General features: G+C 70.9%; 105 protein-coding genes, 1 other RNA gene and 1 pseudogene (1 of these 107 only partly in view). 56 read left to right on the forward strand and 51 right to left on the reverse strand.

Annotation, left to right across the window (positions count from 1 at the left end):
* Window positions 1-523: dihydrofolate reductase family protein (locus ACFXJ8_RS24475; RefSeq protein WP_379646263.1), on the forward strand; the 523-nt coding region annotated here is incomplete at its 5' end.
* 330 nt (window positions 524-853) lie between these two features.
* Here ACFXJ8_RS24475 and ACFXJ8_RS24480 read toward each other — a convergent pair.
* Window positions 854-1,486, reverse strand: a complete 633-nt coding sequence (locus tag ACFXJ8_RS24480; RefSeq protein ID WP_379646264.1) for a TetR/AcrR family transcriptional regulator — start codon at window positions 1,484-1,486, stop codon at window positions 854-856.
* Between the two features lie 89 nt (window positions 1,487-1,575).
* On the opposite strand from ACFXJ8_RS24480, the gene ACFXJ8_RS24485 reads away from it, so the two are divergent.
* Both ACFXJ8_RS24485 and ACFXJ8_RS24490 read left to right on the forward strand, forming a co-directional pair.
* Complete coding sequence (locus ACFXJ8_RS24485) at window positions 1,576-1,971, forward strand: DUF1761 domain-containing protein (protein WP_379646265.1); 396 nt, start codon at window positions 1,576-1,578, stop codon at window positions 1,969-1,971.
* Window positions 1,971-2,372, forward strand: a complete 402-nt coding sequence (locus ACFXJ8_RS24490; RefSeq protein WP_379646266.1) for a DUF1801 domain-containing protein — start codon at window positions 1,971-1,973, stop codon at window positions 2,370-2,372. The genes ACFXJ8_RS24485 and ACFXJ8_RS24490 overlap by 1 nt, the downstream gene beginning before the upstream one ends.
* A 188-nt stretch (window positions 2,373-2,560) precedes the next feature.
* Here the strand turns inward: ACFXJ8_RS24490 and ACFXJ8_RS24495 are convergent, their stop codons facing one another.
* Window positions 2,561-3,244: a sulfite exporter TauE/SafE family protein gene (locus ACFXJ8_RS24495; protein ID WP_379646267.1), complete on the reverse strand. Its 684-nt coding sequence runs from the start codon at window positions 3,242-3,244 to the stop codon at window positions 2,561-2,563.
* Window positions 3,245-3,522: 278 nt separating this feature from the next.
* On the opposite strand from ACFXJ8_RS24495, the gene ACFXJ8_RS24500 reads away from it, so the two are divergent.
* A complete protein-coding gene (locus ACFXJ8_RS24500) occupies window positions 3,523-4,203 on the forward strand; it encodes a neutral zinc metallopeptidase (protein ID WP_379646268.1) in 681 nt (226 codons plus the stop codon).
* A 42-nt stretch (window positions 4,204-4,245) separates the two neighbouring features.
* Here the strand turns inward: ACFXJ8_RS24500 and ACFXJ8_RS24505 are convergent, their stop codons facing one another.
* Both ACFXJ8_RS24505 and ACFXJ8_RS24510 read right to left on the reverse strand, forming a co-directional pair.
* Window positions 4,246-4,545 carry a helix-turn-helix domain-containing protein gene (locus tag ACFXJ8_RS24505; RefSeq protein ID WP_379646269.1) on the reverse strand — a complete coding sequence of 100 codons (300 nt, stop codon included), beginning with the start codon at window positions 4,543-4,545 and terminating at the stop codon, window positions 4,246-4,248.
* Window positions 4,546-4,591: 46 nt separating this feature from the next.
* Window positions 4,592-4,984: a type II toxin-antitoxin system RelE/ParE family toxin gene (locus ACFXJ8_RS24510; protein ID WP_379646270.1), complete on the reverse strand. Its 393-nt coding sequence runs from the start codon at window positions 4,982-4,984 to the stop codon at window positions 4,592-4,594.
* An 811-nt stretch (window positions 4,985-5,795) separates the two neighbouring features.
* On the opposite strand from ACFXJ8_RS24510, the gene ACFXJ8_RS24515 reads away from it, so the two are divergent.
* From ACFXJ8_RS24515 to ACFXJ8_RS24550, 8 genes are all read left to right on the forward strand, one after another.
* Window positions 5,796-6,554 (forward strand): hypothetical protein, encoded by a 759-nt coding sequence (locus ACFXJ8_RS24515; protein ID WP_379646271.1) that lies wholly within the window; start codon window positions 5,796-5,798, stop codon window positions 6,552-6,554.
* Window positions 6,555-6,557: 3 nt separating this feature from the next.
* Window positions 6,558-7,061 (forward strand): hypothetical protein, encoded by a 504-nt coding sequence (locus ACFXJ8_RS24520; protein ID WP_379646272.1) that lies wholly within the window; start codon window positions 6,558-6,560, stop codon window positions 7,059-7,061.
* Window positions 7,058-7,564, forward strand: a complete 507-nt coding sequence (locus ACFXJ8_RS24525) for a hypothetical protein (RefSeq protein WP_379646273.1) — start codon at window positions 7,058-7,060, stop codon at window positions 7,562-7,564. The genes ACFXJ8_RS24520 and ACFXJ8_RS24525 overlap by 4 nt, the downstream gene beginning before the upstream one ends.
* A 3-nt stretch (window positions 7,565-7,567) precedes the next feature.
* Window positions 7,568-7,729, forward strand: a complete 162-nt coding sequence (locus tag ACFXJ8_RS24530; protein WP_379646274.1) for a hypothetical protein — start codon at window positions 7,568-7,570, stop codon at window positions 7,727-7,729.
* Between the two features lie 18 nt (window positions 7,730-7,747).
* The gene (locus ACFXJ8_RS24535; protein ID WP_379646275.1) at window positions 7,748-8,290 is read left to right on the forward strand and encodes a hypothetical protein; all 543 of its coding nucleotides are present in this window, start codon (window positions 7,748-7,750) and stop codon (window positions 8,288-8,290) included.
* Window positions 8,287-8,670, forward strand: coding sequence for a MauE/DoxX family redox-associated membrane protein (locus tag ACFXJ8_RS24540; RefSeq protein WP_379646276.1), 384 nt, complete (start codon window positions 8,287-8,289; stop codon window positions 8,668-8,670). Before ACFXJ8_RS24535 ends, ACFXJ8_RS24540 begins: the two co-directional genes overlap by 4 nt.
* A gap of 66 nt (window positions 8,671-8,736) precedes the next feature.
* On the forward strand, window positions 8,737-9,246 hold the full coding sequence (locus ACFXJ8_RS24545; protein WP_379646277.1) for a SigE family RNA polymerase sigma factor: 510 nt from the start codon (window positions 8,737-8,739) through the stop codon (window positions 9,244-9,246).
* A complete protein-coding gene (locus ACFXJ8_RS24550) occupies window positions 9,243-10,322 on the forward strand; it encodes a hypothetical protein (RefSeq protein ID WP_379646278.1) in 1,080 nt (359 codons plus the stop codon). The genes ACFXJ8_RS24545 and ACFXJ8_RS24550 overlap by 4 nt, the downstream gene beginning before the upstream one ends.
* Before the next feature lie 72 nt (window positions 10,323-10,394).
* On the opposite strand, the gene acnA is transcribed toward ACFXJ8_RS24550, so the two are convergent.
* Both acnA and ACFXJ8_RS24560 read right to left on the reverse strand, forming a co-directional pair.
* Entirely contained in the window at window positions 10,395-13,127 is a 2,733-nt protein-coding gene (gene acnA / locus ACFXJ8_RS24555) for an aconitate hydratase AcnA (protein ID WP_379646396.1), read from the reverse strand.
* A gap of 146 nt (window positions 13,128-13,273) precedes the next feature.
* Complete coding sequence (locus ACFXJ8_RS24560; protein WP_379646279.1) at window positions 13,274-13,999, reverse strand: metal-dependent hydrolase; 726 nt, start codon at window positions 13,997-13,999, stop codon at window positions 13,274-13,276.
* Window positions 14,000-14,327: 328 nt separating this feature from the next.
* Here ACFXJ8_RS24560 and ACFXJ8_RS24565 point away from each other — a divergent pair, with 328 nt between their 5' ends.
* From ACFXJ8_RS24565 to ACFXJ8_RS24595, 7 genes are all read left to right on the forward strand, one after another.
* Window positions 14,328-15,095, forward strand: coding sequence for an ABC transporter ATP-binding protein (locus tag ACFXJ8_RS24565; RefSeq protein ID WP_379646280.1), 768 nt, complete (start codon window positions 14,328-14,330; stop codon window positions 15,093-15,095).
* The gene (locus ACFXJ8_RS24570; RefSeq protein ID WP_379646281.1) at window positions 15,080-16,900 is read left to right on the forward strand and encodes a hypothetical protein; all 1,821 of its coding nucleotides are present in this window, start codon (window positions 15,080-15,082) and stop codon (window positions 16,898-16,900) included. Before ACFXJ8_RS24565 ends, ACFXJ8_RS24570 begins: the two co-directional genes overlap by 16 nt.
* Window positions 16,901-16,936: 36 nt before the next feature.
* A complete protein-coding gene (locus tag ACFXJ8_RS24575; RefSeq protein WP_379646282.1) occupies window positions 16,937-18,145 on the forward strand; it encodes a sensor histidine kinase in 1,209 nt (402 codons plus the stop codon).
* Window positions 18,142-18,762, forward strand: coding sequence for a response regulator (locus tag ACFXJ8_RS24580; protein ID WP_379646283.1), 621 nt, complete (start codon window positions 18,142-18,144; stop codon window positions 18,760-18,762). The genes ACFXJ8_RS24575 and ACFXJ8_RS24580 overlap by 4 nt, the downstream gene beginning before the upstream one ends.
* Before the next feature lie 491 nt (window positions 18,763-19,253).
* A complete protein-coding gene (locus ACFXJ8_RS24585; protein ID WP_379646284.1) occupies window positions 19,254-19,991 on the forward strand; it encodes a PadR family transcriptional regulator in 738 nt (245 codons plus the stop codon).
* Window positions 19,992-20,134: 143 nt separating this feature from the next.
* On the forward strand, window positions 20,135-20,680 hold the full coding sequence (locus tag ACFXJ8_RS24590) for a DUF1707 domain-containing protein (protein WP_379646285.1): 546 nt from the start codon (window positions 20,135-20,137) through the stop codon (window positions 20,678-20,680).
* Window positions 20,681-20,764: 84 nt separating this feature from the next.
* Complete coding sequence (locus ACFXJ8_RS24595; protein WP_379646286.1) at window positions 20,765-21,949, forward strand: cytochrome P450; 1,185 nt, start codon at window positions 20,765-20,767, stop codon at window positions 21,947-21,949.
* A gap of 10 nt (window positions 21,950-21,959) precedes the next feature.
* On the opposite strand, the gene ACFXJ8_RS24600 is transcribed toward ACFXJ8_RS24595, so the two are convergent.
* The 3 genes from ACFXJ8_RS24600 to ACFXJ8_RS24610 all read right to left on the reverse strand — a co-directional run bounded on the left by ACFXJ8_RS24600 (window position 21,960) and on the right by ACFXJ8_RS24610 (window position 24,478).
* Window positions 21,960-22,757 carry a class I SAM-dependent methyltransferase gene (locus ACFXJ8_RS24600; RefSeq protein WP_379646287.1) on the reverse strand — a complete coding sequence of 266 codons (798 nt, stop codon included), beginning with the start codon at window positions 22,755-22,757 and terminating at the stop codon, window positions 21,960-21,962.
* 129 nt (window positions 22,758-22,886) lie between these two features.
* The gene (locus ACFXJ8_RS24605) at window positions 22,887-23,510 is read right to left on the reverse strand and encodes a DJ-1/PfpI family protein (protein WP_379646288.1); all 624 of its coding nucleotides are present in this window, start codon (window positions 23,508-23,510) and stop codon (window positions 22,887-22,889) included.
* 2 nt (window positions 23,511-23,512) lie between these two features.
* The gene (locus ACFXJ8_RS24610; protein ID WP_379646289.1) at window positions 23,513-24,478 is read right to left on the reverse strand and encodes a GlxA family transcriptional regulator; all 966 of its coding nucleotides are present in this window, start codon (window positions 24,476-24,478) and stop codon (window positions 23,513-23,515) included.
* A gap of 218 nt (window positions 24,479-24,696) precedes the next feature.
* Between ACFXJ8_RS24610 and ACFXJ8_RS24615 the strand changes: the two genes are divergently transcribed.
* From ACFXJ8_RS24615 to ACFXJ8_RS24625, 3 genes are all read left to right on the forward strand, one after another.
* The gene (locus ACFXJ8_RS24615) at window positions 24,697-25,215 is read left to right on the forward strand and encodes an RNA polymerase sigma factor (RefSeq protein WP_379646290.1); all 519 of its coding nucleotides are present in this window, start codon (window positions 24,697-24,699) and stop codon (window positions 25,213-25,215) included.
* Window positions 25,212-26,312, forward strand: coding sequence for a CU044_5270 family protein (locus ACFXJ8_RS24620; protein ID WP_379646291.1), 1,101 nt, complete (start codon window positions 25,212-25,214; stop codon window positions 26,310-26,312). Before ACFXJ8_RS24615 ends, ACFXJ8_RS24620 begins: the two co-directional genes overlap by 4 nt.
* Window positions 26,313-27,556: 1,244 nt before the next feature.
* Window positions 27,557-27,895 (forward strand): hypothetical protein, encoded by a 339-nt coding sequence (locus ACFXJ8_RS24625; RefSeq protein WP_379646292.1) that lies wholly within the window; start codon window positions 27,557-27,559, stop codon window positions 27,893-27,895.
* Window positions 27,896-29,099: 1,204 nt separating this feature from the next.
* Here ACFXJ8_RS24625 and ACFXJ8_RS24630 read toward each other — a convergent pair.
* From ACFXJ8_RS24630 to ACFXJ8_RS24645, 4 genes and pseudogenes are all read right to left on the reverse strand, one after another.
* Window positions 29,100-30,506 (reverse strand): annotated as a pseudogene (locus ACFXJ8_RS24630) (sugar porter family MFS transporter).
* A gap of 58 nt (window positions 30,507-30,564) precedes the next feature.
* Complete coding sequence (locus tag ACFXJ8_RS24635) at window positions 30,565-33,063, reverse strand: polynucleotide kinase-phosphatase (RefSeq protein ID WP_379646293.1); 2,499 nt, start codon at window positions 33,061-33,063, stop codon at window positions 30,565-30,567.
* A complete protein-coding gene (locus ACFXJ8_RS24640; protein WP_379646294.1) occupies window positions 33,053-34,528 on the reverse strand; it encodes a 3' terminal RNA ribose 2'-O-methyltransferase Hen1 in 1,476 nt (491 codons plus the stop codon). The genes ACFXJ8_RS24635 and ACFXJ8_RS24640 overlap by 11 nt, the downstream gene beginning before the upstream one ends.
* A 50-nt stretch (window positions 34,529-34,578) precedes the next feature.
* The gene (locus tag ACFXJ8_RS24645; RefSeq protein WP_379646295.1) at window positions 34,579-35,484 is read right to left on the reverse strand and encodes an LLM class F420-dependent oxidoreductase; all 906 of its coding nucleotides are present in this window, start codon (window positions 35,482-35,484) and stop codon (window positions 34,579-34,581) included.
* Window positions 35,485-35,562: 78 nt separating this feature from the next.
* Here ACFXJ8_RS24645 and ACFXJ8_RS24650 point away from each other — a divergent pair, with 78 nt between their 5' ends.
* The gene (locus ACFXJ8_RS24650) at window positions 35,563-36,573 is read left to right on the forward strand and encodes a hypothetical protein (RefSeq protein WP_379646296.1); all 1,011 of its coding nucleotides are present in this window, start codon (window positions 35,563-35,565) and stop codon (window positions 36,571-36,573) included.
* On the opposite strand, the gene ACFXJ8_RS24655 is transcribed toward ACFXJ8_RS24650, so the two are convergent.
* Together ACFXJ8_RS24655 and ACFXJ8_RS24660 are read right to left on the reverse strand one after the other, a co-directional pair.
* The gene (locus ACFXJ8_RS24655) at window positions 36,574-37,812 is read right to left on the reverse strand and encodes a class I SAM-dependent RNA methyltransferase (protein ID WP_379646297.1); all 1,239 of its coding nucleotides are present in this window, start codon (window positions 37,810-37,812) and stop codon (window positions 36,574-36,576) included. It lies immediately after the preceding gene.
* A gap of 12 nt (window positions 37,813-37,824) precedes the next feature.
* Complete coding sequence (locus ACFXJ8_RS24660; protein WP_379646298.1) at window positions 37,825-39,867, reverse strand: APC family permease; 2,043 nt, start codon at window positions 39,865-39,867, stop codon at window positions 37,825-37,827.
* A 91-nt stretch (window positions 39,868-39,958) separates the two neighbouring features.
* On the opposite strand from ACFXJ8_RS24660, the gene ACFXJ8_RS24665 reads away from it, so the two are divergent.
* Together ACFXJ8_RS24665 and ACFXJ8_RS24670 are read left to right on the forward strand one after the other, a co-directional pair.
* Window positions 39,959-40,624, forward strand: a complete 666-nt coding sequence (locus ACFXJ8_RS24665; protein ID WP_379646299.1) for a potassium channel family protein — start codon at window positions 39,959-39,961, stop codon at window positions 40,622-40,624.
* Window positions 40,624-41,283: a potassium channel family protein gene (locus tag ACFXJ8_RS24670; protein ID WP_379646300.1), complete on the forward strand. Its 660-nt coding sequence runs from the start codon at window positions 40,624-40,626 to the stop codon at window positions 41,281-41,283. Before ACFXJ8_RS24665 ends, ACFXJ8_RS24670 begins: the two co-directional genes overlap by 1 nt.
* Here ACFXJ8_RS24670 and ACFXJ8_RS24675 read toward each other — a convergent pair.
* The 7 genes from ACFXJ8_RS24675 to valS form a co-directional block, all read right to left on the reverse strand.
* On the reverse strand, window positions 41,280-43,148 hold the full coding sequence (locus ACFXJ8_RS24675) for a protein kinase (protein WP_379646301.1): 1,869 nt from the start codon (window positions 43,146-43,148) through the stop codon (window positions 41,280-41,282). The two genes, ACFXJ8_RS24670 and ACFXJ8_RS24675, sit on opposite strands and share 4 nt — an antisense overlap.
* Window positions 43,149-43,324: 176 nt before the next feature.
* The gene (locus ACFXJ8_RS24680; RefSeq protein ID WP_379646302.1) at window positions 43,325-43,987 is read right to left on the reverse strand and encodes a DUF3159 domain-containing protein; all 663 of its coding nucleotides are present in this window, start codon (window positions 43,985-43,987) and stop codon (window positions 43,325-43,327) included.
* An 18-nt stretch (window positions 43,988-44,005) separates the two neighbouring features.
* The gene (locus ACFXJ8_RS24685; RefSeq protein WP_379646303.1) at window positions 44,006-44,395 is read right to left on the reverse strand and encodes an OB-fold nucleic acid binding domain-containing protein; all 390 of its coding nucleotides are present in this window, start codon (window positions 44,393-44,395) and stop codon (window positions 44,006-44,008) included.
* Between the two features lie 27 nt (window positions 44,396-44,422).
* Window positions 44,423-45,076, reverse strand: a complete 654-nt coding sequence (locus ACFXJ8_RS24690; protein WP_379646304.1) for a DUF3710 domain-containing protein — start codon at window positions 45,074-45,076, stop codon at window positions 44,423-44,425.
* A gap of 14 nt (window positions 45,077-45,090) precedes the next feature.
* Window positions 45,091-45,528: a dUTP diphosphatase gene (gene dut / locus ACFXJ8_RS24695; RefSeq protein ID WP_379646305.1), complete on the reverse strand. Its 438-nt coding sequence runs from the start codon at window positions 45,526-45,528 to the stop codon at window positions 45,091-45,093.
* Between the two features lie 46 nt (window positions 45,529-45,574).
* Entirely contained in the window at window positions 45,575-46,663 is a 1,089-nt protein-coding gene (locus ACFXJ8_RS24700; RefSeq protein ID WP_379646306.1) for an AI-2E family transporter, read from the reverse strand.
* Window positions 46,664-46,797: 134 nt separating this feature from the next.
* Complete coding sequence (valS, locus tag ACFXJ8_RS24705; RefSeq protein WP_379646307.1) at window positions 46,798-49,281, reverse strand: valine--tRNA ligase; 2,484 nt, start codon at window positions 49,279-49,281, stop codon at window positions 46,798-46,800.
* Window positions 49,282-49,323: 42 nt separating this feature from the next.
* On the opposite strand from valS, the gene ACFXJ8_RS24710 reads away from it, so the two are divergent.
* Window positions 49,324-49,605 (forward strand): DUF4235 domain-containing protein, encoded by a 282-nt coding sequence (locus tag ACFXJ8_RS24710; protein WP_379646308.1) that lies wholly within the window; start codon window positions 49,324-49,326, stop codon window positions 49,603-49,605.
* Here ACFXJ8_RS24710 and ACFXJ8_RS24715 read toward each other — a convergent pair.
* From ACFXJ8_RS24715 to paaN, 3 genes are all read right to left on the reverse strand, one after another.
* Entirely contained in the window at window positions 49,586-50,971 is a 1,386-nt protein-coding gene (locus ACFXJ8_RS24715) for a trehalose-6-phosphate synthase (protein WP_379646309.1), read from the reverse strand. The two genes, ACFXJ8_RS24710 and ACFXJ8_RS24715, sit on opposite strands and share 20 nt — an antisense overlap.
* 79 nt (window positions 50,972-51,050) lie before the next feature.
* A complete protein-coding gene (locus ACFXJ8_RS24720; protein WP_379646310.1) occupies window positions 51,051-51,884 on the reverse strand; it encodes a 3-hydroxyacyl-CoA dehydrogenase family protein in 834 nt (277 codons plus the stop codon).
* Between the two features lies 1 nt (window position 51,885).
* Window positions 51,886-53,532 carry a phenylacetic acid degradation protein PaaN gene (gene paaN / locus ACFXJ8_RS24725; protein ID WP_379646311.1) on the reverse strand — a complete coding sequence of 549 codons (1,647 nt, stop codon included), beginning with the start codon at window positions 53,530-53,532 and terminating at the stop codon, window positions 51,886-51,888.
* Window positions 53,533-53,611: 79 nt separating this feature from the next.
* Between paaN and paaK the strand changes: the two genes are divergently transcribed.
* The gene (gene paaK / locus ACFXJ8_RS24730; RefSeq protein WP_379646312.1) at window positions 53,612-54,850 is read left to right on the forward strand and encodes a phenylacetate--CoA ligase PaaK; all 1,239 of its coding nucleotides are present in this window, start codon (window positions 53,612-53,614) and stop codon (window positions 54,848-54,850) included.
* Between the two features lie 4 nt (window positions 54,851-54,854).
* On the forward strand, window positions 54,855-55,451 hold the full coding sequence (locus tag ACFXJ8_RS24735) for a TetR/AcrR family transcriptional regulator (RefSeq protein WP_379646313.1): 597 nt from the start codon (window positions 54,855-54,857) through the stop codon (window positions 55,449-55,451).
* A 64-nt stretch (window positions 55,452-55,515) separates the two neighbouring features.
* Here the strand turns inward: ACFXJ8_RS24735 and ACFXJ8_RS24740 are convergent, their stop codons facing one another.
* The 4 genes from ACFXJ8_RS24740 to ACFXJ8_RS24755 all read right to left on the reverse strand — a co-directional run bounded on the left by ACFXJ8_RS24740 (window position 55,516) and on the right by ACFXJ8_RS24755 (window position 58,965).
* Entirely contained in the window at window positions 55,516-56,343 is an 828-nt protein-coding gene (locus ACFXJ8_RS24740) for a hypothetical protein (RefSeq protein WP_379646314.1), read from the reverse strand.
* Window positions 56,344-56,394: 51 nt separating this feature from the next.
* Window positions 56,395-56,694: a DUF4193 domain-containing protein gene (locus tag ACFXJ8_RS24745; protein WP_090929286.1), complete on the reverse strand. Its 300-nt coding sequence runs from the start codon at window positions 56,692-56,694 to the stop codon at window positions 56,395-56,397.
* A 283-nt stretch (window positions 56,695-56,977) separates the two neighbouring features.
* Window positions 56,978-58,315 (reverse strand): sensor histidine kinase, encoded by a 1,338-nt coding sequence (locus ACFXJ8_RS24750; RefSeq protein WP_379646315.1) that lies wholly within the window; start codon window positions 58,313-58,315, stop codon window positions 56,978-56,980.
* Complete coding sequence (locus ACFXJ8_RS24755) at window positions 58,312-58,965, reverse strand: response regulator transcription factor (protein ID WP_379646316.1); 654 nt, start codon at window positions 58,963-58,965, stop codon at window positions 58,312-58,314. Before ACFXJ8_RS24755 ends, ACFXJ8_RS24750 begins: the two co-directional genes overlap by 4 nt.
* A gap of 230 nt (window positions 58,966-59,195) precedes the next feature.
* Between ACFXJ8_RS24755 and ACFXJ8_RS24760 the strand changes: the two genes are divergently transcribed.
* Window positions 59,196-59,360, forward strand: a complete 165-nt coding sequence (locus ACFXJ8_RS24760; RefSeq protein ID WP_379646317.1) for a hypothetical protein — start codon at window positions 59,196-59,198, stop codon at window positions 59,358-59,360.
* A 93-nt stretch (window positions 59,361-59,453) separates the two neighbouring features.
* Here ACFXJ8_RS24760 and ACFXJ8_RS24765 read toward each other — a convergent pair whose 3' ends face one another.
* Together ACFXJ8_RS24765 and ACFXJ8_RS24770 are read right to left on the reverse strand one after the other, a co-directional pair.
* Window positions 59,454-60,257, reverse strand: a complete 804-nt coding sequence (locus ACFXJ8_RS24765; RefSeq protein ID WP_379646318.1) for an inositol monophosphatase family protein — start codon at window positions 60,255-60,257, stop codon at window positions 59,454-59,456.
* Complete coding sequence (locus ACFXJ8_RS24770) at window positions 60,258-62,237, reverse strand: prolyl oligopeptidase family serine peptidase (protein ID WP_379646319.1); 1,980 nt, start codon at window positions 62,235-62,237, stop codon at window positions 60,258-60,260.
* Between the two features lie 39 nt (window positions 62,238-62,276).
* Here ACFXJ8_RS24770 and ACFXJ8_RS24775 point away from each other — a divergent pair, with 39 nt between their 5' ends.
* Window positions 62,277-63,368: a ferrochelatase gene (locus tag ACFXJ8_RS24775; RefSeq protein ID WP_379646320.1), complete on the forward strand. Its 1,092-nt coding sequence runs from the start codon at window positions 62,277-62,279 to the stop codon at window positions 63,366-63,368.
* An 84-nt stretch (window positions 63,369-63,452) separates the two neighbouring features.
* On the opposite strand, the gene ACFXJ8_RS24780 is transcribed toward ACFXJ8_RS24775, so the two are convergent.
* Complete coding sequence (locus ACFXJ8_RS24780) at window positions 63,453-64,598, reverse strand: lytic transglycosylase domain-containing protein (protein ID WP_379646321.1); 1,146 nt, start codon at window positions 64,596-64,598, stop codon at window positions 63,453-63,455.
* A 91-nt stretch (window positions 64,599-64,689) separates the two neighbouring features.
* On the opposite strand from ACFXJ8_RS24780, the gene ACFXJ8_RS24785 reads away from it, so the two are divergent.
* From ACFXJ8_RS24785 to ACFXJ8_RS24795, 3 genes are all read left to right on the forward strand, one after another.
* On the forward strand, window positions 64,690-65,892 hold the full coding sequence (locus tag ACFXJ8_RS24785; protein WP_379646322.1) for an MFS transporter: 1,203 nt from the start codon (window positions 64,690-64,692) through the stop codon (window positions 65,890-65,892).
* A gap of 106 nt (window positions 65,893-65,998) precedes the next feature.
* Window positions 65,999-66,667, forward strand: coding sequence for a polysaccharide deacetylase family protein (locus tag ACFXJ8_RS24790; RefSeq protein ID WP_379646323.1), 669 nt, complete (start codon window positions 65,999-66,001; stop codon window positions 66,665-66,667).
* A gap of 46 nt (window positions 66,668-66,713) precedes the next feature.
* Window positions 66,714-68,006 carry a D-arabinono-1,4-lactone oxidase gene (locus ACFXJ8_RS24795; RefSeq protein ID WP_379646324.1) on the forward strand — a complete coding sequence of 431 codons (1,293 nt, stop codon included), beginning with the start codon at window positions 66,714-66,716 and terminating at the stop codon, window positions 68,004-68,006.
* Window positions 68,007-68,014: 8 nt separating this feature from the next.
* Here the strand turns inward: ACFXJ8_RS24795 and ACFXJ8_RS24800 are convergent, their stop codons facing one another.
* On the reverse strand, window positions 68,015-68,815 hold the full coding sequence (locus ACFXJ8_RS24800) for a hypothetical protein (protein WP_379646325.1): 801 nt from the start codon (window positions 68,813-68,815) through the stop codon (window positions 68,015-68,017).
* 139 nt (window positions 68,816-68,954) lie between these two features.
* On the opposite strand from ACFXJ8_RS24800, the gene ACFXJ8_RS24805 reads away from it, so the two are divergent.
* Together ACFXJ8_RS24805 and sepH are read left to right on the forward strand one after the other, a co-directional pair.
* A complete protein-coding gene (locus ACFXJ8_RS24805) occupies window positions 68,955-69,830 on the forward strand; it encodes a S8 family serine peptidase (protein ID WP_379646326.1) in 876 nt (291 codons plus the stop codon).
* 165 nt (window positions 69,831-69,995) lie between these two features.
* Window positions 69,996-72,560 carry a septation protein SepH gene (gene sepH, locus ACFXJ8_RS24810; protein WP_379646327.1) on the forward strand — a complete coding sequence of 855 codons (2,565 nt, stop codon included), beginning with the start codon at window positions 69,996-69,998 and terminating at the stop codon, window positions 72,558-72,560.
* A gap of 43 nt (window positions 72,561-72,603) precedes the next feature.
* Here the strand turns inward: sepH and ACFXJ8_RS24815 are convergent, their stop codons facing one another.
* The gene (locus ACFXJ8_RS24815) at window positions 72,604-74,103 is read right to left on the reverse strand and encodes a PH domain-containing protein (protein WP_379646328.1); all 1,500 of its coding nucleotides are present in this window, start codon (window positions 74,101-74,103) and stop codon (window positions 72,604-72,606) included.
* Window positions 74,100-74,630 (reverse strand): PH domain-containing protein, encoded by a 531-nt coding sequence (locus ACFXJ8_RS24820; RefSeq protein WP_379646329.1) that lies wholly within the window; start codon window positions 74,628-74,630, stop codon window positions 74,100-74,102. Before ACFXJ8_RS24820 ends, ACFXJ8_RS24815 begins: the two co-directional genes overlap by 4 nt.
* 182 nt (window positions 74,631-74,812) lie before the next feature.
* Here ACFXJ8_RS24820 and ACFXJ8_RS24825 point away from each other — a divergent pair, with 182 nt between their 5' ends.
* The 4 genes from ACFXJ8_RS24825 (at window position 74,813) to ACFXJ8_RS24840 (ending at window position 80,281) form a co-directional block, all read left to right on the forward strand.
* Window positions 74,813-75,376: a YbhB/YbcL family Raf kinase inhibitor-like protein gene (locus ACFXJ8_RS24825; RefSeq protein WP_379646330.1), complete on the forward strand. Its 564-nt coding sequence runs from the start codon at window positions 74,813-74,815 to the stop codon at window positions 75,374-75,376.
* A 183-nt stretch (window positions 75,377-75,559) separates the two neighbouring features.
* Window positions 75,560-76,975, forward strand: coding sequence for a hypothetical protein (locus ACFXJ8_RS24830; RefSeq protein ID WP_379646331.1), 1,416 nt, complete (start codon window positions 75,560-75,562; stop codon window positions 76,973-76,975).
* 58 nt (window positions 76,976-77,033) lie between these two features.
* Window positions 77,034-79,244, forward strand: a complete 2,211-nt coding sequence (locus tag ACFXJ8_RS24835) for a SulP family inorganic anion transporter (protein ID WP_379646332.1) — start codon at window positions 77,034-77,036, stop codon at window positions 79,242-79,244.
* Between the two features lie 29 nt (window positions 79,245-79,273).
* Entirely contained in the window at window positions 79,274-80,281 is a 1,008-nt protein-coding gene (locus tag ACFXJ8_RS24840; RefSeq protein WP_379646333.1) for an NAD-dependent epimerase/dehydratase family protein, read from the forward strand.
* 113 nt (window positions 80,282-80,394) lie between these two features.
* Here ACFXJ8_RS24840 and ACFXJ8_RS24845 read toward each other — a convergent pair whose 3' ends face one another.
* The 6 genes from ACFXJ8_RS24845 to ACFXJ8_RS24870 form a co-directional block, all read right to left on the reverse strand.
* Window positions 80,395-80,856, reverse strand: a complete 462-nt coding sequence (locus ACFXJ8_RS24845) for a GNAT family N-acetyltransferase (RefSeq protein ID WP_379646334.1) — start codon at window positions 80,854-80,856, stop codon at window positions 80,395-80,397.
* A complete protein-coding gene (locus ACFXJ8_RS24850) occupies window positions 80,853-81,596 on the reverse strand; it encodes a GNAT family N-acetyltransferase (protein WP_379646335.1) in 744 nt (247 codons plus the stop codon). The genes ACFXJ8_RS24845 and ACFXJ8_RS24850 overlap by 4 nt, the downstream gene beginning before the upstream one ends.
* 31 nt (window positions 81,597-81,627) lie before the next feature.
* An RNA gene (gene rnpB, locus ACFXJ8_RS24855) (RNase P RNA component class A) lies at window positions 81,628-82,027 on the reverse strand.
* A 185-nt stretch (window positions 82,028-82,212) separates the two neighbouring features.
* Entirely contained in the window at window positions 82,213-83,493 is a 1,281-nt protein-coding gene (locus tag ACFXJ8_RS24860; protein ID WP_379646336.1) for a bifunctional RNase H/acid phosphatase, read from the reverse strand.
* Between the two features lie 160 nt (window positions 83,494-83,653).
* A complete protein-coding gene (locus tag ACFXJ8_RS24865) occupies window positions 83,654-84,394 on the reverse strand; it encodes a zinc ribbon domain-containing protein (RefSeq protein WP_379646337.1) in 741 nt (246 codons plus the stop codon).
* Between the two features lie 2 nt (window positions 84,395-84,396).
* Entirely contained in the window at window positions 84,397-85,197 is an 801-nt protein-coding gene (locus ACFXJ8_RS24870) for a Nif3-like dinuclear metal center hexameric protein (protein ID WP_379646338.1), read from the reverse strand.
* 85 nt (window positions 85,198-85,282) lie between these two features.
* Between ACFXJ8_RS24870 and ACFXJ8_RS24875 the strand changes: the two genes are divergently transcribed.
* The 8 genes from ACFXJ8_RS24875 (at window position 85,283) to ACFXJ8_RS24910 (ending at window position 95,100) form a co-directional block, all read left to right on the forward strand.
* Window positions 85,283-86,716, forward strand: coding sequence for a flavin-containing monooxygenase (locus tag ACFXJ8_RS24875; protein ID WP_379646339.1), 1,434 nt, complete (start codon window positions 85,283-85,285; stop codon window positions 86,714-86,716).
* Complete coding sequence (locus ACFXJ8_RS24880) at window positions 86,713-87,726, forward strand: dipeptidase (RefSeq protein ID WP_379646340.1); 1,014 nt, start codon at window positions 86,713-86,715, stop codon at window positions 87,724-87,726. Before ACFXJ8_RS24875 ends, ACFXJ8_RS24880 begins: the two co-directional genes overlap by 4 nt.
* Complete coding sequence (locus ACFXJ8_RS24885; protein WP_379646341.1) at window positions 87,723-88,856, forward strand: M20/M25/M40 family metallo-hydrolase; 1,134 nt, start codon at window positions 87,723-87,725, stop codon at window positions 88,854-88,856. Before ACFXJ8_RS24880 ends, ACFXJ8_RS24885 begins: the two co-directional genes overlap by 4 nt.
* An 87-nt stretch (window positions 88,857-88,943) precedes the next feature.
* Window positions 88,944-89,690 (forward strand): GNAT family N-acetyltransferase, encoded by a 747-nt coding sequence (locus tag ACFXJ8_RS24890; protein WP_379646342.1) that lies wholly within the window; start codon window positions 88,944-88,946, stop codon window positions 89,688-89,690.
* A gap of 36 nt (window positions 89,691-89,726) precedes the next feature.
* Complete coding sequence (locus ACFXJ8_RS24895; protein WP_379646343.1) at window positions 89,727-91,115, forward strand: Nramp family divalent metal transporter; 1,389 nt, start codon at window positions 89,727-89,729, stop codon at window positions 91,113-91,115.
* 44 nt (window positions 91,116-91,159) lie between these two features.
* On the forward strand, window positions 91,160-92,980 hold the full coding sequence (locus ACFXJ8_RS24900; RefSeq protein WP_379646344.1) for a zinc-binding dehydrogenase: 1,821 nt from the start codon (window positions 91,160-91,162) through the stop codon (window positions 92,978-92,980).
* Between the two features lie 16 nt (window positions 92,981-92,996).
* Window positions 92,997-93,947, forward strand: a complete 951-nt coding sequence (locus ACFXJ8_RS24905; protein ID WP_379646345.1) for a helix-turn-helix transcriptional regulator — start codon at window positions 92,997-92,999, stop codon at window positions 93,945-93,947.
* 34 nt (window positions 93,948-93,981) lie between these two features.
* Window positions 93,982-95,100 (forward strand): C45 family autoproteolytic acyltransferase/hydolase, encoded by a 1,119-nt coding sequence (locus tag ACFXJ8_RS24910; RefSeq protein WP_379646346.1) that lies wholly within the window; start codon window positions 93,982-93,984, stop codon window positions 95,098-95,100.
* Here the strand turns inward: ACFXJ8_RS24910 and ACFXJ8_RS24915 are convergent.
* From ACFXJ8_RS24915 to ACFXJ8_RS24935, 5 genes are all read right to left on the reverse strand, one after another.
* The gene (locus tag ACFXJ8_RS24915; RefSeq protein ID WP_379646347.1) at window positions 95,025-95,723 is read right to left on the reverse strand and encodes a response regulator; all 699 of its coding nucleotides are present in this window, start codon (window positions 95,721-95,723) and stop codon (window positions 95,025-95,027) included. The genes ACFXJ8_RS24910 and ACFXJ8_RS24915 overlap by 76 nt on opposite strands.
* Complete coding sequence (locus ACFXJ8_RS24920) at window positions 95,720-96,826, reverse strand: sensor histidine kinase (protein WP_379646348.1); 1,107 nt, start codon at window positions 96,824-96,826, stop codon at window positions 95,720-95,722. The genes ACFXJ8_RS24915 and ACFXJ8_RS24920 overlap by 4 nt, the downstream gene beginning before the upstream one ends.
* 65 nt (window positions 96,827-96,891) lie before the next feature.
* Window positions 96,892-98,319, reverse strand: a complete 1,428-nt coding sequence (locus ACFXJ8_RS24925) for an AMP-binding protein (RefSeq protein WP_379646349.1) — start codon at window positions 98,317-98,319, stop codon at window positions 96,892-96,894.
* Window positions 98,319-99,365, reverse strand: coding sequence for an acyl-CoA dehydrogenase family protein (locus ACFXJ8_RS24930; RefSeq protein WP_379646350.1), 1,047 nt, complete (start codon window positions 99,363-99,365; stop codon window positions 98,319-98,321). The genes ACFXJ8_RS24925 and ACFXJ8_RS24930 overlap by 1 nt, the downstream gene beginning before the upstream one ends.
* Window positions 99,362-100,507, reverse strand: coding sequence for an acyl-CoA dehydrogenase family protein (locus tag ACFXJ8_RS24935; protein ID WP_379646351.1), 1,146 nt, complete (start codon window positions 100,505-100,507; stop codon window positions 99,362-99,364). The genes ACFXJ8_RS24930 and ACFXJ8_RS24935 overlap by 4 nt, the downstream gene beginning before the upstream one ends.
* A gap of 208 nt (window positions 100,508-100,715) precedes the next feature.
* Here ACFXJ8_RS24935 and ACFXJ8_RS24940 point away from each other — a divergent pair, with 208 nt between their 5' ends.
* From ACFXJ8_RS24940 to ACFXJ8_RS24965, 6 genes are read left to right on the forward strand one after another with little or no spacing between them, the layout of a single operon-like run.
* Window positions 100,716-101,999, forward strand: a complete 1,284-nt coding sequence (locus ACFXJ8_RS24940; protein WP_379646352.1) for a sensor histidine kinase — start codon at window positions 100,716-100,718, stop codon at window positions 101,997-101,999.
* A 1-nt stretch (window position 102,000) separates the two neighbouring features.
* Entirely contained in the window at window positions 102,001-103,359 is a 1,359-nt protein-coding gene (locus ACFXJ8_RS24945) for a sensor histidine kinase (protein ID WP_379646353.1), read from the forward strand.
* Window positions 103,360-103,373: 14 nt separating this feature from the next.
* Window positions 103,374-103,976, forward strand: a complete 603-nt coding sequence (locus ACFXJ8_RS24950) for a TetR/AcrR family transcriptional regulator (RefSeq protein ID WP_379646354.1) — start codon at window positions 103,374-103,376, stop codon at window positions 103,974-103,976.
* 28 nt (window positions 103,977-104,004) lie between these two features.
* Window positions 104,005-104,982 carry a diiron oxygenase gene (locus tag ACFXJ8_RS24955; protein WP_379646355.1) on the forward strand — a complete coding sequence of 326 codons (978 nt, stop codon included), beginning with the start codon at window positions 104,005-104,007 and terminating at the stop codon, window positions 104,980-104,982.
* Window positions 104,979-105,785 carry an SDR family NAD(P)-dependent oxidoreductase gene (locus ACFXJ8_RS24960; protein WP_379646356.1) on the forward strand — a complete coding sequence of 269 codons (807 nt, stop codon included), beginning with the start codon at window positions 104,979-104,981 and terminating at the stop codon, window positions 105,783-105,785. Before ACFXJ8_RS24955 ends, ACFXJ8_RS24960 begins: the two co-directional genes overlap by 4 nt.
* A gap of 23 nt (window positions 105,786-105,808) precedes the next feature.
* A complete protein-coding gene (locus ACFXJ8_RS24965; protein WP_379646357.1) occupies window positions 105,809-106,000 on the forward strand; it encodes a hypothetical protein in 192 nt (63 codons plus the stop codon).
* A gap of 183 nt (window positions 106,001-106,183) precedes the next feature.
* Here the strand turns inward: ACFXJ8_RS24965 and hisD are convergent, their stop codons facing one another.
* Window positions 106,184-107,479: a histidinol dehydrogenase gene (hisD, locus tag ACFXJ8_RS24970; RefSeq protein ID WP_379646358.1), complete on the reverse strand. Its 1,296-nt coding sequence runs from the start codon at window positions 107,477-107,479 to the stop codon at window positions 106,184-106,186.
* A gap of 107 nt (window positions 107,480-107,586) precedes the next feature.
* Complete coding sequence (locus ACFXJ8_RS24975; RefSeq protein ID WP_379646359.1) at window positions 107,587-108,831, reverse strand: MFS transporter; 1,245 nt, start codon at window positions 108,829-108,831, stop codon at window positions 107,587-107,589.
* A gap of 148 nt (window positions 108,832-108,979) precedes the next feature.
* Between ACFXJ8_RS24975 and ACFXJ8_RS24980 the strand changes: the two genes are divergently transcribed.
* Both ACFXJ8_RS24980 and ACFXJ8_RS24985 read left to right on the forward strand, forming a co-directional pair.
* Window positions 108,980-109,651: a copper resistance protein CopC gene (locus ACFXJ8_RS24980; protein WP_379646360.1), complete on the forward strand. Its 672-nt coding sequence runs from the start codon at window positions 108,980-108,982 to the stop codon at window positions 109,649-109,651.
* Window positions 109,648-110,679, forward strand: coding sequence for a copper resistance D family protein (locus ACFXJ8_RS24985; protein WP_379646361.1), 1,032 nt, complete (start codon window positions 109,648-109,650; stop codon window positions 110,677-110,679). The genes ACFXJ8_RS24980 and ACFXJ8_RS24985 overlap by 4 nt, the downstream gene beginning before the upstream one ends.
* Here the strand turns inward: ACFXJ8_RS24985 and ACFXJ8_RS24990 are convergent.
* On the reverse strand, window positions 110,637-111,761 hold the full coding sequence (locus ACFXJ8_RS24990; protein WP_379646362.1) for a hypothetical protein: 1,125 nt from the start codon (window positions 111,759-111,761) through the stop codon (window positions 110,637-110,639). The two genes, ACFXJ8_RS24985 and ACFXJ8_RS24990, sit on opposite strands and share 43 nt — an antisense overlap.
* 91 nt (window positions 111,762-111,852) lie before the next feature.
* Window positions 111,853-112,977 carry an esterase-like activity of phytase family protein gene (locus ACFXJ8_RS24995; RefSeq protein WP_379646363.1) on the reverse strand — a complete coding sequence of 375 codons (1,125 nt, stop codon included), beginning with the start codon at window positions 112,975-112,977 and terminating at the stop codon, window positions 111,853-111,855.
* A gap of 207 nt (window positions 112,978-113,184) precedes the next feature.
* Here ACFXJ8_RS24995 and ACFXJ8_RS25000 point away from each other — a divergent pair, with 207 nt between their 5' ends.
* On the forward strand, window positions 113,185-113,679 hold the full coding sequence (locus ACFXJ8_RS25000; protein ID WP_379646364.1) for a GNAT family N-acetyltransferase: 495 nt from the start codon (window positions 113,185-113,187) through the stop codon (window positions 113,677-113,679).
* Here ACFXJ8_RS25000 and ACFXJ8_RS25005 read toward each other — a convergent pair.
* Window positions 113,652-113,691: the final stretch of a class I SAM-dependent methyltransferase gene (locus ACFXJ8_RS25005; protein ID WP_379646365.1), read on the reverse strand. Its footprint extends 752 nt past the window's final position; the window shows 40 of its 792 coding nt (coding positions 753-792); the start codon falls outside the window, past its right edge — the gene reads right to left on this strand; it ends in the stop codon at window positions 113,652-113,654. The two genes, ACFXJ8_RS25000 and ACFXJ8_RS25005, sit on opposite strands and share 28 nt — an antisense overlap.

Genomic DNA, 113,691 nt, shown 5'->3' on the forward strand with positions numbered 1-113,691 from the left:
CGCCGGTCCGGACATCGGTGCGGAGCATCCCATGGGTAAGGGCGGCATGCGACTGCACGAGTGGATGTTCACCGACCAGCCCGACCCGCGAGACAAGGAGGTCCTCGCAACGATGTCCGCTTCGGTCGGCGCGGTCGTGGTCGGCAGGCGCACGTTCGACGTCGGCCTGCCGCACTGGCAGGACACCCCTTATCCGGCACCGACCGTCGTGCTCACCCACGAGATCCGCGACGAACTCGTCATGAAGAGCGCGACGTTCACCTTCATCGCCGACGGCATAGAGGCTGCCCTGAAGGCCGCGCAGGACGCGGCCGGCGACAGGGACGTGATAGTGATGGGTGCCCAGACAGGACGGCAGTTCCTGCGCGGCGGACTGCTGGATGAGTTGCTGATCAACCTGGTGCCGGTCGTGCTGGGCTCTGGAAGCCGGCTGCTGGAAGACATTGGCCACATCGAGTTGATGCGCACGCAGGTGGTCGCCTCGGACGCGGTCACGCACCTGCGGTTCCGGGTCGTGAAGTAACGGCCTACGGCACGGAGTGTGCGGGAGCGGACACTCGGCCGACGCCCCCCGAAAGTGCAAAGTAAGTCCGAACAAGATCGGCGGTCGCTGTTCGGGCCTACTTTGCAACCCGCAGGTCAGCACACTCAGCCCTGCAAGGTTCGGTCGGAACAGACAGGATGTCCTGTGGTTGGCGGTTCTCATCGCGCAGGACAGAGCCGGCCTGCGACGCAGGGTCGCTTTTCCGGACCTTTGATCAGGAGGGTTCCCGCGGCACGACGAGGCGGTCGATCGTGCACGAGTTGTTGGCAGCGAGGTCGCCCACGCCCGCGGTCTGATCGCGGGCCGGCTTCAGTGGGCGGCGAGGAAGACGCGCACCGCCTCGTCGGCGATGTCGTCCAGTTCGGCCTGTGTGTACATCGCGGCGTTACCCATGAACGCGGTGCGCTGCAGCGGCATCGACACCACGAGCCAGGTGAACATGTAGGCGGCGCGCTCGGGGTTGGGGATCTTCAGCAGCCCGCGCTCGTCGAGCCGCGCGAGCGTCCTGGCGAGCAGGTCAAGGGTGCGGACCCAGCTGCGCTCGTAGTACTCGCGGCCGATTTCCGGGAACCGGTCCGCCTCGGCCATCACGAGGCGGCGCATGCGCAGAACCTGCGGCGCCATGATTCCGCTGATCGTGAGGCGGGCGTGGCGGCGGAACGCCTCGATGAGGTCGTCCGCGTCGGCGTCGGCCAGCGCGAGAATGTGCGGGCGGAAGAACTCATACCCCCGGTCGACCGCGTCGAGGACCACGCTGGAGAACAGCTCCTCTTTGTCGGCGAAGTACTGGTAGACGGTCCGCTTGGACGCCCCCGCCGCCGTCGCGACGGCGTCCATACTGGCGCCAAGGTAGCCGTGTGTGGTGAACACGTCGCTGGCGGCGGCCAGGATCTCGGCACGCTTGCGGGCGTACCGCTGCTCGGCGAGGGACAGCTCGGCCATGAAACCTCCTTGACGCGAGAACACTACTCGGTTTAGTTTTCGTCCATGAACACTAACCAGTGTAGTTTCCTATCCTGTGGAGGTGTTTCATGACCGCCACTTTCATCGCGGTGCCTGTCGCGGCCGTCGTCGCGTTCGTGCTGAGCTCCACGTTCTACGCCGTCGCCACGCCGTTCGAGAGGCGGCTGCTCGGCGGGGCCGCGCCGGTGCGGGACGCGCGCCCGTCGCCGGTGATGATCCTGCTGGAACTGACCCGGAGCATGCTCACGGCCGGGGTCCTCGCCGGAGTGGCGCGGGCCATGGACCTCTCGGCAGTGGGACCCACGCTCCTGCTCGCCGGCGCGCTGTGGCTGGGGTTCCCCTTCGTCCTGCTCACCGGGTCGGTGCTGTGGGACAAGGCACCCAGGGTCACGGCGGTCATGCACGGCGGTGACTGGCTGGTCAAGCTCCTCGCGATGGCCGCGGTCGTCGGGCTGGTGGCGTGATGGCGTACGTAGCGGATCCTCGGGTGGACGCCTACATCGACGCGCTTCCCGAGTGGCAGCAGGACATCTGCCGGCAGGTGCGCGAGATCGTCCACGCCGCGGACCCCGAGGTCACCGAGACGATCAAGCGCACGGTCCAGCCCTACTTCGTCCTCAACGGCAACATCTGTGCACTGCTCGCCGCGAAGACTCATGTGAACGTGTTCCTCTACGACGGGGGCATCGTGCCCGACCCGGAAGGAATCATCACCGGCGGCCACGACAACAAGACGGCCCGCACGGTCGCCTTTCACCGAGGCGAGACGATCAACGTGCCCGCACTCTCCCAGATGTTCCGACACATCATCGCCAACAACCGCGCCGGCGGCTGGCGCAAGATCAAAGCCCAGCGCCGGAACTGATGGCCCCACTGCGTCGACAGGCCGTCCGATGGACGTTGGGCCACGGTACGGCCGAGGCCGTCATCGCTTCGGGTCGCGCTGCGACAGGCCGGCGACCGTGATCGCATGGCGAGCGCGGAAGGCACGGGATGAGGTCAGCCCACCAGCGTCTGCCGATCAACGCGAGCGTGGAAGACACGGCCGCCTGGTCAACCGACCAGCGTCTGCCCGATCAATGCGAGCGCGGAGAGCGTGGCCACCGCGAGAACGGCCCTCCTGATCCCGCTTCCGTCGAGGTAGCGGCGCAGCGGGCCAGACACGAGGAAGCCCGCGATCAGGAACGGGATCAGCGCCGCCCCCGACGCCAACGCCCTGACGGGCAGGTGGTCCACGAGCCAGAGAATGACCAGCGACTGGGCGGCGCTGAGGAAGAAGAAGGCGGCCAGCGTCGCGCGGATCTGCGGGCCCTTGGCGCTCTGGTAGACCAGCGCGACCGGCGGGCCGCCGATGCCGGTGGCGGTGCCGGTGATGCCGGAGGCGAAGCCCGCCGCCGTGATCGTCCAGCCGTTCCTCGACACGGCGACGGCTCGGGCGGTCAGCGCGACGGCGATCAGCACCATGACGCCGACGAACAGGCCGAGCGTTCGCGTCGAGACGTACACGACGATGAGCGCGCCGATCGCGCTGCCGGGCAACCGGCCGGCGACGGCGAACCCGAGACCGCGCCAGTCGATCCTGCGCCATTCGACGGCGAGGGTGAACAGCGGCAACGTGGCATTGACGACCTGGATCGAGCCTGGCATGAGGGTGGGGTCGAGCATCGTCATGACGGGCGCGGCGACCAGGCCCAGCCCGAAGCCGACGGCGCCCTGGACGATCGCACCCACGAACACCGACAATCCTGCCAATAGGATGATCAAACCCTCAGAAGTCATGCGCTCTATGCTGCAGGATCGTGCGATCTTCCCTTCTCTCGGCCACCGTGTGCGCCGCCGCCCTCCTGTCACCGGCGCCGCCGTCGGCCACAGCGCTCTCCGCTTCCCCGATCCTTCCCGAAACCACCTTCACTGCTCGTGGATTCGCTACCGCCATTCCCCGGCTCGCCCCTCCCCCCTCCGGCGCCTTCTCCGCTGGCGGGGCGTCTTCGGCGGCGGCCTCCCCCGGAGCGGCTGTGCCGGACAGGCTCTACAAGACCGGCAGGCTCCGCGTCGCGTCCTGCCCCGAACCGCCTCTCGTCTCCGGTGGGATCCCGCGGCCGAAGGAGTACCTGAACGCGATCACGAAATGTCTGGACGCGGGATGGTCGGCGCACTTCAAGAGGGCACAACTCGCCTATCGCAAGCCGAGGATCCTCTACGTCGAGGAGCCCATGGACCGGGTCTGCGGCGTGCGCTGGCCCGGCGGCGCGGCGGCGTTCTACTGCACCGACGCGGCGACCCTCGTCTTCCCCCTCCAAGGACAGTGGATCGACGGGCGCACCGACCTGTACCCGCTGAAGGTCGCCGCCCACGAGTACGGGCACCACGTGCAGCAGCAGGCGGGCATCAGACGCGCCTACGAGAAGCTCGTGCGCGCCCGCAGGAAGGACCAGGCCGAGCTGGGCCGCCGTTATGAACTCCAGGCCGACTGCCTGTCAGGGGTGTTCATCGGCAGCGTCCGGCGCTCCCTCGGCCGCTCGGCACAGGACTGGACGGCTCTGGTCGATGCCGTCAAGGCCAGCGGAGACGACCCTGAGGGCCCGCGCAGCCACGGCTCCGGAACCAGTCGCGCGTCCTGGCTCAAGCGAGGCTACGCGGCCGTGTCGCTTTCGGCGTGCGACACGTGGTCGGCACCGTCGGCCAAGGTCACCTGACACAGGCGATGTCAACCACGAAAGCCGTAACGATCAGTACGTTCAGCTCGCTTCGCGGAGGGGTGTCATCTGCACACTGAGCCGCATTTCCAGCGCCTCCGCAACGCGCTCCAGCATGGGGATGGTCGGCATCGTCCCGCCCGCTTCGAGGCGCGCCACCGCTGGCTGCTTGAGTCCCGCGCGCTCGGCCAACTCGGCCTGGGTCAGGCCCAGCTCCTCCCTGCGCCTGCGTACGGCCTCGCCGAGCTGGAAGCGGATCCGAGCGGCCTCGTAGGCGCTTCCTGCGCCGGGACGGCTCATGATCTCGGCGCGTTTGTCGGACCATGCCCTTCGCTCGGCCATGTCGCTCACTCCTCGTCTGCCGTGTGGGCCTCGGCGACGCATCGCTTCATGGCCCGCACCGCCCGTTCGATTTCGTTCTCGCATCCGCTGCTTGCGGAACACCGTCAGCAGGATGATGCGCCTGCTCGGCGCGATCCAGTAGCTGATGCGTACCGACCTCACCCGAGAGATGGAATCGGAGCTCCCGGAGTTTGCCGCGCAGTTGCCTGGTGTATGGCTCGTCGAGGAGTACTCCGCGCTCAGCCAGCAGATCGACATAAAAGACGGCTGTCTCCTGATCCTCCTGGTTGAGCGAATCGAACCACTCGTCAACCTCGGGTTCCAGTTCCACTTCTCCCCACTTCATAACATGAACGTTATAAGCCTGGCAAGCGAGGCGTCTCTTAAATGAGGAAAGAGCACGTGGGGCCGACCTGCCGACTCCGATCCCAAACGTCATCGATCTATCCGGGATCCCGGGGTGCGTGGTCAACGGGGGCGGGAGCCCCAGGGGGAAGGCCAGCCCCGAGCCGGAGGCGAGGGACCATGCTTTTGCGTGCCGTACCGGAGAAAATGCCGCCCCCCGCGCGGTGTGATGCGCGGGGCGGCGGCGTAGTCGGGTGGTTCCCCCGAGATGGGCGCGTCAAGGACGCGCCCGCCCGGCCGCGGGCCGGGCTCCCGCCGCCCGCGGCCCGGCGGATGACCGGGCGCGGCGACCAGGCCCATGCCGAAGCCGACGCCACCTTGGACGACCGCCCCCCCAAATACTGCCAAAGCAGCCAAAAGCGTGATCAAAACGTCAGGAGTCATGGGGTCCATGCTGCACGGCTGCTCCCTCCCGTCTCGGAACGACCCCAGCCCAGCGGCCTCCGGCGCGGTCGTGCGCGGGGGTGGGTGGCTGGGTCTCTGGGGCTGGGGAGGCTGCATCCGGATCCGGCGCCTCCCGCCACGGTGCAACCCCCGCCTTCCACCCCTGAGCCGGCCTGTGGCGTTGGGACGGCCACTGGAAGGGAGGGGTTACGGGCCACCCGGAATCCCGAAAAACCCCGGCGAAACGGGAAGCGGAGATTTCCTGATCTTGCTCTTGTCAACGGGTTGGCCGTTGATCAATCATTGGCCCCGTCAGCAGCGCGATCGCGAACCGCGCCTGTGCACCGCTCCGTTCCGCCGTCGACACACGCTGCTATTCCCCACTCTCCAGCGAGCCCGCCGAGCCTGACGTTCTCGCTGGTCGCAATGCCTTCACGGGCCCCAGGAAAGGTTTGCGGGAGATGGAACAGAATTCAACAGTCCGCACAATAGACAATCAACTCATCAACCTCGAAATCGACGGCGTGGAGCCCGACGAGCTCCACACCTGGACGGGGCATATCCGCTACACCCCCAGGTACGGCGGACGCGAGACCACCTCCGACGTCTGGGCGCTGGAGCTGGCCCCGAAGTCGGCGCTGGGCGTCGCCGTGTCCTCGGTGGGCGGCAAGGAGCGCGAGCGCTTCGCCCTCGCCGGCGGCGAACTGGTCATCTACGACTGCGAGAACCCGTCGGACGCGCGGTGGGCGGCCTGGCTCGGCCCATGGAACATGGCGCACGGCCTGTTCTACGCGCCGCAGTGGGAGTCCGGCGACATCGTGGCGACGTTCACCCGGCTGCAGTGGACCGACACCCCCGAAGGGCTGATCGCCACGCCTGGCCGGCGCTTCCACCTCCAGCAGGCGGTCTACCTCCAGACCGTGGCAGGCGTCGGCACCCTGCAGGTGGAGCCGAAGCGGCAGGCCGCCAGCCAGGTCCCCCACTTCAGGGGCTACTCCGCCCCTGCGGGCGAGGTGTGGCGGGTGCCCAGCGGGGAAGGGCCCGAGCACGAGACGCTGCTGATGGTCACCGACACCGCGGTGATCAGGGTGAGCCCGTGGGACGCCCCGCGCAAGGGCCTGCAGGCCGCCAACGGGGTGGCGACCAGGTCCGGCGGTGGCACGCCGGAGGCGGCCGCGGAGTTCCTCACGAAAGTCAAGCGCGCCTCGTACGGAGCGTGAGGGGTGGACCCGATCACGGCCGCGGTCCTGATCCTCTTCGTCCTGGTCGCGCTGGTGTTCGCGGCCGGCGCGGGCCTCTACCGCCGGGTGCGCGACCTTGAGCTCGCCACCTACAACGGCGTGGGCGTGCGCCTCGCCGCCGGCGGCGAGGAGAGCGCGGGGATCGGCCGTCCCGGCCAGACCACCATCGCCGTCAAGGTCAACCGGCAATGCCCGATCTGCGAGGACGTGCTGCTCGCCGTCGGGAAGCTGGCAGCCGACCTGCCCGAAGGCGTCGGCTTCACCGTGGTGTCCGACGACCCGGGTTTCGACAAGGAGCTGCCCGGATCGGTGCAGGTCATCAGGGATCCCAAGGTCTGGCGGTCGGTCACCGTACCCTACGTGCCCGCCCTGCTCGTCGTGGACGAGCAGGGGATCGTCGTGCACACGACGCCCGCGGGCTCAGGAGAGATCGTGTCGGAGACAGTCGACCGGGTGATCGCCCGGCGAAAGGAAGTGAAGCTGTGAAGAACCTCTCCCGTCCAGCCCTCCTCGACCAGATCCCGAGCGTCGCCGACGAGCCGGAGTCGCCGGAACCGTCCAGGTACGCGGTGACCGAGCGGCGGTGGAGCCGCCGCAGGCTCTTCGGCACGGTCGCGGGCGTCACGGTCGCCGCCGGGCTCGGCGCTCTCGACCTGCTGCCGTGGTCCAAGCCGAAGGCGGCGCACGCGCTGGACCAGTGGCCCATGGGCGACTGCCGCGGCTTCTTCCACTCCACCACCGTGTGCGTGCCCAACACTGCGTACTACGGCAGCGACAACTGCACGGGTAGCTGGCACAGGAACCAGGGCGGCTCCGGCACCTGCTACAACTACCGCTACACGCCGAACGCGACGTCCTGCAACACTAAGAACGCCTGGCGGTGGACCGGTCGCACCGCCCGCCGCAAGTGCTCCGACGGCTGGTACGAGTTCAACGACTGCGGCGGCGGCAGGGTCTCCCGCTTCTCCATCTGCCGGACCGCGATCTGACAGATGCGGACGCTTAATCCCGCCACCCGCCTCCTGCTGCCCGCCCTGGGCCTGATCGTCGCGGCGGAGGTGGCGACCGCGTTCGCCTCCGGCTTCGACCAGCGGGGCTTCACCTGGCTCGTGGCGGCACTGGTGGCGGGTTTCTCCCTGTCGGGCTCGGTTTGAAGCCTCAACAGCGCCTGGGTGCTGTCCTCGTCGGTCCGACGGGGTTCTGATGCGGCCGGCTTCATCGCCGGTCTGTTCGTCGGGGCATTCCCGACCGCGTTCGCCTTCATGGTCATCGGCTCGCTGGTTCGAGCGCCGCTGCCCCTGATCGCCTGCCAGGTGCTGGCAGGGCTGGCGGCGATCGTGTTCCTGCTGCGGGAGTTCCAGCTGGTCAGCTTCCCGCTGCCGCAGAACGCCCGGCTGGTGCCGCAGTTCGTCGCGCACACGCCGTTCTGGGGTTCGGTGCAGTTCGGCGCGGAGATGGGCACAGGAATGCGCACCTACTCCCCGACCGGGCTGCCGCATATCATGGCGATCTCGCTCTTCCTGCTGGGGTCGTGGTCCGACGCGCTCATGGCGGGGGCAGGGTTCGCTCTCGGCAGGGCGCTCATGCTGCTCACCTTCCTGCTCGCACGGGACAAGAAGAGAGCCGACACCGCGTTCGACTTCGCGCTGCCGAAGATGACGTGGCTGTTCGCGCTGTTGTTCCTCCCGCTGGCGGTCATCCTGGTGGCATCGTGACCCTGCTCGTCCTCCGGTACGGCCTGGCCGCCATCCTGGCCATGGCCGTCCTGGGCAAGGTTCGCCGCTTCGCCGCCTTCCGCGACAGCCTGGGTGCCTACGGGCTGCGCGGCGGGCTCGCCTCGGCGGGCGCCTTCACGGTCGTAGCCGTGGAGGCGCTCGCCGTGGCGCTGGCCGTGTCCGCCGCGGACGACGCGCTGGTCGGGATGGCGGGCGCCGTCCTCGGCACGATCTTCACGGGCCTGCAGGTCTATCTGCTGGCCGGCGGCAATCGGGCGCCGTGTCTGTGCTTCGGCACGGCTGCCCCTGTCTCGGCCGCCTCACTGGCGCGCGCGGCGGTCGTGCTGCTCGCCGGGCTGGTGCTGCTGTTCGCGGGATGAGCCTCAACCTTTCGCGGGCCCCGCTGGGTTATGGGGTAAGAGCATCCGTGACGCTGAGGGGCGCCTGTGACAGATCCTGAAGGGTTCCATGAGTTCGTGACGGCGCGGGGGGTCGCGCTGTCACGCACGGCGTTCCTGCTCACCGGGGACCATCACACGGCCGCTGATCTGGTGCAGGAGGCGCTGGCCAAGACGGCCGCGCGCTGGCGGCGGATAGCGGCCGGCGGCAACCCGGAAGCCTATGTCCGCACCGTCATGCTCAACCAGTTGCGGACCTGGCGCAGGCCGCGTCGTCTGGCGTTCTTCGCCGCGGCGGAGGTGCCGGAGACGGCGGGGCCCGACGAGTCGGGCGGGAGCGACAGGAAGATCATGCTGGCGCGTGCGCTGGCCGTACTGACGCCTCGGCAGCGGGCGGTGCTCTATCTGAGGTTCTACGAGGACCTGTCCGAGTCTCAGGTCGCCGCGCGGCTGAACTGCTCGGTCGGCACGGTGAAACGGCACACGCACGACGCGCTCGGCCGGCTGCGCGCGGTCGCGCCCCAGCTGCTCGGCGCGTCCGAGGAGGCGCGCTCATGAACGAGAAGGACGATTCCGTGCAGGCGCTTCGCGCCGCCTATCGCGCGATGGAAGCAGAAGCGCGCGACTACGCCGATCCAGGCCGGGCGGTGGCCGTCGCGCGCCGCCGCGGCAGGGCCAGGATCGCCGTGGCGGGGGTCTGTCTCGCCGTGGTCGCCATGCTGGCGGGCGCGGGACTGCGGCTGTGGCCTGGGGAGGCGCCCGCCGTGATCGCCGCCACCCCGTCGTCGCCGGTCGTGATCACCCCTCCGGCCACGGCCGCGCCGCTGCCCGAGGCCGGGACGGGGCAGCCGGGCCTGATGGTGTATACGCCGTGCATGCACGGCTGCCCGACGTACGTGGCGCTGGCCGACGGGCGGCAGCATCTGCTCGGCGAGAAGACGGCGCCGCCTCCCGGCAACCTCACCCTCTCGCCCGACGGCCGCTGGCTGGGCCTGCCTGTCGCGACCGGCTACGAACTGCGCGACCTGGTCAGCGGGACGGTCCACCAGATCGCCTTCCCAGGGCGGAGCGACCATGGGGCCGTGCTGAGCCCGTGGGCGTGGTCGGCCGACGGCCGGCGGCTGATCCTGGGCCATCACGCCAGCGGCGACGTGCTCGCCTATCTGGAGGTGGACGTGAACACCGGGCGGACCAGCGTGCCCGCCGTGCCCCGTGGCTTCGAGCCCCTCGGCCTGCTGGTGACGGGCGAGCTGCTGCTGTTCGAGGAGAGCCGGTACGGCAAGCAGGCCACCCGCGTCGAGCTGGCCGTCGGCGGGCCTGAGCGCACGATCACGCTGGACGGGGGCGCCACGCCGCTGGTCACCGCGGACGGGGGCCCGTCGATCCAGGTCCGTGGCGACCGCTTCTACGCGGTGGCGCCCGACCTCACGGCGGTCGTCGAGTTCGACGCGACGGGCAGGGAGGTGCGCCGCCTGCCGTTGCGCTCCGGTGAAGGGCCGCTGGGTCCTCTTCAGGACGGGTTCGCCGTCCAGTCGGGACCGGTTGTCGAGGTTCGGACGCCGTCGGGCGCCAGGAGGCTGGCCGATCTGCCCGAGACCGCGTTGGTCGTGTTGCCTGGCATGGCCAGGCACTGAGGCGCCCTTCGAGGGGTCTGCTCCCGAAGCCCGCCCCCGGCGTGATGGCCGGGGGCGGGCGCGGGGAGTCCCCTACTTGGCCAGCAGCGACCGCAGCACGTACTGCATGATGCCGCCGTGCCGGTAGTAGTCGGCCTCACCGGGCGTGTCGATGCGGACCACCGCGTCGAACTCGACGTCGCCGGCCTTCACGTGGACGGTGCCGGGGATCGAGCCCTGGTTGAGCTCCTCGACGCCGGTGATGTCGAAGCTCTCCTCACCGCTCAGCCCCAGCGAGGCGGCCGACTGGCCCTCGGGGAACTGCAGCGGCAGGACGCCCATGCCGATCAGGTTGGAGCGGTGGATGCGCTCGTAGGACTCGGCGATGACGGCCCTGACGCCCAGCAGCGCCGTGCCCTTGGCCGCCCAGTCGCGCGAGGAGCCGGAGCCGTACTCCTTGCCCGCCAGGACCACCAGCGGCGTGCCCGACTCGGCGTAGTTGACCGAGGCGTCGTAGATGAACGACACCGGGCCGTCGGCCTGGGTGAAGTCGCGGGTGTAGCCGCCCTCGGTGCCGGGCGCGATCTGGTTGCGCAGGCGGATGTTGGCGAACGTGCCGCGGATCATCACCTCGTGGTTGCCGCGCCGCGAGCCGTAGGAGTTGAAGTCCTTGACCTCGACGCCGTTGGCCTGCAGGTACTGCGCGGCGGGGGTGCCGACCTTGATCGAGCCCGCGGGCGAGATGTGGTCGGTGGTGACCGAGTCGCCGACCTTCACCAGGACCCGGGCGCCGGTGATGTCGCTGACGGGCACGGGCTTTTCGGGCATGCCGTCGAAGTAGGGGGCCTTGCGCACGTAGGTGGAGGCGGGGTCCCACTCGAAGGTGTTGCCGGTCGGGATCGGCAGCGACTGCCAGGTCTCGTCGCCCTTGAAGACGTCGGCGTAGTCACGCTCGAACATCTCGCGGCCGATGGAGGAGTTGACGACCTCGGCGACCTCTTCGGGCGAGGGCCAGATGTCCTTGAGGAAGACCGGCCGGCCGTCGGTGCCCACGCCGAGCGGCTCGGTGTCGAGGTCGATGTCCATCGTGCCCGCGAGCGCGTAGGCGACCACCAGCGGCGGCGAGGCCAGGTAGTTCATCTTCACGTCGGGGTTGATGCGGCCCTCGAAGTTGCGGTTGCCGGACAGGACCGCGGTGACGGCCAGGTCGTGCTCCTGGATGGCGGCGGAGATCTCCTCGGGCAGCGGGCCCGAGTTGCCGATGCAGGTGGTGCAGCCGTAGCCGACCAGGTTGAAACCGATCTTGTCGAGGTACGGCTGGAGCCCCGAACGCTCGAAGTAGCCGGTGACGACCTGCGAGCCGGGGGCCAGCGAGGTCTTGACCCACGGCTTGCGGGTCAGGCCCTTCTCCACCGCGTTGCGCGCCAGCAGGGCGGCGCCCAGCATGACGAACGGGTTGGAGGTGTTGGTGCAGCTGGTGATGGCGGCGATGGAGACGATGCCGTGGTCGATCTCGAAGCTGGTGCCGTCGGCGAGCGTGACGGGCACCGGCTTGTGCGGGCGGCCGTTGGCGCTGGCGTTGGAGGCGGGCGCGTCGGAGGCGGGGAAGGACTCCTCGCCTGCCTCGTCGAGGCCGTCGGAGACGTAGTTGAGCACGTCGTGACGCCAGGTGGACTTGGCCGACGACAGCGCGATGCGGTCCTGCGGGCGCTTCGGGCCGGCGATCGAGGGGACGACCGTGGCCAGGTCGAGCTCGATGTACTCGGAGAAGACCGGCTCCCCGGCCGAGGGGTCGAGCCACAGGCCCTGGGCCTTGGCGTACGCCTCGGTGAGGGCGATCTGCTCCTCGGAACGGCCGGTCAGGCGCAGGTAGTCGATGGTCTGACCGTCGATCGGGAAGATCGCGCAGGTGGAGCCGAACTCGGGGCTCATGTTGCCGATCGTGGCCCGGTTGGCCAGCGGCACCGAGGAGACGCCCTCGCCGTAGAACTCGACGAACTTGCCGACCACGCCGTGCTTGCGCAGCATCTCGGTGATGGTCAGCACCAGGTCGGTGGCGGTCGCGCCGGCGGGCAGCTTGCCCGTCAGCTTGAAGCCGACCACGCGCGGGATGAGCATCGAGATCGGCTGGCCGAGCATCGCGGCCTCGGCCTCGATGCCGCCGACGCCCCAGCCGAGCACGCCGATGCCGTTCTCCATCGTGGTGTGGGAGTCGGTGCCGACGCAGGTGTCGGGGTAGGCCTTGCCGTCGCGGGTCATGACGACGCGCGCCAGGTGCTCGATGTTGACCTGGTGGACGATGCCGGTGCCGGGCGGGACCACCTTGAACTCGTCGAAGGCGGTCTGGCCCCAGCGCAGGAACTGGTAGCGCTCGCGGTTGCGCTCGTACTCCCTCTCCACGTTGCGCTGGAAGGAGTCGGGGTGGCCGAAGTAGTCGACGATGACCGAGTGGTCGATGACCATCTCGGCGGGCGCCAGCGGGTTGATGCGGGCGGGGTCGCCGCCGAGGTCGCGCACGGCCTCGCGCATGGTGGCCAGGTCGACGACGCACGGCACGCCGGTGAAGTCCTGCATGATGACGCGGGCGGGCGTGAACTGGATCTCCACGCTCGGAGCGGCTGACGGGTCCCACTGGCCCAGCGCACGGATGTGGTCGGCGGTGATGTTGGCGCCGTCCTCGGTGCGAAGGAGGTTCTCCAGCAGGATCTTCAGGCTGTACGGGAGGCGGGCAGCGCCCTCGACGGCATCCAGCCGGAAGATCTCGTAAGCCGCGTCGCCGACGCGTAGCGTGTCACGGCTGCCGAAGCTGTTCGCGGACACGGTGATTCGCCTCCTCGTTAGACAAGTTCTCAGTCACAGATCCTCCCGCACTTGAGCACCTCTCACGACGTTAGGTCACCCTAACTCGCAGGTGGCGGTGGATCTCTCGACATCAAGATATCTCGGTAAGTATCTCGACATCAAGTTACCCGCTAGTAGGCCAGTCTCCAGTACAGGAGGCCGAGAATGGCGACGGAAAGTGCCGGCGCGAGAATCTTCTGCTCGAACTTCTTGCCGGTCTTGATGCCGATCTTCCACGGCAGCATGAACTTGTAGGCCATCGGCCACAGCACGGGGCAGCCGCGCTCGGTCATGCAGTCGCCGACCACGTGGATGAGGCAGCCGAGCGCCACCGCGACGCCCAGCCACGCGTAGCCGACTCCCAGCGACCTGAACACCACGAACAGTCCCGCGGTGAGGCCGACGTTGACCATCGCCGAGCCCAGTTTGTTGCCGGGGATGCCGATGCCTATCGCGCGCAGGGCCAGCCCGATGAGCAGGACGACCATGACATCTCTGCCGATCGGCTGGCTGCCGGCCAGCCAGTGCGCGCCGAACCCCATCGCGACCGCGAACACCAGGGAGTGCGTCGCCCCCCTGTGCCCGCCCGACAGCCAGGAGACCGCCTTGCTGAGCAGCCAGGTCATGGGGCCGAAGGTCTGCGCGATCGTCGCGCTCGGATGGTCGAGATCGGGCAGCATCGCGGCGCCCGCGCACACCAGCGCGCCCGCGAGGATCTCGGCGGGGGAGAGCGCGCCCGCCATGATGCCGGTTTCGATGAACCTGCTCGACTCGTTCAACAGGGGGAGCACGGCCAGCGCGGGCGCGAGGCCCAGCCAGGCGGCGGCTCCGGTCAGCGCGTGCGTGTGCCCCATCATGTCAAGATCACGCTACGTCATCGTACGGCAAAGCGCGCGCCACGCGTTCGCATAGTGGTTCGGCCACGCAGGGCGTCAACGCCAGAGGGCTCAAGGCGCGGCGACACTCGCGTCTCGGCCGGGTGAGCGCATCCCAGGAGGCGAAGGGCGGCGGCCTTCGGGGACGACGAGCCAGCCGAACATGTGCCGGTGGACAGTGACCCTGTGACCCGCAACACGTACCAGCCGCCCCCTCGGAGCATCAACCGATCGGTTGATGCCGGAATCCACCACCCCGCTCCCCGTCCGGACGATCCGCCACCCCCCGCCCCCGCGCGATTCTCAAGGCATGCCAACACACCGGGAGCCCGCCCTCCGCACCATCGGACTCCGCAAAGCCTTCGGCGACCACGTGGCCGTCGACGACATCCACCTCACCGTCCCCGCCGGATCCTTCTACGGCCTGGTCGGCCCCAACGGCGCCGGCAAGACCACCACCCTGGCCATGGCCGTCGGCCTGCTCCGCCCCGACGCCGGCAGCGCCGAGATCTTCGGCGTCGACGTCTGGCGTGACACCGTCCATGCCAAGGAACTGATCGGCGTGCTGCCCGACGGCAACGCCATGCCGGAACGGCTCACCGGCCGCGAGGTCCTCACCTACCTCGGCCTGTTGCGCGGCCTGCAGCCCGCCGTCGTCGCCGAGCGCACCGACGAACTCCTCCAGATCCTCGAACTCGACTCCGCAGAGCGGACCCTGGTCATCGAATACTCCACCGGCATGCGCAAGAAGATCGGTCTGGCCGTCGCCCTGCTGCACGCGCCCCGCCTGCTCGTCCTGGACGAGCCCTTCGAGGCCGTCGACCCCGTCTCCGCAGCCACGATCAGGACCATCCTGCGCAGGTTCGCAGGCAACGGCGGCTCCGTGATCATCTCCAGCCACGTCATGGCCCTCGTCGAGCAGCTCTGCGACCACGTGGGCGTCATCTCCGACGGCCGCGTCGTAGCCGCCGGGCCGCTGGCCGACGTACGCGGCGCCGGAACCCTGGAGGACGCCTTCGTCGACCTCGTCGGCGCCCGCCCCGGAGGAACGGAGGGGCTGGCATGGCTCACCTCCTGACCCCCGGCCCGGCCGCCTTGGCACAGCACATGATCCGCATGCGGCTGGCACTCATGCGCAACTCCCTGCGCGGCGACAACGCCTCCAACCTCTACACCGGCGTCTCGCTCGGGCTGATCCTGGCCTTCGCAACGATCGCCGTCGCCGTCCTGTGGCCCGCCTACCTGCCCCTCACCCTGGCCGTGTGGCTCTCCGGCTGGATCTTCGGCCCCATCTTCATCGGGGGCGGCAGCGAGGCCCTCCGCCCCGAATACTTCTCCATGCTCCCGGCCACGCCAGGCCGGATCGCGGCGGCACTGCTCGCCGGAGCTTTCGCGGGCCCCGCACCTGCGGTCAATCTCATCGCGCTGCTGTCCCTGCCCGTGTACGGCTGGCGCTTCGGCCCGGCCGGAGTGCTCATCGGCCTGGCAGCAGCCGTCACCACGCTCATCACCATGGTGATGATCTCCCGCGTCATCGTGGCGCTCATCGGGCTGTTCGTCAGATCCCGCGCCACCGCGGCCGCCGTCGGCATCGTGACCGGCACCGCCATCGCCCTGTGCAGCAACGGCTGGGCACCCGTCGCAGCTCTGGGCGGCACCGACACCGCCGCCTGGTCCCAGGTCCTCATCCGCGCCCTGCCCTCCGGATGGGGTGTGGCCGCCATCGAAGCCTCCTGGCCCCTCGCCCTCGCCATCCTCGTCGCCAACGCCGGCGTGATCGCCCTCCTCCTGGCCACCTGGGCCGGCCTGCTGTCGCGGCGCGTCGTCTCGGCCGCACGCGGCGGTGTGCCGCCCCGCCGCGGCACGCCCCGCCCCTTCCCCACCACCAGCGGCGCCCGCATCACCGCCGCCAAGGAACTACGCGCCTGGTGGCGCGACCTCGTCCGCATCCAGCTCCTCGCCACCGCCTTCTCCTACGCCACCGTCACCCCGCTCCTGCTCGTCACCCTCGACGCCTGGATCATGGTCCCCTTCACGGGACTCATCGCGATCGTGATGGCCGCCGCGTCCTCGGCCAACCTCTACGGCGCCGACGGGACCGCCCTCTGGCTCACCCTCATGACCCCCGGCGCGGAACGCGCCGACGTCCGCGGACGTCAACTGGCCTGGCTCCTCATCGTCGGCCCAGCCGCAGTGGTCCTCTCCCTGGCCGGCACCCTCGTCAGCGGCCAGACCTGGGCCTGGCCGTGGGTACTCGGCCTGCTCCCCGCCCTCCTCGGCGGCGGCGCCGGAGTCATCGTCCTGCTCGCCGTCACCTCGCTCGTCCCCGGCACCGACCCCCACAAGCGCGGCGGCAACCCGCTCAGCACCGGCGCCGACGAAACCGCCGAAACCAGCCTCGCCTGGCTCGTGCTCGTCGCGGTCCCCGCCACCGCCCTGCCCGCGGCCGGCGCCATCCTCCTGCACCCCTGGGCCGGCATCGCCACCGGTGTGCTGACCGGCGCCTTCAGCGCCTGGGGATTCGGCAAGATCGCCTACCGCAGACTCGAGAACCACGGGATCGATCTGCTCAACCTCATGAAGCACGGCCCGGCACCCCAGGCCGACAAACCCACCACCGCGGACCTCCCCATCCGGCACCGCATCGGCGTCACGATCAGCTACACCATCGCCTGGCTTCCCCTGTTCCCCCAGGGGCTCGTGCCCATGGTCATGAAGATCTTCGGCATCGAGGACCGCGTATGGTTCCTCGCCCTTCATCTCCCGCCGATCTGGCAATGGCCCACCATCATCTTCATGATCGCCCTAGGGCTGCTCATGTACGGCTACGCCATCCTGATCCCCATGCGCCTAAGCTCGTCCTCGTCGGCCGCCACCAGGTGAAACCCATCCGTACCCGAGAGGAGGGGCGCGCCCCGGATGAACGACCCCTTCCCGCTCTCCACCTGGGAACGACGCTTCGAGCGCGTCGTCGAGATCGTCCCCTACATCACCCTCGCCGCTTCCCTCGCCATCAGCCTGGCCTCATCCGACCGGCCCGAAGGCGGGATCCCCCGCACCCTCGCGCTCACCGCCCTGGCCCTCGCCTGGATTCTCGGCGCCCACACCCTCCTCCCCGCCGCCGTGCGCCGACGGAGGGTCGCCGTCACCGTTCACTTCGCCGGCGTCCTGGCCACCGCCGCGCTGCTGACCTTCCACGACCCCATCTTCATCATCTACTGCATCTCCGGCTTCTTCCTCGCCGCCAACTTCGCTCCCTCCAAGTGGACCTTCGCCGCCGTCGCCGCCACCTCCTTCGTCCTGTACGGATCGACGGTCGACTGGGCCCAGGCCACCATCCAGCTCATCGCCTTCCACCTGGCGATCGTCGCCGTGCAGACCGTCGCCATCGGCGGCGGCCACATCGCAGGCATCAGGATCGAGGACCGGCAGCGCAAATACCGGAAGGCAGTCAGCGACCTTCAGACCGCCCTGGAGGAGAACGCCGACCTCCACGCCCAGCTCCTCACCCAAGCCCACCAGGCCGGCATCCTCGACGAACGCCAGCGCATGGCACGCGAAATCCACGACACCCTCGCCCAAGGCCTCACCGGCATCATCACCCAGCTACGCGCCGCCCAACGCGTCGAGGACTCTGACACCCACCTCGAACTCGCGCTCAACCTCGCCCAGGACAGCCTCACCGAAGCCCGTCGCTCCGTCGCCGCTCTCCAGCCCCACCAGCTCGAGGACGCCCACCTCCCCGAAGCCATGACCACCCTGGCCCGCAACTGGACCCAGACCACCGGCGTCGACCTCCACGTCGAAGTGACCGGCGACCGCGTCCCCCTCAGCCCCGCCATCGAGGTCACCCTCTTCCGCGTCGCCCAGGAAGCCCTCGCCAACGTCGCCAAACACGCGGGCGCCACCCGCGCCGGCCTCACCCTCTCCTACACCGGCGCCGTCGTCCTCCTCGACATCCGCGATGACGGCACCGGCATTCACAACCCCAACGGCAAAGGATTCGGACTCAGCAGCATGAGACAACGCGTACGCGGCGTCGGCGGCTCCCTCGAAATCGAGAGCACGCCCGGCGAGGGCACCGCCGTCAGCGCCACCGTCCCCGCGCTCCAAGGAAACCCCCGGTGATCCGCCTCCTCATCGTGGACGACCACCCCATCGTCCGCGACGGCCTGCGCGCCGCCTTCGAAGCCGAACCCGACATCGATGTCGCCGGCGAAGCCGCCAACGGCCGCGAAGGCATCGAACGCGCCGCCGCACTCGAGGTCGACATCGTCCTCATGGACCTGCGCATGCCCGAAATGGACGGCGTCAGCGCCATCACCGCCCTGCGCCACTCCCACCCCCGCATCAAGACCCTCGTCCTGACCACCTTCGATGGCGACTCCGACGTCCTGCCCGCCATCGAAGCCGGCGCCACCGGCTACCTCCTCAAAGACGCCCCCACCGACGAACTCCTGCGTGCCGTCCGCGCCGCAGCCGCCGGCGAGCCGGTCCTGTCCCCCTCGGTCGCCGGCCGCCTGATGGGCCAGGTACGCCGACCGGTAAAGGCTGCCCTTACCGACCGCGAACTCCAGGTCCTCGCCCTCGTCGCCGACGGCGCCTCCAATCGCCAGGCGGCCGCCAAACTCTTCATCAGCGAGGCCAGCATCAAGACCCACCTGCTGCACATCTACGACAAACTCGGCGTCCGCGACCGCGCCGCCGCCGTCGGCGAGGGTTATCGACGAGGTTTGCTCAGTTAGTCGGCCAACAGCCCGCCTTTACCGAGACCCACCTCCGCCTACCTGCGGGAACGCCGCAGATGGCGGCTGGTGGGGCCGACCTTGCCAACAGGCCGATCCCGGAGAGCGGGAGCGGGAGGGCTCGGCCGGGAGGCGGGGCTGCGGGACCCGGGGCGCGAAGGCGGCGAGGCCGGGGAGCGAGGGTGAACGAGACCCGAGGAGGGTGGGCTCCGGAGCGGGGGCCTGGGGCGGGACACAACAAAGACGAGGTCGTTACCGTGGCGACAGCACCCCCCAGCCCTGCCGACGCGGAACGACCTCGTCTGCTCTAGTTAACGGCCTCCATCCCCCTGACTGTTCCCGATTTCCGCGACTTTTTCGTGATCTAGCTCACTCTGTTGGCCAGACCATGACCAAGCACGGAACAAAGGGTTGCTATCGACACATTACCGATATATCGTCGAAGCATCGAGAGCGGTCGATGGTCGATCGCGTACCCAATGGAGAGCACCATGACTTCCGCACAGGCAGACGGCGGCCAGTGGGTCGACCCCAGAGAGATGAAGCGCGCCGCCCGCGAGGCGTTCCGGATGATGTCCGAGGCGTGGCGGCAACACGGTGGGCATCACCACCACCCCCGGCGCGGACCCAACCCCGAGGGCGAGGGCGGCCCGCACGACCACCGGCAGCGCGGCAGGGGCAGACCGGGCCCCTTCCCGTTCGACTTCGGGCGAGGCCCGTGGGGCGGGCCGGGCGGCCCCTTCGGCCGCCACGGGTTCGGCGGCAGGCCGCGCAAGGCCAAGCGCGGTGACGTCCGCGCCGCCATCCTCGCCCTGCTCGCCGAGGCCCCGCGCAACGGCTACCAGATCATCCAGGAGATCGCCGAGCGCAGCGAGGGCGGCTGGAAGCCCAGCCCCGGCGCCGTCTACCCGGCGCTCCAGCAGCTCACCGACGAGGGGCTGGTCATCGCGGAGGAGAGCGAGGGCCGCAAGACCTTCCGCCTCACCGAGGCCGGCACGGCCTACATGGCCGAGCACCCCGACGAGGTGCGCGCGCCATGGGACGAGATGCGTCCCGACATCGACGACAACTCGGCCGAGCTGATGGACATCGCCAAGCAGTCGGCGTTCGCGATGATGCAGATCCTGCACAGCGGCAGCGAGGCGCAGGTCCGGGAGGCGCGCAAGGCGCTGATCGAGACGCGCCGCAAGCTGTACCAGATCCTGGCCGACGGCGACGACGACGAGTGACGCCCGGCCGTGATCTCCGGAACCGGGCCCTGTGCCAGGACAGGGCCCGATGAGACCCACCCCCGAGCCGCGGGTCCGGCCGGGAACCGCGGTCCGATGAGACCCGGGACCCGCGGTCCGGCTGGTCCTGAGAGGAGCCACGCATGAGCACCGATGACCGGCTGCGCATCGGCGACGCCGAGCGCGACGAGACGATGGAGGCGTTGCGCGAGCACTTCGCGCAGGGCCGGCTGACCCGCGAGGAGCTCGACGAGCGGCTCGACCTCGCGCTGTCGGCCAGGACCGTGGGCGAGCTGGCTGCCGTCAACGCCGACCTGCCGGGGCCCGGACGCCACGCCCTGGACGACTACGACCCGCACTGGGGCGGACCGCGCGGATGGCACCCGGGCCCTGCCGAGTACGGCCACGGTCTGCCCCTGGGACCCAAGGGTCATCACGGCCACTGGCCCATGGTCCATCCAAGCCATGCCCGGCACCTGCACCGCATGCACGCGCACCGGATGCGCCACGCCCACATGAGAGGCCACCGAGGCCCGGGACCGCTCGCCCCCGTCCTGCTCGTCGCCCTCGCGGTCGGGCTCGCGGTGGGCGGGTTCTCGGTGCTCAAGGTGCTGTTCTTCGTGTGGGTGGCGGCGATGGTGTTCGGGTTCGTGCACCGCCGTACCCACCTGCGCCGCCTCGGCCCCTGACCACCGGCCGGTCGCGGAAGGCCCGGGCACCGGACGAAAGCGAGGGGCTAGGCAGCCCGCGGATCACTGGGTAGCGTCCGAACCATGGCCGAACTCGAGAGTTTTCCCTTCCTGACCGGCCCTCGTGGATGTCCGCACGCGCGGTACGCGCAGCGGCGCGACAGCGATCCGCTCGGCAGGGTGCGCCTGCCGAGCGGTGACGTGGTGGCGCTGGCGACCAGATACGACGATGTCGTGGCGGTGCTGAGCGACCCCCGCTTCTCCCGCGACCTCGACTATCCGGGCGCGCCGAGGATGTTCGACGGCTACAACATCGCCGACTCGCCCGGCAGCCTGATCAACACCGACCCGCCCGAGCACACCAGGCTGCGCAGGCTGCTGTCGGGCACGTTCACGCCCCGGCAGGTCGCCGCCTGGCGACCGCGGCTGCGGGCGCTCACGCACGAACTGGTCGACGCCCTGCCCGCCGAGTTCGACTTCGTCGGCGCGGTGGCCTTCCCGCTGCCGGTGCAGATGATCTGCGACGTGATGGGCGTGGCGGGGATCGACACCGAGCGGGTGCGCGCCTGGTCGGACGCGATGCTGTCGACCTCGAGCCTGCCCTCTGAGCAGAAGTTCGCGGCGGCCATGGAGTTCTACACCTACGGCGCCGAGCTGATCGCCGCCCATCGCGACGATCCCGGTGACGGCCTGCTCTCCTCGATGATCGAGGCCACCGACGAGGGCGACCGGCTGACCGAGGACGAGCTCGTACGGATGACGGTCGGGCTCTTCCTCGCCGGGCACGAGACGACCGGCTCGGTGCTGGCCAGGTCGATGCTCAGGCTGCTCGACCCCCGCGACGGCTACGAGCGGCTCGCCGCCGATCCGGGGCTGATCCCGACCGCCGTCGAGGAGCTGCTGCGCCTGGAGACGCCGGGCGAGGGGGCGATGATCAGGGTCGCCACCGAGGAGGTCGAGCTTCCCTCAGGCACGATCGGCAAGGGTGAAGGGGTCATCGCCGCCTTCGTCGGCGCGAACAACGACCCGGCGGTCTTCCCCGACCCGCAGACCCTGGTCCTGGACAGGAAGGGGGCGCAGCACATCACGTTCGGCCGCGGCGCCCACTTCTGCCTGGGCGCGAACCTGGCCAGGATGGAGCTGCAGGAGATCCTGGGCGTCCTGGTGGAACGGCTGCCGGGGCTCACGCTGACCGAACCCGCCGACGATCTCCCGTGGACGGAGGGAAACCTGGTGCACCGGCCCGTGCGGCTGCCGGTGCGCAAGTGATCTTGGTGTCTCAGCCGCGCCGGGTGCCGATGGCGATGAGGTACGGCCTGGGCTGGTGCACGCCGCTGCCGGTGCGGTATCCCTCGTAGAAGTCGACGAACGCGCGGCGCAACTCCTCGCGCCGGTCGGGTTCGAGCGCCTCCGCGAGTGTCCTGGTCGGCCCGTAGACCGTGGAGAACAGCTCCCAGACCTCCTGGCCCGACTCGCCGGTCTGCGGCGCGTCGCCGTCCTCGAAACGAAGCTCGAAGTCTGCGCCCAGGCGCTGCTCGACATACTCGCGGCTGCCCCACTGGAACGGCGAGCCCGCCCCGGGCGGCGGGTCCGGCATGAAGGGCCGCATCACCTTGAACATGTCGACGACGCCCCGCTCGTCGCTCCACATGCCGAGCGCCAGCCGCCCGCCCGGCCTGCAGACGCGCGCCAGTTCCCTGGCGACCGCCTCGTGGTCGGGAGCGAAGATCGAGCCGACGCTGGAGGTGACGCCGTCGAAGCTCGCGCCCTCGTACGGCAGGCGTTCCGCGTCGCCGACGTCGTAGCGGATGTCGAGGCCCTCGTCGGCGGCCAGCCGCTTCGCCGTCTCGATCAGCGCGGGCGCGAGGTCGAGGCCGGTGACCTGCGCGCCGGTGCGCGCGAGCCGGGTCGCGAGGGCGCCGGTCCCGGTGCCGACGTCGAGCACCCGCTCGCCCGGACCCGCGTCGAGCGCCCGCGCCACGTGGTCGAGCAGCGGCTGATAGTGCTCGGGCAGTTTCTCGTAGGGCCCGGTGCCCCAGACGACGCTCTGCCGCTTCTTGAACTCCTCGAATCCCATGGCCCCGCTCCCGCCGCGCCTCGTGCGATGGCGGGCCGGCCCTCGGGTCTCGCCCGGTCCCGGCCCGTCATGGCGGCTCCCCCGGCCGCCGACGACAGTCCCCTCCCCTGCGCGCGGGGCGCGGAAACTCTAGGTGAGCAGGGCAAGCGCCCGCTCGGGCAGCCCCTCCGGCGCGGTCTTCGGCGAGCCGGCCGTGAACGGCGGCTGAGGGTCGTACTCGATGGCCAGCTGCACCGCCTGCGCGGTCTCCACGTCGCCGGCCTGGGCGAGCAGGGTGAGCGCCATGTCGATGCCGGCCGACACCCCTGCCGCCGTCACGATCTTGCCTTCGGTCACCACCCGCTCGCTCACCGGCTCGGCGCCGTACTGGGCGAGGAGGTCGAGGATGGCCCAGTGTGTGGTGGCCTTCCTTCCCTCCAGCAGTCCTGCCGCGCCCAGCAGGAGGGATCCGCTGCAGACCGAGGCCGTCCACCGGGTGTGCGCGTGCGCCTCGGCGATCCAGTCGACGAGGGCCCGGTCGCCGAGCGCGTCGAAGGTGCCGGCCCCGCCGGGCACGATGACCACGTCCGGGTGCGGCAGGTCGCCGTACGAGGCCGTGGCCTGCAGGGTGAGACTGCCGCGGTCGTCGGTGACCGGCCCCCGCGCGGCGGCCACGAACGTGACGGTGCAGCCGGGCGCGAAGGCCATGACGGTGTACGGCCCGACGGCGTCGAGCGCGGTGAACCGCGGGTAGAGCGGGATGGCGATGTGCATGGTCAGCTCTCCTTTGCCTGGAATCGGCGACGGTAGGCGCCGGGTGAGATCCGCCAGTGGCGGTGGAAGACGCGGTAGAGGGTTTCGGGCGTGCCGAGCCCCGTCTCCCTGGCCACGCGCTCGAGCGGGTGGTCGGTGATCTCCAGCAGCCGCCGGGCGGCGTCGGCCCTGCTGCGCTCGACGTACCGGCCGGGCGACAGGCCGGACTGCTGGGTGAAGACGCGGGAGAAGTGCCGCTCGCTCATCCCCGCGTGCCGGGCGAGAGCGGGCACGCTCAGGTCGTCGGCCGGGTTCGCGTCGATGAACGCCTGCAGCTCCCGCAACGGCTCGCTGCGCGGCTGCAGCGCGCTCATCGGCATGCTGAACTGGCTCTGGCCGCCCGGCCTGTGCAGGTAGACCACCAGCCCGCAGGCCACGTCCTTGGCCAGCCGGTGGCCGTGGTCCTCGGCGACGAGCGCGAGCGCCAGATCGATGCCCGCGGTGACGCCGGCCGAGGTCCACACGTCCCCGTCCTTGACGTAGATGGGGTCGGCGTCCACCTCCACCCTCGGATACCGGCGGCGCAGCGCGTCGGCCGCCAGCCAGTGGGTGGTGGCCCGCCTGCCGTCCAGCAGGCCCGCCTCGGCCAGGAACAGTGCGCCGCTGCACACGGACGTGACCCGCCGGGACCGGCCCGCCAGCCGCGCGATGCCGTCGACCAGTTCCCTGTCCGGCAGGAGCTCCATGGTGGTCAGGCCTCCGGCGACGACCAGGGTGTCGATCGGCCCCTCGATGTCTGCCAGCGGTGTGGCCACGGCGGTCGCGATCCCGTTGTGCGCCGGCACGTTTCCCGCCCGGACGGCGGTCACCTCGACCCGGTAGCCGTCCTCACCGGCCAGCAGGCCCGCCAGGGCGAACACGTCGGCGGGGCCGGCCAGGTCGAGCAGCTGAAATCCCTCGTAGACCACGATGACGACACGTCGCTGCATGCCTTTCATGCTGGTCATTCCGGGGTGATGGCGTCAATGACACGAACATTGCACATCACGCCAAGATCTTTTCTTTCGTCACCGTGAATACGAAGGGGCGCTGGGCCGTACCAATGGTGTCCGACCTACGTGATCGAAGGGCCACCATGCATGTCAGCTCCCCTCAGCAACCCCCGCCTGTCCTTCTGGATACCGACGCCGACCTGATCCGCGACTCCATGGAACGGCCGGAGCGCTTCGGCGGCCTGTTCGACCGCTACTTCGACGCCATCCACCGCTACGCCCACCTGCGCCTGGGCGAGGCGGTCGCCGACGACATCGCCGCCGAGACGTTCCTGCGCGCCTTCCGCGCCAGGAACCAGTTCGACACGACCAGGGCCAGCGCACGCGGCTGGCTCTACGGCATCGCCTCCAACCTCATCGCCGACCACGCCCGCGGCGAGGCCCGCAGGTACCGGGCGATGGCCAGGAGCGTCGAGCCCGCGGACCACGCGGGTCACGACGACCAGGTCGCGGGCCGCGTGTCCGCCGCGATCATGCAGCCGAAGCTGGCCGAGGGGCTGGCCAGGCTCCCGGCCGGAGACCGGGACGTCCTGTTACTGGTCGCCTGCGCCCAACTCAGCTACGAGGAGGTCGCCGACGCCCTGCGCATCCCCAGGGGAACGGTCGGCTCCCGGCTCAACCGCGCCCGCAAGAAGCTCCGCAAGATCATCGGACCCTACGAGGAGGAACTGTGAAGAACGAGCTCGACATGATCAAGGCCTGCCACGACGCCCTCCCCGGCCCCTCGGCGAAGGCGTCGGCCCGGGCGTGGAACCGGCTGGCGGCCGAGGCCGAGGCGGCACCGCCGCCCTTCGCCGGGCCGATCCGCCCGCCGGGTCGCGGCCTGCGCAGGCTGGCGTTCAGGGCGGGCGTCGTCGTGGCGCTCGTGTCGGCCGTGAGCGTGGGCATGGTCGTGGTGGGGGCGGACGACGGCTCCACCCCGCTCTCGATCCGCCCCGCCAACGCCGCCGAACTGCTTCAGTACGCCGCGGCCGCCTCGCTCAAGGAGCCGAGACCGCGTCCCGACCAGTTCATCTACCAGGACCGCAGGGCCGTCCAGTGGCACTTCGGCATGAGCGCGGGCGACGAGTTCGAGGCGACGCAGGAAATCCGCCGCGAGTACTGGGTTCCCGCCGAAGGGTCCGGTGAGTCGGTGACCCGCTCGACGTACGGGAAGGACGTCGCGACACGCGGCAAGCTGAGCAAGAACATGATGACCCCCGAGGGGACGGTGAAGTACTTCCGCGGCGACCAGTGCGGCTGGACGAGTTCGTCGTCGCTCCACCGGGACGCCGACGCGATTCCCACCGACCCCGCCGCGCTCGTGGCCCAGGTTCGCCAGGAAGCGGAGAAGGACGTCAGGGATCCGTCGGCCTACTCCGACACGCCGGCCGAGGAGGAGATCCCGCGCCTCGTCGACGGGCAGGTGATCTACCGCCTCATCGAACTGGCCCAGAGCCCCTTCGCCACGCCCGAGATCCGGGCCACGGTCTTCCGGGCGCTGTCGACGACGCAGTCCGCGACCGTCAAGCCCGACCTGACCGACCCCGCGGGACGTCGCGGGATCGGGACCGAGATCACCTGGGCGGGGGTGCCGGGCAGGCATCGGGCGGAGCTCGTGTTCGAGCCGGAGACCTTCAGGTTGCTCGGCTGGCGCTCGTTCGAGGACTTCAAGCGGTCCGACGGCAGCGTCGAGGAGATCATGGTGGTGAGCATGGCGCTGATGTCGACCACGATCGTCGACTCCACGCCGGAGGTCCCGGAGGGCGAGGACGGCACGTCTCCCTGCTGACGCAGCGCCTTCCGTCTCTCGCGAGTCTCCGGTATCCAGAATCCGGTATCCCGTTGTTCGGTATCCCGTGTTCGGTATCCGGTATCCCGCTCGCATCCGCATTCGCCGTCGGACGTCCGGCGTCCCCGTCAGCCATCGGCCGCCCGGCGCCCCCCATCCGCGTCCGCCGTCGGCCGTCTGGCGTCCCCCCGTCGACCGTTCGCCACCGGCCGTCTGTGGTTCCTTGTCCCCCTCCCCCGCCTGTCCCCCTCCCCCGTCCGCCACCCACCGTCGGCCCGTCTGGCGTCCCCGTCCCTGTCCTGTCCCCGCTGGCCGTCCAGCGTCCACCAGCGGCCGTTTCACCCGCCGTAGGCCCAACGCCGTAGGCCGAACGCCGTTCGCCGTCGGATGTCCGGCGTCCCCGTCAGCCATCAGCCGCCTGCTGCCCCCGTCCCCCGTCCGCCGTCTGTCCTCTGGCGTCCCCCACCCGCGGGCGGACATCTGCGCAAGGTGACGTATCCCTGCTGAGACACCTCCGCCTCCTCGGCCACGGGGCCGCCGAGGGGACGGAGGCGCATCACTCCACGACCACGGGACCGCTGATGGGGCCGAGGGACGGAGGGGCAGAACTCCCTGGCTACGGGACCACCTAGAGGGCCGAGACGCATCACCCCACGGCCACGAGACCACTGATCAGGCCGACGGGCGGAGGGGCAGGACTCCCCGGCTACGGAACCACCCAGAGGGCCGAGACGCATCACCTCACGACCACGGGACCGCTGATCGGGCCGAGGTACGGGGCCCCGCAGCCACAGGACCGTCGAAGGGATGCGGGTGTAGACGCCGCCGCCACGGGGTCCGCCGAAGGTGGAGGCGCAGGACTCCGCGGTAGCGCGGCCGTTTACCGCCGAGATCGTCTTGCCCCGTGACACGTCGTTCGCGATGAAGCTAGCGGCCCGCCGGACGCCATCCGGAATGAGATGTCCGGATATATACCCATATAGTCGTTATGACAGGAATGCCACTTTCGTCCATTCATCGGTCCCGTTATAACGGCGCAAATCGGGCTATATGGACTGATAGATGTGTAAGTAGAGCAATAGGCGTGTTAATGTAGAGCAAAATGGAGCGAGACCTCGTTTGTCAGGCATATGTCCCGGAAATCATGACAACGCAGGGGATGGTCGCTCGTGACCATTGAGAACATTTCAACCACCCTGAATTCGTCATTCACGGGCAGTCAGTCCTTTCAGGAGGAAAACCCAATGACTAGCTTCAAGCGCGTCATCGCAGGTCTCGCACTCACCACCGCCATGAGCGGCGGCCTCGTGGCCGTCGGCGCCGCGACCACCACCGCCACGGCCTCCGCCAGCACCACCACGGTCTCCGGCTTCGGCGGCGGCTGCGGCTTCGGCGGCTTCCGCCGCTGCGGCTGCAACCGCGGCGGCTGGGGCGGCTGGGGCCGTCGCTGCTGCCACCGTCACCACAGGGGTCAGGGCAAGGTCAAGGTCAACAACCACATCCACGTCAACAACACCAACGACAACGACAACGACAACCACCTCGACAACCGGAACAACGACCCCTGGGGCGCGAAGTCCTAATCACTAAAGCGAAATAGGCGCGGGCCGGCGCATATTACCGGCCCGCGCCCACCGCGATTCCGCGTCACAGTTTCACCCAGCCCGCGCGCCGCGGAAACCTGGGAGACTTCAACGCATCTCATGATTACGCCTCTGAGCTGATGAAGGATCGCGGGCGGAGCGCGGCAATTCGCCGAATATGGCGATGCGGCTGACGACTATATGCCGCAGTGCGCCGGTTTCGACCATGCGCGATATCGTGCCGGTGGTTTTCGGAGTTTGAGCTTCCCGCCGGAACCACCGGCACGAAAAACGCGTCACCGTGTCGGCCTGCCACGTGCCCCGCTCCCCCGCGATCCGGCCACCGCGCCACCGCCGCCATCCGCGCCATACGGGCCACCCGCGCCACTCAGCCACACCCGCCACCCCATCACCCCGCCACCCGCGCCACTCCGCCACCCCGCCACCCCACCACCCGTGCCACTCGCGCCACCCCCACCAGCCGCGCCACTCCGCCACTCGCGCCACTCCGCCACCCACGCCACGCCCGCTACCCACGCCACCGAGCGTCCGGGTGGCCGAGCGCCTCCCCGAAGCACGCCGCCCCAGGCTTTCCGGCCTCCCAGCCCCTCGCCACGCAGCCTTGAAGGCCCTCCCACATCGCCGCCCCCAAAACAGCCCGAGCGCAGGTCCGCCCCACTCGAAACAGTTCCGAGCGCCGCCACACCCGCGCCGCCGAAACCGCTCGGCCCTCGCATCCGTGCCCGCCGAGGCCCCGAACGCCCTCGCATCCGTGCCCGCCGAGGCCCAGAACGCATCCGCGCCCGCTGAAACAGCCTGAACGCCTTCGCACCAGCGCCGACAGGCAAACGTCGCTCGATTCCCCGGAGCCCATTCGAGACAGGGCCCGCGGGGCGGTCACCGCATACGCGCTGAAGCGGGCGCCCGAGACGCTCGGAACCGACGGGCTGGTCACGGGTGTCCCCGGGGGTGGCGCTGCCGGGCGAATTCGCGGTACGGCGCGCAGCCCGCCGTCAGAGGGACTGCTCGCCGGGAGGACTGCCCAGGGGTTGCCCATGGAGCGGGGGCTGAACGCAGCCGCCGCGGGCGCGTCCGGCAACGGGTTCGCGTGGGCACGGGAACCGGTCCACGTGGGAGGCGTTGGACGGCACGCGGAAGCGGCGATCCCGCGGACCCACCAGGACCCACAGGCCGCCCGCGTCAGTCAGCCCATCTCCTCCAGCCTGCGCCCCCGCGTCTCCTTGATCCATTTGACGACGAAGACGAACGACAGCGCCGCGAAGCACGTGTACATCACGTAGGTGAGCGGCAGGTTCCACTCCGACAGGGCCGGGAACGTCACGGTGATCGCCCAGTTGGCCAGCCACTGCGCGGAGGCGGCGACCGACAGGGCCAGGGCGCGGATGCGGTTGGGGAACATCTCACCCAGCAGCACCCACACCACCACACCCCATGACAGGGCGAAGAACAGCACGAACGTGTGGGCCGCGATCAGCGCGACGGCGCCCTGAGGGTCGGGCAGCGAGACCTCTCCGGCCACCGTCCTGGCCGCGCTGAAGGCCCACGCGGCCGTGGCCAGCGAGACCGTCATCCCGGCCGAGCCGATCAGCAGCAGCGGTCTGCGGCCGATCTTGTCGACGAGGGCGATGGCGATGAACGTGCCGACGATGTTGATCACCGAGGTGGAGAAGCTGAACAGCAGCGAGTCGCTCTGGGTGATGCCGACCGACTGCCACAGCGCGGAGGAGTAATAGAAGATCACGTTGATGCCGACGAACTGTTGGAACACCGACAGCACGATGCCGATCCACACGATCGGCAGCAGGCCCAGCGCCGGGCCGCGCAGGTCGCGCATCGTCGAGCGCTTCTCCGTCTTCAGCACGCTGTGGATCTCGTCGATCCTGGCGTCCAGGTCGACGTGCGTGCCCTCGCCCTCCGCCAGCACCTTTCTGGCCATCGCGGTCCTGCCGACCGCGACGAGGAAGCGCGGCGACTCGGGGATCACCGAGGCGAACAGCAGGTACAGCAGCGCCGGCACGACACACGCGCCGAGCATCCACTGCCAGGCCTGCAGCCCCCAGAGCACGTTGTTGACGTCTCCGCCCGCGATACCGGCGATGACGTAGTTGACCAGCTGCGACACGGCGATGCCGAGCACGATCGCCAACTGCTGGAAGGAGCCGAGCCTGCCGCGGTAGGCGGGCGGGGCGACCTCGGCGACGTAGGCGGGGCCGATGACGGAGGCCATGCCGATCGCCACGCCCGCCAGCACCCGCCAGAAGGCCAGGTCCCAGATCGCGAAGGGCAGCATCTGGCCGACCGAGCTGACCGCGAACAGCCCCGCGGCCAGCTGCACCGTCCTGATGCGCGTCCCCACCGGTCGGCCACGCCTCCGGCCAGCCACGCGCCCACGGCCGAGCCCAGCAGCGCGATCGCCACGACGAAGCCCGTCTCGACCGGCCCCCCACCTGGAAGTACTTCCGGATACCGGTCACCGCGCCGTTGATCACCGAACTGTCGTAGCCGAACAGGAAGCGCCGATGGCCGCAGCGGCCGTGATGAACACGACGTGACCGATGTTCTCCTGCCGCATTCCGTGTGGTCGCGCCATGTCCGGGCTCTACCCATTTGTCATCCCGGTACGGCGGGCATTGGCCAAACCTTGACGATCACAGCCGGGGGTCGACCGGCTCCGACTCCATGGCCAGCACCGCGAACACGGGCTCGTGCACGCGCCACAGCGGATCGCCGTCGGCCAGCCGGGCCAGCGCCTCCAGGCCGAGCGCGTGCTCGCGCAGCGCCATCGACCGCTTCTTGCCGAGGAAACGGCGGCGCAGCAGGTCGAGCGACTCGGTGTAGTCGGGCCCGTAGATGATGCGCAGGTACTCGCGTCCGCGCACCTTCACGCCGGGCTGCACGCGCCCCTCGGGGTGGACGGCGGGCTTGACGACCATGCCCTCGCCGCCCTCCGCGGTCAGCGCCTCCCACCACCGCACGGCATGCCGCCGCGACTCCTCCGAGGTCAGGTCGACGAACAGGTGCCTGGTCGGCGTGATGATCGGGTCGTCGAGCAGGGCGAGCCGCTCCAGGTGCCAGGCGTGCGGTTCGAGCGCGGTGTTGCGGCCCTCGACCGCCAGGATCTGGAACGGCGCGAGCCGTACCCCGTCGAGCCCGTCGACCGGCCAGCAGTAGCGCGCATAGGCGGCGCGAAAACGGGCAGCGTTGTCGTCGCGACGCCGGGTGCGGGACAGCAACTCGCCCACATCCAGCCCGCGCCCGGCTGCCGCTTCGAGCATCCCCACCGCCGCGGGCACGGCGGCGCCGGCGGCCGCGCCCACGGAGGCGTACTGCGCGCGGATCAGCTCGCCCGCCTTGGCCGACCACGGCAGCAGCTCGCAGTCGAGCGCCACCCAGTCGGAGCCGAGCGCCGCCCACAGCGGCTCGCACGCCTGCCGCAGCCGGTCGACCAGCGGCGCGAGGTCGTCGAAGAACGGCCTGCCGGTGCGGGTGAAGACGGCTCCGGCGGAGCCGTCGGTGACGCCGAACCGCTCGGCCGCGACCTCGGGGGTCCTGGCCAGTACGGCGACCGCCCGCGAGCCCATGTGCTTCTCCTCGCACACGACCTCGCGCACCCCGTGGGCGGCGAACTCCTCGAACGCCTCGTGCGGGTGCTCCAGGAACCCGTCGAGCCTGGAGGTCTCCGGCGGGGCCATGGTGGGCGGCAGGTAGACCAGCCAGCGCGGGTCGACCGCGAAGCGGCTCATCACCTCCAGGGCGGCGGCCGCGTTCTCCTCCATGACCTTGACCTTGGCGCCGAAGCGCGTCTCGACGTACCGGGTGCCCTGCACGTCGCCGATGTCGAGGGTGACGGGGTCGCGGTAGCCGGGGGCGGTGAGCGGCTTGACCGGCTCGTACCAGACCTTCTCTGCGGGCACCGAGACGATCTCGCGGCTCGGGTAGCGCAGCGCGGTCAGCCTGCCGCCGAAGACGCAGCCGGTGTCGAGGCAGATCGTGTTGTTGATCCACTCCGGTTTGGTCGTCGGGGTGTGGCCGTAGACGACCATGGCGCGGCCGCGGTACTCCTGCGCCCACGGGTAGCGGACGGGCAGGCCGTACTCGTCGGTCTCGCCGGTGGTGTCGCCGTACAGCGCGAAGGAGCGGACCCTGCCGGAGGCGCGGCCGTGGTAGGCCTCCTTCAGCCCGGCGTGCGCGACGACCAGGCGGCCCCCGTCGAGCTGGTAGTGGCTGATGAGCCCGTCGAGGAACGCGGCCGCCTCGCGGGTGAACTCCTCCGGCTCGGCGGCGAACTGCTCCAGCGACTGCTCCAGGCCGTGGGCGACCCGTACCTTGCGGCCCTTGAGCGCCTTGACCAGCTTCTCCTCGTGGTTGCCCCGCACGCAGACGGCGGTGCCCGCCGCGACCATGCCCATGACCAGGCGGACGACGCCGGGCGAGTCGGGGCCGCGGTCGACGAGGTCGCCGACGAACACGGCGGTGCGCCCCTCGGGGTGCGTGGCGGTGACGGCCTTGCCGTCGACGCGGGTCAGCTCCCAGCCCAGCTCGGTGAGCAGCGTCTCCAGCTCGGCGCGGCAGCCGTGGATGTCGCCGATGATGTCGAAGGGCCCGGTGAGGTCCTTCTTGTCGGTCCACGCCCTGTCGTAGGCGATGGTGGCGGTGTCGATCTCCTCCACGCCGCGCAGCACGTGGACCTTGCGGAAGCCGTCCCTGTTGATCTTGCCGAGGGAGCGGCGCAGGTCCTTGCGCTGCCTGATCACCACGCCCGCGCCGAAGTCGCGGTCGGGACGGCTGGCGTTGCGCTCGATCGCCACCTCCTCCGGTACGTCGAGGACGATCGCGTCGCACAGCACGTCGTGCTTCTTGGCCAGCGCGATGAGGGTCTGGCGCGGGCCGTACTGCACGCTGGTGGCGTCGACGACGGTCAGCAGGCCGCGCGAGAGCCTGGTGGCGACGATGTGGTCGAGCAGCTCGAAGGCGGCCTGGGTGGCCGACTGGTCGTTCTCGTCGTCGGAGACCAGGCCGCGGCAGAAGTCGGAGGAGATGACCTGGGTCGGCTTGAAGTGCCTGGCGGCGAACGTCGACTTCCCGCTGCCCGAGACGCCGACGAGCACCACGAGGGACAGCTCGGGGATGCGGATCTCAGTGCTCACGGGTGAAGACTCCCATCTGGGTCGGCGAGCCCTTGTCCGGGTCCTCGTCGCCGACCGGCTTGAAGGTGACGGTGTAGTGGTACTCCGCCGCGACGCGGGCAGCCCACGCGGCGAATTCGGCGCGGGTCCACTCGAAGCGGTGGTCGGGGTGGCGCATCCCGGTCAGGAACTCGTAGTTGACGTTGTACTCGGAGTTGGGGGTGGTCACGATCACGTGCTGCGGTGCCGCGTGGCCGAACACCACCCGCTCCAGCGCCGCCAGCCTGGGCGGGTCGACGTGCTCGATGACCTCCATGAGCACGGCGGCGTCGTATCCGGCGAAGCGCGGGTCGGTGTAGGTGAGCGCGCCCTGGAAGAGGGTGAGCCTGGCCCGCTTGGCGTCGGGCATCCGCTCCAGCCGCAGCTTGCGCGCGGCGATGGTGAGCGCGAGCGTTGAGACGTCCACGCCGGTGACCCTGGCGAACCTCGGCTCGGCCAGCAGCGCGCCGACCAGCTGGCCGGAACCGCAGCCCAGGTCGATGACGGAGGAGGTGCCCAGTTCCTGCAGCGTCCTGACGACCTCCTCGCGGCGGCGCGTGTTCAGCGGCACAGCCTTGTCCGCCGGCGGCCCGGCCTCGCCCTCCGCGGAAGGCCGCTCGGGCGTCTCCTCGACGGTCAGCTCGGGCGTCTCCTCGGCGGTCGGCTCGGGCGTCTCCTCGATGGGCGGCTCGAGCGCCTCCTCGGTCTCGTCGCCGAGCTCGGCGAGCCTGGCGAAGGCCGTACGCTCCAGGGCTCTGCGCCGCCCGAGGTAGCGGCGAGTGATCAGGGTCCGCTCAGGGTGCGGGGCCAGCCAGCCCTCGCCCGCGCGGATCAGCTTGTCGACCTCGTCGGGCGCGATCCAGTAGTGCTTGCCGTCGTCGAGCACCGGCAGCAGCACGTACAGGTGGTTGAGCGCGTCGGCCAGGCGCAGCCGTCCGCGCAGCCGCAGCCGCACGTACCGCGAGTCACCCCACTCGGGAAAAGCCTCGTCCAGGGGTACGGCCTGCGCCTCCGTCTCCCAGCCGAGCGGCTCGAACAGCCTGCGGGCCAGGTCGGGGCCGCCCCTGCAGGGCAGCGCCGGAATCGTGATCTCCAACGGCATCGCCTCGGCCGCCAGCTCGGGCCTGGCGGTGCAGCGCCCGGCGCGCGCGGTGCGGAAGACGTCGCCGATCGCCACCGCCAGCAGCGAGGAGGCGGCGTAGGGGCGGTCGTTGACGTACTGCGACAGGCTGAAGTCGGGCGACGTGCGGCCCCTGGTGCGGACCAGCTTGACGGGGTCGACGTCGAGCAGCAGCGCCGCGGTGCACCGGTCCTCGCCCGCCTCCGGGTAGAGCACCGTGGCCGTGCCGAAGGACTGGGCGAACTCCTGCACCCTGTCTGGATGTTTGTGCAGGAGGAAGCCCAGGTCGGTGGCCGGTGTGGCGGTGGTCGAGATCGTCAGTAGCACCCGTCAAGTGTGACGTAGCCGTCATTCGGCCGCCATCTGATAATTCGGCCTCAGGTATGCGGCAGAATCTCCGCGGCGATCAGTTCGAGGTGCTCCAGGTCGGACAGGTCCATGACCTGCAGGTAGACCCGCTCGGCGCCCAGCTCGGCGAAGCGGCCGAGCTTGTCGAGCACCTCGGAGGGCGTTCCGGCCATGCCGCCTTCGCGCAGCTGGGCAGAGGTATGGCCGATGGCGGCCGCCCGCCGTTCCACCTCGGCCTCGTCGGCGCCGACGCAGACGGTCTGCGCGACCGAGTAGATCATCGGGCGCTCGGCCAGGCGCCGTACCCTCTCGAACGCCGCGCCCGTCTCCTCGAGAGAGCGGAAGGGCACGTTGTACTCGTCGGCGAACCTCGCGGCCATGCGCGGGGTGCGTTCGGCGCCGACGCCGCCGATGATGATCGGCGGGCCAGGACGCTGGGCGGGCTTGGGCAGCGCGGGCGAGTCGGTCACCTGGTAGTAGGCGCCCTCGAAGGAGTAGTCCTTGTCGGCCGCCCACAGCCCCGTGATGATCTCCAACTGCTCCTCCCACCTGGAGAACCGCTCGCCGAGCGGCGGGAAGGGGATGCCGTAGGCGTGGTGCTCGCCGTCGAACCAGCCGGTGCCGAAGCCCAGTTCGACCCGGCCGCCGCTCATCTGGTCCACCTGGGCGACGGTGATGGCCAGCGGGCCCGGCAGGCGGAAGGTCGCAGGGGACACCAGGGTGCCCAGCCTGATCGTCGAGGTCTCCCTGGCCAGGCCCGCCAGGGTGATCCACGCGTCGGTCGAGCCGGGCCCCGGGTCGCCTGGGCCGATGCGCTGGTAGTGGTCGGAACGGAAGAACGCGTCGAACCCGAGCCGCTCGGTGGCCTTCGCCACCGCCAGCAGATCGTCGTAGGTGGCGCCCTGCTGCGGCTCGGTGAAGATCCTTAGCTTCATATCGCCATTATCGGGTCGCTTCGGCCGGACCCCTGCTAGCGTTCACCATCGGTCATCAGGCTGACACGGTAGGTGAGCATGGCGCGTCACAGAGAGCCTGGCACCCCGCCCCGCCCGGTCGTGGTGCTGGCAGGGCTCGGCCTCGCGGGGGTGACGGGCGTGGCGGTCTGGTTCCTGCCCGCCCAGGCCACGCCCGAATGGTCGGCTCCGCTGTCCGCCGCGGGCCCGGCCCTGTCCACGGCCTCCCCTTCCCCCACACCGGCGCCCTCGGCTCCCGGCCCTTCCGGCTATGTGGCCTTCGTCGACACCGTGCAGAACCCGGGGTTCGACCTGCCCGAGACGGCCCGCCGTACCGGTGTGCGGTGGTTCTCCCTCGGCCGGGTGATGGCGGGCCCGAGCGGCTGCGCGCCCAAGTGGGGTGGCACGCTCGACCCCGGCCGCAACGCCGTCGCCAACCGGATGTCGGGGTTGCGCGCCGCCGGTGGCGACGCGGGCCTGGCCTTCGGCGGGCCCGTCGGCCGTGACCTGGCCTCCGCCTGCGCCGACCAGCGCGCGCTCACCTCCGCCTACCGCAAGATGATCGGCGCGTTCGGCATCTCCTTCGCCGAGTTCGAGGTCCGCGACGGCGGGGATCTGCCCGCTGTACGGCGCCGGGCCCGCGCGCTGGCCGACCTGCAGCGCGACACCGAGCTCGCGGTCACCTTCAGCGTCCCGCTCGGTCCCGCGGGCCTGGCGCCGGCCGACGTGGAGATGCTCCGCCAGACCAGGGCCGCGGGCGCCAAGCTCCACACGATCAACCTGCTGGCCGCGATCGAGCCGCACACCGCGGGCGAGGGCCGCATGCGGCGGCTGGCCGCCGCCGTACGCGCCGCGCACGGCCAGCTCACCGAAGTCTTCGGGATCGACGCGGCCACGGCGTGGCGGCGGATCGCGCTCACCGCGGTGCTGGCGGGGCCGCAGGATCTCAGCCTGCTCGACGCGCGCAAGCTGTCGTGGTACGCCACGCGCAACGACCTGGCGTGGCTGTCGACGCGCGGGGCGACGCCGCCCGCCGAGGTGTCCAAGGCGCTACGGGGCGAGCGCGCCTGATCACGGGGCCAGCAGCGCCACGCACTCCACATGGTGGGTCATCGGGAAGGCGTCGAAGGCGCGCAGGTCGGCCAGGCTGTACCCCAGCTCCGCGAACCAGGCCAGGTCGCGCGCCAGCGTGGCGGGGTCGCACGAGACGTACACCACCCGCGCCGCCTCCAGCGCCGCGATGCGGGCCACCACGTCGCGGCCCAGCCCCGACCGGGGCGGGTCCACCACGACCAGGTCGGCGCGTTCGATCTCGAAGCGGTCGAGGGCGTCCTCCACCCGCCCGCGCTCCACCTGCGCCCACGGCAGGTCGCGCAGGTTGAGCCGGGCGTCACGGACGGCCGCCGCCTCGCTCTCCACACCGAACACCGCGCCCGAGGGCCCGACCGCCTCGGCCAGGCCCGCGGCGAACAGGCCGACACCGCAGTAGAGGTCGAGCGCCCATTCGCCGGGCTCGGGCGCGGCGTAGCTGAGGACGGCGTCGAGGAGGGTCTCGGCGGCGCCCGGGTGGACCTGCCAGAACCCGCTGCCGGTCACCTGGAACTCGCGGTCGCCGACCCGTTCGTGCAGCATGCCCGAGCCGTGCCGGGGCTCGGTACGGCCTTTGCCCTGGTTGACCAGGATGGAGGCGGGCGCGTCGAGCGACGGCACGGCGACCGAGCGGCGCGGCTTGGGGGCGATGACGACGGCGTGGTCTCCGGCGGAGGAGGCGATGACCTCGACGCCCGACGAGCCCTGCCAGGTGCGCGATTCGACGCCGACGGCCTCGACCTCGGGGTGGGCGATGAGGCAGGCGTCGACGGGCTGGATGTCGTGGGAGCGGTGCCTGCGGAAGCCGAGCGCGCCCTCACGGGTGGTGGCGAACTGGACGCGGGTGCGCCAGCCGAGGCCGTCCTTGGCGCCCGGCACCTCTTCGACGAGCACGTCTCTTTCGATGCCGGCCAGCCTGCGCAGTTGCTCGGCCACGACGTCGGCCTTGAGCGCGCGCTGCGCCTCCAGGGTGGCGTGCTGCCAGTCGCAGCCGCCGCACTTGCCGGGACCCGCGTAGGGGCAGGGCGGCTGCACCCTGTCGGGCGACGGCTCGAGGATCTGGACGGCATCGGCGCGCAGGAAGCGGGTCGTCTCCTCGGTGACCTCGGCGATCACGCGCTCGCCCGGCAGCGCGTGCCGTACGAAGACGACGCGCCCTTCGTGTCGCGCCACACACCAGCCACCGTGGGCCACCGGCCCTACTTCGAGTTCCACCTGCACAGACTACTCATGTCATGCCTTCGTTCGTTCGTCGTCGGCCTCGACCTCGTGCCACGGGCGGCGCACCGCGCCGGGCGCGAACGGCTCGCGGCGGGCCCTGAGCCGGTCGGAGGAGTGGAGCTGCCACGGCACGCTGGTCACCATCACGCCCGGCTTGAACAGCAGCCGCGCCTTGAGGCGCAGCGCGCTCTGGTTGTGCAGCAGGTGCTCCCACCAGTGGCCGACGACGTACTCGGGGATGAAGACGGTGACCACGTCGCGCGGTGAGCGGCGGCGCAGCGTCTTGACGTAGTCGAGGATGGGCTGGGTGATCTCCCTGTACGGCGAGTCCAGCATCTTGAGCGGCACCGGGATGCCCCTGCGCTCCCACTCCTCCTGAAGGGCGTGGGCCTCCTCGCCCTCGACGCCGACGGTGACCGCCTCGATGGTGGAGGGCCTGGTGGCGCGGGCGTAGGCCAGGGCCCGCAGCGTCGGCTTGTGGATCTTGGAGACGAGCACGATCGCGTGGTTGCGCGCCGGGAGCATGGTCTCGTCGAGGTCCTCGGTGACGGCCAGCTCGGCGGCGACGTTGTCGTAGTGGTGCCGGATGCCCTTCATCATCAGGAACAGGATGGGCATCGCGATGCAGACGATCCACGCGCCGACCAGGAACTTGGTCAGCAGCACGACCACCAGCACGAGCCCGGTCATGACGCCGCCGAAGAAGTTGATGACCCTGGAGCGCTGCATCTGGAAGCGGATGCGCTGGTCGGTCTCGGTCTTCAGGTGGCGGGTCCAGTGGATGACCATGCCGGTCTGGCTGAGGGTGAAGGAGACGAAGACGCCGACGATGTAGAGGTTCAGCAGGCGGCTGACGTCGGCCTGGAACCCCCACAGCAGCAGGCAGGCACCGAGCGCCAGGATGACGATGCCGTTGGAGAAGGCCAGGCGGTCGCCGCGGGTGTGGAGCTGGCGCGGCAGGTAGCGGTCCTGGGCGAGGATCGAGCCGAGCACGGGGAAGCCGTTGAAGGCGGTGTTGGCGGCCAGGAACAGGATGAGCGCGGTGACCGCCGAGATGACGATGAACATCAGCGAGCCGCCGCCGAAGACCGCGTCGGCCACCTGGGAGATGATCGGCTGCTGGTAGTAGTCGGGGCCCACGGGCGTGCCGTCGGGGCGCAGCAGGTCCACCGCGACGTGCTGGGGCTCGGCCACGGTGACGCCGGAGGCCAGGCCGATGGCGATGATGCCGGAGAACATCGCGACGGCGACCACGCCCATCATGAGCAGCGTGGTCGCGGCGTTCTTGCTCTTGGGTTTGCGGAAGGCCGGTACGCCGTTGCTGATGGCCTCGACACCGGTCAGCGCGGCGCAGCCGGAGGAGAAGGCGCGCAGGACGAGGAACGCGGCGGCGAAGGCGGTCAGGTTGGTCTGCTCGGCCACGACCTGGAAGCCCGCGGTGGGCGCGCGCAGCTCGTCGCCGAGGACCAGCAGCCGGAAGCCGCCCCAGGTGACCAGGCCGAGCACCGCGATCATGAAGGCGTAGGTGGGGACGGCGAAGGCGAATCCCGACTCGCGGATGCCGCGCAGGTTCACGATCGTGAGCAGCACGACGATGATGATGGCGACGGTCGGCTTGTGCTCGGCGACGAAGGGAACGGTGGCGCCCACGTAGTCGACGCCGTTGGCGACCGAGACGGCCACGGTGAGCACGTAGTCGACCATGAGGGCGCTGGCGACGGTCAGCCCCGCGTTCTTGCCGAGGTTGACGGTGGCGACCTCGTAGTCGCCGCCGCCGCTGGGGTAGGCGTGGACGTTCTGCCGGTAGGAGGCGACCACGGTCAGCATGACCACGACCACCGCCATGGCCACCCATGGGCTGTAACTGTAGAAGGACACGCCCGCGAGGGAGAGGATGACGAGGATCTCCTGCGGCGCGTACGCCACGGAGGAGAGCGCGTCGCTCGCGAACACCGGGAGCGCTACACGTTTGGGGAGCAATTGTTCGTGAAGCTGCCCACTACGGAGCGCGCGTCCCACCAGGAGACGCTTGACAAGATCTGTCACCTTCGCCACGTCTGAAGATGCTAGTCCTCCTTACCCTCCCCACCGACACGGCGCTCCCTGTGCGCGCCATACTGAGGGGAAGGCAACCCGTGGGGAGCACATGCATATCGTCATAATGGGATGCGGGCGCGTCGGCTCGACCATCGCCCACATCCTGGAGGGCAACGGGCATTCGGTCGCGATCATCGACCGCGATCCGCAGGCGTTCCGGCGGCTGAAGGCCGGGTTCAGGGGCCGCAGGGTCACCGGCATCGGCTTCGACCGCGACGTGCTGCAGGAGGCGGGCATCGAGTCCGCGGCCGCCTACGTGGCCGTCAGCAGCGGCGACAACTCCAACATCATCTCCGCGCGGGTGGCGCGTGAGACCTTCGGCGTCGACAACGTCGTGGCGCGCATCTACGACTCCCGCAGGGCCGAGGTCTACCAGCGGCTCGGCATCCCCACGGTGGCCACCGTACGGTGGACGGCCGACCAGATCCTGCGCCGCATCCTGCCCGAGGGCGCCGAGCCGCTGTGGCGCGACCCCACGGGCACGGTCGTGCTGGCCGAGGTGGCCACCAACCCGGCGTGGATCGGCACCAAGGTGACCACGCTGGAGGACGTCGTCGGCGCCCGGATCGCCTTCGTCAACCGCATGGGCGAGGCCCTGGTCACCAAGCCCGACACGGTGGTGCAGGAGGGCGACGTGCTCCACGTGATCGCCGCCGAGAACGACATGGACAGGATCAACAAGGTGCTGGCCGCCGCACCGGAGGAGGAGCACTGATGCGCATCGCGATCGCCGGCGCGGGCGCGGTCGGCCGCTCCATCGCCGCCGAGCTCCTGGAGAACGGCCACGAGGTCCTGCTGATCGACAGCGACCCCAAGGCCATCAAGATCGACGCGGTGCCGCGTGCCGAGTGGCTGCTCGCCGACGCCTGTGAGATCTCCTCCCTCGACGAGGCGGGGCTCAACAACTGCCACGTCGTGGTCGCCGCCACCGGCGACGACAAGGTCAACCTGGTGGTCTCCCTGCTGGCCAAGACCGAGTACGGCGTGCCGCGCGTGGTCGCCCGCATCAACCACCCCAACAACGAGTGGCTGTTCAACGAGTCGTGGGGCGTCGACGTCGCGGTCTCCACGCCTCGCCTGCTGTCGGCGCTGGTCGAGGAGGCGGTCAGCGTCGGTGACCTGGTCCGGCTGATGACCTTCCGCCAGGGCCAGGCCAACCTGGTCGAGCTCACCCTGCCGGAAGACGCGCCCGTCGTCGGCCAGCGCGCGGGCTCGGTGCCGTGGCCGGTCGACTCGGCGCTGGTGGCGATCCTGCGCGAGGGGCGGGTGCTGGTGCCCTCCGCCGACGACCCGCTGGAGGCGGGCGACGAGCTGATGTTCGTCGCCAGCCAGGAGGTGGAAGAGGAGCTGGCCCAGCTCCTGTCCCCCCACTAGCGGGTACGGCAGGCCGCCCACCACCCCCACATCGTCACTAGCGCCCAGGCGGCGGCCGTCGCCACGTTGGCCACCGCGACGACCGCTGACGCGAGGCCGTCGGGGCCTGCGACGTCGATCCAGAGGTGTGTCACCGCCAGCGCGGCGAAGCAGACGACCGCTGCCGCCGCGACGGCCGCCGCGGTTCTCGACCGCCGCCAGGTGCGCACCGCCGTCACCGCCGCCCACGCGCACAGCAGCCCGTAGGCCATGGCCGTCGTCATCTGGGATCCGGATCCTGCCTGGTAGCCGCCCAGATATCCGGCGAACGCGACGAACGGCAGCGCCCTGGTGACGGTCGCCGCCGCGCCACCCTGGGGCAGCAGGCCCCCTGGCAGGACGGCGGCCAGCACCGCGAACGCGCCGAACAGCACCAGCAGCGTGACCTCCGCCTCGATGGAGGGCAGCTCGATGCCCATCCGCATCACCGCCCTCGGCGCCGCGTAGGCGACCACTCCCGCGGTCGCCACCACGACGGCGGCCACCCTGAGCAGGTGGGCCATGCGCTTTGCGGCCTCGGTCCGAGCCGACCCGCCGCCCCTGGGAGGCAGCCCCGCCCGGAAAGAGCCAGAGGGAGCCCCAGCGCGCTCAGCCGGTGCGGCGGTGCCGGAGGGGTTGCGGGGCGTTGCGGGGCCCGAGACATCCGGGGACGAGCCGGGACCGGAGAGGTCATGGGGCGTAGCGGGACCCGAGAGGTCGTGGCCCGTGGCGGGATCGGAGACGTCGAGGGATGTGGCGGGGCGTGAGGGGCCGGGGTTGGTGGGAGCGTCAGCGTCAGGGTTCTCGCGGGCATCGGGTGCCGCGGGGGTGTCGGGTGCCGAGGGGGCGTGGGGCTCCAGGCGGACGTCGGGACCCGAAGGGACCGGTTCTGTGGGGGCGTCGGGATCCGAGCGGACGCCGGGATCCGAGCGGACCTCGGGATCCGAGGGCACGTCGGGCTGCTGGTCGCGTACCAGCGCCGCCAGCGCCCGCGACCCCGCTCGCCTGCGCGGCTCCTCACCAGAGCGGGCCGCCACCCGCCCCAGGACCGCCGCCGCCGACTCGTGCGACAGCCGTTCCCCCGGGTCCTTGCGCAGCAGCCCCAGCACGACCCCCTCCAGCCGTACGGCCAGCCGCATCGGCCGCGGCTCCCGCATGAGGATGGCCGCCAGGATCGCGACCGGGCTGTCCAGCGGGTACGGCGGCACGCCCTCCACCGCCGTGTACAGCGTCGCCCCGAGCGCCCACAGGTCGCTGGCCTCGCTCGCGGGCGCGCCTTCGAGCCGTTCGGGCGCCATGTACGCGGGCGAGCCCATCAGCTTGCCCGTCGCGGTCAGCGTCGGAGAGTCGGCGACGTGCGCGATGCCGAAGTCGGTCAGCACCACTCCCCCGTCGTCGAGCAGGAGCACGTTGGCGGGTTTCACGTCCCTGTGCGTGATCCCCGCGGCGTGGGCGGTCCTGAGCGCCTCCAGCACCTTGGCACCGATGTCGGCGGCGGCCTGTTCGGGCAGCGGTCCCGTGCGTTCCAGCACCTGCGCCAGGGAGGAGGCGCGCAGCAGCTCCATGACGATCCACGGGTGCCCGTCGTCCATGACGACGTCGTGAATGGTGATCACGTAGGGGTTGCGCAGCCGGGCCGCCGCCCTGGCCTCGCGCAGCACCCGCTGGAAGGCGCGCGCTCTGTCCTGCTCGCCCATCCAGCCGGGCACCAGCACCTGCTTGAGCGCCACGGGCCGGTCGAGCACCTGGTCGTGGGCCCGCCAGACGATGCCCATGCCGCCACGGCCCACCTCGTCCGCCAGCAGATACCTGCCGCCGACCAGTCGTTGTTCGGAGGGCTCACCCACGATTCGCCCCTACCCTCACGATTCACCCCGCATCCTCATGTCAACAATCACATGAGATGACCAGTTCCCGCATGCGACGTGACGGCGGGTCAGCGGCGGCGCTGGAGTGGCGTGAACGGCAGAAGGCCACCGGTGACCCCGGTGGCCTCAACCGTGCTTGCCGTACCGAAAAGAAATCAGGCGGTGGCGGCCTGGATCGGGGTGCGGCCGCGGCCCAGCAGCCAGGCCATCGCGCCCAGGCCCGCGACCTGCAGCGGCCAGCCCATCAGCACCTTCGCCAGGCCCAGCGCCGCGATCGCCTCGTCGCCGCCGCCGAACAGGTAGATCGGCAGCTGCACCGCCACCCGCACCACGCACGGCAGCATGAGCAGCCACGTCAGCCTGGTGCACAGCTTCACGATCCCCTGGTCCCTGTGCCAGGCGGTGGGATCGCCCGTGACCGAGCCGATGAGGAAGCCGACGACCGGCCACCTGGTCACGATGGACAGCAGCATGGCCGCGGCGTATCCGGCGTTGTAGAGGATGCCGGGCAGGTAGACATCGCGCGCGTCACCGGTGCGGGAGGCGAAGAACCAGCCGATGCCGATGCCGATCAGGCTGTTGATCACGAACTGCGGGGTGGAGCGCTGCGCGACGCGCACCACCAGCAGCACGGCCGCGAGGGAGGCGCTGATGATGAGCGACAGGTTGAGCTGCTCGGTCGACAGCCACGACACCGTGAAGGCGATGGTCGGCACCGCGGCCTCGACGATGCCGCGGATGCCGCCGAGCGCCTTGGCCAGCTGCGCCCTGATGGCGGACTCAACGGTCTCATGGGCCGTAGCCTGCTCTGCTGTCACGTGATCGATCGCTCCCTGTCAGGCGCCTGGGCGCAGTTCGTAGCGCGGGTTGAACATCACCTTGCGCCCGTCTTGCATGCTGACCAGGCCCTCGGCCTTGACGATGCGGCCCGGCTCGATGCCCACGATCTTGCGTCGGCCCAGCCACACCAGGTCGATCACGTCGGAGCCGTCGTAGAGCTCGGCTTCCAGCGCGGGGGCGCCGCCCCGCGGTCGCAGCGTCACCGTTCGTAGGGTACCCGCCACGCAGAAGCGGCGCCTGCCACCGCAGGAGACGATCGGCGTGGCGCCCGCCTGGTCGGCGTCCTCACGCAACTCCTCGGCCTCCAGCTCGGCCTGGGTGGAGGCCAGTCTGCTGAAGAACCCGCGCAATCCCCCGCGTTTGGGGGGCTCTGCCGTACTAGTCATGATGACCCAGCTTATGCGATGAGGCGGTCAGCGGGTTTCGGTGATTTCCGGCCCTCGCTCGAACGGGTCGAGCCCGGCCTCGGGCGCGCCGGGCGTGGCGTGCCGCTCACCGGGGATACGCAGCAGGATCGGCTCCTCGGGGGGCATCGGGTCCTCGCCGCGCACCACGACCACGTCGCGGATGACGGCCTCGAACGGCTCGGCCGCGGCGGCGTCGAGGGCGGCCTTGCCGCTGAGGACCGCGCGCAGGAACCAGCGCGGGCCGTCGATGCCGACGTAGCGGACCGACTGGGTGCCGGCCTCGCCGGGGATGCTGCCCACCAGTTCGGGGCCGAACGGGCCCTCGGTCACCTCGACCGAGCCGCCCGCCTCCTTGACGCTGGCGGCCAGCTTGGTCCTGACCTCGTCCCACAGGCCGCCGCGCTTGGGCGCGGCGAAGGCGTGCAGTTGCAGGACGCTGTCGTCGTGGAGGACGACCACGCCGATCGGCTGGTCGCCCGCGACGGCGATCTGCACGTCGAGGCCCTCGCCGACGCTGACGCGCATGCCGCCGAGGTCGACCCGGTCGGCCTCGGGGTGGGGCTCGTCGGCATCCCACGGGCCCGACTCGCGGGCCGGCCGCTGCTCGGCCACCTCCGCGGCAGCCTGCTCGGGCTGTTCACGCCTGCGACGTCGGAACACTGTCGATCACTCCCTCATCTGCCCGTGGAACCGAAGCCGTCGGCTCCGCGCACGGAGCCCGGCAGCCGGTCCACCTCGTAGAAGGTGGCCCGCTCGACCCGCTGGACGACCAGCTGGGCGATACGGTCGCCGCGGCGCAGCCGGACCGCTTCCTTGGTGTCGGTGTTGAGCAGCGTCACCTTGATCTCGCCCCGGTAGCCCGCATCGACGGTGCCGGGCGCGTTGACGAGCGTGACGCCGTGCTTGGCGGCCAGTCCGGACCGCGGGTGCACGAAGGCGGCGTAGCCGTCGGGCAGCGCGATCGCCACGCCGGTGCCGACCAGCGCGCGCTCGCCCGGCAGCAGCTCGACGTCGGCCGCGGCCACCAGATCGGCCCCCGCGTCGCCGGGATGCGCGTAGCTCGGCACCGGCAGGTCGGGGTCGAGGCGGTGGATGAGCACCTCTACGGTCATGCGGTCTCCTCGCTACACCCCAACGTACGCGTCATGAGGGATGAGACTACCCCTTGGGCTGCTTGGATTCGCTCTTCGCGGGAACCTGCGGCGGTGGTGGCGGCTCAGGCGGTGGCAAAGCCGCGCTTTCATGCCGAAGCTCCGGAAGCGCCCGGTAGATGACAGCCGCGACCGGTACGGCTACGGCCGCCCCCGCGATGCCGCCGAGGATGCCGCCCACGGCCAGCACGATGATGATCGCGAGCGGGTGGAAGTTGAGCGCCCTGCCCACGATGAGCGGCTGCAGCACGTGGTTTTCCAGCTGCTGTTCGACGATGAGCACGGCCAGGAAGATCAGCGCCTTGATCGGGCTGGTGGTGCCGAGGGTGACGAGCGTGGCGACGGTGCCGGCGATGAAGATGCCGACGATGGGGATGAAGCTGGCCAGGAAGATGAGGATGGCCAGCGGCGCCCACAGCGGCACGCCGAGCCCGGCCAGCACGATGCCCATGACCAGGCCGTGGACGGCGGCGACGGCCACGGTGCCCTGCACGTAGTGGGAGACGGTCGTCCAGGCCACCCGGCCGGCCCTGTCGACCCGCGCGGACATGCTGCCGAAGGCCTTGAGGAACCAGGACCAGATCCGGTCGCCGTCCTTGAGCAGGAAGAAGGTCACGAACAGCATGAGCACGAGCGAGGCGAGCACCTCGATGGCGACCTGCCCGGCCGTCAGCACGGTGTTGGTGATGGCGGTCTGCGAGGTCTGCAGCTGGCGGGTGATGGCCTGGACCCAGTCGTCGAGCTGCTTGGTGTCGAGATGGATGGGGCCGGTCACCAGCCAGTCGCGCAGCTCATTGATCGACTTCGAGACCTGGTCGACCACGGTGGGGAACTCGTCGCTCGCCCTGGCGCCGATGAGCCAGCCCGCTCCGACGAGGATGGCCAGCGCGACCAGCAGGGTGATCCAGGTGGCGTAGATGGGCCGCAGGCCCGCCCTGGTCAGCCTGCTGGTCAGCGGGTAGAGCAGGGCGGTCAGCAGCAGCGCGATCGCCACCGGCAGGGCCACGAAGCTGAGCCTGGCGACGATCGAGGCGAAGACGTAGACGACCACGCCGACGACGATCAGGCACACGCTCCAGGCGGCCAACTTGGCCACGACGGGAGGTACCAGCTGGGTTGGGCGGTCGGAGAACACGTGTTCAAGACTGTCACGCCGCCGACTCGAACGCGCGCGGTTATCGCCGTGGACGAACGATCAGGGGGCACGGCGACCCGCCGTACCCCCTGCAATCAGGCCAGATCGACCGCTACGGTCAGCTCCTCGCCGGGCTCCAGCACGAACTCCTCGACGTTGCCCGAGCCGCACAGATCGTCGGCGCCCTGGCGGATCAGGGCGGCCTGCGGGGCATGGACGGTGAGCCTGGCGATCTCGGCGCGCATCGACACCTTCGCCTCTGACTTGGCCTTGCGGACCTGCCGCAGCACCTCCGACACCAGCGCCAGCAGCGCGGGGTCGCCCTGGCCCGCCTCGGCCTGCGGCCAGGCCGCGCGGTGGACGGACCCCTCACGCCACCACGACCACACCTCTTCGGTGACGAACGGCAGGAACGGCGCGAACAGCCGTAGCTGCACGTCGAGCGCCTGCCTGAGCGCCGCGTGCGCGGAGGAGGCGGCGGCGTCGCCGTCGTAGGCGCGGGCCTTGACCAGCTCCAGGTAGTCGTCGCAGAAGGACCAGAAGAACCGCTCGGCCACCTCGAGCGCCCGCGCGTAGTCGTAGCCCTCGAAGGCGTCGGTCGCCTCCCGCACCGTCTGGGACAGGGCGGCGAGCATCGACAGGTCGAGCGGCTCGGTGACCCGCTCGCCCTCGGGGAAGCCGAGGACGAACTTCGACGCGTTGAGGATCTTGATGGCCAGGCGGCGGCCGATCTTCATCTGCCCCGTGTCAAAGGCGGTGTCGGTGCCGGGACGGCCGCCGGCCGCCCAGTAGCGCACGGCGTCGGAGCCGTACTCCTCCAGCATGGACATGGGCGTGGTGGCGTTGCCCTTGGACTTCGACATCTTCTTGCGGTCGGGGTCGAGGATCCAGCCGGAGATCGCCACGTTCGTGAACGGCAGCGAGTCGAACTCCTGGTGGGCCCGCACGACCGTGGAGAACAGCCAGGTGCGGATGATCTCGTGCGCCTGTGGCCGCAGGTCCATCGGGAACACCCGCGCGAACAGGTCGGGGTCGCGCTCCCAGCCGCCGACGATCTCGGGTGACAGCGAGGAGGTGGCCCAGGTGTCCATGACGTCGGTGTCGCCGGCGAATCCGCCCGCCACGCCGCGCTGCTGCTCGGTGTAGCCGGGCGGCACGTCGGAGGACGGGTCGACGGGCAGCATGTCGTCGGTGGGCAGGATCGGCTCACCGGTGTCGACGTCGTACCACACCGGCAGCGGCACGCCGAAGAAGCGCTGGCGGGAGATCAGCCAGTCGCCCGCCAGGCCCTTGACCCAGTTGTCGTAGCGCACCCGCATGTGCGGCGGGTGCCAGACCAGCTCGGCGCCCCTTTCCAGCAGGCGCTCGCGCAGCTCGGCGTCGCGCCCGCCGTTGCGGATGTACCACTGGCGGGTGGTGACGATCTCGAGGGGCTTGTCGCCCTTCTCGAAGAACTTCACCGCGCGCTTGACCGGGCGCGGCTCGCCGTCGAGGTCGCCCGACTCGCGCAGCATCTCCACGATCCGCTCGCGGGCGCTGTGGACGGTCTTGCCCGCCAGCTCCTTGTACGGCTCGGCCTCGACGCCCTCGGGCGGCTCGGGCAGCAGCCGGCCGTCCCATCCGATGACGGGCCTGGTCGGCAGGTTGAGCTCGCGCCACCAGGTGACGTCGGTGATGTCGCCGAACGTGCAGATCATCGCGATGCCCGAGCCCTTGTCCTGCTCGGCCAGGTGGTGGGCGAGGATCGGCACCTCGGCGCCGAACAGCGGCGACAGCACGCTGGTGCCGAACAGCGGCTTGTAGCGCTCGTCGTCGGGGTGGGCGACGAGCGCGACACAGGCCGGGATCAGCTCGGGCCTGGTCGTCTCGATCCAGACCGGGCCCTGGTCGCCGTAGAAGGAGATGCGGTGGAAGGCCCCCGGCCACTCCCTGTCCTCCAGCTCGGCCTGGGCGACGGCGGTGCGGAAAGTGACGTCCCACAGCGTCGGCGCCTCGGCCCGGTAGGCCTCGCCGCGGGCGAGGTTGCGCAGGAAGGCGCGCTGGGAGGCGGCGCGCGAGGCGCCGTCGATGGTGGCGTAGGTCAGGCTCCAGTCGACCGAGAGACCCAGCCGACGCCACAGCTGCTCGAAGGCCTTCTCGTCCTCGATCGTGAGCCGCTCGCACAGCTCGATGAAGTTGCGCCTGGAGACGCTGACCTGCTGCTTGCCGGGCTTGTCCGGCGGCTGGAAGGACGGGTCGTACGGCACGGCGGCGTCGCCGCGCACGCCGTAGTGGTTCTGCACCCTGCGCTCGGTCGGCAGGCCGTTATCGTCCCACCCCATCGGGTAGAAGACCTCGCGCCCGCGCATGCGCCGGTAGCGGGCGATGGTGTCGGTGTGGGTGTAGGAGAAGACGTGGCCGACGTGGAGCGAGCCCGAGACGGTCGGCGGAGGGGTGTCGATCGAGTAGATCTGCTCCCGCGTCTTCGACCTGTCGAAGCGGTAGATCCCCTCGGATTCCCAGCGCTCTACCCATACCTGCTCCAGGCCGTCGAGAGTGGGCTTCTCGGGCATGGGCGCATGGCGTGATCGCTGAGTCATGCCTCCAAATGGTACGCGGCGAAGACGAATAGGGTTGCACACATGAAGACAGAGGAGAAGCCTGACATCGCCTGGCGGGTGATCGGCGGTCTGGTGGGTCTGGCCACCGCCTGGGCGGCCAAGAAGCTGCTCGGCTACGCGTGGGTCAAGGCCACCGGCAAGCAGCCGCCGATCGACACCGAGTCCGACGAGGTCGGCATGGCCGAGGCGATCGGCTACGCGGTGGTGATGGGCGTGGGCATGCAGGTGGCCCAGATCGTGGTCAACAAGACCGCCAAGAAGCGCTACCTCGCCTGGAAGGCGCTCAAGACTCCAGCGCAGTGAGGAACTCGCTCGCCCAGCGGTCCACGTCGTAGGTCGAGACCCGGCGGCGCAGTGCGCGCATCCGCCGGGCCACCTCGTGCGGCGTGGCCCGCATGGCGGTCATCATCGTCCGCTTGAGCCCTTCGACGTCGTAGGGGTTGACCAGGTAGGCCTGCCGCAGCTCGTCGGCGGCCCCGGCGAACTCGCTCAGCACGAGCGCCCCTCGCAGGTCGTGGTGGCAGGAGACGTACTCCTTGGCGACCAGGTTCATCCCGTCGCGCAGCGGCGTCACGACCATCACGTCGGCCGCCAGGTAGAGGGCGGCCAGCTCCTCGCGGTCGTGCGACTGGTGGAAGTACTGGATCGGCTGGGCGCCGAGCGCGGAGTGCTCGCCGTTGATGCGGCCCACCTGCAGCTCGATGTCGTCTCTCAGCCTGCGGTACTCGTCGACCCGCTCCCTGCTCGGCGTGGCGATCTGCACGAAGACCGCCTCGCCCGGGCTCAGCCTGCCCTCCTCCAGCAGCTCGCCGAAGGCCTCCAGGCGCTGGCCGATGCCCTTGGTGTAGTCGAGCCTGTCGACGCCGAGCAGCACGTGCTCGGGATCGCCGAGTTCGGCGCGGATCTCCTTGGCCCGCTGCACGATGTGCGGCTCGCGCACCATGTCGTCGAGTTCGGAGAAGTCGACCGAGATGGGGAAGGCCTGCGCGGTGACGACGCGGTCGCCGGCGTAGACCTCGTTGCTCTTGTAGGACAGCCCGAGCAGGCGCCGGCAGAGCCTGATGAAGTTGGAGGCGCCGCCGGGCAGCTGGAAGCCGACCAGGTCGGCGCCGAGCAGGCCTTCGAGCAGCTCGGTACGCCACGGCAGCCGCCAGAACAGCTCGACGGGCGGGAAGGGGATGTGCAGGAAGAAGCCGATGCGCAGGTCGGGGCGGAGCTTGCGGAGCATGGCGGGCACGAGCTGCAGCTGGTAGTCCTGCACCCAGACGACGGCGCCCTCGGCGGCCGCCTCGGCGGCCGCCTCGGCGAAGCGCTCGTTGACCTTGCGGTAGGCGTCCCACATGCGGCGCTCGAAGACGGGCGTGGCGACCACGTCGTGGTAGAGGGGCCAGAGGGCGGCGTTGGAGAAGCCCTCGTAGTAGAGCTCGATCTCCTCGGCCGACAGCGGGACGGGGATGAGGTTCATGCCGTCGTGCTCGAACGGCTCCACCTCCTCACCGGGCGCGCCGTGCCAGCCGAGCCAGGCGCCCTGGCGGCGCTGCATGACGGGTGCGATCGCGGTGACGAGCCCGCCGGGGCTCCTCCGCCACGAGGCCGTGCCGTCGGGTTCGACCGTTCTGTCCACCGGCAACCGGTTGGCGACGATCAGGAACGAGCTACGGCCGGCCACGCATGTCCTCCTACGGAACGACGGAAGTCGAAAGTCCGTAGACATGTACCCCGGACATGTACAAAGAAACACAAACCGGTCAGTTGCCCCAGGTGTAGAACCCTTTCCCCGTCTTACGCCCCAGCTCGCCCCTGGCCACCATCTCGCGCAGCAGCGCGGGCGGCTCGAAGCGCGGCCCGAGCCTGGCGTGCAGGTATTCGGCGATGGCCAGCCGTACGTCGAGGCCGACCAGGTCGCCGAGCCTGAGCGGGCCCATGGGATGGCTGTAGCCGAGCGTCATGGCGGTGTCGATGTCGTCGGCGCTGGCCACGCCCTCCTCGACCATGCGGATGGCCTCCAGGCCGAGCAGCACGCCGAGGCGGCTGGTGGCGAAGCCCGGCGAGTCGTTGACCACCACGCCCGTCTTGCCCAGCGCCTCGACGTGCCGCCTGGCCGCGGCCAGCACGCCCGGCGGGGTGTGCTGGGTGACGACGATCTCGACGAGGCGCTGGACCGGGACGGGGTTGAAGAAGTGCAGGCCGACCAGCCGGTGCGGGTGCCGCAGCCCGGCCGACAGCTCGCTGATCGACAGCGAGCTGGTGTTGGTGGCCAGCAGCGCCCTGTGCCCGACCCGCGCCTCGGCCGCGGCCAGGACCTCGACCTTGAGCCTGGGGTCTTCGGGCACGGCCTCGATCACCAGGTCGGCCGCCTCCGGCACGGGCCCCACCGACAGCCGCCGCAGCGCCTCGTCGGCGCGCACGTCCTGCTGCCTGGACTCGGCCGTCCGCAGCCCCCTGGTGATCCGCTCGACGGCGGCCGCCGCCGCCTCCTCACCGGCCTCCTGTACGGTCACCCGCGCGCCCGTGGCGAGGAAGACCTGGGCGATGCCGGCGCCCATGCGCCCGCCGCCGATCACCGCGACCCGGACGGCCATGTCAGGCGGGGCGGCGCGACTGGACGACGAAGAACCGGCCCGCCACGTAGCCCGGATCGGTGAGCGAGGCGGTCGCGGCCGGGTTGGCGCCCGTGCCGTGGTAGTCGCTGAAGGCCGCCGACTGGTTGACGAACACGCCGCCCGTCAGGTTGCACGACAGGTTGACCCCCGCGTCGAGCGCCGCCCTCTCGGCCGCCTCCAGCACCTGCGGCGAGGTGGAGTAGACCGAGGCGGTCAGCGCGCCACGCGCCGAGATCGTGCGCCGCAGCACCGCCAGCGACTCCTGCGTGGAGTGCGTGGCGATGACGAAGGCGACGGGCCCGAAGTGCTCGCGGCCGTAGATCTCCTCCTCGGCCTGGGAGAGCTTGACGATCACCGGCGTGCGCACCGTCGCCCCTGGGAAGGACGGGTGGGTCACCGTACGGGACTCCAGCACGACCTCGCCCAGCGAGGGCGCGGCCGCCAGCCTGCCCAGCACGCCCGCGTTGACGATCGCCCCGGTCAGCTCGACCGCCCTGGCGTCGTCGCCGGGCAGGCGCGACACGGCGGCCCCGAGGTCGGCGGCGACCTCGGCGAAGCTCTTGGGCCCCGCGTCGGTCTGGATGCCGTCGGAGGGGATGAGGATGTTCTGCGGGGCCGTGCACATCTGGCCGCTGTAGAGCGACAGCGAGAAGGCGATGTTGCCGAGCATGCCCTTGTAGGAGTCGGTGGAGTCGACGACGATCGTGTTGACCCCGGCCTTCTCGGTGTGCACCAGCGCCTGGGTGGCGTTGCGCTCCAGCCAGTCGCCGTACTCGGTGGAGCCGGTGAAGTCGACGATCCGCACGTCGGGGTGGGTGGCGAGCTGGGTGGCCAGGCCCTGGCCCTCCTCGGCGGCGAGCGTGACCAGGTCGGGGTCGAAGCCCGCCTCCTCCAGCACCTCGCGGGCGATGGCCACGGTGATGGCCAGCGGCAGGATCGCGCCCGGGTGCGGCTTGACGATGACGGGGTTGCCGGTGACCAGCGAGGCGAACAGGCCCGGGTAGGCGTTCCAGGTGGGGAAGGTGTTGCAGCCGATGACCAGGGCGACGCCGCGCGGCACGACCGTGAACGTCTTCTCCATGACCAGCGGCTCGCCCTTGGCCGGCTTCTCCCACCGCGCCCGCGACCCTGCGGCTCTCATCGCGGCCAGGCCGTAGGCGACGGCCTCGAGCCCGCGGTCCTGCGCGTGCGGCCCGCCCGCCTGGAAGGCCATGACGAACGCCTGGCCCGTGGTGTGCTGGACGGCGTTGGCGATCTCGAAGCTGCGCTGGTTGATCCGGTGCAGGATCTCGGCGCAGACCTGCGCCCGCACCTGCGGGCCCGCGTCGCGCCATGCGGGCATCGCCGCCCCCGCCAGGTCGACGAGCTGCTCGGGCGACGGCTCGGGGTAGGTCACCCCCAGGTCCATCCCGTACGGCGAGCGCTCGGCGCCGATCCAGACGCCCGTGCCCTGCTGGTCGAGCGGGAACGGCTTGCCCAGATACGACTCGAAGGCCTCCTTGCCGCGCTCGGCCGCGCCCTCGCCGTACACCCTGGGGCTCGGCGACTCGGGGTAGGCGCTCCAGTAGCCCCGCTCGGCGATGGCCGTCATGGCCTTTGTCAGCGTCTCCCCGTGCTGGTCGAACATGGTCTGCGCCTCCCTTGACAGGACCTGCGGACGATGATGTGTTTACCGAACATTCGGTCAGCTGACAAGGGAGACATGGGTGGAGTCCGTACACCGCATCTCGCCGGACGAGCTGGCCGCGCTGCAGCTGGAGCGGCTGCGGTGGACCCTCGACCACGCCTACCGCAACGTCGCGCTCTACAGGGAGAAGTTCGACGCGGCGGGCGTGCGCCCCGACGACTGCAAGGAACTGGCCGACCTGGCGAAGTTCCCGTTCACCACCAAGGACGACCTGCGCTCGTGCTACCCGTTCGGCATGTTCGCGGTGCCGCGCGAGCAGGTGGTACGCGTCCACGCCTCCAGCGGCACGACCGGCAAGCCGACCGTGGTCGGCTACACCAGGCGCGACATCGACACCTGGGCCGACGTCATGGCCAGGTCGCTGCGGGCGGCGGGCGGCAGGCCCGGCGACATCGTCCACGTGGCCTACGGATACGGACTGTTCACCGGCGGGCTGGGCGCGCACTACGGGGCCGAGCGGCTCGGCTGCACGGTGGTGCCGGTTTCCGGCGGCATGACGCCCCGTCAGGTGCAGCTCATCACCGACTTCCGTCCCGACGTCATCATGGTGACGCCGTCGTACATGCTGGCGCTGCTGGAGGAGTTCGAGGCGCAGGGCCTCGACCCGCGCGCCACCTCGCTGCGGGTCGGCGTCTTCGGCGCCGAGCCGTGGACGGAGGAGATGCGCGCCGAGATCGAGGGCGCCTTCGGGCTCGACGCCGTCGACATCTACGGCCTGTCGGAGGTGATCGGGCCGGGCGTGGCGCAGGAGTGTGTGGAGACCAAGGACGGCCTGCACGTCTGGGAGGACCACTTCTATCCCGAGATCGTCGACACCGGCGCCGACGGCAGGGGCGAACTGGTCTTCACCTCCCTGACCAAGGAGGCCATGCCCGTCATCCGCTACCGCACCCACGACCTGACCCGCCTGCTGCCCGGTACGGCGATGCCCGCCTTCCGCCGGATGGAGAAGGTGAGGGGACGTACCGACGACATGATCATCCTGCGTGGCGTCAACGTCTTCCCCACGCAGATCGAGGAGATCGTGCTGCGCACGCCCGGCCTGTCGCCGCACTTCCTGATCGAGCTGAGCCGGCCCGGCCGCCTCGACGTGATGACGGTGCGCGTGGAGGCCGAGCCCGGCGCCTGCGCCGACGCCCTGGCCAGGACGGTCAAGGACACCGTCGGCGTCACGATCGCGGTCGAGCTCGTGCGGCGGGGGGCGCTGGCCAGGTCGGCCGGCAAGCTCCAACGGGTAGTGGACCTTCGGGATAATTAGCCACATGTCCACCACTTCGGCCCGTCAGCGCGGGCGCGGGCACGACCCCGAGTCCGTCCTGCACACGGCCGTGACGGTGTTCAACGAGCGCGGCTACGACGGCACCAGCATGGAGGACCTCGCCCGCGCGCTCGGGGTGACCAAGTCGGCGATCTACTACCACGTGCCGGGCAAGGAGCAGTTGCTCGCCCGGGCCCTCGACAGGGCGCTGGACGGCCTGTTCACGATGATCGCCGACCCGATGGCCACCTCGGGCCCGGCGATCGAGCGGCTGGAATGGGTGGTACGGCGCAGCGTGTCGATCCTCGTGGAGCGCCTGCCGTACGTCACACTATTGCTGAGGGTGCGCGGCAACAGCGTCACCGAGCAGCACGCGCTGGAGCGGCGGCGCGAGTTCGACAGGTTCGTCAGCCACCTGGTGAAGGAGGCGGCGGCGGAGGGGCACATCAGACCCGACGTGGATCCCGCGCTGGTGACGCGGCTGCTGTTCGGGACGGTCAACTCCATCACCGAGTGGTACCAGCCGTCACGCGGCGCCTCGGCCGACGAGCTCGCCGCGGCCATCCTCACGATCGCCTTCGACGGCCTGCGCACCCGCTGACCCGCCGGAGCCCAGGGGGCGAGGCGGGGGAAGGCCCGCCACCCCGGGCGCCGACGACGAGGGGTCAGCTTTCGAGTTGGGCCGCGCCGGGGCTCGGCGGGAGCGTCGGCCGCTTGATGCGCAGGTCGGCGCGGATGGCCTCGCCGAGCTTCTTGGTGGCCGCCCTGTTGAGCATGCCGCCCGCCACGGCCCCGGTCAGGAACGGCCCGAGGGTCGTCAGGTGCCGTCCGAGGGTCCGCATCAGCCTGTTGCGCAACGCGGTCTTCGTCGCCGCGCCCAGCGCGAGCGTGACGGAGGCGGGCGCGAGCGGGTCGATGCCCCGCTGCTTCGACCACGCCACGGTGTACGCGACGGCCCGTTGCGTGCCCGTGCCGGGCACGTCGACACCGTAGACCTGGTGGAGCTCGGCCAGCAGCTTCACCTCGATGGACGCCACCACGATGGTCTCGGCGACCAGTTGGGCGGGCGCCGACAGCAGCAGCGGCGGGGCGGCGAACTCGGCGGCGGCCAGTGCCCCGCCGATGGCGCCGACCGTCATCGTCGCCTTCTGCGCGGTGCGGACGAGATCGTCGGCGAGCTGCTCGCCGGTCAGGCCGTGGTGGTGCTCGGAAAGAGTGGCGAGGTCCCTGATGGGGATGCGGGGCGCGATGTTCAGGAAGACATCGGCCAGCCACCTGCCCCTGCCGACGCCGGAGGCGTTCGCCTTCCTGGCTCCCTCGGCGAGGGCGCCGGTGAGGCGGCCGAGCAGCCTGCGCCGCTCGGCGCCCTCAAGCTCCCCCGGCTGCACCAGGCGGCCGACGAGCTCGCCCACCTCGTTATCGACGGCCTCGACCTGGTGTTCGCGTTGGTCGGCCGAGGCAGCGGACGACTCTGCGACCCCTGGCTCGTTCACAGGGTCGTCCCGCTCCTCTTTCTTGGATGACACGATGCGGTGCCCTCTCCGTCAGGCGGCGCACTCCCTGCAGACCTGCTGGCCGTTCCTCTCGGAGGCAAGCTGGCTGCGGTGGTGCACGAGGAAGCACCGCGAGCAGGTGAACTCGTCGGCCTGACGCGGTATCACCCTCAGGGACAGCTCCTCATTCGACAGGTCCGCGCCGGGCAGCTCGAGCGACTCGGCGAGGTCGGTCTCGTCGATGTCGATGCTGCCGGAAGACTTGTCTGTGCGCCGCGCCTGGAGTTCCTGGAGGCTGTCCTCCCCCAGGTCGTCATCGGTCTTGCGCGGGCTGTCGTAGTCGGTAGCCATTGTGCTCGCTCCATCCCCCTCATCTATGGTGTCGCGCTCGTCGCGCGTATCTAACGTCCGAGAGGCCCATCTTGTGCCCGATTCCTCAGGGAGATTTGTCCATCGGTACCCCGCGGGAACGGCTGCTGAACCTCCCGACACGAAGGGCGTGCCGCCAACGGCTCGTGGTTAGCCAAATATGGCGAAACCCACAGCATTGGCGGCATGCACCACCGCGTTCGACGGCACATCCAACCACATGTACGGCGCGAACGAGACTCCCCCGTCAGATCAACACGCCGGACTAGCGTCCGGGAAGTCGAATGGTCACGACAAGTCCTCCGCCGTCGCGCGGCACCGCGGCCACGTTTCCGCCGTGCGCCTGCACGACCGCGCGGACGATGGACAGGCCGAGACCCGATCCCTTCGCCGAGTCCACGCGGTCGGCGTGGAGCCGTCTGAAGGGCTCGAACAGGCTGTTGACCTCGTACGCCGGGACATGCTGTCCCGTGTTGGCCACCTGAACAACCAGTGCCCCGTCCACCATTCCCGTACGGATCCAGACTTTTCCGTTTTCTTGAAGGTTGTATTTGACGGCGTTCTCCAGCAGATTGCTGATGGAGCGTTCTAGGAGCACGGGATCGCCCAGCGTCGGCGCCTCGGACAGCTCGGTGGTGACGGTGACGCCGTGCTCGGCCGCGAAGGGAGCCAGCTGCTCCACGGCCGTCGTGGCGACCTCCTTGACGTCCACCGGCTTGCGCACGCCCAGCTCGCGTTCGCTACGGGCGAGCAGAAGCAGACCCTCGATCAGCTTCTCGTTGCGGGCGTTGACCTCCAGGAGGGTACGGCCGAGCGCCTTCAGATCCTGCGACGCCTCGGGATCGGACAGCGCGATCTCCAGGACGGTCCTGTTGATGGTGAGGGGCGTGCGCAGCTCGTGCGAGGCGTTGGCGACGAACCTGCGCTGGGTGTCGAAGGCGACGTTGAGCCTGGTCAGCATCGCGTCGAAGGTGTCGGCGAGCTCCTTCAGCTCGTCAGGCGGGCCCTTGAGGTCGATGCGCTGGTGGGCCAGGTTGCTGTCGGACAGTTTCCGCGCGGTGGCGGTCATCTGCGCGACCGGCCGCAGCGCCCGGTCGGCCACGAAGTAGCCGAGGATCAGCGCCAGGATGCCGACCCCGACCAACACCATGATCGACTGTCTGATCAGGTTCTCGAGCACCAAGCTGATGTGGTCGTTGACCTTCACCTTGGCCTGGTTGTTCAGGTACTCCTCCAGCCAGGCAGGCACGTTGCTCGGCAGCTGGAGCTCGATGAAGAGGCCCGTCTGGAGCACGGACCGCACGATCAGGTACATCACCGCGAGCAAGAAGGCGCCCGCCACGAAGAACAGCGCGCTGTAGGTCAGGGTGAGCCGCCAGCGGATGCTCACCCTGTCGCGCATCACCCTGATGCGCTCGGCCATCGTTTCCTCGGCCGCGGGCTGGACGGGCGGCGGGCCGTCCCACGCTTCACCCGGCCGCGGCGGCCGCCCCTCCCCCGCGCCCGGCTGCTCCACCCGTGTCCGCGTCAGGCTGGCCCGCTCCGAGTGCGGGCTGATCATCGGATGGGTGGGGACCGCCGGACGGTCCTGCTCGTCGCTCACAACTTGTATCCCACTCCCGGGACGGTCTCGATCACCTGCGGCTCACCGAGCTTCTTGCGCAGCGTCATCATGGTGACGCGCACGACGTTGGTGAACGGGTCGATGTTCTCGTCCCACGCCTTGTCCAGCAGGTCCTCCTGGCTGACCACGGCGCCGTCGGCGCGCAGCAGCTCCTCCAGGACCGCGAACTCCTTCTTCGTCAGCTGGATCTCCTTGCCGTCGCGCTCCACGAGGCGCTTGCCAGGGTCCAGCCGTACCCCCGCCCGCTCCAGCACGGGCGGCAGGGCGGGCGCCGACCTGCGGCCGAGCGCGCGCACCCGGGCCACCAGCTCGATGAACACGAACGGCTTGGCCAGGTAGTCGTCGGCGCCGAGGCCGAGCCCCTCCACCTTGTCGTCGACGTCGCCCGCGGCGGTCAGCATCAGGATGCGGGAGGCGCTGCGGTCGGCGACCAGCCTGCGCGCCACCTCGTCGCCGTGGACCACGGGCAGGTCCCTGTCCAGCACGATCACGTCGTAGTCGATGTAGGCGGTCTTCTCCAGCGCCGTCCCGCCGTCGTAGGCCACATCCACGGCCATGGCCTCGCGACGCAGTCCCGTCGCGATCGCGTCGGCGAGCACCCGCTCGTCCTCAACCACAAGCACCCGCACGGCTGCCGGCACCTACTTCCTCGCTCCTGGATGTGGCCTTCATTTTCACCACATCCCCGATAAACGCACGGTAAGCCATGTGGAGGGTCACCGTGACGCACGGCACAGGCGATCGGAGGTTTCGGACCTGGCGGGGGGTGGGTAAACCAGCCGAACACCCATTGCCGCGTGCCCTGAACCCCCATGACCGCACGCGTGACCCCCGAGATGCATGTGAGAGAGAAGGTGAGATGGGCGAGTTCACGACCACGATCGAACGCCGCCTCTGCCAGGCCAAAAAGGGTCTCGACGAGGCGAGGTCCGTCGGCGACGACTACCTCGCCGACACGCTCACCGCGGAGATCGAGGATCTGCGACGCCTGGCCGACGACCACGGTGTCCCGCTGCCGCGCTGAACCGCACCGCACATGACGACGGCCGGAGCCTTCCTGGCTCCGGCCGTCGTCGCGTCCTGCTTCCCGGTCTTTCCCGCCCTGGTAAGAGCGGGGTCAGGCGTCGCGTTCGGGGTCGAGCGGCACCAGCAGGTCGTGCAGCTCCTCGAACAGCCCCGGCGCGGCGCACACCGTGAACTCGTTGCTCGTCGGCCTGCCGTTCAGCCCGCCGATCCTGGCGCCCGCCTCGGCGGCGATCAGCCCCGCCGCCGCGTAGTCCCAGTAGTTGATCCCTCGCTCGTAGTAGGCGTCCACCCGCCCGGCCGCCACCGAGCACAGGTCGATCGCGCACGAGCCGCCGCGCCTGATGTCCCGCACCGCCGGCAGCACGGCCGCCACGACCTGCCCCTGTACCCTGCGGCGCGCGGCGTCGTAGCCGAACCCCGTCGCCACCAGCGCCTGTGCCAGCGGCACCCCGCTGTTGCAGCGCAGCCGCGACATCGGGAGGCCGTCCTGGTGCAGGACGGCGCCGCCGCCCAGCGAGGCGCTGAACAGCTCGCCGCGCGGCACCACGTTGACGGCGCCCGCGACGATCCGGCCGTCGACCTCGACGGCGATGGAGACCGCCCATTCGGGCAGGCCGTACAGGAAGTTGACGGTGCCGTCGATGGGGTCGACGACCCACCTGACCCCGCTGGAGCCTGGCGTGTCGCCGCCCTCCTCCCCGAGGATCATGTCGTCGGGCCTGGCCTGCCTGATCCTGGCGCGGATGAGATCCTCGGAGGCGCGGTCGAGCGCGGTGACCACGTCGGTGGGGCTCGACTTGGTCTGCACGACCTCGGGATTGCTCGGCCGCTTGGCCAGCAGCATGTCGCCGGCCTCGCGGGCGATGTCCGTGGCCAGTGCCGCGAAGTCCGTCATCTAGGCCACCGAATCCGGGCGCTTCCACTCCTGGCCGAGCACGTGCTGGTCCAAGAAGGCGAGCACGGTCTCGTACCAGGCGACGGCGTTGCCCGGCTTGAGGATCCAGTGGTTCTCGTCGGGGAAGTAGAGGAACTTCGACTCGACGTCGCTGCGCTGCAGGTCCCACCACAGGCGCAGGGCCTCGCCGATCGGCACGCGGTAGTCCTTGTCGCCGTGGACGACCAGCATCGGCGTGCGGATCTGGTCGAGGGCGCCGTGCGGGGAGAGCTTGCCGTACCGCTCGGTGCCGGGCAGGCCGAACTCACGCTGCCAGTACATGGAGGCGTCGGTGGTGCCGGCGAACTGGTCGAGGTTCCACAGCGAGGCGTGGGTGACGATCGCCTTGTAGCGGTCGGAGTGCCCGGCGACCCAGTTGGCCATGTAGCCGCCGAACGAGCCGCCCATCGCGCCCAGGCGGGTGTCGTCGATCTCGGGCAGCTTGAGCGCCTCGTCGACGATGGAGTCGAGGTCGGCCAGCGTGCGCGGGCCCCACTCGCCCCAGCCGCGGTCGATCATGTGCTGGCCGTACCCGGTGGACAGGGCGGGGTCGGGCAGCAGGACGGCGTAGCCGTGATCGGCCATGATCCACGGGTTCCATCTCCAGGACCAGTCGTTCCACGAGGAGACGGGGCCGCCGTGGATCCACAGCAGGAACGGGGCGGGGTTCTCGGCCGAGGCGTCCTTGGGCAGCACCAGCCAGCCGCGGATCTCCTGCCCGTCGTCGGCCACGGCCGACAGCTCGGTGAGCGTGCCGGGCAGCTCAAGCGCGGGGGCAGGCGAGGGCAGCTCGACGACCTCGCCGGTGGCGGTGTCGATCCTGGCGGGGGTGGCGGGGGCGTGGTAGCCGCTGCGCAGCGCGTAGACGAAGCGGCCGTCGGGCGAGGCGCTGAGCGCGAGGTAGGCGGCGTCGTCGGCGGTGAGCCTGTCGACGGCGCCGTCGAGGGACACGCGGAAGACCGGGCGGCGGCCCTGGTGGTCGGCGGCCAGGTAGACGGCGCCGGAGTCGGGCGCCCACGCGACGTCCGTCGGGAACAGGTCGTCGGCGTAGGCCCTGCCCTCTCCGGTGGCCAGCTCGCCGATCCACAGCTCGGAGCGGGCCGAGACGTCGAGCGCGGTGTGGCGGCTGCGCGAGCACGCGACCCTGGCGCCGTCGGGCGAGATCCGCAGCGGACCCTCGAAGTCGTGGTCGTCGGCGGCGAACAGCGTGCGCCGCTCGCCGGTGGCCACGTCGACGGCGACGACCTCGGTGCGCTGCTGGCCCGCCGGCAGCGCCACCGACCACGTGGTGAGCACGGTGGCGCCGTCAGGGGTGAGCGCGAAGTCCAGGTGGTCGTCGAGCGCGCGGTCGGCGTCTGGGGTCAGGTCGCGGACGTCCTCCAGCCGGTCGGCGCCCAGCCTGGCCGCGAACAGGCGGGTACGGCCGGGCCCGAGGTCGTGGTCCCAGTAGCGGACCGGGTAGCCCTCGTGCAGGATCGCGCTGATCCCGGCGTCCTTGCGGGCCTTGCGCCGCTCCTCGTCGCTCGCCTCGTCGCCGGGCAGCACGTCGGAGGCGAACACGACGACGTCGCCCGCCGTCCTGGCCGCGCCGATCCCGCCGGGGCGGGTGGCGACCTGCCTGGCCTCGCCTCCGGTGCGGGGCAGCAGCCAGAGCGCGGGCACCTCCTCGTCGGAGTCCTTGACGGTCGGGTCGGGCCGGCGCGAGGTGAACAGCACGTCACCCGCGGAGGTGAACTCCGTGCCCGTCTCTCCCTTGGCGCTCCTGGTCAGTCGGTACGGCTCGCCGTCCATGGGGATCGCCCACAGCGCGGTGCCGAACGACTTGCCGTCGGGATTGAGCGACTGCACGGCGCTGACGAGCCGGGATCCGTCCGGCGAGAGCTTCAGCGAGAGGACTCGGGGGATGGCCACATAGTCACGAATATCCTTGAATGAGCTCACGGCACGAACCTACATCGTGGCCTCACTAGGCTTATCGGCGTGGGGAACTACGACGCGCTGCTGCTGCTGTCCTTCGGCGGTCCCGAGGGGCCCGACGACGTGATGCCGTTTCTCGAGAACGTCGTGCGGGGCAGAGGGGTGCCGCGCGAGCGGCTGCTCGAGGTGGCCGAGCACTACCAGTCCTTCGGCGGGGTCAGCCCGATCAACCAGCAGAACCGCGACCTGGTCGAGGCGCTGCGCGCGGAGCTGGACGTGCCGGTCTACTGGGGCAACCGCAACTGGCGGCCGTTCGGCGAGGACACGGTCCTGCAGATGAAGGCCGACGGCGTCGGCAGGGCGGCGGTCTTCGCCACCTCCGCGTTCGCCGGCTACTCCAGCTGCCGCCAGTACTACGAGGACATCGCCCGCATCTCCGTCGAGGGCGGGCCCGAGCTGGTCAAGATGCGGCACTTCGGCGACCATCCCGGGTTCGTCGCGGCGATGGCCGACCACACCCGGCAGGCGCTCGACCGGCTGGGCCGTGACGACGCCAGGCTGGTGTTCACCGCGCACAGCATCCCCGTCTCGATGGCGCGGACGGCGGGCCCTTCCGGCGGGCTCTACGAGGCGCAGCTGCGCAGGTCGGCCGAGCTGGTCAGCCAGGCGCTCGGCCGCAGCGAGCCGTGGGAGCTGGTGTGGCAGTCGCGCAGCGGCCCTCCGCAGGTGCCGTGGCTGGAGCCGGACGTGCTCGACCACCTCCGTAAGATCGCGCGGAGGAGCTCGGGGGGAGAGAGCGAGGAACGAGCCAACGAGCCCCGAAGCGGCCGCGCCCATGTCACAGTGCGGAGGAGCTCGGGGGGAGAGAGCGAGGAACGAGCCAACGAGCCCCGAAGCGGCCGCGCCCATGTCACTGCCGATCCCGCGGTGGTGCTGGTGCCGATCGGCTTCGTCTCCGATCACATGGAGGTCGTCTTCGACCTCGACGTGGAGGCCAGGCAGCTGGCCGCCGAGCTGGGGCTGCCGCTGGAGCGGGCGGCGACGGCGGGCACGCATCCGCGCTTCGTGCGGATGGTGCGCGAGCTGATGGAGGAGCCCGAGCCGGTGGCGTGCGCGCTGACCTGCTGCCCGCCGCCCGTGCGGCGCCCGGCGTAGCTTCAGGCGTAGGCGCGGTCGCTCGCCCGACGGCCAGGCGCCCACGGTACGGCCAGGCGCGGGAGCGGTCAGGCGCGGGCGCGGTCAGGCGTAGGCGCGGGCGTAGGCCTCCGACAGGCCGAGGACCTTGTTCACGTAGGCCCACGAGTGGTTGTAGAACCACACGGCCTTGCGCAGCTTCTGCCCGCCCTGGCCTGCGCCGTTGGCGCACAGGTAGTTGGCGGCGCCCGGCACCGCGTCGTAGGGGCTCCAGATGTCCTTGCGGCCGTCGCCGTCGCCGTCCACGCCGTAGGCCTTCCAGGTGGCGGGCATGAACTGCATCGGGCCGAGCGCGCCCGCGCTCGACGGGCCGTTGTTGCGCCCGTGCGAGCTCTCCACCTGGCCGATGGCCGCCAGCACGGTCCACGACAGGCCGGGGCAGCGGGTGGCGGCCGCCTTGTAGAGGTCGAGGTAGCTGCCCTGCCGTACCACCTGGTTTTCCGGCTGCTTGGCGGGCTGGGAGCGGGGCCGGGCGGGGGGACGGGCGCGGCCGACGGTGACCACCTGGGCGTCCTGGCCGAGCAGCTCGCGCACGCCCGCCTCGCTGATCTTGCCCGCCTTGCCGTGCAGGAGCACGGCGACGCCTTGCATGAGGCCGAGGCTACGGCCGACCTCGGTGCTGACGATGCCGTCCACGCCCGGCAGGCCGAGCGTGGCGGAGGCGGCCACGCGCAGCCTCGGGCCGCCGTCGATCTGGTACGACGCGCCGAGGACCAGGCCGAACCTGCGGGCGGCGGCGGTGTCGGCGACCAGTTCGCCCCTGGCCAGCGCGCTCCACACCTCCGGCTGGTCGGCGACGGCCTGCGGCGTCCACGAGCGGTAGTCGGCGGGATCGACGGCCAGCAGGTTGACGCCGGTGCCCGCCACCTTCACCGAGCCCGCGTCGACCACGATCACCTTCTGCACGTGCTTGAGCGCGCCGAGCGCCAGGCGGGTCTGCTTCGGGACCGTGGCGGCGGCGATGCCCAGCATCCGCGGCGGCGTGACCGTGACCCCGGGGCCGCCCCGGCCGAACTGCCTGACCGGCACCAGCGTCTCGAGCCGCGGGGTCTCGTCCCTGGCCACGACGGAGGGGGCCGGGTCCTTCTCCTTCTCCTCGCTCATCGCGAACGCGAACGCGCCGGCGGCGCCCACCGACACCACCACGGCGAGGACGATCATGAGCCCCCGGACGGAGGGAAGAGCAGACACCCAGGCCACGTTAGACGATCAGGCGAAAAATCACTTGCTGTCGGGACAGACGGTGCGCAAAGGTTGGGCGCTTGAAGAGTAGGGGGACGTAGTGGTCGGGCCGTACCGGGGGCTGTTCAAGACGCCCGGAGTCAAGGGTTTCGTCGTCGCGGGATTCATCGGCAGGATGCCGATGTCGATGCTGGGCATCGGCATCGTCCTGCTGATCTCAATGATCACCGGCTCGTACGCCACGGCGGGCGCCGTCGCCGCCGTCACCAGCATCTCCTACGCGATCGCCGCCCCGCTGTCGGGCCGCCTGGTCGACAGGTTCGGCCAGGCCCGGGTCATCACGCCGCTCGCCCTGCTCAACGGCCTGTCCATGGCCGCCCTCATGCTGTGCGCCGCATTCCGCCTGCCCGACTGGACGCTGTACCTGTCCGGATTCGTCGTCGGCGCCTCCTCGGTGTCACTCGGCTCGATGGTCCGCGCCCGCTGGTCGCACCAGCTCGGCGGCTCGGCGAAGCTGCACACCGCCTTCGCGTTCGAGTCGGTGGCCGACGAGGTGGTCTTCGTCACCGGGCCCGCGTTGGTGACGGTCCTGGCCACGGCGGTCAATCCGTTCGCGGGGCTGATCGTGGCGCTGGTGCTCATGCTGGTCGGCACTCTCGCCTTCGCGATGCAGCGCCGTACCGAACCTCCCGTGGCGCCCGTCAGGCACGTCGGCGGCAGCCCGATCACCATCCCCGGCATCGCCCTGCTGTCGTGCGTCTATCTCGCGCTCGGCGCGGTGTTCGGCTCGGTCGACCTGATCACCGTGGCCTTCGCCGAGGAGCAGGGCGTCAAGGGCGCGGCGGGCTTCCTGCTGGCGGCCTTCGCCGGCGGCTCGATGGTGTCGGGTCTGTGGTTCGGCTCGAAGGCGTGGAGGGTGTCGCTGCGGGCCAGGTTCGTGCGGGCGATCGTGGTCTTCGCGGTCGGCCTGCTGCCGATCGCGTTCGTCGGCAGCGCGCCGTTCATGGCGGTCGCGCTGTTCGTCGCGGGACTGGCGATCTCGCCCACGCTCATCACGGGCTTCTCGCTCACCGAACGGCTGGTGCCGCCGTCGCTGCTCACCGAGGGCATGGCGTGGATCTCCACCTCGATCGGGTTCGGCGTGGCGATCGGCGCGTGGGCGGGCGGCCGGCTCACCGAGGCGTTCGGCGCGTCCAATGCCTACGGCTTCTCGCTGGCGTGTGCGCTGCTCGCGGCCCTTGTGGGCATCGGAGGTTCGGGTTTGCTGAGACTTCCCGAGGCTCCTTCACCCGCCAAAGGTTGATCCGCTACGGTCGGGAGATCCCCTCAGACACCCCCTCAACATAGGAAAGTCTGCTATGTCCCGACATTTTGTTTCACTGCTGGCTATTGCGGCTGTTGCGGTCACATTGACCCCATCAGCCGCTTCGGCCGCTCCTGCCCCCAAGGAGGTCGACTGCACGCAGGTCAAGTGCCTCGCGCTGACCTTCGACGACGGTCCCGGCCAGTACGCCGACAAGCTGCTCGACACGTTGAAGAAGTACGACGCCAAGGCGACGTTCTTCCTCGAGGGCCAGTACGTGAAGAGCCGCCCCGCCTTCGCCAAGCGCATGGCCGTCGAGGGGCACGAGCTGGGCAACCACAGCTACAAGCACCTCAACTTCACCAAGCTCGAGCCGGGGGCCATCCGGAACGAGATCCAGAAGACGCAGGACATCATCAAGCAGGTCACGGGCGTGGAGCCCAAGCTGCTGCGCCCGCCGTACGGCATGGCGGACCTGCAGGTCTCCGACATCGCGGCGGAGTTCGGGATGCCGATGATCCTGTGGACCGGCGGTTCGCGCGACTGGGAGTCCAGGAACGAGGCGGCCATCAAGAAGCAGACGCTCGCGGTGGCCAAGCAGGACGGCATCATCCTCATGCACGACTGGGTGAAGCAGACCGTCGACTCGATGCCCGCGCTCCTCAAGACGCTGCAGGGCAAGGGGTACCACTTCGTGACGGTCTCCGAGGTCATCAAGAGCCAGAACCTGGAGCCCGGCGACATCTTCCCAGTTCCCGAAGGGTGGGAAAAGTGAGTAAGGTTCGCGTTTAACCGGAACTTTACTCCAGAGGGGTGTGCGCATGGTCTTCACGAACTGGGCTCGAAACCAGTCAGGCACCCCCACCGAGGTGCGCACCCCCTCCTCCGTGAAGGACGTGGCGCAGGCCGTACAGGACGCCGCCGACAGCGGCCGCCGTGTCCGCATGGTCGGCACCGGCCACTCCTTCACAGGCGTGGCCCTCACCGACGGCATCATGCTCAGGCCGCAGGGACTGACCGGCATCCGCTCCGTGACCAAGGACAACGGCACCACCTCGGTGTGCGTCCTGGCCGGAACACCGCTGAGCGCGCTCAACGAGGAGCTCGGCAGGCGCGGTCTCGCCCTGGCCAACATGGGCGACATCACCGCGCAGACGGTCGCCGGCGCCATCCAGACCGGTACCCACGGCACCGGACGCGACACCGGCGGCCTCGCCGACCAGGTGGTCAAGCTGGAGATGGTGCTCGCCGACGGCTCCGTCGTGACGGCCTCCCCCGGTGAGGACCTGTTCGACGCGGCCAGGGTCGGCCTCGGCGCGCTGGGCGTGCTGACGGCGGTCACCTTCCGCGTCGAGCCGTCCTTCCTGCTGCACAACGTCCGCAGGGTGATGCCGCTGAGCGACATCCTGGACCAGCTCGACTCGATGACCTCGGCCAACGAGCACCTCGACTTCTTCTGGCTGCCGCACACCGACTCTTGCCTGGTCAAGACCAACAACCGGCATCCGGGGCCGGCCCAGCCGCCGAGCGCCTTCAAGCACTGGATGGACAACGTCTTCCTGGAGAACACCCTCTTCGGGGCGCTGTGCGGGGTCGGCGGGCGTTTTCCCGCCTCGATCCCCCGGCTCAACGCGCTGTCGGCGGCCTTCCTCGGCGACTCCGAGTCGGTGGACACCAGTTACAAGATCTTCACTTCCGTCCGCGACGTGCGCTTCCTCGAGATGGAGTACGCCGTCCCCCGCGAACGGCTCGGCCAGGCGCTGCGCGAGACCAGGGACCTGATCGAGCGGACGGGCTGGAAGATCACCTTCCCGATCGAGGTGCGGGTCACGCCGCCGAGCGACGCGTGGCTGTCGACCGCGTACGGCAGGCCGTCGGCCTATATCGCCTGCCACATCTACCGGCCGACCCCGAACCCCGCCTACTTCGAGGGCGTCGAGGAGGTCATGACGCGTCTTGAGGGGCGCCCGCACTGGGGCAAGCTCCACACCCGCGACGCCGCCTACCTGGCGGGGGTCTATCCGCGGTTCGGCGACTTCGTGGCCCTGCGCGACGAACTCGACCCGGCCAGGGTGTTCGCCAACCCGTACCTGGACACCGTCCTGGGCGCATAACAAGGACGCTAGGGCTGTTCGGGGGCCTGCTCCAGCCGGTCTTCGGCGGGCGGGCTCTGGTCGGCGTCGGTGCCCCTGTCGCCCTCGGTCTGTGTGGGCTCGGGCTCCGTGGTGGCGGAGTCGGTGGGCGTCGGCGTCTCCGGCGCGGTCGTGGTCGTAGGGGTCGGGGTGGGCGTCGCGCTCGGCTCCGCGGTCGGCGTCGGGGTGGGGGTCGGCGTGGGCGTGGGCTCCCGCTTCTCCGGCGTGTGCGACACCGGCGGGGCGATCGGCGCGTCCTCCTCCGGCTCCTGTTGCGGCTCCCGCCTGTCCTGCTCGACCGCGCCGCTCTTGCCGGTGACCGTCTCGTGCACGGTCTCGTGGGCGAAGGCCTGGTAGGCGAGGATGACGCCGGTGCTGATCGCGAACACCAGCGCGGCGGCCGCCAGCAGCCGCGGCCACGGCATCCCGCGCCGCGGCGGCACCGGCGCCATCACCAGCGTGGGCGAGGAGTCCCCCTCCTCCCCGCCGGTGGCCCTGACCGTGGCCTGGACGGCCGTCGCCAGCTCGCCCTCCCCCTCGACGTGGACGGGCGGCTCGGGCCTGTCGCGCCACGCGACGACGGTGTGCTGCTTGATCTGGTCGTTGGCGCGCTTCAGGTAGTGCGTGTAGATGGCGCCGCCGATGGTGCTGGCGATACTCGCCACCGCCGCGCCCACAAAGGTCCCCGCCACTCCGAGGTACGACGCCGCCACGGCCGCCGTCACCGCGGCCAGCGCTCCTCCTGCGATCTGCGGCACGCTCAGCTCGAACTTCTGCTGCTCGCCGCTCATCCCCCGGATCAGTCCTCTCTTGTCACACGTTCGGTAAAGAGCTTCTTCGTAACTAGACGCGACCGCGTGTCCTGTTGTTCCTGTGACCTGCGTGACAGCAGATTGGACCCTCGTGCCCCGCCGATTCGGACTACCCTCCGTGTACGCCGCCGCGGCCCTGGCGACGGCCGTCACCACAGCGGCTCCCGTGGTGGCCTCTGTCGTGGCCCCCGCCGGAGCTCCGGCCGCCGCTCCCGACGAGCCGCCCCGCCCGTACATCGTCACCGCCGCGGGCCGGGCCGAGGCCCGTGCGCTGGTCGGCGACGCGCGATGGCGGGTGCGCCGCTACTACACCACCGCGCTGCCGGGCTTCGCGGCGCTGCTCACCTCGGCCGAGGCGGCCGAGCTGCGCGCCGACCCCAGGGTACGTGCGCTGGAGCCAGACAGCCGCGTCCGCGCCCTCGCGCTCGACCCTGCGAAGGGCTCCGGCTCCTCCACGGCGGGCAAGGGTGTCACCGTCTACGTGCTCGACACCGGCGTCGACGTCGCCCGCGACGAGTTCGGCGACCGGGCGTGGCACGCCTTCGACGCAACGGGCGTGCGCGGGCGCTTCTGCGGCACCCGCGGCACCCGCGCCGCGTCCCTGGCCGCCGGACGGGCGGACGGGGTGGCCCCGGGCGCACGCGTCGGCTCGGTCAAGGTGCTCGGCTGCGACGGCTCGGGCCAGATGTCCGACGTGATCGCGGGCCTCGACTGGGTACGCGGGCACGCGCGCCGCCCCGCCGTGGCGGCCCTGCCCGTCGCCTTCGGCGACTCACCCGCGCTGGCGACCGCCGTGCGCAGGCTCGGCAAGGCGGGGGTGGTCGTGACGACCTCCCCGCGTACGGCGGGCACGATGGCCCGCCACCTGGAGTCCCGGCCGTCCGCCAACACGCCGGATGACGCCACTTGGCCGAAGTCCACGGCGGCGCGGGACGTGATTCGCCAGAATCCGTCGAGGAGCTCTAACCTCCTGCTGCACGGTGGCGAGCTGTAGTTTCTGATGGAATCATCAAGTGTGACCGGCGTCACATCAGCCAGGGCCCGTCCCATGAAGGCGATGTTCGGACATGCCGGGTACGGTGCTGGAAGGCAACCGGCACACGCGAGAGACTCAAGGGTCCGGGGGAAGATTGAGCACGACGCTGACGAAGGGACTCGCATGCAGGAGCTCCGACTCGTCGCGGTGAGCGAGGACGGCACCTATCTCGTGCTGGCGACGGCCGGGAGAGGGACCCGTTTCACGCTTCCCGTGGACGACCGGCTCCGCGCTGCCGTCCGCGGAAACTTCTCCCGTCTCGGTCAGTACGAGATCGAAGTGGAGAGTCCGTTGCGCCCCAAGGAGATCCAGGCCCGCATACGTGCCGGGGAGACCGCGGAGGAGATCGCCGCGACCGCGGGAATCCCCGTCGAGCGGGTCCGCTGGTTCGAGGGCCCCGTGCTCCAGGAGAGGGAGTACGTCGCCCAGCAGGCGCAGCGCGCATCCGTGCGCATGCCGGGAGAGTCGGCCCCAGGCCCCACGCTCGGCGAGCTGGTCGCCGAGCGGCTCACCAGGCGCGGCGTGCCGTCCGACGAGATCGACTGGGACTCCGCCAAGCGCGACGACGGGCTGTGGCGGGTCAAGCTCGGCTACGTGTGGAACGGTCACACGCGCCACGCCGAGTGGCTGTTCGATCCGCGCCGCCGCCACGTGACGCCGCACGACGAGGAGTCGATGCGGCTGTCGTCGGCCGACTTCGACCCGAACCCGCCGGTCGAGGACACCACCGTCACGCCGTTCGCGCCGCGGGTGGCCAAGCTGCAGCCGGTGCCGCCGCTGGCCGCCGAGCCGCTGATGCAGCCGCCCGTGCCGTTCCCGTCGGTGACGCGCCAGGATGCGGCGACCTACAGCCCGCCGCCCGCGGCGCGCCCGGCCGTGCCCGAACCGCCGGCCGCGTGGGCGCCGAACTCACCGCGTACGGCCGAGCCGCGCGCCTCCCGTGAGCCCGAGTCGATCTACGCTCCCGCGGAGCGCCCCGCTGTTTCGGAGCGCCCGTCGGACCGCCCGTCGGCTCCGGAGCGCCCCCCGACGTTCAACCACACACCCGCGGCCGAGCGCCTGTCGGCCTTCGACCAGTCCGCACCGGCGGCGGTGAACCACCCGCCCGCGCCGGAGCGGCCGCCGATGGTAGACGCCAACCCCGCGCCCCAGTCGCAAGTGGTGGAGGCCGACCCCACGGTGCAGTCGCCGGTGGTGGCGGCCAACCCCACGGTGCAGTCGCCGGTGGCGGACGCCGACTCCACGCCCCAGCAGCCGGTAGCGGGCGCCTACCCCGCATCCCAGGTGGTGGTGGACGCCGAGCCCGCATCCCAGCGGCCGGTGGTGGACGCCGGGCCCGCGCCCGTCGCGCCTCGCCTGCCCGAGCCGCACGCGGAGCCCGCCACGCCGCGCCTCCAGGAACCGCCCGTGGTCAGGAACCCCGAGCCGGTGGTGCCCCATGTGCCCGCTGCCCCGGCCCCGGCCCCGGCCCCGGTCGAGCTGACCCCACCCGCCGTACCGGAACCAGCCGTCCCGACGCCCGACATGGCGACGTCCAACGCCGCGCCCGCTGTCCCGACTTCGGCCGCGACGCCCACAGTCGCCACGCCCCACGTCACCACGACCGACGTCACCACGACCGACGTTGAGGCGCCCGAGGGCCCGATGCCTACGGACACGACGCCTGCCGCCAGCATGCCCGTGGTCACCGAGCCAGCGAGCTCCGCTCCAGCCGTCTCCGAGCCGGCTGTCTCCGAGCCGGCTGTCTCCGAGCCGGCTGTCTCCGAGTCAGCCCTCTCCGAGCCAGCTGTCTCCGAGCCGGCGAGCTCGGCGGCCCCCATCGCCGAGGCCGCCGCGCCCGCCGAGACGCCGAAGGCCCCCGAGACGCCGAAGGCCCCTGAGACGGCCGAGGCACCGCGACAGGACCCTGCGCCCGCCATCGACGAGAGCGAACAAGCCTCCGTCGTGGAGGCGCCCGCTCCCGTCGAAGCTCCCGAGCCGGCCAGGGAGGCTTCATCCGTGGCACCCGTGACGGCCGAGCCCGCACAGGCCACCGCCGCCGAGCCCGCAGCCGGTGAGCCCAAGGCCGGTGACTCTGCGACCGGCGACCCGGGGGCGAAGGCATCGGAGGAGCCCGAGGTCGTCCAGGAGGTCGAAAGGGCCGCCGAGCCCGACCAGCCGAAGGCGGCCGAGGGGCCGGTGAAGCCGCAGGAGGCCGCCGCCGAGGCCACGAACGCCGCTGAGAACACGAAGGTCGCTGAGAACACGAAGGTCGCTGAGGACACAAAGGTCGCCGAGAGCGCGCAGGCAGCCGAGAGCTCGAAGGTCTCCGAGAGCCCGAAGGTCGCTGAGGCCGCGAACGCCGTATCCGAGAAGGAGGCGGCACAGGCCGTGCCACAGAAGACGGAGGAGGCGGCGCCAGCCGTACCCCAGGACAAGGCAGCGGTGCCCGCGGCCCGCCCGAGCGTCGACGCGGACGTGAGGGAGACCAAGGACGCCAGGGACGCGCAGGACAAGACGCCCGTGCAGGACAAGGCGCCCGTGCCCAAGCCGCCCGTCCCCAAGAAGCCGGGCGACGCGGCACCGGGCCCGGTGCCTTCGCCGCCGCCCGCGCCCGCCGCGCGGCAGCCCAAGAAGGGTGCCAGGGGCCGCAGGGCCTCGGTGCCCACGTGGGACGAGATCATGTTCGGCGCTCGCCGCCAGGACTGACAAACGAAGGGGGTGGCCCGCAAGGGCCACCCCCTTCGACGCGTCAGGAGCCGGGAGCGCGGAGGAACGGCGCCATCCACTCGGGGGTGACCTCGGCGGGGAAGCCGACCGCCTGCTGGGCGGAGACGTCCACCGCCTCGTAGCCGCCCTTGCCCGCGCCGACGCCCACGATGAGGGTGAGCACTCCGGCCCGGCGCTGGAACCAGGTCTGCCGCAGCCGCCATCCGACGACCGCCCGCCGTTCGACGACCGCCTGGGCGCGCCGCAGCGAGCCTGAGCGCACCGACAGCAGGACGCCGTCGTAGCCGTGCCCGAGCGAGCGGTAGCGGTCCTCGCCGAGCGGGATGCCGAGCGTCGCGAAGACGAGTGCGGCGACGGCCAGGCCCCACCACAGCCCCGTGGACGTCAGCACGGCCAGCAGGGCGGCGGCCGCCGCCACGGCGAGCCAGGGGACGATCGCCCTGAACAGGCGGCGCTCGCGCGCGACGGGCGGGTGCGGGCGCAGCGGCGCGGCGAACGTGCCCACGGCCTGCGCGGCGACGTCGAGCGCCACCCGGCGGGGAACGTCGGGCAGCAGTTGTCCCCTGGTCTCCGAGTCGCCGAGGCCGGTGACGATGGCCCACATCCTGACGACGCCGGCCTTCCGCTCGGCGAGCGCGTCGACGATCTCGTAGCCCCTGGTACGGCGGGCCTCGAGGGAGACGCTGCGCCTGGTGACCAGCCCGCGCTCGGCGACGAGGTAGCCCTCGCGCTCCTTCAGCGTGAAGTCCCAGTTGAAGACGGAGTACATGACCGCGGCGACGAACGGCATGGCCAGGATCAGCACCAGGACCGCGGCCGCGATGAGCAGGGGGTGCTGCCACAGCCACCGCCCCGCGACCCAGGCGAGGTCGCGGAAGCCCAGGTCGCCGCCCCACTGGAAGGCCAGTCCGATGGCACCGCCCGCGAGGGCGAACGGGGTCAGCAGGTAGGCGCCGGACAGCGGGCCGTACAGGAGCCACTTGCGCGGCACCTTGACGATCAGCCGCTCTTCGGGTGGGGCGGGCGGGGCGTCAGGCACCGCGTGAGGGGAGTCGGGATCCGCCTCCACCTTGGCGGCCCTGGCCCGGCGCAGCAGGACGCCCTTGAGCCTCTCGGCCTCATGGACGGTCACTCCGTCGAGCTCGCCCTCCTGCTCCCCTCCCCCGCTCGCACCAGTGTCGATCTTGAGTACGGCGAGCCCCAGCAGCCGGTGCATGGGCGGCGTGGTGACGTCCACGCCCCTGATGCGCTCCAGCGGGATGGTCCGCACCGACCTGCTGACGAGCGAGCGCCTGATCTCCAGCCGGTCGCCAGCGACGCGGTAGCTGAACGTCGCCCAGCGCACGACGGCGAAGACGACGGCGCCGACCAGGCCCGCGGCCGCCCAGCCGAACGAGCCCGGGGAGAAGCCGCCCACGAACAGCACGCCCGCCAGCGGCACCAGCAGCGACGGCAGCATGCGCACGGGGTCGATGAGCAGGACCTTGGGGCTGAGCTTCAGCCCTTGCGGCACCTCGCTCATGTGGCGTCGTCCCTGAGCTCCTCGGCCCTGCGCGCCAGCCGTTCGGCCAGACCGGCGGCGGTCACCTGGTCGAGGCCCTTGATGGTGGAGGAGCCCGCGTGGGAGGCGGTGCGGATCTCCAGCGTGGCCAGCCCGAGCATCCGCTCGAACCACCCCTGGGCCTTGTCGACGGTCTGGATGCGGCTGACGGGCACGAACACCCACTCCCTGGTCAGGAAGCCCGACCTGGCGTAGACGACGTCTCCTGAAAGCTCCCAGCGGTGTACGGCATAGCGCACGAAGGGCTCGATCAGCAGCAACGGGGTGGCGGGCACGAGCACCACCACGGGCAGCAGCCACGAGTTGCCCGACAGCCACTCGGGCAGCCATGACCAGCTCGGGATCCAGGCGGCGAGCCCGAACGAGCCCCCCGCGAAGATCACGAAGGCGACGAACGCCTCCAGCAGCCACAGGCGCACCGCCTTGGGCGAGACGCGATGTGCTGGGTCGCGCAGGGGACCCTGTGCCGGGTCGGGCGGATCACTCACACTGCCCAGCTTAGAAGGGCGCGGCCGGATCGCGGTCGGGCGGGAACGGCCGGCGAGACCTCTGACTGTGTCCAACGTCACTCTTTTATGTGCTGATTATTCCGGATTTCAACCGCTTTCCTCGCGACCGAACCTCCCGAACCGGTCGGCGCATCACCGACAGGCGCGTAGCATCTTCCGGCATGGGGCAGGCGAACACGTACACGCGCGTGCGGCGCGTCACCGTCATCGCGATGGTGGCCGCGCTCGGGCTCGGCGTGTCCGGCTGCGGCATCCTGAACGGCCCCGCCAGGGAGATCAGGGAGATCAACGTCAGCAGCTCGAGGCTGCGCGACAAGACTCCCCTGCCGTCGGAATATTCCTGTCACGGCACCAAGAAGAGCCCGCCGCTGCGCTGGTCGAGCGACGTGCTCTCGCGTGCCAAGTCGATCGCGCTCGTGGTCGACGACACCAGCTCCCCCAACCCGGCCGTGCACTGGGTGGTCTACAACATCGACCCGCGCACGACCGAGCTCGGCGAGGACGCCTCGTCCGACCTGCCGAAGGAGGCCGGTCAGGCGGCGGTGACCAGCACGAAGGTCGGCTACGAGCCGCCCTGCGACAGAGCCGGCAGCTACCGGTTCAGCGTCTACGCGTTGAGCGGGCGACTTGAGGACACGAGGAGCGCCTCCCTCCCCGACGTCCTGAAGATGATCGCCGAGCGGACGATCGCGCGCGGGCGTCTGACGGCGGTGCACATCGAGTGATGACCTGAACGCCGCCGGTAGTAGTGGTTACCAATTCTTCACTTTGAGTGTGACAACGCTCATAGTGGTCCGACACAATCAGATCCGTTCGCTGTGCGTTGGTGATCAAAGGGGGCAGATCGCGTCGATGGCCGCGCGATCTCACCGGCGCCGCTGGCAGGCCATGGCCTTGAGGGTGGTGCAATGACTGCGGTCGTATTGATTCTCGTCGCCGTCGTGCTCCTCGTGCTCGCAGTCGTGGCACTGGGCATGCGTTCGATGAACAAGCGCGAGAGCTCGCTCCCGCCGGAGCGGCTGAAAGCGATGGCGGAGAAGGAGGAGATGACCCAGATCCGTTCGACGGACGAGTTCGCCGCGCACGAACCCCGCATGGTCAACTTCAGCCCCGACTTCAGCCCCATCGACGAGCAGAAGCAGCCCAAGCCCGTCCGCACGGGGCAGCGCGGCAAGCGCGGCGTCGACGAGTGGGGCAACGGCGCGGCCGATGACGACGACGAGGAGTTCTGGGCCAACATCCGCAACGAGGCCACCGAGGGCGGCTTCGGCGCGGGCGGCACGGTCAAGGCGCGCATGGCGGCCAGCAGGCCCCTCGAGCCCGAGCGTCCCGTGGCCGACCCCTCGACCGAGCGCACGGTGCAGCTGCCGCTGCCGCAGCGGCCCGCCGCCGAGACGACGGCGCCCGCCGCCTCTGCCGCGCCCTCCCCAGCCCCGGTCCCCGCGCCCGCCGCGAGGTCTAGCCGCTCCAGCAGGTCGAGCAGGGCCGCCGCCCGCGCCGCCGCGGCTGCCGACAAGAGCCCGCTGGCCGACCTGGTCGAGCCCGCGCCGCGGCCCGAGCCCCGTCCCGCGCCCTCCGCCTCCGACCTGGCCGACCAGCGCACCGTGACCTTCGCCGCCCCGACGCCTGACGTGATGAGCATCCTGGGCGCGGGCGCCAGGCCGGTGCCGCCGCCGCAGCAGCCGCAGCCGCAGCACAACAGCGGGTCGTTCGCCGCCTTCGGCAGTGGGTCCTTCCCGGCGGTCACCAACCCGTCGGCCCCCATCCACGGCGCGCCGACCAGCGATCCGTTCCCCGCCTACGGCTCCGCCGACACCGAGACGACGTGGCAGTCCGCGCCGCCCGCCGCCGGGCCGAACTCCGGCTCGTGGTCGGCGGCCCCCGCCCACGACGTGCTCGACGGACCCGCCCCCGCCTCGTCGTGGCCCGCGTTCGAGACCTACACGCAGCCCGCCGCTCCCGCGGCCGCCTACCCGAACTCCTACGAGGTCCGCTCCGGCTGGGCCGCGCCCGACGACGACGCGCAGACGACGGGCCCGACGCCCGCGGCCACGACGCCGACCGCGCCGGGCAGGGCGGTCTCGCCGTACGACGACGTGCTGGGCGGTGGCGGCCAGGGTGGCGGACAGTACGCCTCGTCCTACGAGCCGCAGCCGCAGACGGCCCCCGCCGCCTGGCCCGAGACGCCGTCGCCCACCGCGAACGGCAGCTGGCCCTCCTACGGCGAGATGTACGGCCAGCCCGAGGCCGAGTCGGCCCAGCAGGGCCGCAGGGGCAACCACCACCGGGCCCCTGAGCAGGACTATCCCGACTATTACCGTTGATCGCAAAGACCGCACGTAACACCGCATTTATCGGGCTGTCAGCCGATACAGTCGAGCGGTGGACACTCAGAGTAACGGACTGACCACCCTTCGATATGACGTACCCGCGTCGCTGGTCGTCTTCCTCGTCGCGGTCCCTCTGTCACTCGGGATCGCCGTCGCCTCCGACGCGCCACTGGCCGCGGGGCTGATCGCCGCGGTCGTCGGCGGTGTGGTGGCGGGGCTGTTCGGCGGCTCGGCCGTACAGGTCAGCGGGCCGGCCGCGGGCCTGTCGCTGGTGGTGGCCGACCTCGTGCACACCTACGGCTGGCGGGCCACCTGCGTGATCACGTTGCTGGCCGGCGTGGTGCAGCTGGTGCTCGGGGCGTTCAAGGCGGCCCGCGCGGCGCTGGCCGTCTCCCCTGCCGTCATCCACGGCATGCTCGCCGGCGTCGGCGTCGTGATCGCGCTGTCGCAGCTGCACGTGGTGCTGGGCGGCAGCCCGCAGAGCTCGGCCGTCGACAACCTGCTCGAACTGCCCGCGCAGATCGCCGACCTGCGCAACCACGCGGCCGCCGTCGGGCTGATCACGATCGGCGTGCTGCTGGTGTGGAAGTGGCTGCCCCGCAGGGTCCGCGTGGTCCCCGGGCCGCTGGCCGCGCTGCTGCTGGCCTCGATCGCGGCCGCGGTGTTCGGCTGGGACGTCACCAGGGTGGACCTGCCCGGCGGCCTGCTGCAGTGGGCGCCGCCCGTGCTGCCCGCGGGCGACTGGCACGGCATCCTCGCCGCGGTGCTGCTGGTGGCGCTGCTGGCGGGCGTGGAGTCGCTGCTCTGCTCGGTGGCCGTCGACGGGCAGCACGACGGCCCGCGCACCGACCTGGACAAGGAGCTGCGCGGGCAGGGCCTGGCCAACATCGTGTCGGGCGCGCTCGGCGGGCTGCCCACGGCGGGCGTGATCGTGCGCAGCACCACGAACGTCCAGGCGGGCGCCCGCAGCCGCTGGTCGACCGTCCTGCACGGCGTGTGGGTGCTGGTGTTCGTCCTGTCCTTCGGCTGGGCGATCCGGCTGATTCCGCTGGAGGCGCTGGCGGCGCTGCTGGCGTTCATCGGCCTGCAGATGATCAACTTGGGGCACGTGCGGAAGGTCCACGGCCACGGCGAGGTGCCCGTGTACATGGTCACGCTGGCAGGCGTGGTCGTGCTCGGCCTGGCGGAGGGGGTGCTGTTCGGGCTGGCCCTCGCGGTCCTGCTGGCGTTGCGGCGGCTGACCCGGGTCTCGGTGCACGTACGGCAGGAGCCGGGCGGGCGGTGGCACGTGACGATCTCGGGGTCGCTCACCTTCCTCGGCGTGCCCAGGCTCACCGACGAGCTGCGCGCCATCCCGCCCGGCGTGCCGGTCGACCTCGACCTCAACATCGACTTCATGGACAACGCCGCGTTCGAGGCGCTGCACTCGTGGCGGCTCAAGCACGAGCGTTCGGGCGGCAGCGTCGACATCGACGAGCTGCACGACGAGTGGTACAGCCTGGCCGCCGCGGGCCACCGGATGTTCCCCGCCAAGACGCCGCCCAAGGCGCACGAGCGGTGGTGGCTGCCGTGGGCGCACCGCCGCCGCGGGCGTGGAAGCGCGGCCGTACCTGAGCAGAGCGGTCCGGTCGAGTGCGAGCTGACGGTGGGCGCACGCGAGTTCCACCGGCGCGCGGCGCCGCGGATGCGGCCCATCTTCACCGAGCTGGCCCGCCGGCAGCAGCCGACGCACCTGTTCATCACGTGCGCCGACTCCCGCATCGTGCCCACGCTCATCACCGCCAGCGGCCCCGGCGACCTGTTCGTGGTGCGCAACATCGGCAACCTCGTTCCCCGGTACGGCGCGCAGCCGCACGACGACTCAGTGTCGGCGGCGATCGAGTACGCGACGCAGGTGCTGGGGGTGCGCACGATCACGGTGTGCGGCCACTCGGGATGCGGGGCCATGGCCGGGCTGCTGTCGGGCGGGGTGAAGGCGGGCAGTCTGCCGGGGCTGCGGCGGTGGCTGCGGCACGGCAACCACAGCCTGGCCAGGTTCATCCTGTCCGAGAGCGACGGCAGCGACAGCGGGCCGCTCGACCGGCTGTGCAGGGTGAACGTGATGCAGCAGCTGGAGAACCTGCAAACGCACCAGAAGGTCGCCGAGCAGGTGGCGGCGGGATCGCTGGAGCTGGTGGGGCTCTACTTCGACATCGCCTCGGCCAGGGTGCACATCCTGCCGACGCCCTCGCCCGCCTACGCTCTTGGTGAAGAGGTGAAGTGAATCGCGTGCCGTACCCGAAGAATGCTCTTATGAGAATTCTGGTCATCGGAGGGTCAGCGTTCGTCGGCCGCGCGATCGTGTCGGAGGCGCTCGCGCGCGGGCACGAGGTCACGACGTTCAACAGGGGGCAGAGTTACCCCGACGTGCCGGGCGTGGAGGCCGTGCACGGCGACAGGGAGTCGAAGGCGGACCTGGAGCGCCTGGTGGACGGGCGGCGCTGGGAGATCGTCGTGGACACCGCGGCGTACGTGCCGCGCGTCGCGGGCCTGTCCGCCCGGCTGCTGTCGGGGCATGCCGACACCTACGCGTTCATCTCGACGGTCTCGGCGGTGCGCGGCTTCCCCGTCGAGCCCGCGACGGACGAGTCGGGTCTGTGGGACTGCGAGCCCGACGCCGGTCCCGAGGACGGCGACTACGGCGTGCTCAAGGCGGGCTGCGAGCGCGCGGTGGAGCAGGAGTTCGACGGCAACACGCTGATCATCCAGCCGGGGCTCATCCTCGGCCCCTACGAGAACGTCGCCAGGCTGCCGTGGTGGCTGACCAGGATCGAGCGCGGCGGCCAGGTCCTGGCTCCCGGCGACCCTTCTGCGGCCATGCAGCTGGTCGACACGCGCGACATCGCGATCTTCACCCTCGACCAGGCGGAGCAGGGCGTCAGCGACCGCTTCATGGTGACGGGGCCCGCGGGCAACACCACCTACGGTGAGTGGCTGGAGCTGTGCCGACAGGCCACCGGCTCGGACGCGGAGTTCGTGTGGGTGGACGACCAGTTCCTGCTCGACCACGAGGTGGGGGCCTTTGTGGAACTGCCGCTGTGGGCGCCGCCCAAGCCGGAGACGGCCAACTTCTGGACGATCTCCACGGCGAAGGCCGAGGCGGCGGGGCTGCGCTGCCGTACCGTGGCCGAGACGGTCAGGGACACCTGGGAGTGGCTGCGGGAGATCCCGGTCGGCGAGCGGGTGTTCGGCAGGAAGAACGTCCACGGCATCGCCCCCGAGAAGGAGGCGGCGATCCTCGCCGCCTGGGCCGCCCGCTAGGCGCGGGGGCGCCCCATGGCCGCCTGGGCTGCGCGCCAGGCCGAGGGGCGGAGCCGCTGCCGCCCTGGGCTGCTCGCCAGACCGGGCGGCGGGGCGTCCCGTGGCGGGCTCGCTCATCGGAGGTAGTGGTGGACCAGCGCGGGCCTGCCGTCGGCGTCGAGCCAGCCCGCGCGCCCGCTGGCGATCCTGCGCCAGCCCGCGCGCTCGTAGAAGGCGATGGCGCCGCGCCCGCTGTCGGCGACGTCGAGGCCCAGGCGCAGGCCGAGACCGTCCCCCTCCCGCTCCACGGCGGCCAGCAGCCTCGCCGCGTCGCCCCGCCCCCTGGCGTGCGGGGCGACGAACAGCCTGGCGAGGCAGGCGTCCGCCTCCGGCAGCTCGGGATCGGCCCCGCGCAGCGCGGCGTGTCCGATGATCACGCCGTCGTCTTCCGCGACCCACGCCCTGATCAGGCCATCGGGCGTGAGCCATTCCTCGGGGTCGGCCGGCCAGGCCAAGGGGTAGCCGTCCCGTTCGTGTACGGCACGCAGCGCGGCCACGCAACCGGCCAGGTCGCCGGGCCGCCTCGTCCGGATCACGGCGACGACCACCAGGTGGACTGCGTGATGGTGGTGAAGCCGAGCGAGTCGTAGAGCGGCTTGCCCGCCTTCGCCGACGTCAGGGTGACCGGCAGGTCCTTCAGCGGGCCGCCGAGCACCGCGTGCATGAGCGCCCGCCCGACGCCGAGCGAACGGAACTCGGGCAGCGTGGTCACCCAGTAGACCCCGCCCACCATACGGTCGGCAACCGTCAGGCACGCGCCGGCGGGCACGCCGTCCTTCTCCACGACGAACACCTCGACGCCGTCGTAGCCCAGCAGCGCCGCCGGGAACGCCTGCCGAGGGTGGTGCGGCTGGAAGCGAGCCAGCGGGAAGCCCTCGACCACGATCCGCTCGGCCGTCTCCAGCCGGTCTTCCCGCTCGACCCTCACGACGTCGAGCACTGGGGACGGCACCGCCTGCCCCGGCCTGCGGATCATGACAGGCAGCTGACGGGGCTCCAGCCCGATCGCGCTCATGTCGACGACGTCGTAGGAGTCCTCGACGAGCACCGGGCCGCGTGTCCAGCCCTTGGCCAGCTCGGTCAGTTCGGCCACGTCGTCGTCGCCGGGTGCGGGAGACTGCAGGACGATGCGCAACCCCGCCCGCTCGTCACCCCCGACGGCGACGAACCCGGGCCGCCGCACCACGTCGTGGCCGCGCACCTCGCCCAGCGCCGTCCACAGCGCCGCCGCGTTCGTGGTGGCCAGCCGAAGATCGGCCAGGTCGGTGATGGTCATGCGGAGGACCTTACAAGAGCGCGAAGGCGGAGAGACGAGCCGGCCTGTAGGCCGGGTTCTGTCCTTCGCGAACGAAGGGGCGACCATCCATCTAGGACCACCGTTGCCGGCGGCCTCAAGCGGTCTACCCGCGCGGCTCGGACGGGCAGTCCTCGAACGTCGCGCGCGGGACGCTCCTGCTGGAAACGTCCCTTCTTGACCTTGCTCCGGGTGGGGTTTACCTAGCCGCCCACGTCACCGTGGGCGCTGGTGGTCTCTTACACCACCCTTTCACCCTTACCTCCCGGTTGCCCGGAAGGCGGTCTGCTCTCTGTGGCACTGTCCCGCGGGTCACCCCGGGTCGGCGTTACCGACCACCCTGCCCTGTGGAGCCCGGACCTTCCTCGGCGAACCCCCGCCAGGAGGCTCGACGCGGCCGCCCGGCCGGCTCGTCTGCAGCGAGATTATCGCATCCCCAGCCACCTCCAACCCATCGGCAAGTGGGCCGGGATGTGCTGGAGCGGTCATCGTCTGAGGGGGACGGTGCCCACGGCCCGGTCGTGCCCGGTGAACCTCGCGGCATCGGGATCGGCCGGGCCGTGCCCGCCTCAGCGCGGGTGGGAGGTCGTCGAACGCCTCAGCGTAGGTGGGAGATGTCGTTGAACGCCTTCACCACGGCGGGGCCGTCGGCGTAGAAGTCGATCAGCGACAGGCACGCCAGGTCGAGGTGCATGCGGTAGAGGGCGTCGGGCGGCGCGAGCAGGGCGAGCCTGAGCAGCGTCTTGATCGGCGTGACGTGGGAGACGGCCAGCACGGTGCGGCCCTCGTAGCGCTCGACCAGCCGGTCTCTGGTCTGCTCGACCCGTCGCGCCACCTGCTCGAAGCTCTCGCCCCCTGGAGGGGCGACGGTGGGGTCGGCCAGCCAGGCGGCCAGTTCGTCCGGCCACTCGCGCTGGATCTCGGTGAACGTTCGGCCCTCCCACGCGCCGAAATCGGTCTCCCTGAGGCCTTCGTCCACCTCGACCTCGACGCCCACGAGCCGCGCCACCGCCTCGGCGGTCTGGCGGGCGCGCTTGAGCGGGGAGCTGACGATCACATCGATCCGGTACGGCGGCGCCGCCAGCCTGCGGGCCGCGGCCCCGGCCTGGGCCAGGCCGTTCGGGGTGAGTTCGGCGTCGCCGAGGCCGGAGAAACGGCGTTCGGCCGACAGCGGCGTCTCGCCGTGGCGCAGCAGGAGCAGCGAGGTGGCGACCCTGGTGGCGGGACCCCAGCCGGTGCCCTTGGCGGCCTGCCGGGTGACCAGCGAGGCGGTCGGCGCCGACAGGTCGAGCAGGTCGGTCTGCGCGCCCCCCTTCGGCGCGGGCGCCCCGCGCTCGCCCACCGAGGGCCCGGCTTCAGGTACGGCGCCGCGGCCGACCGATGGCCCCGCCTGCGGAGCGCTGCCGACCAACGGCCCTGCCGACGGTACGGCGCTGCCCCCCGCCTTCCAGACCAGCCCCTTGGCGGCGGCGTCCATCGCCTCGTTGGCCAAGCGGTCGGCGTGCTTGTTGCGCTCGCGGGGGATCCACGTCCACCCGGTGACCCGCAGCCGCCTGGCCAGGGCCTGCGCCTCGATCGCGAGCGGCCTGAGCCCCTCGTTCTTGACCTTCCAGCGGCCGGCCATCTGCTCGATGACGAGCTTGGAGTCCATGCGGACCTCGACCATGGCACCGTCGCCGCCGAGGTCGAGCACCGAGGTGAGCCCGGCGATCAGGCCGCGGTACTCGGCGACGTTGTTGGTGGCCACGCCGATCGCCTCAGCCGCCTCGGCGAGGACCTGGCGGTCGGCGGCGTCCATGACGACGGCCCCGTAACCGGCGGGGCCAGGGTTGCCTCTCGACCCGCCGTCGGCCTCGATGAGGTACGAGGTCGTGCTCATGACTGCTCCTTGATCTGCTGAAGGCCGGGGCGGGGGCGAAGGTCGGCCGTCTGACTCGGGAAGGCCCAAGCGGGGAGCCGGGCCTCAGCCGCCGGGCTCGGGAAGGCCGAGGCGGGGCCGAGGGCCGACCGCCGGGCTCACGAAGGCCGGTGGCCGAGGGTCAGATGCCGGACTCGGGGGTGCGTACGAGGATGCGGCGGCACTCCTCGCAGCGCAGCACCTCGTCGTGGGGCGCGGCCTTGATGCGGTTCATGTCGGCGATCGCGAGCGTCACCTTGCAGCCCATGCAGCGGCCGCCGTGGAGCATCGCGGCGCCCACGCCGTACTGGCCGCGCAGCTTCTCGTAGAGCGCGAGCAGGTCGGCGGGGATCTCGCCGGCCATGCCCGAGCGGCGGCCGTCGACGTCGGTGGCGTCCTTGTCGATCTCGGCGAGGGCGGTGTCGCGGCGGTCCTCGGCGGCGCCGCGGGTGGCGGCGATCTCGTCGCGCTTGGCGATCAGGTCGGCGGCCTTGGCGTCGGCGGCCTCACGCCGTTCCATGATCTCCAGCACGACCTCCTCCAGGTCGCCCTGGCGGCGGTGCAGCGAGGCGATCTCGGACTGCAGGCTGGACAGGTCCTTGGGCGAGGTGACCATGCCGGAGTCGAGGCGCTTCTGGTCGCGCTCGGCGCGGATGCGCACGGTGTCGACGTCGCTCTCCGCCTTGGTCTGCTCACGGGCCAGGTCGCTCGCCTCGGTCTCGGCGGCGATCACCTGGGTGGCCAGCTGGGCGTAGCGCTTCGACTGCTCGTCGATCTCGGCCAGCTCGGGCAGGGTGCGCCTGCGGTGCGCCAGGCGGTCGGCAGCGGAGTCGAGCTCGGCCAGGTCGAGCAGTCGCTTCTGGGCGGCAGGGGCTGCTTTCATGATCAATATCCTCTTGTCCAAGCATCGGTGACCGTGGCGGAGACGCGCGTCTCAACGTTAACGCCACTGGAGCTCAGGATGGACGCCGCGCTGTCGAGCCAGGGCCATTCGGTGGCCCAGTGGGCGGCGTCGACCAGGGCGGGGCCGCCGGTCTCGACGAACTCGCTGGCCGGGTGGTGGCGCAGGTCGGCGGTGAGGAAGACGTCGACGTCCGCGGCGCGTGCCGTACCGAGGAGGGAGTCTCCCGAGCCGCCGCTGACGGCCACCCGCCTGACGGGCCTGGACTGGTCGCCCGCGACGCGCAGGCCCCACGAGGTGGTGGGCAGCCCGGCGAGGGCCTGTTCGGCGAACTCGCCGAGCGTCATGGTGCGGGCCAGTTCGCCGATGCGGCCGAGCCCGCGCCAGGGGTCGTCGGGGAACGGCTGCAGCGACACCAGGTCGCCGACCAGGCCGACGGCGCGGGCCAGCGCGTCGGAGACGCCGGGGTTGGCGACGTCGGCGTTGGTGTGGGCGGTGTAGAGGGCGACGTCGTTGCGGATCAGGTCGTGGATCAGCCGCCCCTTGTAGGTGGTGGCGGCGACGCTGGTGGTGCCGCGCAGGTAGAGGGGGTGGTGCGTGACGATCAGGTCGGCGCCCCAGTCGAGCGCCTCCTCGGCGACGACGGGCACGGGGTCGACGGCGAACAGCACCCGCCGCACCGACTGGGCGGGGTCACCGCAGACCAGGCCGACGGCGTCCCAGGACTCGGCTCTTCCCGGCGGGTAGGCGGCCTCGAGCACGTTGATCACATCTGCCAGCGTCACCTGCGCAGACTATCGGTTCGGCTACCTCGACACGGGCACGAGCGCCGCCTAACGTAAGTGGATCCTGACATCTGTGGAGGGGCGCATGAGGGTCGCGATCATCGGTGCCGGGTTCGCCGGACTGTGCATGGCGATCGGGCTGGAACGCGCGGGGATCGGCTCCTACACGGTCTACGAGAAGGCGGGCGAGGTCGGCGGCACCTGGCGCGACAACAGCTATCCGGGAGCGGGCTGCGACATCCCCTCCCATCTGTACTCCTACTCCTTCGAGCGGTACGCCAGCTGGACGCGCCGCTATCCCGAGCAGCCGGAGATCCTCGCCTATCTCGACATGTGCGCCGACAAGTACGGCGTCCGGCCGAAGATCCGGTTCGGCGCCGAGATCGTCTCCGCCGCCTTCGACGGCCGCCGCTGGCAGGTCGCCACGGAAGAAGGGAGCGAGGAGTTCGACGTCGTGGTGTCGTGCGTCGGCCAACTGAACCGCCCCTCATACCCCGAAATTTCGGGAACTGAGAGCTTTGCGGGGGTCGCTTTCCACAGCGCCCGGTGGAACCACGAGCACGACCTGACCGGCCGCCGCGTGGCGGTCATCGGCACCGGGTCGTCGGCCGCGCAGTTCGTCCCCCGCATCCAGCCGCTGGTCGGCCACCTGGACCTCTTCCAGCGCACCCCCAACTGGGTGATCCCCAAGGCGGACGCCGCCTTCGGTCCCAGGACCACGCTGGCCTTCCGCCTGGTCCCCGGCCTCCATCGGCTGTACCGTGAGTGGATCTACCGGTACGCCGAGGGCACCCTCTACCCCGCCCTCGCCCACGGCTGGAGCGCCGATCTGCTGCGCAAACGGGCGCTCGGCCACCTCCACGCCCAGGTCGCCGATCCGACCCTGCGCGCCAAGCTCACCCCCGACTTCCCCGTCGGCTGCAAGAGGGTGGTCATCGACAGCTCGTACTATCCCGCCCTCACCAAGGCCAACGTGGACGTCGTGACCGACCCGATCACCAGGATCACCCCGAAGGGCGTGGAGACCACCGAGGGCGTGCGCGAGGCCGACACGATCATCTACGCCACGGGCTTCAGGTCCACCGAGTTCCTGCAGCCGATCGCCTTCACCGGAGTGGGCGGGGTCTCGCTGGCCGATCAGTGGAAGGACGGCGCCGCGGCCTACCTCGGCATCGCGGTGCCGAACTTCCCCAACCTGTTCCTGCTCTACGGCCCGAACACCAACCTCGGCCACAACTCCATCGTCTTCATGATCGAATGCCAGGTGCGGCACGTCATGGCGTGCCTGCCGTACCTGGAAAGGAACGGGCCGATGGAGGTCAGGCCCGAGGCCATGGCGGCCTGGCGCGGACGGCTGGCGGCGGCGATGGAGCGGATGGTCTGGACCGACGGCTGCCGCAGCTGGTACCAGAGCGCCGACGGGACGGTCACCACCAACTGGCCGGGGCCGAGCACCCTGTATCGCAGGCTGACCGCTCTCCCGCCCTTGTCCGCCTACCGGATAACGTCTTCGGCATGACGTCGCATGTGGTGGCTGACACGCACAACGATCTGCTCATGGCGGTCTCGGCGAGGCCGCCGGACCGGTGGGCGGAGTTCTTCCGCGCCCAATGGCTGCCGCAGCTGCGCGCCGGCAAGGTGAACCTGCAGGTGCTGCCGGTGTTCATCTCCTCGGAGTACCGTCCCGAAGGCGCGCTCAGGCAGACGCTGCGGATGATCGAGTGCGCGCACGTGATCGCCGAGGGCAACCCCGACGAGGTGGCGCTGTGCACCGACGCCGCGCAGATCGACGCCGCCATCGAGGCGGGCAGGATCGCGCTGGTGCTGGCGTTGGAGAGCATGCCGGGCCTCGACGCCAGCGTGGAGCTCATCCCGACGGTGCACCGGCTCGGCGTGCGGATCGCCTCGATCGCGCACTGGGGTCGCACCCCGCTGGCCGACGGCAGCGGCGAGGACGCCACGGGCAGCGGGCTCACCTCTCACGGCGTCGAGGCGCTGAAGGAGATGGAACGGCTCGGCATCCTGTTCGACGTCTCCCATCTGGGCGCCTCGGGCGTGGCGCACGTGCTCGAACTGGCTTCCAAGCCGGTCATGGCGACGCATTCGGCGGCGCGGGCGCTGCGCGACCACCACCGCAACCTCACCGACGAGCAGCTCAGGGGCGTGGCGGGCACCGGTGGCGTGATCTGCGTCAATTTCCTGGCCGCCTTCCTCACCGACAACGCCCGCGAGGCCACGCTCGACCACGTGCTGGACCACATCGAGCACGTGGCGGGTGTCGTGGGGATCGACCACGTGGGCCTCGGGCCCGACTTCATGGACGAGGTCAGGCGCGACCTCACTCCCCCGTGCTGCGAGAGCATCTCCTCCACCGGTCTCGACGTCGGCGCCTGCGTGCCGGGGCTCGAAGGGCCTAGCGGCCTGCCGCTGGTCACCGAGGGGCTGCTGGCCAGGGGGCTGCCGGAGGCGGACGTCCACAAGATCGTCGGCGGGAACGTGCACCGTTTGTTAGGAAAGGCGCTGGCGTGATCGACGACCTCGAGGAACTGGTCACCTGCGAGTCCTTCTCCAGCGACCTGGAGGCGGTGGCGCGCAGCGCGAAGGTGGTCGCCGCGATGGGCGCCCGCCACCTCGGCGCGCAGCCGGAGACGATCGTCGTCGACGGCGTCACGCACCTGCGGTGGAGCTTCGGCACGCCCAGGGTGCTGCTGCTCGGCCACCACGACACCGTGTGGCCGATGGGGACACTGGCCACCACCCATCCGTGGTCGGTCGTCGACGGCATCGCGCGCGGGCCCGGCATCTTCGACATGAAGGCGGGGCTGGTGCAGATGTTCCACGCGCTGGCCGGGCTCGGCTCGCTCGACGGCGTGTGCGTGCTGGTCACCGGCGACGAGGAGGTCGGCTCGCTCACCTCGCGCCCGCTCATCGAGGACTCCGCCCGCGGCCTGGCGGCCGCGTTCGTGCTGGAGGCCGCCGCCGAGGGCGGCGCGCTCAAGACCGCGCGCAAGGGCACCTCCGACTACACGGTCACGGTGTACGGCAAGGCCGCGCACGCCGGGCTCGAACCGTGGAACGGGGCCAACGCCGGGATCGAGCTCGCGCACCAGATCCTCACGATCGCCGGGATGGCCGCGCTCGTCGACGGCGGCGAGCCCGTCGCCGGGCGTGCCGGGCTTGTCAACGGCGGCGGGCCGGTGGCGGGCACGACGGTGACGCCGACCGTGCTGGCCGGGGGGACGACGGTGAACACGGTGCCTGCCCTGGCCCGGGTCGGGGTGGACGTGCGGGTGCCGACGCTGGCCGCCCAGGCCAGGGTGGACACGCTGATGCGGGCGCTGTCGCCGCAGGTGAAGGGCACGCGGCTGGAGGTGGACGGCGGGCCGAACCGGCCGCCGCTGGAGGCGGCGCTGTCGGCCGAGCTGTTCGCGCTGGCCTCGCGGCTGGCTGAGGAACTGGGCCTGGGGGCGCTGACGTCGGCGTCGGTGGGCGGGGCTTCGGACGGCAACTTCACGGCCGGGCTCGGCGTGCCGACGCTGGACGGGCTCGGCGGCGTCGGCGGTGGCGCGCACGCCGACCACGAGCACGTGGTGGTGGCGGAGATGCCGGAACGGGCGCGCCTGCTGCGCTCGCTGGTGTCCGCGGTCCTGACCTCCTGACCTCCCGACCCCGGCCCGCCGGTTGGTCGCGGGTCGCGGGCCGGGGTCACGGACCCTGGCCGTGCGGGCTCGGATAGATTTTCGAGGGTGACGAAGGCCCAGGTGGTGGTGCGCGAGCTGCACCGGATCGACGAGTTCGCCGAGGTGTTCAGGCTCTTCGACGAGATCTGGCGCCCCGACCCGGCCAACCCCCCTGTCACCGTCGAGCTCATGCGGGTCTTCTCCCACACCGGGGGGTACGTCGCGGGAGCCTACGAGGGCGAGCGGCTGGTCGGCGCGTCCGTGGGCCTGCTGGCGGCGGGCAACGCCCTGCACTCCCACGTCACCGGCGCCGAGCCCGGCAGGGGCATCGGCCACGCGCTCAAACGCCACCAGCGCGCCTGGTGCGCCGAACGCGGCATCGACCACATCACCTGGACCTTCGACCCGCTCGTGCGCCGCAACGCCCACTTCAACCTCGCCAAGCTGGGCGCACGCCCGGTCGAGTACGTCGAGAACTTCTACGGCGCGATGGCCGACGCGATCAACGAGGGCGACGAGTCCGACCGCCTGGTGGTCGAGTGGCCGGTGAAAGAGCAGGAGGCGCCGCACGTGCCGTACGAGGGCGTGGTGGCGCTGGAGGAGGAGGACGGCCTTCCGGTCAGGGGGCAGGTGAAGGGCCCGGTGGCGCTGGTCGGCACGCCCGCCGACATCGAGGCGCTGCGCCGGCGGGACCCGTCGGCGGCCATGGCGTGGCGGCTGGCCATGCGCGAGGTGCTGGGCGGCCTGATGGCGGACGGCGGGCGCGTGACGACTTTTACCGAAAAAGGTGAGTATGTTGTCTTGATCGGGTAGGGGGCAGCTGTGTTCACCCCTACAGTGCCACAGCGCGTGCTACCACCGGTCACCGTCAGGGATCTGCCCGACCCGCCCGTTTCGAGGTGGCGGCTCATCGGGCCTGGGCTCGTCGGTGCGGGGGTGGGGCTCGCTTCGGGCGAGTTCATCCTTTGGCCCTACATCGCCTCCCAGGTCGGCTTGATCTTCATCTGGGGCGCCCTGATCGGCATCATCACGCAGTGGTTCCTCAACATGGAGATCGAGCGGTACACGCTGGCCACCGGCGAGACCGCGCTGACCGGCTTCAGCCGGTTCTGGAAGCACTGGGGCGCAGTGTTCGTCGCCATGACCCTGCTGTCGAACCTGTGGCCCGGCTGGGTGACGACCTCCGCGACGATGGTCACCTATCTGACGGGCGGCAACGTCCGCTTCATCGCGATCGGCATGCTCCTGGTGATCGCGCTCGCCCTGACGCTCGCGCCGGTCATCTACATCGCGCTGGAGCGGGTGATCTTCGTCAAGATCGCGCTCGTGCTCACGCTGATCGTGGTGGCCGTGCTGTTCGCGATCAACGCGGACGCGTGGGTGGCGCTGGGCAGGGGCCTCACGGTGGACGCCAGCCTGCCGGTTCCGCCGCTGCAGTTCGCGCTGCTGATGGGCGCCATCGCCTACGCGGGCGCGGGCGGCGGGCAGAACCTGTGCCAGAGCAACTGGATCCGCGACAAGGGCCTGGGCATGGGCCACTACGTGCCGCGCCTGGTCAGCCCGGTCACCGGCCACGAGGAGGCGGCCCCGGTGACCGGCTTCCAGTTCGCTCCCACGAAGGAGAACCTGGCCAGGTGGAAGGCCTGGTGGCGCTTCGCGAACGTGGAGCAGGCCTCGACGTTCGCGCTCGTGTCGTTCGTGACGATCGCGCTGATGTCGATGCTGGCCTACTCCACGGTCTTCGGCAAGGAGGGGCTGGCCAACAGCATCGACTTCCTCAGGGTCGAGGGCGAGACGCTGCAGGCCACGGTCGGGCCGTGGTTCGGCGTGCTGTTCTGGGTGATCGGCGCGCTGTCGCTGTTCGCCTCGGCGATGGGCATCGTCGACTACACCAGCAGGCTCGCCTCCGACATCCTCAAGACGGTCTACCTGCGCGACAAGCCCATCTCAGTCAACAGGGTCTACTTCATCGTCGTCTGGGCAATGGTTCTGGTCGGGATCGCGATCCTGCTGGCCGGCTTCGACCAGCCGCTGATCCTGCTGGTGCTGTCGGCCTCCTTCGCCGCGGTGATGATGTTCGTCTACTCGATCCTGCTGATCGTGCTCAACCGGCGGGCGCTGCCCGGGCCGATCAAGGTGCGCAACTACCGGCTGGCCGCCCTCATCTGGTCGATCGCCTTCTTCGGCTCGCTGACCGTGCTGACGGTCATCCAGCAGGCCCAGAAACTCTTCGGCTGAACGGAGTTGACCTCAAGGAAACTTGAGGTTCGAGACTGTCGGGCATGAGAATCATTGAGGTCACCCGGTTCGGCGGTCCCGAGGTGCTGCGGGCGCGCGAGGTCGACGACCTGGTCGCGGGGCCTGGGCAGGTTGTGGTGGGGGTGTCGGCCGCCGACGTCCTCGCGGTGGAGGCGCAGTTGCGCGCGGGCTGGGGCACGGAGTGGTTCGGCACGCGGCCGCCGTTCGTGCCCGGCACCGGTGTGGCGGGGCACGTGCTGTCGGTCGGCGAGGGGGTGGATCCCTCGTGGCTGGGCCGCAGGGTCGCCGCGATGGTGAGCGGCGGCTACGCCGAGCAGGCGGTGGCCGAGGTGGACGCGCTGGTGCCGGTGCCCGACGGGCTGGCGCTGCCCGAGGCCGCGGCGCTGCTGCAGGTGGGTCCCGCCGCGCTCAGCCTGATCGACGCGGCCGAGCTGCGGCCGGGCGCCAGGGTGCTGGTCACCGGTGCGGGCGGCGGGCTCGGCCTGGTGCTGGTGGAGCTGGCCGCCGCGGCGGGCGCCGAGGTCACGGCCCTGGCCTCCGGTACGGCCAAGCGCCGCCGAGCCGAACTCCTCGGCGCCGAACACACCAAGGGAGCGGGGCGTGGCCGGTTCGACGTGGTCTTCGACGGTGTCGGCGGCGAGCAGGGGGCGCGGGCGTTCGAGCTGACCGAGCGGGGCGGCAGGTTCTTCGCCTACGGCGTCGCGGCGGGCGGGCCCGCCGTCGTCGACGTGGCCGAGGCCGAACGTCGCGGCATCACCGTCAGCGGCATGGAGCAGGTCCAGTTCACGCCCGAGCGGTTCACGCGGCTGGCGGGGCGGGCCTTCGCCGCGGGGATCACACCGACGATCGGGCTGGCCGTACCCCTGGACAGGGCGGCGGAGGCGCACGCCGCGATCGAGGGGCGGACGCTGGTCGGCAAGGCGGTCCTGCTGGCCACCTCGCGCGCCGTCCGCTACCGCGAGTACGGCGCAGCCGACGTGCTCACTCTCGACGAGGTGCCGATCCCGGCACCCGGCCTGGGCCAGGTGCGGGTCGCGGTGAAGGCGGCCGGGGTGAACGCCCTCGACTGGAAGTTCCGCAGGGGCTACATGGTCGTCCCGCTGGACGGGCCCGCGGGCACCGGGATCGAGGTGTCCGGCACGATCGACGCGCTCGGCGAGGGCGTCGACGGCTGGCGGGTGGGGCAGCCGGTGTTCGGCAGGGTGCCGACCGGCGGCCTGGCCGACCACGTGCTCGCCGACCCCGCCGAGCTGCTGGCCAAACCGGAGCACCTCGGCTACGAGGAGGCCGCGGCGCTGCCGGTGGCGGCGGAGACCGCCGCGAGGACGCTGGCCGAGCTGGGCGTCAAGGAGGGCGAGCGGCTGCTGATCCACGCGGTGGCGGGCGGCGTCGGCCTGGTCGCCGCCCAGCTGGCCCGTGCCAGGGGCGTCGAGGTCGTCGGCACCGCCAGCGAGGTCCATCATGCGTTCCTGCGCGATCTCGGCGTCACCCCCGTCACCTACGGCGACGGCTGGGCGGACCGAGTCGGCCAGGTAGTCGGCGCGGTGGACGCGGTGCTGGACGCGTCGGGCAGGGACGTGCTGGCCGACTCGGTGCGGCTGACCGGCGATCCGGACAGGGTGGTCACGATCGCCGACCCGGCGGCGGGCCGGTTCGGGGTGCGGTTCTCCCGGGGCGGCACCGATCCGGCGCCGATCAGGGAGGTGGTGGAGTCGGGCGGCGTGCGCATGCCGATCGCTCGCCTCTTCCCGCTGGAGAGCGCGGCCGACGCCCACCGGCTGAGCGAGGAGGGCCATCTCCTCGGCAAGATCGTGGTAATCACGGAACCAACCGTTCCTCGTTAGGCGGCACACTGGGTTCATGCTGGAAACCTCGGCCCGTCTGCTCAAGCTGCTCTCCCTGCTCCAGGCGCACAGGGAGTGGCCGGGCCCCGAGCTGGCCGACCGCCTGGGCGTGACGACCCGCACGGTGCGCAACGACGTGGAGCGCCTGCGCACGCTCGGCTACCCGGTGCACGCCACGCCGGGCGTGGCGGGCGGCTACCGGCTCGGGGCGGGCGCCGCCCTGCCTCCGCTGCTGCTCGACGACGAGGAGGCGGTGGCGGTCGCGGTCGGCCTGGGCAGGGCGGCGGGCGGCGGCGTGGCGGGCATCGAGGAGAGCTCGGTGCGGGCGCTGGCCAAACTGGAGCAGGTGCTGCCGGCCAAGCTGCGGCGCAGGGTCAGCGCGCTCAACGCCTACACCGTCCAGATCCCCGGCGCGGCGCCGTCGGTGCGGCCCGAACTGCTGACCACGATCGCCAACGCCGCGCGCGACCACGAGCGGCTGCGCTTCGACTACACGGGGCATGACGGCGCCGCCGGCAGGCGCGAGGCCGAGCCGTACCGGCTGGTGCACCGGCGCGGCCGGTGGTACCTGGTGGCGTGGGACGTCGAGCGGCGTGACTGGCGGACGTTCAGGGTCGACAGGATCTCCGTCCGCACCCCGAACGGGGCCCGCTTCACCCCGCGCGAGCTGCCCTTCGACGTGGCCGAGCACGTCGAGCGCGGCGTCACCACCGCGATGTGGCGCTACCGGGCCAAGGTGCTGGTGCACGCGCCGGCCGAGCGGATGGCGGCCATGCAGACCGGGATGGACTTCGACCCGGTCGATGAGCACACCTCGATCGCGCACGCAGGTGGCGACGACCTGACCGCCATCGCGGTGTGGATCGGCCTGCTCGGCGTCGACTTCGAGGTGATCGAGCCGCCGGAGCTGGCAGAGACGGTACGCGGGCTGGCCGAGCGCTACCGCAGGGCGGTCAGCGAGCGGTAAGCGGGCGGTCAGCGCCGCCGCGCAGGCTCGGAGCATGACAAGCATCCAGATCGCAGGCGGCGAGAACGACTTCCAGCTCGTCAGGCACCTCACCGTGCGCGGCGACCAGTTCGAGATCGGCAAGGCGCTGGCGCGGGAGGCGCGCACCCGTTCCGGCTGGGCGCCGCGGCCCGGCGACCAGACCGTGAACAGGGCGCGCATGGCCTGGTTCGAGCGCTTCTGGCCGCAGCACCACGAACGGCTGGACGGCGTGGCGGCGGCCTTCGACCTCGACCCCGACCGTGACGACCTCGTCCTGGACGGACTCAACGCCCTGCCGGCGGGGTCGGGTTGCTCGGCGCTGTGGTGCCCGCCCTCGGCCGCGACCGACGGCCACGGCAGGATCGCCCGCAACTACGACTTCTTCACCCTCACCACCAGCGAGATCATGATGGGGCAGGCCGCGGTGCCGGGCGAGCTGCCCATGGCCTCGCGCCCCTACGTCATCACCACGGTCCCTGACGAGGGCCTGGCCTCGACCGTCATCACCATGAACGAGCTCGACGGCTGCATGGACGGCGTCAACGAGGCGGGCCTGGCGGTGGTGCTGCTGATCGCGGACGTGCGCAACGCCGCGCCGCCCGAGTCGTTCGACCTGCGGGTCGGCCTCAGCTCGGTGCAGCTTCCCAGGTTCGTGCTCGACACGTGCGAGAACGTCGAGCAGGCCAAGCGGGCGCTGCTGATGGCCAAGCACTACGACCACGGGATGCCGCTGCACTACCTGATCGCCGACGCCTCGGGCCAGGCGTTCGTGTGGGAGAGCGAGCGCATCATCGACGCCGGTGACGCGCCCCAGTGCGTGACCAACCACCCGTTGCACCGCCACCCCGACCCGATGCTGCTGCCCGCCGACGACGAGAGCACGATGGACACCTTCGGCAGGCTCCGCACGCTGCACGAGCGGAGCAAGGAGGCGCCGCTGTCGGCTGAAGGCCTGGCCGGCGCGCTGCGCGAGGTCGCCGCGGGCGCCGACAAGGAGTGGCGCACCACGTGGACGAGCGTGCTCGACACCCACGACAGGACGCTGACCGCCCGCTTCTACCTCGGCGACACCCCGGAGGGCGGCACCCGGTTCACCGGCGAGGTGCGCTTCGCCACCAGGCCCGACTCGTAGGCGATGACGACGAGCTGGGCGCGGTCCCGCGCGCCCAGCTTGACCATCGCCCTGCTGACGTGGGTCTTGGCGGTGAACGGGCTGATCACCATGTGCTCGGCGATCTCGTCGTTGGACAGGCCCCGCCCCACCAGCGCCAGCACCTCCTGCTCGCGCCTGGTGAGCGGGCCGAGGTCGGTCACCTGGCCGGCGGGCACGCGCAGGACGAACTCGTCCATCAGCCTGCGCGTGATCGTCGGCGACAGCAGCGCGTCGCCCCTGGCCGCGACCCTGATCCCGGACAGCAGGTCGGCCGGCTCGGTGTCCTTCAGCAGGAAACCGGCCGCGCCCGCGCGCAGCGCGTCGAGCACGTACTCGTCGACGCCGTAGTTCGTCAGCATCACCACGTGCACGCCGCTCAACCGCTCGTCGGAGGCGATGCGTCTGGTGGCCTCGATGCCGTCCATGCCCGGCATCTGGATGTCGACGAGCGCGACGTGCGGCTGGTGCCGTACGGCGAGCTCGACGGCCTGGCGGCCGTCGGCCGCCTCACCGACCACCTCCAGGTCGTCTTCCGCCTCCAGCAGCGCCCGGAAACCCGCTCTGATCAGCGCCTGGTCATCGGCGAGCAGCACCTTGATCATGACTGTGCCGCCGGGAGCTGGGCCCTGACGGTGAAGCCGCCCTCGGGCCTGGGCTCGGCGCGCAGGTCGCCGCCGAGCGCGGTGACGCGCTCGCGCATCCCCTTCAGCCCGATGCCCGGCTGATGCTTCTGGTCGGGTACGGCGGCGCCGTCGTCGTCGATCTGCACGACCACCTCGTCTGGCAGGTATCCGATGCGGACGCAGGCCGAGGCGGGCCCCGCGTGCCTGGTGATGTTCGTCAGCGCCTCCTGGACGATGCGGTAGGCGGCCCTGTCGACCTCAGTGGGCAGGGGCCGCGGCGAGCCGCTCACCTCGACCTCGGCGGGTAACCCCGCCGCGCGCGTCCGGTCGACCAGTTCGGGGATCTGGCCGAGCCCGCTGCCCTCCTCCGAGCGCAGCACCTCCAGCGTGGCGCGCAGCTCGCGCATCGCGTCGGCGCTGGCCTCCTGGATGGCGGTCAGCGAAGGGGGCACCTCCTCGCCGCGCTTGCGGGCCAGGTGCGCGGCCACTCCGGCCTGCACCTTGATGATCGAGATGCTGTGGGTGAGCGAGTCGTGCAGCTCGCGGGCGATGCGCAGCCGCTCCTCCCCGGCGCGGCGCAGCGCGGTCTCCTCGCGGGTGCGCTCCGCCTCGGCCGCGCGCTGCTCGACCTGCTCCAGGTAGTGGCTCCAGGCGCGCTGGGCCTCGCCGATCACCGCCGCGGCCACCAGCCAGCCGACGAGCAGCACCTTGCTCTCGATCGCCGACCTGGCCGACAGCGCGGGCGTCGCGTCCTGCCCGAAGGCGAACATGCCGGCGACGAAGACCAGGATGCCCGCGAGGGCGGCGGGGTGCCTGCCCTGCCTGACCGTGGTGTAGACGGCGATGAGCACGGGGAAGACCGCCACCGCTCCGGGGTGGGCGCGCGCGCTGTAGGCGAGCATGCACGCGACGGTGACCGCCAGCACGGCGATCGGGTGCCGCCGTCTGAGCGCGAGCACGAGCGTGCCGCCCAGCACCAGCCCGTAGTCGAGCGGCGTCAGGCCGGGCGAGAGCAGCACCTCGCCACCCACCAGCGCCGCCGCGACCACCACCGCGAGCACCACATCCCGATCGAGCCTCATACCGGCACGATAGAGGGAGATCTCCGGCCGGGCATCGTACCCAGGGAGTACTTCGCGGCGGGCGATCAGCCGAGGGCTGCCAGATACTCCTGCCGCACCTTGGAGCGCGACAGCTTCCCCGTCGGCGTGCGCGGCAGCTCCGCGCGGAACTCGATGACCTTCGGGTGCTTGAACCTGGCGATGCGCGGCTCCAGGTGGTCCAGCAGCTCCTGCGCCGTGACCTGCGCGTGCGGCTGCACCAGCGCCACCACGTTGTGCCCCCACTCCTCGTCAGGCACGCCGATGACCACGGCGTCGGCGACCGCCGGGTGTTCGAGCAGGGCGGCCTCGATCTCGGCGGGGTAGATGTTGACCCCGCCCGAGACGATCAGGTCGGTGCGCCTGTCGCACAGGAACAGGTAGCCGTCCTCGTCGAGGTAGCCGATGTCGCCGGGGGTGTACCACTCGCCGCGCATGCTGGAGGCGGTCTTGGCGGGGTCCTTGCGGTACTCGAAGCTCCCGAGGCCCGACTTGACGTAGATCAGGCCCGGCTCGCCAGGCGGCAGCTCCGCGCCCTGCTCGTCGAGGATCTTCGCCTCGAAGGTCGGGGCGGGCCTGCCGACCGTGCCGGGCCTGGCCAGCCACTCGTGCGGCTTGACCGAGAAGGCGATGGTCGACTCGGTCGAGCCGTAGTACTCGTAGAGCACCGGGCCCCACCAGTCCATGATCGCCTTCTTGACGGCGACGGGGCAGGCGGCGGCGGTGTGGATCACCTGCCGCAGGGAGGACAGGTCGTGGCGCTTCCTGACCTCCTCCGGCAGCAGCAGCATCCGGTGGAACATCGTGGGCACCATCATCGCGTTGGTGACCCGGTGCCTGTCGATCAGCTCCAGGACCGGCTCTGGCTCGAAGCGCGGCGCGATGACCAGCGTGTGCCCGAGGTGCAGCGCGAACTGCGTGTGCGCGCACGGCGCGGAGTGGTACATCGGCGAGGTGACCAGGTGCACGCCCTCGCCCGCCTGGAGGTCGACGACCTCGCCGAGGAACCACGTGTACAGCGGCACGATGGCCTCGGGCTCGGCTCCTGGCAGCGGGCGCTGCACGCCCTTGGGGAAGCCCGTGGTGCCCGAGGTGTACCACATGACCGCGCCGGCGGTGCGGTCCTCGGGGTCGGTGGACGGCCGGCGTTCGGCCAGGGCGGCCACGTCCTCGGCACTCGTGACGACGACCTTCGCGTCGCAGTCGCCGACGATGTAGTCGATCTCGGCCTGGGTCAGGTGCCAGTTGATCGGCACGTAGTAGAGGCCGACCTGCCCGGTGGCCATGAGCATGACGACCTGCTCGACACCGTTGCGCAGCACACCGGCCACCACGTCGCCGGTGCCGAGCCCTCTGGCGCGCAGCCCGTGGGAGACCTGGTTGACGCGGGCGAGCAGCTCGCCGTAGGTGGTCCGCGGCTCCACCACGGCCAGGCGCTCCGGGTCGGACTTGGCTATCTCGTAGAACCCGTTCATCACAGCTCCAGCAGGTCGGCCAGCCGCTCTCGGTGCGTGCGGGGCGGGCCGAGCAGGACCTCGTCGGTCTTGGCCCGCTTGTAGTAGAGGTGCGCGTCGTGCTCCCAGGTGAAACCGATGCCGCCGTGCAGGAGCAGGTGGTCGCGGGCCACCTCGAAGCAGGCCCTGCCGACGTAGGCCTGGGCGAGCGCGGCGGCCTGCGGCAGCTCGCCCGGTGACTCGTCGGCGGCCCACGCGGCGTAGCGGACGATGGACTCGGCCTGTTCGAGCTTGGCGTGCATGTCGGCGAGCTTGTGCTTGACGCCCTGGTAGGAGCCGACGTACCGGCCGAAGGCGACGCGGATCTTGGCGTAGGCGACGATGGCGTCGAGGCAGGCCCGCATGACGCCGAGCTGCTCGGCGGCCAGGGCGACGGAGAAGAGGGTCCAGGCCCTCTCCAGGGCGGCGCCGTCGGGCGGCGAGCCGAGCATCCTTGCTCTGGCGCCCGTGAGCACGACCTCGGCCATGCTCCTGGTCTGGTCGAGCGCGGCCAGCGGGCGGCGGGTGACGCCCTGACCGGTCAGGTCGACGGCGACCAGGGCGAGGCCGTCGTCGCGGGTGACGGGCGCGAGCAGCATGTCGGCCTCGGCCGCGCCGAGCACCTGCGCCAGCCTGCCCTCCACCAGCGTCTCGCCGTCGCGTGAGGAGGCGACCAGGTCGCCGCCGCCCGGCAGCGGCGCGACGGTGGCCGTGAGGCGCCCCTCCGCGACGGCGGTGAGCAGCTCCTTGTCGGGCAGCCGGGTCAGCGCGATCGTGGCCAGCGTGTTGGCGAGGAAGGGGCCGGGCAGCAGGGCGGCACCCGTCTCCTCCAGCACGACCGCGAGCTCGGTCATGCCCGCGCCGGCCCCGCCGTACTCCTCGGGGACGATCAGGCCGGACAGGCCGAGCTCCCCGTTGAGCCGGGCGTAGACGGCGGGCGCGTGGCCCTCGCGCGGCGAGACGGTCTGCAGGAAGGACCTGACGGTGGCCCGCAGCTCCTGCTGCTCCTGGCCGAGTACGAGCTTCACCCCTGCGTCCCCACTTTCAGGTCCTTGAACGGCACGGTCTTGTCCACGCGCGGCTCGGGCGGCAGGCCGAGCACGCGTTCGCCGACGATGTTGCGCATGATCTCGTTCGTGCCGCCGCCCAGCGCCATGGCGGGGGCCAGGCAGAGGGCGTGGGAGAGCCGCTCGTCCACCACGGCGGCGGGGCCGACCAGCGAGGTGGCCAGGTCGGCCTGGAAGAGCGTCAGCTCGGCCAGCAGCAGCTTGGCCGCGCTCCCCCGGGCGCCGGGGAAGATGCCCGCCTTCGTCTCCTGGGCCAGGCGCTGGTTGAACAGCGAGAGCGCGCGGGTGCGGATGTGCAGCTCGACGAGCTGGTCGCGGACGTAGGGGTCGCTGGTGTCCACGGCCTGGCGCAGCTCGGCCAGCCAGTCGACGCCGCCGCCCATGCCGACGCCCGCGGAGATCGACAGCCGCTCGTGCAGCAGCGTCGTCACCGCCACGCTCCAGCCGTCGTCGACCTCTCCGACCCGGTGGGCGTCGGGGATCGTCACGTCGTCGAAGAAGACCTCGTTGAAGTGGGCGCGGCCGGTCATGTCCTTGAGCGGCCGCACGGTGACGCCCGGGTGGTGCATGTCGACCACGAACATCGTCAGGCCCTTGTGCTTGGGCACCTCGACGTCGGTCCTGGTCAGCAGCAGGCCCCAGTCGGCGAGCTGGGCGACGGAGGTCCATACCTTCTGGCCGTTGACGACCCAGCTGTCACCGTCGCGTACGGCACGCGTCTGCAGGGCGGCCACGTCGCTGCCCGCGCCTGGCTCGGAGAACAGCTGGCACCAGACCTCCTCGCCGCGCAGCAGGGGCCTGATGAAGCGCTCCCGCTGGGCGTCGCTGCCCTTGTCGAGGAGCGTGGGCCCGCACATGCCCAGGCCGATGGAGAAGATGTAGGTGGGCAGCGTGTAGGCGGCGGCCTCGGCGGCGAAGGCGCGCTCCTCGGCCTGGGTGAGGCCCTGCCCTCCCCACCGCTTCGGCCAGGTGATGCCCGAGTATCCGGCGTCGTGGAGCCTGGCCATGAACTCTCTGGCGTCGATCTCTTCGGTGGCGTCGGTGCGGCGGGCGTTCTCGGCCAGCCAGCTCCTGGCGGCGCTCCGATACTCGTCAAGGTTCACATCGTCTCCTCGGTATCAGTGCTCACTTACTCTAATCAGCCCACCTCCCCTCGCCTAGTGCAGAGATTTGTCCGGATTTGTCAATGAATCTCCGTTAATTAGAGTCCAGGGCACCTAGTGTGATCATCTGATTACCGGGGGGAGAGGTGTGATCGCACGGTACGCGGGGTCGGTCCGCGCACGACTGACGCTGATAGCGACAGTCGGCGTGGCCGCACTGTGTATCGCGGTCAACGGCCTCGTCCTGCTCGGCGTCCACGGGGCCGCGGTGAACTACCGGACCCAGGAGGTGGTCAGCGCCGCCCTGCGCGTGGTGCACCTGATCAAGCGGGGCGACCTGCCCGCCGTCGTCGTCTCGGCGGCCGAGGGTGTCCAGGTGCTCAACACCGACAGCGAGGTGGTGGCCTCCACGGCCAACCTCAGGGGCTACCCGCGACTGCTGACGTTCACCCCCGACCAGGACAACGCCAGCCGTACGCAGGAGGTGTGCGGGCTGGAGGGCTTCGACAGCCCGTGCCAGATCGTCGCCGTCTTCCGGGTCTACGAGGAGGAGGGCGACTGGATGGTGTACGCCTTCGGCGGCACCGTCCCCTGGTACGTCCACCCGTGGGTGCTGGCCTTCCTGATCGGGATCTCGCTCGCGCTGATCGCGCTGACCTGGTTCGGCACCTCCCGTACGGTGGAACGGACGCTCGCGCCCGTCGAGGCGATCAGGCAGAAGCTCGACGAGATCACCGCCACCGACCTCGGCCAGCGGGTCCCTGTGCCGCCCAACCCCGACGAGCTGCACGCCCTGGCCAGGACCGCCAACAGGACGCTCGACCGACTGGAGGCGGCGGTGGAGCAGCAGCGCAAGTTCGCCTCAGACGCCTCACACGACCTGCGCAGCCCCATCACCGCCATGCGGACCCAGGTCGAGGAGGCGCTGCTGCATCCCGAGGAGGCCGAATGGGAGCAGACCGCGCACGCGCTGCTGGCCAGTCTCGACCGGCTGCAGGCGATCGTGACCGACCTGCTCACGCTGGCCAGGCTGGACGCGCACGAGCCGCAGGCGTGCGTGCCGGTGGACCTGGCGCAACTGGTGACCGCCGAGCTGGAAGGGCGGCCGCGCGGCAAGGAGGTCAAGCTCGACCTGCGCCCCGACGTGGCCGTGGACGGCGACAGGGTCAGCCTCGCGCGGCTGCTGACCAACCTGCTGGACAACGCCGAACGCCACGCCGAGAGCGCCCTCGCCGTCTCGTGCTACAACGAGGGCTCCGACGCGGTGCTCGAGGTGCTGGACGACGGCGCGGGCATCGCGCCCGAACAGCGGGAGTTCGTCTTCCGCCGGTTCACCAGGCTCGACGCCTCCCGCAACCGCGACGCGGGCGGCACCGGCCTCGGCCTGGCAATCGCCCGCGAGATCGCCGAGGCCCACGCGGGCACGCTGGGGCTGGCCGACTCCCCGGCGGGGGCACGCTTCGTGCTCCGGCTGCCGTCGAAGGGGGGCTGACATGCTCACCACGTGGTCGGTACGGAGCAGGCTGACGCTCATCACCGCGGTCACCGCCCTGGCGGGATGCCTGGCCGCCGCGGTGGTGATCACCCTGCTCGTCCAGGCGGTCCTGCGGGAGTACACGGCCGGGCAGGCCGTGGCGACCAGCCGCAGGGTCGCTCTCAGCGTGGAGTCCTCCGCGCCCGGCGCCCTCAAGCCGCTGCCCCTGTCGGAGGAGGTCGACCTGATCCAGGTGGCCGACGAGCGCGGTCAGGTGCGCCAGGCCAGCGCCCGGCTGCTGGGCAAGCCGCTGCTGGTCGACCTGAGCGCCGGGCAGGACGAGGGAAGGCTCAGGACCACGGTGTGCACCACCCAGGTGCCGGGCGAGCACTGCCTGATCGCCGTGGCCCACCGCGCCAAGGTGGCGGGCGGCTACTGGATGGTCTACGCCTACGCCCCCGTCGTCCCCTGGTACATCCATCCCCTCTATCCGCTGATGACCGGGCTGGTGATCCTGCTGCTGACCGGGGTGGCCACCATGGGCGCGTGGTTCACCGTGCGCAGGGCGCTGGCTCCGGTGGCGTCCATCAAGGACGAGCTGGCCGAGATCACCGCCACCGATCTGGGGCGCAGGGTTCCGCCCTCGCGCCACGACGACGAGATCTCCGACCTGGCCGAGACCGTCAACCAGACGCTCGACCGGCTGGAGGCGGCGGTGGAGCAGCAGCGCAGGTTCGCCTCCGACGCCTCACACGACCTGCGCAGCCCCATCACCGCCATGCGAGCCCAGGTCGAGGAGGCGCTGCTGCACCCGGAGGACACCGACTGGACTCACACCAGCAAGGCGCTGCTGTCCAGCCTCGACCGGCTGCAGGCGATCGTCACCGACCTGCTCACCCTCACGCGACTCGACGCGGGAGCGCCGGGCGCCAAGGAGCCGGTGGATCTGGGCGCGCTGGTGGGCGAGGAGCTGAACCGCCGGCCGGCGCGCAAGGCGATCGTCCGCTCCCTGGAGCGCGACGTCGTGGTGACGGGCGACCGGCTGCGGCTGGTCAGGCTGCTCGCCAACCTGCTGGACAACGCCGAACGGCACGCGGAGTCGACCATCGAGGTCTCGGTCTACGACAACGGCTTCGAGGCGGTGCTCGAGGTGCTGGACGACGGCGCCGGCATCGCGTCCGACCAGCGCGAGATCGTCTTCCGCCGGTTCACCAGGCTCGACGCCGCCCGCAACCGCGACGCGGGCGGCACCGGGCTCGGCCTGCCGATCGCCAGGGAGATCGCCAACGCCCACGGCGGCGTGCTCAAGATCGTCGACTCCGACTCGGGTGCCCGCTTTGTCCTGCATCTTCCCCTACGCAACAGTTACCACGGGTAATACAGTTTCCCCCTGTGACACGTGGTTTCAGCCGATTGCGGCGAGAAGACTTACTCAAGACCGCCTGTGAGGTCATCGCGGCACAGGGGTTCGGGCACGCCAGGACGCTCGACATCGCGCGGGCGGCCGGCGTCAGCCAGGCGTTGCTCTTCTACCACTTCGAGACCAAGGACCAGTTGTTCGCCCAGGCCTTCGCCTACGCGGCCAGACGCGACCTGGACGCTCTGGCCGCGTTGGAGCGCTCCGGCGGCACCGCGATCGAGCGGTTGCGCGCGCTGCTCAAGCTCTACTCCCCCACCGGCTCGGGCAAGATGTGGCGCGTCTGGGTGGACGCGTGGGCCGAGTCGATGCGCAGCGCCGATCTGGAGGAGACCTCGCGGCGGCTGGACCTGCGCTGGAAGGAGTCCTTCCAGGCGATCGTGGAGGAGGGCGTGGCCTCGGGCGCGTTCGTCTGCGCCGATCCCGAGGCCGCCACCTGGCGGATCATCTCGCTGGTGGACGGGCTGGCCGTCCAGGTGACCGTGCACCGCAAGCTGCTGTCGCGCTACCGGCTGGCCGAACTCGTGCGTACGGCCGCGGCCGCCGAGCTGGGCATCGCGGCGGAGGACCTTTCGTAGTTATTGGATTCTCCGTACAATTGCGGGCATGACAGCTGCACCGGGCGCAACCGCCGCCAGGGAACGCGACGAGTCGGTCGCGGAGAAGCGCGCATACGAGGCAGTCATCGAGCGCCTGTCGAAGGCGTCGGTCGACAAGCACTGGGAGCCGTACGTCGACATCCCGTGGGACGACCCCGACTTCCTCATCGACCCCGCCGATCCCCGGTGGGAACTGCCGCCGGTCGACAAGCTCGGCCGGCATCCCTGGTATCGCAGCCGCTCGCCGGGGACCAGGGCGCGGATCGGGCTGTGGCGGGTGGCGACGGCCATGAAGATCGGCCTGCAGTTCGAGAACCTGCTCAAGCGCGGGCTGCTCAACTACGCCTACCGCCTGCCCAACGGCTCCCCCGAGTTCCGCTACGTCTACCACGAGACCATCGAAGAGGGACATCACGGGATGATGTTCCAGGAGTTCGTCAACCGTACGAAGCTCCCGATCCGCGGCATGCCGGGGCCGCTCTCGCTGCTGGCCCAGGTGGCGCCCTGGATCCCGCTGATCTCCACCGAGCTGTTCTTCGTCTTCGTGCTCGGCGGCGAGGACCCGATCGACCACGTGCAGCGCAAGGTGCTCAAGGACGGCTACAAGCACCACCCGCTCGAAGAGACCATCATGCGCATCCACATCGCCGAGGAGGCCAGGCACATCTCCTTCGCGCGCCACTACCTGCGCCGCCGCGTGCCGCGCATGCCCCGCTACCGGCGCTTCACGCTCGGGGTGATCTCGCCGGTCATCCTGGGGTTCATGGCCAGGATCATGCTGTCTCCTCCGGGGCCGATGATCCGCGCCTTCAAGATCCCGCCCCAGGTGGTGAAGGAGGTCTACACCGACAACGACGAGTTCAGGACGGAGATCCGCGACTCGGTCGGCAAGACCCGCGAGCTCTGCGTCGAACTGGGCCTGGTCAACCCGGTCAGCAGGCGGATCTGGAAGGTCATGGGCATCTGGGCGGAGCCGCGCCGATGAGGAAGCCCCCACCGAAGACGGCCTTCGTCACCGGCGGCGCCTCGGGCATCGGCAGGGCGCTGGCCATGGCGCTGACCGCGAAGGGCGTAGCCGTCACCGTCGCCGACCTGGTCGCCCCCGAGCTGCCCTCAGTGGAATTCGCCGAGGTCGACGTGACCTCCCCCGCCGCCGTCGCCGCCGCGATCCACGAGGTCAGGAAGCGGTACGGCAGGCTCGACTTCGTCTTCAACAACGCCGGGATCGCCGTCGGCGGCCACGCCGAGGAGCTGACGCTCGACCACTGGGACAAGACGATCGACGTCAACCTGCGCGGGGTGGTGCACGGCGTGCACGCCGCCTACCCGATCATGATCGAGCAGGGCTTCGGCCACATCGTCAACACCGCCTCGCTGGCCGGGCTCGTGCCCGCGCCGCTCATGCTTCCCTACACGGCGACCAAGCACGCGGTCGTCGGCCTGTCGATGGCGTTGCGGGCCGAGGCCGCCGCGCACGGGGTCAGGGTGAGCGTGGTGTGCCCTGGCTTCACCGACACGCCGCTGCTGGACAACGCCAACCCGGGCCTGCCGTACACGGAGACGGGAGCCCAGGCGCGCGGCGCGGCGGTCAGGGCGCAGGGCAGGCTCTATCCGGTGGAGGCGCTGGCGGCCGACATCATCCGTGGGGTGGCCCGCAACCAGGCGATCATCGTCGCGCCCGCCTCGGGACGCCTGGCCTGGCGCGCGGCCCGGCTCTCCCCCACCGGCGCCATCAGGGCGGCGGCGCTGGCCATCAGGCGCGTTTCGCCCTTCCCGAAACGGACATAACTCCCATATCGGGAGGTGATGGTGTGAGTTCCAAGTCACGACAGAGCCGCGAGCAGCACTCCCTGCGCGGCGAGTCCGAGGCTCCGGCCGTCAAGCCCTCGAAGGCGACTCGCAAGGAGTCGGCTTCGACCGAGCGGACATCGGGCGGCGGGGCGCTCTCGCACCGGCTGGCCAAGTCCTCGCTCCCCTTGCGGCGGGGCCAGCGTTCGAGCTAGCGGGTGAAACCCTGATGCCGGTCCCGCGACTCCCGTGCGGGACCGGCACACGTGCGTCTCAGCGCCTTCCCGTGCGGCCGCGCAGGCGGCCCTGATGACGGACCCTTCCACCCGGCGTCGGTGAGGCGCGAGTGTCCGTCCCCGCGGCCCGGGCCGTCCAACCCGCGCCGCGGGGAGCAGGTCTCAGTTCTGTCTCACAGTGACGGTCGCGGCGTGGGCGGGGAAGCCCTCGTGCTCGGCCAGCGCCGTGATCGTCGGCGCGAGCCGCCAGAAGGCGTCCTTGTCGAGCTGGGCGACCGGAATCCTGGTCAGGAACGTGTGCACCGACACCCCGCTGGTCACCTTCGCGAACCCGGACGTCGGCAGCGTGGCGGGGGTGCCGATGGCGAAGTTCGACGCCGCGGGGGTGGTCCACTGGCCGAGCAGGACCGTGCCCGCGTGCCGTACCAGCGGAAGCCACGCCTCGGGATCCTCGACGGCGAGCTGGAGGTGTTCGGGAGCGTACGCGTTGGCGAAGGCCATCGCCTCCTCACGCGAGCGTGCCAGCACGATGCCGCCGTTGGCCCGCACCGCGGTCTCCGCATAGTCGCGGCGCGGCCCCGGCAGGTCGGCGATCTGGGCGCTCACCTCGGCGGCGGCCCGCTTCAGCACCTGCAGATCGGTGCCGACCAGGACGGCGGCCGAGTCGAGGCCGCGCTCGGCCTCGTTCAGCAGGTCGGCGGCCAGCAGCCTGGGGTCGGCCGCGCCGTCGCAGACGATCAGCGAGTCGGCCGGCCCGAAGCCCACCTCGACCAGGCAGCCGAGCCGCTGCGCCTCCGCCATCGCGAGGGTCACGGCGGGGCTGCCAGGACCGACGAGCTTGCGGACGGCGGGGATCGTCGCGGTGCCGCAGGCCAGGGCGGCGATCCCGGCGGGGCCGTTGCTGCGGTAGATCTCGGTCAGTCCCAGCTCGTGCGCGGCGAACAGCACCGCGGCGTCCACGGTGCCGTCCACGCCCGGCGGCACGACCAGCGCGATCCGGCCGACGCCAGCCACGACCGCGGGAGTGGCCACCATGATCAGGAGGGAGGGGAAGGAGCCCTTGCCGCACGGGACGTACAACCCCGCGCTCTCGATGGGGCGGGTCAACTCGCCCAGCCCGACCCCGTCGATCTCCGCCCGCCACGCCGAGCGGGCCAGCGCGACCTCGTTGAAGGCTCTGGTCTGGGCGATGGACACCCTGATCGCCTCCTTGAGCCCAACATCGAGACCGTCTCCCGCGGCCTCCAGCTCGCCGGGGCCGATTCTGAGGTCCGCCCTGACGCAGTGGAACCTGTGCAGGGCCTCGACCAGCGCCTCGTCGCCGCGCCGCCGTACGCGCTGGACCAGGTCGGCCACCGACTGCACCAGTTCGGCGTCGGGGGCGGCGCTGCCACCCCTGGCCAGTAGGCGGCGCCGCTCCATCTCGCCCGCCTCCTGCCACACGATGATCGTCGTCATCCTGCCTCCCTCCCTGTGCGGGGCCATGACGACGGCTTGCCCGCATATGGGGAGGTTTCCGGCCAGACTCCCGTCAAGTTCGGGTCATCGAGGCCGATCAGGCCCGGTTACGGCACGCCGCGGATCTTCCACACCAGCACCGCGCCGAACAGGGCCAGGACGGCCGAGGTCAGGTAGAGCACGGTGTAGCCGCCCAGCCCCGCCACGATCGGCCCGGCGACCACCGGGCCGAGCACCTGGGGCCCTGAGTTGGCGATGTTGATGACACCCAGGTCCTTCGCCCTGCCGCCGGCGGTGGGCAGCACCTGGGTGACCAGGGCGTTGTCGACCGAGAGGTAGGCGCCGAACCCGGCGCCGAGGATCGCGGCGGCGGCCATGACCACCGGCCACTGCGGCCAGAACGCCATCATGACCGCGGGGATCACGCTGATCAGGCCCGAGACGGTGACCAGGAGCCTGCGCCTGCCCAGCCGGTCGGAGACGATCCCGGCCACGACCGTGGTGAGCACGACCGCGCCGGTGTAGATCAGGATGAGGACCAGCAGGCCGTCGCTGGCCTTCTCGCCGGGGAACAGCCGCTCGTAGCCCACCTCGTCGGTGAGGAAGTACAGCAGGTAGAGCGTGGCCATCGCGTTGCCGAGCATCATCAGGAAACGGGTGATCCACGCCCAGAAGAAGTCCGGATGCCTGACCCACAGCTGCTTCGGGTCGAACGGCGGACGCTCGGTCAGCCTCGGATCCTTCGTGGTCAGCACGAACGGCAGCGCGAACACCGCCACCACCGCGCCGACCAGCAGGTAGCCCGACCTGGTCGTGGTGGCCACGACGGTCACCAGCACGACGCCGAGCACCACGCCCACCGACTGGGGGATGCCGATCCACCCGGAGACCTCGCCGCGCTGGCTGACCGGCACGTGATCGGGCACGCCCGCGCTGAGGGCGGCCTGGGTGGCGTTGAGCGCGGCCTGGGCCAGGCACCAGCCGAGCGCGATGCCCACCACGCTGGACTGGAAGGCGAGCACCGCCATCGCGGCGCCGCCGGCGAGCGTGCCCGCCAGCGTCCACGGATGCCTGCGGCCCCACCTGCCGGTCGTACGGTCGGACAGGGCGCCCGCGATCGGGTTGGCCAGCATCGCCACCAGGGCGCCCGCGCCCGTCACCCAGGCCAGCGCGCTCTCCTTGGCGCCGGGGGCGACGACGGCGATCTGCTCGGGCAGCAGCACCTGGAGCGGGGCGAAGTAGCCGACGAACAGCGCCAGGTTGGCGAGGGCGAGGCTCGTCACCCACCAGGGGCCCACTCTGGCGACGGGTTCGGCCAGCGCGCCGGAGGTCGGTGGGGAGACGCTGCTCATGAGGGGCCTCCGCGCGGCGTGATCGGGGGTGTCGCGGTGGCGGCATGCTACGCCGTACCCGATCATCACGGCTACACCCCGAACGCGGCAGGTGGACAGCAGTGGGACCATGTCTTGGTCAAGACAGCTCTACGGAAGGTCGAGATCGGTGAGGCGGCTACTCACGGTCCTGCTGCTCGCGTGCGCCGCGCTGGGCGTCACGGTCGCGCCCGCGCAGGCGCACAACGTGCTGACGGGCAGCGACCCCAAGGAGGGCGCCCAGCTGTCGGCCGCGCCCGAGCAGGTCACGCTGGAGTTCGACCAGCCGGCGCGGCAGGGGTTCACGCAGGTCAGCGTGACGGGGCCGGACGGCGGCCGGTGGGAGGCCGGACAGGCCACGGTGAGCGGGTCGAAGGTCGTCACGCCGCTCAGGCCGCTCGGGCCCGCGGGCGCGTACGTGATCGGCTACCGGATCCTGTCGGCCGACGGGCATCCGGTCTCGGGGAAGGTGACGTTCACGCTGACCGTCGCGGGCGCCGGCGCGCCCGCCGCGCAGGCGCCCGCCGCGCCGCCGTCGCAGGCGGCAGACCTCAGCGCCCAGGCGGCGGAGGCGGCGGCCAACGGCGGTGCGGGCATGGCGATCGTGTGGATCGTCGGCGCGCTCGTGCTGCTCGGCGGCGGCACCGTCATCGCCCTGCGCCGCGCCACCACGGCTGCGGGGCCGACCACGGGCCCGGCGCCCACCCCCGCAGCCGGGTCGTCCGGGTCGTCGCCCGCCCCAGGGGCGGGGCCGGGCGAGGGCGCGACGCTCACCCGCGCCGAGGGGAAGGGCGAGGCGTGACCGTCACCGCGCTCCGGCCCGCCGTCCGGCTCGGCACCGGCAGCCGGATGGTGGCGGGCCTGGTGCTGGCCGCCGTCTGCGCCGCCGTCGTCGCCAGCACGCTGACCGCCGAGGACCCCGTCCCCGGCATCCCGCTGCCCGGCCCTGTCGTCGAGTACGGCCTGCCCACCGTCAGAGTCCTGCTCGATCTGGCCGCCGCCGTCGTCGTCGGCCTCAGCCTGCTGCCCAAGCTGCTCGGCTTCGACGACCCCGACGCCACCGAGCCCGTGATGCGCCGGGTCAGGGCCCACGCCGTCACCGCCGCCTGGATCTGGGCGATCACCGCCCTGGTGACGATCGTCCTCTACACCGCCGAGCTCAACCCGGGAACCGTCCCGACCCTCGGCATGATCGCCACCTACATCGGCTCGGTGGGCGCGGGCCAGGGCCTGCTGTTCAGCACGGCGTGCGCGCTCGGCTACGCGGCCTTCGGCCTGCTGGCCGTACGCTTCGGCGAGAAGGTCCCGGCCGAGCTGCGGATCGTGATCGCGCTGTTCGGCCTGCTGCCGGTGCCGGTGACGGGCCACGCGGTCGACTCGGTGTGGCACGACCCCATCATGATCTCGATGGAGCTCCACGTGATGGGCGCCGCCGTGTGGACCGGCGGCCTGCTGGCGGTCGGCGCCACGCTCGCCGCGCGCGGCGACCTGCTGGCCCTCGCGCTGCCGAAGTTCTCCAGGGTCGCCACGGTCGCGCTGGCCCTGGTCTCTCTGTCGGGCCTGGTCAGCGGCCTGTCCACGATGGCGCTGACCACCGGTGTGGAGCTGCCGGGCGATCTGGTCGCCTCCGAGTACGGGCTGCTCGTGCTGGCCAAGGTGGCGCTGGTCGGCCTGCTGATCCCGCTTGCCGCCAACATCAGGTGGCGCCTCATGCCCGGCATCGCCCGGCAGCAGAAGAGCTCCGTCGCCGCGTGGGCGGCGACGGAGCTCGTCGTGATGGGGCTGGCCTACGGGGTGGCCGTGGCGCTCACCCGCGCCCCGATCGGCTGATCGGCCGCGCGCAACCCGAACCTGGTCACGAACCACTCCATGACCAGCCACGCGACGGCCAGGCCCGCCGCCGCCCAGACGGCCGAGGAGTTGGCCAGCGGCGGCGCGGCCAGCAGGGAGTGCTGGGCGACGAGCGAGCCGTACACGGCGGCGGTCGCCAGCACCGCCCCGAGCACGGCTCTCAGGTACGGCATGCGGATCAGGAACGCCACGTCCACCGCGATCGCGCCGACGACCAGGAAGACCGGCACCGCCGACTCGGGGAAGCCGGTGACGCTGAGCAGCGGCCAGATGGCCGCGCGGTAGGCGACCAGCGCGACGGCGACCAGCGTCGCGGTGCCGAACCTGCCGACCATCATCCGCGCCACGGCCAGCACGATCAGGCCGGCGACGGTGAAGTAGACCGGGTAGAGGAAGTCGGGGACCGGCAGCGAGAAGGCGACCATCATGTCGCGGTCGACCGGCCTGCCCATCTGGTCGGCGGCGAACTGCATGAGGATCGGCTCGGCCTGCGGCGCTCCCCTGTCCCAGGCGGCGATGGCGAACACGCCGTACTCCTGGTGCTGGGCGGGGAAGAGGATGTTCTCCAGGAAGAAGGCGAACAGCGCGGCCAGCACTGGCTTGCCGCCGCCGCCGATGTACCAGCCGCGGATCACCCCAGCGATCATGAAGAAGGTGCCGAGGTAGAGCAGGATGTGCGACGGGCTCCACGAGGTGATGTCGAGCCCGTTGACCCGGTGGTTGATCAGGTCGAGCGGCACCGCGACCAGGAAGACGCCGGTGCCCCACTGGATCAGCCGCAGCGCGGTCTTGTCGACGCCGTAGCCGGTGTAGCCGTGGATGATGGTCAACGCCAGGACGATCGCCGTGCCCGCCGAGTTGAGCAGGTGCGGCGGCGCCAGGTCGTCACGCAGCCACTTGAAATGCCAGGAGACGTCCCACGAGGAGCCCAGCACCTTCAGGACGAAGGCCACCAGCCACCCGTAATAGAGGACCTTGAAAAGCTCTGGCGGCGTCTCGCGCCCAGCCTGCCCGCGTGTCCAGTAGGGCAGGGCCCACTGGATTGCCGCTCGTGTTCTCACGCCAGGACATCTTGCCTGGCCTTTACCTTCTTAGCAATCAGAGGGGTGAAGGGCGTGACGCCCTTCACCCGTGCGGACCGCGCGCCGCCGCTCAGCGCCTGGACGGGCAGCCGCGGACGGCGTAGGCCAGGAACTGGGTGACCTCGCGGTCGTCGAAGTTGTCGTCGGAGCCGATCACGAGCGTGCACTCGCCCGTGCGCAGCCGCGGCCCCCAGGCGAGGCTCTCCAGGTTCTGCGTCGGCCGCTGCTGCGCGCTCACGTCGAGGACGAGCCGCTTGCCGACCGGGTGGTACGGCTCGCCGGTCGCCAGGCTGTCCCTGCGCAGCACGTTCGTGGCCGACCGCAGGTCGATCTCATACAGCTTGACCCGGTAGCCGACCCCCTCGAGCCAGGACCTTTCCAGCGCGAGGTAGCGGTCGTCGTCGATGGCGAGGATCTCCGAGACGCCGGTGTCGGTGTGGCCGGTCGGCGGGATCGGGGCGACGGGCAGCGGGTCGATCGGGTAGGCGTACTGCGCGAGCGGACGGCCGCGGCGGTTCCACACGGTGAGGCGGGCAGGCGCGCCGCGATCGACGGTGGGCGGCTGGCCGTCCTCGAAGCGGGGGCCCTCGACGATGGCGGCGATGGTGCGCCGGCCGAAGGTCAGGCCCTCGAAACCGAAATTGCGCCGTGGGCCGCTGGAGGTGCGGGTCAGGTTCAGATTGCGTGGGATCGGCAATTCACCGAGGTGCCGGCCGTTCGTGTCGACCCATCTGACGAACATACTGGAAACCGGAATATCCGGGTTTCTTTCGTCCGGCCGGTCGCCTTCGTGTCCCCACAGCAGCCTGCGGCTCCACCGGTCGAACCTGATGGTCTCGGGATCGGCGGACTCGGCCAGGCCGTAGGCGGGATAGGGGGTGCCGTCCGGCCGCCGCAGGGTGGTGACCCCGTCGACGTGAACCCCGGTGAACGCCCCGCTCACCCGGTCGATGTCCAGGCGTCCGGTGTAGAAGCGGGCGGGCTGGTAGCGCCAGCGGTCGTCGGAGATGAAGTACCACGTGCCGGTGCGCGGGTCTCGGTCGATGCCGGACAGGCCGCCGAGGGTGGTGCCCTCCACCTGCATCTTGTGCGGCAGGCGCTGCTCGCCGAGGAAGCGGGTGACCCGCAGGCCGGGCCGCGGGTCGGGGCGCGGGTCGGCGGCGGCCTGGCCGGGGTCGACGACGGCAAAACTCATCGCCGCCGCGAATGCGACGGCGATTCTTCCGATTTTCCGTGAATTGTGCACGCGTTCTCCTCATCCCGAAAGAGTGTCAGGGATTATGAGAACGCGAATTCGGACGAGTGTCCACGTGGGCGTTTTTGGTTAATTCGGAATTTGCCGCGATTCGCACAGCGATAATTCGGGTGCACTGGGCGCCAAGATCGTGGACGATTGCCGCTTATGAAGACTTTTGTACGCCCCGCGACCCCCGACGACGCCCCCGCGATCGAGACGGTCAGGATCCAGACCTGGAAGTTCGCCTACCGGGGGGCCATGCCCGACGCCCTCCTCGACGACCTGGCGGTCACCGAACAGAACGTGAGCCTGGGCAGGCGGGCGCTCGTCTCCGGCCGCGCCCGCGCGTTCGTCGCCGAGGCCGCGGGCGAGGTCGTCGGCTTCTCCAGGTACGGCGGCAGCCGCGACGACAAGAGCGACGACGAGGTCTACGCGATCTACGTGCTGCCCGCCCACCTGTCCACCGGGCTCGGCCGCGCCCTGATGACGGCCACGGTCGAGACGATCCCCGCCGAGCGCACGGTAGGCCTGTGGGTGCTGGCGGCCAATCCGCGCGCCCGGCGCTTCTACGAGAGTTTCGGGTTCGAGGAGAGCGGGTTCAGCAAGGTCGAGGATGGCCTGGAGGAGGTCCACTACCGCTTGGCCGCCCGCAGCGAGTAGAGGAGCGGCACG

This window comes from Nonomuraea sp. NPDC059194, from assembly GCF_042754765.1.
In the GTDB taxonomy this organism is placed as follows: Bacteria; Actinomycetota; Actinomycetes; order Streptosporangiales; family Streptosporangiaceae; genus Nonomuraea.

Bases quoted from the DNA above. Each gene is read 5' to 3' on its own strand.
- ACFXJ8_RS24880 (WP_379646340.1), top strand. From the start codon at position 86,713: ATGACGTCGCATGTGGTGGCTGACACGCACAACGATCTGCTCATGGCG.
- ACFXJ8_RS24925 (WP_379646349.1), bottom strand. From the start codon at position 98,319: ATGAACGGGTTCTACGAGATAGCCAAGTCCGACCCGGAGCGCCTGGCC.
- ACFXJ8_RS24975 (WP_379646359.1), bottom strand. From the start codon at position 108,831: ATGAGCAGCGTCTCCCCACCGACCTCCGGCGCGCTGGCCGAACCCGTC.
- ACFXJ8_RS24650 (WP_379646296.1), top strand. From the start codon at position 35,563: ATGGCGCGTCACAGAGAGCCTGGCACCCCGCCCCGCCCGGTCGTGGTG.
- ACFXJ8_RS24910 (WP_379646346.1), top strand. From the start codon at position 93,982: ATGACAAGCATCCAGATCGCAGGCGGCGAGAACGACTTCCAGCTCGTC.
- ACFXJ8_RS24905 (WP_379646345.1), top strand. From the start codon at position 92,997: ATGCTGGAAACCTCGGCCCGTCTGCTCAAGCTGCTCTCCCTGCTCCAG.
- ACFXJ8_RS24600 (WP_379646287.1), bottom strand. From the start codon at position 22,757: ATGGGATTCGAGGAGTTCAAGAAGCGGCAGAGCGTCGTCTGGGGCACC.
- paaN (WP_379646311.1), bottom strand. From the start codon at position 53,532: ATGTTCGACCAGCACGGGGAGACGCTGACAAAGGCCATGACGGCCATC.
- ACFXJ8_RS24800 (WP_379646325.1), bottom strand. From the start codon at position 68,815: ATGAGCGGCGAGCAGCAGAAGTTCGAGCTGAGCGTGCCGCAGATCGCA.
- valS (WP_379646307.1), bottom strand. From the start codon at position 49,281: ATGACTCAGCGATCACGCCATGCGCCCATGCCCGAGAAGCCCACTCTC.
- ACFXJ8_RS24825 (WP_379646330.1), top strand. From the start codon at position 74,813: ATGGGGCAGGCGAACACGTACACGCGCGTGCGGCGCGTCACCGTCATC.
- ACFXJ8_RS24665 (WP_379646299.1), top strand. From the start codon at position 39,959: ATGCATATCGTCATAATGGGATGCGGGCGCGTCGGCTCGACCATCGCC.
- ACFXJ8_RS24795 (WP_379646324.1), top strand. From the start codon at position 66,714: ATGGTCTTCACGAACTGGGCTCGAAACCAGTCAGGCACCCCCACCGAG.
- ACFXJ8_RS24570 (WP_379646281.1), top strand. From the start codon at position 15,080: ATGGCTCACCTCCTGACCCCCGGCCCGGCCGCCTTGGCACAGCACATG.
- ACFXJ8_RS24765 (WP_379646318.1), bottom strand. From the start codon at position 60,257: ATGACGGACTTCGCGGCACTGGCCACGGACATCGCCCGCGAGGCCGGC.
- ACFXJ8_RS24670 (WP_379646300.1), top strand. From the start codon at position 40,624: ATGCGCATCGCGATCGCCGGCGCGGGCGCGGTCGGCCGCTCCATCGCC.
- dut (WP_379646305.1), bottom strand. From the start codon at position 45,528: ATGACCGTAGAGGTGCTCATCCACCGCCTCGACCCCGACCTGCCGGTG.
- ACFXJ8_RS24605 (WP_379646288.1), bottom strand. From the start codon at position 23,510: ATGCACATCGCCATCCCGCTCTACCCGCGGTTCACCGCGCTCGACGCC.
- ACFXJ8_RS25000 (WP_379646364.1), top strand. From the start codon at position 113,185: ATGAAGACTTTTGTACGCCCCGCGACCCCCGACGACGCCCCCGCGATC.
- ACFXJ8_RS24565 (WP_379646280.1), top strand. From the start codon at position 14,328: ATGCCAACACACCGGGAGCCCGCCCTCCGCACCATCGGACTCCGCAAA.
- ACFXJ8_RS24590 (WP_379646285.1), top strand. From the start codon at position 20,135: ATGAGCACCGATGACCGGCTGCGCATCGGCGACGCCGAGCGCGACGAG.
- ACFXJ8_RS24610 (WP_379646289.1), bottom strand. From the start codon at position 24,478: ATGCAGCGACGTGTCGTCATCGTGGTCTACGAGGGATTTCAGCTGCTC.
- ACFXJ8_RS24710 (WP_379646308.1), top strand. From the start codon at position 49,324: ATGAAGACAGAGGAGAAGCCTGACATCGCCTGGCGGGTGATCGGCGGT.
- ACFXJ8_RS24920 (WP_379646348.1), bottom strand. From the start codon at position 96,826: ATGAGGCTCGATCGGGATGTGGTGCTCGCGGTGGTGGTCGCGGCGGCG.
- ACFXJ8_RS24560 (WP_379646279.1), bottom strand. From the start codon at position 13,999: ATGATGGGGCACACGCACGCGCTGACCGGAGCCGCCGCCTGGCTGGGC.
- ACFXJ8_RS24760 (WP_379646317.1), top strand. From the start codon at position 59,196: ATGGGCGAGTTCACGACCACGATCGAACGCCGCCTCTGCCAGGCCAAA.
- ACFXJ8_RS24875 (WP_379646339.1), top strand. From the start codon at position 85,283: ATGAGGGTCGCGATCATCGGTGCCGGGTTCGCCGGACTGTGCATGGCG.
- sepH (WP_379646327.1), top strand. From the start codon at position 69,996: ATGCAGGAGCTCCGACTCGTCGCGGTGAGCGAGGACGGCACCTATCTC.
- ACFXJ8_RS24685 (WP_379646303.1), bottom strand. From the start codon at position 44,395: ATGACTAGTACGGCAGAGCCCCCCAAACGCGGGGGATTGCGCGGGTTC.
- ACFXJ8_RS24625 (WP_379646292.1), top strand. From the start codon at position 27,557: ATGACTAGCTTCAAGCGCGTCATCGCAGGTCTCGCACTCACCACCGCC.
- ACFXJ8_RS24515 (WP_379646271.1), top strand. From the start codon at position 5,796: ATGGAACAGAATTCAACAGTCCGCACAATAGACAATCAACTCATCAAC.
- ACFXJ8_RS24745 (WP_090929286.1), bottom strand. From the start codon at position 56,694: ATGGCTACCGACTACGACAGCCCGCGCAAGACCGATGACGACCTGGGG.
- ACFXJ8_RS24585 (WP_379646284.1), top strand. From the start codon at position 19,254: ATGACTTCCGCACAGGCAGACGGCGGCCAGTGGGTCGACCCCAGAGAG.
- ACFXJ8_RS24960 (WP_379646356.1), top strand. From the start codon at position 104,979: ATGAGGAAGCCCCCACCGAAGACGGCCTTCGTCACCGGCGGCGCCTCG.
- ACFXJ8_RS24595 (WP_379646286.1), top strand. From the start codon at position 20,765: ATGGCCGAACTCGAGAGTTTTCCCTTCCTGACCGGCCCTCGTGGATGT.
- ACFXJ8_RS24505 (WP_379646269.1), bottom strand. From the start codon at position 4,545: ATGGCCGAGCGAAGGGCATGGTCCGACAAACGCGCCGAGATCATGAGC.
- ACFXJ8_RS24850 (WP_379646335.1), bottom strand. From the start codon at position 81,596: ATGACCATCACCGACCTGGCCGATCTTCGGCTGGCCACCACGAACGCG.
- ACFXJ8_RS24995 (WP_379646363.1), bottom strand. From the start codon at position 112,977: ATGAGTTTTGCCGTCGTCGACCCCGGCCAGGCCGCCGCCGACCCGCGC.
- ACFXJ8_RS24840 (WP_379646333.1), top strand. From the start codon at position 79,274: ATGAGAATTCTGGTCATCGGAGGGTCAGCGTTCGTCGGCCGCGCGATC.
- ACFXJ8_RS24945 (WP_379646353.1), top strand. From the start codon at position 102,001: ATGCTCACCACGTGGTCGGTACGGAGCAGGCTGACGCTCATCACCGCG.
- ACFXJ8_RS24830 (WP_379646331.1), top strand. From the start codon at position 75,560: ATGACTGCGGTCGTATTGATTCTCGTCGCCGTCGTGCTCCTCGTGCTC.
- ACFXJ8_RS24900 (WP_379646344.1), top strand. From the start codon at position 91,160: ATGAGAATCATTGAGGTCACCCGGTTCGGCGGTCCCGAGGTGCTGCGG.
- ACFXJ8_RS24550 (WP_379646278.1), top strand. From the start codon at position 9,243: ATGAACGAGAAGGACGATTCCGTGCAGGCGCTTCGCGCCGCCTATCGC.
- ACFXJ8_RS24510 (WP_379646270.1), bottom strand. From the start codon at position 4,984: ATGACGTTTGGGATCGGAGTCGGCAGGTCGGCCCCACGTGCTCTTTCC.
- ACFXJ8_RS24490 (WP_379646266.1), top strand. From the start codon at position 1,971: ATGGCGTACGTAGCGGATCCTCGGGTGGACGCCTACATCGACGCGCTT.
- ACFXJ8_RS24915 (WP_379646347.1), bottom strand. From the start codon at position 95,723: ATGATCAAGGTGCTGCTCGCCGATGACCAGGCGCTGATCAGAGCGGGT.
- ACFXJ8_RS24645 (WP_379646295.1), bottom strand. From the start codon at position 35,484: ATGAAGCTAAGGATCTTCACCGAGCCGCAGCAGGGCGCCACCTACGAC.
- ACFXJ8_RS24735 (WP_379646313.1), top strand. From the start codon at position 54,855: ATGTCCACCACTTCGGCCCGTCAGCGCGGGCGCGGGCACGACCCCGAG.
- ACFXJ8_RS24575 (WP_379646282.1), top strand. From the start codon at position 16,937: ATGAACGACCCCTTCCCGCTCTCCACCTGGGAACGACGCTTCGAGCGC.
- ACFXJ8_RS24615 (WP_379646290.1), top strand. From the start codon at position 24,697: ATGGAACGGCCGGAGCGCTTCGGCGGCCTGTTCGACCGCTACTTCGAC.
- ACFXJ8_RS24530 (WP_379646274.1), top strand. From the start codon at position 7,568: ATGCGGACGCTTAATCCCGCCACCCGCCTCCTGCTGCCCGCCCTGGGC.
- ACFXJ8_RS24865 (WP_379646337.1), bottom strand. From the start codon at position 84,394: ATGAAAGCAGCCCCTGCCGCCCAGAAGCGACTGCTCGACCTGGCCGAG.
- ACFXJ8_RS24480 (WP_379646264.1), bottom strand. From the start codon at position 1,486: ATGGCCGAGCTGTCCCTCGCCGAGCAGCGGTACGCCCGCAAGCGTGCC.
- hisD (WP_379646358.1), bottom strand. From the start codon at position 107,479: ATGACGACGATCATCGTGTGGCAGGAGGCGGGCGAGATGGAGCGGCGC.
- ACFXJ8_RS24955 (WP_379646355.1), top strand. From the start codon at position 104,005: ATGACAGCTGCACCGGGCGCAACCGCCGCCAGGGAACGCGACGAGTCG.
- ACFXJ8_RS24485 (WP_379646265.1), top strand. From the start codon at position 1,576: ATGACCGCCACTTTCATCGCGGTGCCTGTCGCGGCCGTCGTCGCGTTC.
- ACFXJ8_RS24720 (WP_379646310.1), bottom strand. From the start codon at position 51,884: ATGGCCGTCCGGGTCGCGGTGATCGGCGGCGGGCGCATGGGCGCCGGC.
- ACFXJ8_RS24815 (WP_379646328.1), bottom strand. From the start codon at position 74,103: ATGAGCGAGGTGCCGCAAGGGCTGAAGCTCAGCCCCAAGGTCCTGCTC.
- ACFXJ8_RS24860 (WP_379646336.1), bottom strand. From the start codon at position 83,493: ATGAGCACGACCTCGTACCTCATCGAGGCCGACGGCGGGTCGAGAGGC.